Below are 109926 nucleotides of genomic sequence, written 5' to 3' on the forward strand. Positions count from 1 at the left end.
CCGGAAGCGAGCCGAGCGAAGCGATGGCGATGCTGTCCGGGATCCATTCCGTGACTTTTACCCAAGTATTCTGGGCGGCAGTGCCTGGCGGCTCAAATTCCCCGCAAGGAACACTTTCAGAAGCCGCCGCGAAGGCTTGCGCTCACCTCAAGCGGCTTCCCATCAGACGATCCGGCTTTCGGTCGCCGGGTCGAAGAAAACGGCCTTGGCAAGGTTGAAGGCCAGCGGCGTATCCGTGCCCGCCCGGATCGTGGCGTCGGCACGCAGGCGCGCCACCACGCCCTTGCCGCCCAAATTGGTCACGGCAAAGGTGTCGGAACCCGCCGGCTCGACGACCTCGATATGGCAATCGGCGGTTGCGATGTTGGTGGCGTTGCGCTCCGCGCCCTCCGGATCGGTCAGCGCTTCCGGGCGGACCCCGAACACCACGGGCTTGCCCTTGAATGCGTTGAGCCCGCTTGGCGCATTCGCCAAAGGCAGTACGATCGGCGTGCGCGCCTCGCGCTCGAGAACGATGCTGAGGTCGCGGCCATTGCTGCCGATGGTGCCGGGGATCAGGTTCATCGCCGGCGATCCCATGAAGTCGGCGACGAACAGATTGGCCGGGTTGTTGTAGATTTCAGCCGGCGTGCCGAATTGCTGCACTTCGCCGTCGCGCATCACGGCGATCTTGGATGCCAGCGTCATCGCCTCGATCTGGTCATGCGTGACATAGACGATCGTCGTTCCCGTCGTGGCGTGCAGGCGCTTGATCTCGATGCGCATGTCGACGCGCAGCTTGGCGTCGAGGTTCGAAAGCGGCTCGTCGAACAGGAACAGCTTGGGATCGCGCACCAGCGCCCGGCCCATGGCGACGCGCTGGCGCTGGCCGCCGGACAGTTGCGAAGGCTTGCGCTGCAACAGATGCTCGATCTGCAAGGTCTTTGCCACCTTGGCGACGGCTACCTCGCGCTCCACTGCCGGAACGCCGCGCATCTCCATGCCGAAGGCGATGTTTCCGGCCACCGTCATGTTCGGGTAAAGCGCATAGCTCTGGAACACCATGGCGATGTCGCGCTTGGACGGGTGAAGATCGTTGATGGCCTTGCCATCGACACGGATCTGGCCCGAGGTCACCGTTTCAAGGCCGGCAATGGTGTTGAGAAGGGTAGACTTGCCGCAACCCGAAGGCCCGACCAGCACGAGGAAGCCGCCTTTTTCGAGCTCGAGGTCGATGCCCTTGAGGATTTCCACCTGGCCGAAGCGTTTCCTCAGGCCGTCGATTTCCAGAAATGCCATGGCAGTCATCCTCCCCGGCGGCGGCGTCTCTTGTCTTTGCGCCATTGCACCAGCCAACGAACCATAGAACCTTACGTCATCCCAACGCAATGTCTTTTCAATCGGTTTAAATGCTTTGCGACTAAAGAACGACGGGAGAGGAGACGCGGAAAGCGAGGGGGATTTCGGCGAACTCACCCGCCGAAGCTGCGGGTGGTACCCGCGAGCCCCGTCAAGGGCTCATTTCTTCAGCGAATTCAGGAGTTTGGATGGTGGGCGTACCAAGGATCGAACTTGGGACCCCTACGATGTCAACGTAGTGCTCTCCCGCTGAGCTATACGCCCATCCGAAGCCGCGCATACACCACTTTTGCCCCGGTACGTCAATAGCGGGAAACGAAAAGATCAGGCGGCCTGAAGCATCTTTTCGACCTCATTGACGAGATCGCGCAGATGGAATGGCTTGGAAAGAACCTTGGCGTCCTTCGGAGCCTTGGAATCGGGGTTGAGCGCGACGGCTGCGAAACCGGTGATGAACATCACCTTGAGGTCCGGATCGATTTCGGTTGCCCGGCGGGCCAGTTCGATGCCGTCCATCTCGGGCATGACGATATCGGTCAGCAGCAGGGAGAAGGGCTCTTCTCGCAGCCGCTCATAGGCGCTTGCGCCATTGTCGAAATCGCTGACCTGGTAGCCGGCGCGTTCCAGCGCCTTGACCAGGAAACGGCGCATGTCGTCGTCGTCTTCCGCAAGAAGAATGCGTGCCATCGTGTTCCGTCCGAATCACCCGCCCGGACCGCCCCCGGCTGGCCCGTTAACCATCCTCTATATGAAAGCGCGGCGGTAAAGATCAAGTGAACGTTCGTGTGAAAGAACTTGGAGCCGGCACCGGCTAGACCGCCGAGTTGCTGGACACACAGCACTCAAGATGGCAGTTTTTGACCATGACGTGTTTTTGCTTACGGGTCCAAACAGAGTGACCTCACCCGCAGAGGATTTTTCGGTCGTCCGGCCCTTCGAGATCCGCGCGGGGGCGGAGCAGCGCGTCCCGTTCATTTTCAGCTCACCGCATAGCGGCAGGTACTATCCCGAGCGCTTCCTGGCGATGGCGCGGCTGGACCGCAATGCGATCCGCCGTTCCGAGGATTGCTATGTCGACGAGTTGTTCGGCGGTGCGATCATGCTTGGTGCGCCGATGCTGGCGGCGAACTTTCCACGTGCCTATCTCGACGTGAACCGGGAGCCGTGGGAACTCGATCCGCGCATGTTTGCCGAGCCGGTGCCGCCTTACTGCAACATCCGCTCGGCGCGGGTGGCGGGCGGTCTGGGCACCGTGCCGAAGCTGGTGGGTGAGGGGCTTGACATCTATTCCGGCCGCCTGCCGCTGGCCGAGGCGATTGCGCGAATCGAGGTTGTCTACAAGCCTTTCCACGAGGCCTTGAAGAGGCTGCTTTCGCGAACCCATGCGGCATTCGGCTTCGCGATTCTTATCGACTGCCACTCCATGCCGGCCAGCATACGAATAGGCGAAAATGGATTCAGGCCGGATTTCATCGTCGGCGACCGCTTCGGCACCTCGGCATCGGCAGCCTTGACCGAGACCGCCATCAACCTGTTGTCGGCGATGGGCTATACCGTCGCCCACAACAAGCCGTACGCCGGTGGCTTCATAACCGAGCATTACGGGCGGCCGGTGCGTCATCTGCATGCGCTCCAGATCGAAGTGAACCGTGGTCTCTACATGCACGAAAAGACGTTGCAGAAAACATCCGGGTTTGACGCGCTTGCCCGTGACATGGCCTTGTTTTGCGCGGACCTGATGGCGATCCCCGACTATCACTTCCTCGACCATCCTCTGGCCGCCGAATAGCCCGCCCGGGATAAAAAAGGACCGCATCGCTTGCACGACGCGGTCTTGAGTCTAGGGAGGAAACGCCCAAGGAGGGCATGGACAGGAAACCCTGTCCAAGGACGAGCCTATTGTGCGCTGCACAAAAGTCAAGATATCACCGCATTCAGAAGGCAGGGGCAATTGCCGCGGTTGTTCGGCGCGTGACATTCCAGCCACGATCTTGATATGACAAAGGCCGAAACCGGCGGTTTGCGTTGGCGCCCTTTTTTGGAGACAGCTTTGGATATCTCAACCGACTTTATTCGGCAGATCGCCCATGTTGCGGCAGCCGAGACCTTGCCGCGTTTCCGCAGCCAAGGTGCGGTGGACAACAAGCTGGCGGGCGGCTTTGACCCGGTTACCGAAGCGGATCAGGAAGCAGAACGGGTTATCCGGAAACTCATCAACGCCCAGTTTCCCGACCATGGCATCCTTGGCGAAGAGCATGGCAGCGAGAACCTCTCGAGCCGGTATGTGTGGATCATCGATCCGATAGACGGAACCCGGGCCTTCATCTCCGGGGTGCCTGTCTGGGGAACGCTGGTCGGTCTGACCATCGATGGCGATGCGGTTGCCGGACTGATGTCGCAACCATTTACCGGTGAACTTTACTACGCCAACGCCTCCGGATCGCACTATGAGGGGCCTGGCGGACCACGCAAACTTGCGACGCGCAAGACCAAGAAGCTTTCCGATGCGATCCTGTTCACCACGACGCCGTCGCTTTTCCAGGGGCAGATGCGTTCACACTACGACGAGCTTGAACGAAAGGTTCGGTTGGCCCGTTATGGTACTGATTGCTACGCCTTTGCCATGCTCGCTGCGGGCAATGTCGACGTCGTTGCCGATCCCGGCTTGAAGCCATACGACATCGTGGCATTGATCCCGATCATCGAAAAGGCGGGCGGGGTCATCACCACCTTTGAAGGCAAGCCCGCCGAACAAGGGGGCGATATCCTCGCAGCAGCGACGCCGGAGCTCCACGCGGCGGCTATTGCTGCGCTCAGAGGCTGATTGTTCAGCTAAGAGGCGCTGCCGTCTGTCCCCGGAATGAAGGCATGGAACGCTGCGAGCGCCTGCTCGCGATAGAGGTCTGCTTCCTGGAGCAATTCGTGGCGTGCGCCGTCAATGGTCAGGAGCGAACTCAGCCTAAGATGCCTTGCATATGAGGCAATCGCTTTGGTCGAAACGACGGTGTCTGCACCTGCTGCAATGATCAACGTCGGTATGCGGATGTTGGCCATGAACTCCTGGTCGCTGACGGCAATGGCCGCCGAACTTGCCGCGCGTAGCCAGCGGATTGTCGGGCCGCCAAGAGCAAGTTGCGGATGCGCTTCATAGATCGACACATTGCGCCGATATCGCACTGCATCCGACGTGAGATTGTTGGTTTCGAAAGGTGCCGATTGTTTCGGTCGCGGACCCCATGCCGCATACAGCCGGCCGAGGCCGAAGAGGCTGAGGATCGTGGTGACGAGCCGGATTCTTGCCATTGAAACGCGTTGTCCGGGAATGCCGAGAAATGGCGTCAACAACACCATGCGCTGGACCCGGTTGACCATCGAAGACGCCGTAAGAAGCGCTACCAGCGCACCTGTCGAGTGCGCAAGGATGTAGTAGGGGCCTCGGCAATCGGGCAGTACGATTTCTTCGAAGAATTGTTCCAGGTCCGAGGCGTAGTCGCGGAAGCTCTTGACGTAGCCGCGTTGCGGATTGCGCAGTAGCCGGTCTGACCCGCCTTGCCCGCGCCAATCAAAGGTCGCGACCCCAAATCCCTTTGCAGACAGATCGGCGATCGTTTCGAAGTACTTTTCTATGCACTCGTTTCTGCCCTGCAAAAGCACGACGGTGCCATTGTCCGGGCGGCTGGCCGGTGCGAAGCGCGCGTAGCGAATTTTTCGACCGTCATGCGCGGTCAGGAAACCTGCCGTTGCGTTGTCGGGTACTGGATTGTCGGGCGTATGGAAGAAAAGGTCCGTCATTCGGCGCTTTGGCCCGTCTCTTTAGGAGCGTCGTAAGGGTCTCGGTCCGGCTGGCGAGGCATCAGCACGGTGATAGAAAGCAAATGCGTGAATTGCAAAGGATTTCCAGTGTAAGGCCGGAAGCCGCCCGAAGGCGCGCTCCCGGCCTTGTCGATCCGGGAGGAAGGGACGTTACACCCGGTTCGGCACGGTGCGGCTGATTTAATCCGCTCTCCCGTTGTGCTCAGAAGTAGCGACGTGAGGCTGAACAAGCTTTGAGCGACCGGTTCATCGTGCGTTCATCGCATCACGATGCCAGCCTTGAAAAAGAGCCTTGAAACCGTTGGGTGGCACACCCAAATGATCCTTGCGGTCGCCGATGTCGGGACCGCTGGTTCAGGAAACGCCGTTAGGGTTTCTGGTCGGACCACAACGCAAACATTGTTGCTCGACAGGAGAACACACCATGCGTCATGTTGATTTTTCCCCTCTTTATCGTTCGACCGTAGGCTTTGATCGCCTCTTCACCATGCTGGATTCGCTTGCCCAGCCTGAAGGTGCGCAGACCTATCCGCCCTACAATATCGAAAAGACCGGTGACGACGCCTATCGCATTTCCATGGCGGTGGCCGGCTTCTCCGATGACGAGATTTCGATCGAAGCACACCGCAATGTGCTGACGGTCAAGGGTGAGCGCAAGGAAGGCACCGAGGGCGAGGGCTCCGAGCTGCTTTACCGCGGTATCGCCTCGCGCTCGTTTGAGCGCCGGTTCCAGCTTGCCGACCACGTCGATGTTCTCGGCGCCGAGTTGAAAAACGGACTTCTGTTCGTCGACCTCAAGCGCAACATTCCCGAGGAGTTGAAGCCGCGCAAGATTGCGATCACTTCGGCTCCGGCCAAGGCCAAGCAGATCGAAGCAAAGGCTGCTGCACACTAAAAATTCTCTCATCCTCCCGAGAGAAGGGCGGCGTCGCGAGGCGCCGCCTTTTGTTTCTCCAGACGTGTTAAGCGCCAATTTCCCCGGCAAAGCGGTCGACCTCGTCGACCGTTGTCGCGAAGCTGGTGACGAAACGGTAGAGCGCCTCGTCTTCGCTGATCTGTCCGGAAAAACCAGCCGGCGAATGCCAATCGTAGAATGCCGCACCTGATCCCTGCAGCCTCTCGGCGTCGCCCCGCTTCATGATTGCAAATACTTCATTCGCTTCGGGTGCCCAGGCAAGCCGCCCAATTTTTGATGCCTTGATAGCGTTGGCCAGTCGTGACGCCATCGCGTTTGAATGCCTGGCGGTATCGAGCCAGAGATCGTTTTGAAAGTATGCGTCGAACTGAGCGGCGATGAAGCGCGATTTCGAGAAGAGCTGCGCGGCGCGTTTGCGCAGGAATGCCAGTTCTCTGGCCTTGTCCAGATCAAACACCACCACCGCCTCGGCGCACCAGCAACCGTTTTTGGTGCCACCGAAGGACACAATATCGACGCCACGTTTCCAGGTCATTTCTGCCGGCGTCGTGTCGAGTGAAACCAGCGCATTGGCAAAGCGCGCGCCGTCGAGGTGCAAGGGAACCAAGTGTCGTTTTGCGATCGCAGAAATGGCTTCTATTGCATCTAGGCTGTAGACAGTTCCTGCTTCAGTGGATTGAGTTATGGAGACCGCCATAGGTCGTCCTGCATGCACGAATTCCGGTGTCAGGCGGCCAAGCGCTTTTTCCAGATTTGCTGGATCAATCCTGCCGAGCGGACCGTCCACCGCATGGAGACGTGCACCACCAGAAAAGTATTCCGGTGCGCCGCATTCGTCTTCGATGACGTGCGATTCGCGATGGCAAAAAGAGATGCCCCCAGGCTTATTGTAGGCCGTCAGCGCGAGTGAATTGGCCGCGGTGCCCGTTGCGACAAAGAAGACGGCCACTTCCCGCTCGAAGATCTCATTGAAGCGCTGGTAGACCACCTTGTCCAATGCGCCGTCGCCATAGGCGGTGGAGAAGCCGCCCGCATTGGCTGATAAATGGGCTGCGATCGCGGGATGGGCACCGGCCCAATTGTCGGAAGCGAATAACATTTGTCGGTCCATTGCGTGGAAAATCGTGGCGAGGTTGACCAACTTTTCGCTTGCCGTGCAAGGGCCAGCCTATGTGGTCCCCATGAAGCCAGCCATTCCCTTGCAATGTTCGAAAATTACCGAACTGCGACCATCTGCGCAATTTTCGATCGTCTCCCTTCGGCATTTTTTACGAAACGGTCTTGTGTGGTTTCCGGAATTCTGTCATAGGAAATTTAGGACAGTAATGCTGTCTTATTTATTTGCGCAAAGGCTAGGCGGATTGGCGTATGGTGAAGTGCCATTCCGGCTGCTGCCGCCAGCGGTATTCCATTCGGGCCACAGAGTTCGGCCAGGTTTTCGCAAGACGGGCTGCAAGACTGAAAAATTGGGGGCGAGAAGCTTCCCAAAGCAACCGGGCGCCTCTCCGGCGCTGAATGGAGGAAGACGACGATGACGTACGTGAAGCCTTCTGTGACGACGGATGTTGAGCCGGCCGCGCAGATCAAGGCCAGCGGCGTCAAACGCGCAACCCCCGGGGGCAGCCTTCCAAGCGCCCAGGGTCTTTACGATCCGCGGAATGAGCACGATGCGTGTGGCGTCGGCTTTATCGCCCACATGAAGGGCGTGAGGTCGCACCAAATCGTCCAAGACGGGCTGTTGATGCTCGACAATCTGACGCATCGGGGCGCGGTTGGGGCCGATCCTTTGGTGGGTGACGGCGCTGGCGTGCTGGTTCAGATTCCCGACCGCTTCTTTCGTGAGGAGATGGCCAAGCAAGGTGTCGATCTGCCGCCTGTTGGCCAGTATGGCGTCGGTCATTGGTTCATGCCGCAGGATAGCGCTCTGCGCTTGCATATCGACGAGATAATTGCCGAGTCCGCCCATTCCGAAGGATTGCCTCTGCTTGGTTTTCGGGATGTGCCTGTCGACAATTCTTCATTGTCCAGGGCACCGGAAATTTTGGAGGCCGAGCCGTTCCATCGTCAGGTCTTCATCGGTCGCACGCCCGATATCGATGACGACGAAGAATACGAGGCCCGGCTCTATCTGCTTCGCAAGGTTATTTCCGGCCGCATCTATGCGGAGAACCACAATAGGGACACGGGAGCCTACTGCGTGTCGCTCTCGGCGCGCACGATTGTCTACAAGGGCATGTTCCTCGCCAACCAGGTCGGTCCTTACTACAAGGATCTCAACGATCCGCGCTTCGAAACAGCGCTGATCCTTGTCCATCAGCGCTTCTCGACCAACACATTTCCGTCGTGGAAGCTGGCGCACCCTTATCGCATGGTCGCGCACAATGGCGAGATCAACACGGTTCGCGGCAATAACAACTGGATGGCTGCCCGGCAGGCCTCGGTCGACAGCGAACTGTTCGGAAACAACATCTCGAAGCTGTGGCCGATTTCCTATGAAGGCCAATCGGATACGGCGTGCTTCGACAACGCGCTCGAGTTTCTGTTCCAGGGCGGTTACAGCCTTGCTCATTCGATGATGATGCTCATCCCGGAGGCTTGGGCCGGCAACAAGCTCATGGATGACGACCGCAAGGCTTTCTACGAATACCATGCCGCCCTGATGGAGCCGTGGGACGGACCAGCAGCCGTGGTCTTTACGGACGGACGCCAGATCGGAGCCACGCTGGACCGCAACGGACTGCGCCCGGCGCGCTACATGGTTACCGATGATGATCGCGTGATCCTGGCCTCCGAGGCTGGCGTATTGCCGGTGCCGGAAGACAAGATCGTCACCAAGTGGCGACTGCAGCCGGGACGTATGCTTCTGATCGACCTAGTCAAGGGGCGCATCATTTCTGACGAGGAGATCAAGTCGGAAATCGCGACGAAGCACCCCTACAAGAAGTGGCTTGCGAATACACAGCTCATTTTGGAAGACCTCAATCCGGTCGAGCCGCGTGCATTGCGCAAAGACGTTTCGTTGCTCGATCGCCAGCAGGCGTTCGGCTACACGCAGGAAGATCTCAAGCTTCTGATGTCGCCAATGGCGACGACCGGCCAGGAAGCGGTCGGGTCGATGGGCACCGATACGCCGATTGCGGCGATGTCGGACAAGCCGAAGCTGCTCTACAATTATTTCAAGCAGAACTTCGCGCAGGTCACCAACCCGCCGATCGACCCGATCCGTGAAGAGCTGGTGATGAGCCTGGTTTCCTTCATCGGACCGCGGCCCAATATCTTCGATCTGATCGGCTCGTCCCGGCGCAAGCGACTAGAGGTGCGCCAGCCGATCCTGACCAATGCAGATCTCGAGAAGATCCGCTCCATTGGTCATACCGAAGAGCGGTTCGACACCAAGACCATCGACATCACCTATGCCGCGACCGAAGGCGCTGCGGGCATGTCTGCAGCTATCGAGCGGTTGTGTGAGCGCGCGGAAGCGGCGGTAGCCGGCGGCTACAACATCATCATTTTGTCCGACCGCCAGATCGGCCCGGATCGCATCGACATCCCGACACTGTTGGCGACAGCAGCGGTTCATCACCACCTAATCCGCAAGGGCCTTCGTACTTCGGTCGGCTTGGTTGTCGAATCCGGCGAACCGCGCGAAATTCATCACTTCTGCTGCCTTGCAGGTTACGGTGCGGAGGCCATCAATCCCTATCTTGCGTTCGACACGTTGACGGACATGCACACCAATGGCGCATTTCCGCCCGAGGTTGATGCACACGAACTGGTGACCCGTTATATCAAGTCGATCGGCAAGGGCATTCTCAAGGTGATGTCCAAGATGGGCATCTCAACCTACCAGTCCTATTGCGGTGCGCAGATATTCGATGCCATCGGGCTGAAGACCGATTTCGTGGACAAGTACTTTACCGGCACTGCTACGCTGATCGAGGGCGTCGGACTCGAACAGATTTCGGCAGAGACGGTAGCGAGGCACCAGGCCGCGTTCGGCGACGATCCGGTGTTGCGAAACTCGCTCGATGTTGGAGGCGAGTACATGTACCGCATGCGGGGCGAGGCTCATGCCTGGACGCCGGATGCGGTTGCAACGCTGCAGCATGCTGTTCGCCAAGGTTCGTGGGAAACGTTCAAGGCATTCTCCGAGCAGGTTAACGATGCGGTTGCAAATGCCCACTCAATCCGTGGTCTGTTCAGGATCAGGACCGCCGAGGAAGTAGGCCGCAAGAAGGTTCGGCTGGACCAGGTCATGCCGGCTGCCGATATCGTCAAGCGCTTCTCAACAGGTGCCATGTCGTTCGGCTCGATCTCGAGAGAGGCGCACACGACGCTAGCGGTTGCCATGAACAAGATTGGCGGCAAGTCGAATACGGGCGAGGGTGGTGAAGAACCGGACCGCTACCTGCCGCTGCCCGGCGGCGGCAAGAACCCCGAGCGTTCGGCGATCAAGCAGGTTGCGTCGGGTCGTTTTGGCGTAACGACCGAATATCTCGTCAATTCCGATATGATGCAGATCAAGGTCGCTCAGGGAGCCAAGCCCGGCGAGGGCGGGCAGTTGCCCGGCCATAAGGTCGATGCCACCATCGCCAAGACGCGTCACTCGACGCAAGGTGTTGGCCTTATCTCGCCGCCGCCGCACCACGACATCTACTCGATCGAGGATCTGGCGCAGCTCATTTATGACCTGAAGAACGTCAACCCGGCAGCGGATGTATCGGTCAAGCTGGTTTCGGAGGTAGGCGTCGGCACCGTCGCAGCAGGCGTGGCCAAGGCGCGCGCCGATCACATAACCATCTCAGGTTACGATGGTGGTACCGGTGCTTCTCCGCTGACCTCCTTGAAGCATGCGGGTAGCCCTTGGGAAGTCGGATTGGCAGAAACTCACCAGACGCTTGTGCTCAATGGTTTGCGTTCCCGCGTGGCGTTGCAGGTAGATGGCGGGCTGCGGACTGGGCGCGACGTGATCATAGGCGCGCTGCTTGGTGCTGATGAGTTCGGTTTTGCGACCGCGCCGCTGGTTGCGGCCGGCTGCGTGATGATGCGCAAGTGCCACCTGAACACCTGCCCGACCGGCATTGCAACGCAGGACCCTGTGCTGCGCAAGCGCTTCAAGGGCGCGCCGGAGCACATCATCAACTACTTCTTCTACGTTGCCGAAGAAGTGCGCGAACTGCTTGCCGAGATGGGGTTCACCCACATCGACCAGATTATCGGCGACACCGATCTTTTGGAAAAGCGGGCGCTGGTCGAGCATTGGAAGGCCAAGGGCCTTGATTTCTCAAGGATGTTCCATAAGCCGGAAGCATCCCAGGATAAGACCCATTGGACCGAACGGCAGAAGCATCCGATCGACGACGTGCTCGACCGCAAGATGATCGAGTTGGCAAAGCCTGCATTGGATGCGAAGCAGGCGGTGACCATCGAACTGCCTATCCGCAACGTGGATCGTTCCGCAGGTGCGATGCTGTCGGGCGAAGTCGCCAAGCGCTTCCGGCACAAGGGCCTGCGCGAGGACACAATCTCGGTCAAGCTGACCGGCACGGCGGGTCAATCCTTCGCAGCATTCCTGACGCGTGGCGTGTCGTTCGAACTGATCGGGGCCGGCAATGATTATGTCGGCAAGGGCCTCTCGGGTGGACGCATAGTTATCCGACCGCCGGATGAAGCCAAGATCGTTGCGGAAGACTCCATCATCGTTGGCAATACCGTGCTCTACGGCGCAATTGAGGGCGAGGCCTATCTGCGTGGCGTCGCGGGAGAGCGTTTTGCAGTGCGCAATTCGGGTGCAGTCGCGGTCGTCGAAGGCGTTGGCGATCATGGATGTGAGTATATGACCGGAGGCGTTGTCGTCGTCATTGGCAAGACCGGGCGTAACTTCGCCGCCGGCATGTCGGGCGGCGTTGCCTATGTGCTCGACGAAGCGGGCGACTTTGCCCACCGCTGCAACATGGCGATGGTAGAACTCGAACCGGTGCCGGAAGAGGACGATATTCTCGAGAAGCTGCATCATCATGGCGGCGACATCGATCACAAGGGGCGCGTCGACGTATCGGGTGACATGACCAGCCACGATGAAGAGCGGCTCTACCAGTTGATTTCGAACCATGTGCACTACACCGGTTCGAAGAGGGGGCGTGAAATCCTCAACAACTGGGCGACCTATCGGCCAAAATTCCGCAAGGTCATGCCTGTCGAGTACAGGCGTGCATTGCTTGAGATGGAGCGCGCTCGTATGAGCGTGGCGGCGGAATGATGGCGATAGCAGACGTCATTCTTGCGCGACGAAAACCGATTGGACACAAACCGGAAGCGCGTTCGCGCTAACCGGTAAGCTGAGAGGCTTCATTGCGCCGGGATAACCCGGCAATCCGATCCGTACGCACGACCGACCGCCGAAGGCGAGGTCGAACGAAAGTCCAAGGACATACGCATGGGCAAGGTAACAGGTTTTCTGGAAATTGACCGGCAGGTGCACAAGTACCAGCCTGCCTCAGATCGCATCAGACATTTTCGTGAGTTCACGCTGCCATTGTCGGACAGCGAAGTGGAAAAGCAGGCGGCGCGCTGCATGGATTGCGGCGTTCCGTTCTGCCATGGCCCAACCGGCTGCCCGGTGCACAACCAGATCCCGGACTGGAACGATCTCGTCTATAATGGTGACTGGGAAACGGCGATCCGAAACCTGCACTCCACTAACAATTTCCCGGAGTTTACGGGTCGCATCTGCCCCGCACCTTGCGAGGAAGCGTGCACGCTGAACCTTGAGGATATTCCGGTCGCCATCAAGACAGTGGAACAGGCGCTTGCCGACAAGGCGTATGAGACCGGTTTCATTCGTCCCTGTCCACCCCAGACCAAGACCGGCAAGCATGTCGCGATCATTGGTTCGGGCCCTGCCGGTATGGCGGCGGCCCAGCAGCTCGGCCGCGCCGGCCACGAAGTCCACGTCTACGAACGCGAAAGCCGTCCGGGTGGTTTGATGCGCTACGGCATTCCGGACTTCAAGATCGAGAAGCACTTCATCGATCGTCGCATCGAGCAGATGCAAGGTGAGGGCGTAAGCTTCTTCTGCGGCGTCAATGTCGGCGTTGACAAGCCGATAGCGGAACTCATCGCGGATTATGATGCCGTGCTTTATTGCGGCGGTTCTGAGACGCCACGCCCGGCGGGCATCCCCGGAGATGACCTTGAAGGCGTGCATGACGCAATGCCTTATCTGGTTCAGCAGAACCGGCGTGTTGGTGGCGAAGACATCCAGTCGGTCGCATGGCGATCCCAGCCGATTTTGGCCAACGGCCAGCATGTCGTCGTCGTTGGCGGCGGCGATACGGCCTCCGACTGTGTCGGCACGGCGTTTCGCCAAGGGGCGGTGCGGGTAACCCAACTCGATATCCGGCCACAGCCGCCGGAAAAGGAAGACAAGCTTGCGGTCTGGCCCTATTGGGCAACCAAAATGCGCACTTCGTCTTCGCAAGCCGAAGGTGCGGAGCGTGAGTTCCAGGTGGCGACGCTTGAGTTCATCGGCGAGGACGGGCAGTTGACCGGCGTCCGGTGCTGCGAGGTTGATGACAAGCGCAAGCCGATAGCCGGGACCGAATTCGTCATCAGAGCCGATCTCGCCTTCATTGCCATCGGTTTTGCGGGACCATTCGCCGACAGCGTGCTTGCCGAATTGGGCGATGGGATCAAGACTGTAGCGGACGTTCGTCGTTCCAAAAATATCGCGGCCAACGACCGCGACTATCGCACCAATGTCGACAAGCTTTTTGCCGCGGGTGATGCGCGCCGCGGCCAATCGCTCGTTGTGTGGGCAATTCGTGAAGGTCGACAGGCCGCGCACGCCATCGACGAGGCGCTGATGGGATCGACCGTTCTGCCGCGTTGACCCTTTTTGCCTTGGAATGCCGAGGCTCAGCGCACGATGGCGGTGGTCTTGTCGCCGCCATCCTTTGCCGCTTCCGGCGCTTTCTTTTGCGGCCAGAAAAAGTCGTCTGCTCGACCCGGAGATGGCGCAGGTTCGTCACGTCCGCCGACAATCTTTCTCGCTGTGGCCGCGCTTGTGTTGGGTGGCGCGGCACCTAGCAAATCTGTGCCACCATCCAGAGCCGGATCGTTGAGAAGCATTGGCGGCGTCCGGTCGATATTGACCGGAACAGCGGCTTCGGCAGGGGTTTCCACCGAGAGGCCCATCGGCGTCAACGCTGGCGCAGTTGCGACCGGCGATGTGAGGCCGAGGATCTTCAGCAACGGCTTTTCCGTGTAGAACGCCAGCTTGCGCTTGCCGGCGCGCGTAAAATTGATGCCGTCGTCGGCACGCAAGGTAACCGGCTGGCCGTTGATATCCGGCCCCCTTGTGATGAAGGCGCCGTTCTCGTCGACAAATCCGTCCCATATATCGACAAACTCACCGCCGCTTTGTTCGGCTGAAGCGCGATAGATTTCGTTGAATGCCAACATGTCCGACGTCATCTTGCCTGATCGGAAGGCTGGCATGCCGACCCAGAGGAAGGGTACCTTGGAGGTCGAAATATGCTTGCCGAAAGCGAGAGTCCGATTTTCGTATTCCTTGGTCCAGGCTTCGGAGCGAGGGGCTTCGCGAACCTCGCCGATCTGCATCTGCTGCCGGTCATTCGAGCCCAGCATGACGACAATTGCTGCAGGTTTTTCGGTTTCAAGCAGAGTGCCGATTTCTGCCGGCCAGTTGTAGAAGTCGTCGCGTACGAAGCCTGAGGAGCCTTTGCTGCGGTCGGACACTTTGACGGATGCGTTTTCGGCAAACACTGTTTCAAGGTCTTTTGCCAGGCTGCCGGCCATGAAGTCGCCGACCACCAGGATCGTGCGCGCATCGGGGGATTTTTCTACAATCGGTTTTGGTGGTTCGGCTGGAGCACTGCGCACGGTTGACTTGCGTGTTTGTGCCCGGGCTTTCGGCGGCTGCGTCGGAATAGCTTCAGGGGGTGTCACGCGCTCGCTTTTGCGTGGCCTGAACAGGTCACGCAACGACCACGAGCGATACTGCGGCTCCTGCGCCATCGCGGGGGCGTTCATTGTCTCGGCAAACAGCGCCAGAAGCGCTGCGAAGGCCCCGATCAGGATCGGCGTGCGGAACTGGATATTCCGGATGCGCAGTGCCGAAACCAAATCAACCTCTCGCTCTGCAAGACCGGCGCTACCTTTGGCGCAGCGACTTAAGCACTTCCATGCTTGGATGACCGTCCTGGGTCAAGCCGGACTGTGCCTGGAAGGCCATGATCGCCGCCTTGGAACCTTCACCGATCTTGCCGTCGAACTTGCCGCTATAATAGCCGTGGTCGGACAGGCGCTTCTGCAGTTCCTGGCGTTCCTCGAAGGAAAGCTTCGTAAACGGTCTATTCCAATCCTGAACCAGATCACCGTAGCCGGCAATCTGGTCGGCAAGAAGGCCGACGGCAAACGCGTATTTGTCGGCGTTGTTGTAACGCTTGATGACCGAGAAGTTCTTGATCACCAGAAATGCTGGTCCCTCTCGGCCACCCGGCAGCTTCAGGACGGCTTGCTCGGACCCGCCCTTAAATGGCTTGCCGCTCGCGCGGGTAACCCCCAGGGCCTGCCATTTGTCGAGCGACATCGATCCTGCCGGGAATTTGCGACCCTGCGGGAGGGCTACCTCGTAGCCCCAGGTTCTGCCGCTCTGCCAGCCGTTCTTGCGCAGGAGGTTTGCCGCGGTTCCGAGCGCATCGGGAATCGAATTCCAGATGTCGCGCCGGCCATTGCCGTCCACGTCGACTGCATAGGCTTGGTAGCTCGTTGGGATGAACTGGGTATGGCCCATTGCGCCTGCCCACGAGCCGGTAAGATGGCTTTCGTCAATATCGCCGGTTTGCAGGATCTTCAGGGCCGCGATCAACTGGGTGCGCGCGAATTTCGAACGCTTGCTATCGGCATAGCCGAGCGTTGCCAGCGAACGAACGACATTGCGCATGACGTCCTGGCGTTCCAGGATCTTGCCGTAGTTCGATTCCATCGACCAGATTGCGAGCAGCACGTAGCGGTCAACGCCGAAACGTTGCTCGATCCGGTCCAGCCAAGGCTTCCACTTGCGCGCCATTTCTCGGCCGGTGGCAATCGATTCGTCATGGACGCGATTGTCGAAATAGTCCCATGCGGGGGCGGTGAATTCGGGCTGGAAGCGCGCCTTTTCCAACACGACGGGGTCGATGTCGGTGATACCGCGAAAGGCTGCGTCATACACCCTTCCCGATACGCCACTTTGTACGGCTGTGGCGCGGAAATTCGATACCCATTGGCGGAAACCTGCGTCCGCGAAGGCAGAGCCAGCCGGCACAAGCAAGGCGAAGGACAAGCCTGCTACGGTCAATGCGCGCGTAAGGCTTTTTGCGGCGTTGCGAACTGGCATCTTTTCCTCCTTCACTATGTCGGAAAGATCATTGATCGCCGAATTCGGTTAGGAATTAGTTTACCATAGAAGCCTGGCGGAACGAAAATGCACATTGTCGATTGATGGCTCAAACCTCTCGCGATCAAGCGTTCAGCCTTCCTCAATTTCGGCATGACAGTGTACGATGGAAGGTCTGGGTACGAAGGGTAGGGCAGGCCAACAAGAACGGAATGGATAATTGGCAATATGAAAAAAGTAAGGAAAGCAGTTTTCCCGGTAGCTGGACTCGGCACGCGATTTTTGCCGGCTACCAAGGCCATTCCAAAGGAAATGCTGACTGTCGTTGACAAGCCCGTCATCCAGTATGTCGTGGATGAGGCTAGAGAGGCCGGCGTTGAGCACTTCATCTTCGTGACGGGGCGCAACAAAGCCGTCATCGAGGATCATTTCGACGTTCAGTTCGAGCTTTACGATACCCTTGCCCAGCGCGGAAAGGGCGACCAGCTCTCGCGCCTGCAGAAATTGCAGCCAAGTCCCGGGCAGACAAGCTTTACACGACAGCAGGTGCCGCTTGGCTTGGGCCATGCGGTGTGGTGCGCGCGCGAACTGGTTGGCGATGAGCCGTTTGCGCTGCTTTTGCCGGATATGATCATGCAATCGCAGAAAAGCTGCCTGAAGGCGATGGTCGAGCTCTACGAAGAAACGGGCAACAACATCATCGCGGTGCAGGAGTGCGATCCAGCCGAGACCCACAAATACGGCATCGTCGGGCGTGGCGAGGAAACGCATACGGGTTTCCGCGTCACTGAAATGGTCGAGAAGCCCAAGCCCGGCACGGCCCCATCCAATCTCTACATCAACGGTCGCTACATCCTGCAGCCCGAGATTTTCAAGATACTCGAAAGCCAGGAACGCGGGGCGGGTAACGAAATCCAGCTTACCGACGCCATGTTGAAGCTTGGCAAGCAGCAACCGTTCTACGGCTATAAATACGACGGCCGCACCTTCGATTGCGGATCACCGGAAGGCTTCGTCGAGGCCAATGTCGCCTTTGCGCTGTGGCGCAGCGACATGAACGAAAACATGTCCGAAGTCATCCGCACGTTGCTGGACGAGATGCACCCGCAACGCCAGCGTTCAACCGGCTGAAATGACCGGCAAAGCCGGTCAGCGCCTGAGCGTCAGGCCGACATAGATGCTGTTGGTCCTGGCGTCACGGCCGGGCAGGTTGCTTGAAAGGGTTTCGTGGCGCGCGCGCGTGGTGATGCCGGCATAGCGGTTCAGCCACCACGTCAGCCCGGCTTCGGCGCTGAAGATCAGGTCATGGCCGTCAGAGCCGCTGTAGTTGCGCCAATCCAGGCCAAGAAGTGCCGTCGCCGTAAGGTTGGCCCGAATTTGCCGTTCGGCTGTAAGGCGGCCCGAATAGAGCACCGAACCGCCTTCGCCAGCAGTTGTCGTCCCCTCCACGGCGGTTGTGCCTCTCAGGCCGATGGTGGTGCCGCGCTCAGGCGACCACCTCAGATCGGCATTCACTGTCGCAGCCGAGATTGGGGCAAGGCGATTGTCGTCAAATGATTCCCGCAACCAGCCGGCGGAGAATTCACCGGCCAGCTTTTCGCCAAGGTCGAGTTCCAGGCCCCCGCGCGCGCCCAGCCGGTCTGCCGACCGCTCGAAGCCTGCGGTGTCGATACGCTCGTCGTAGAGGCGCCGTCCCGCCTCGAGCTCCAAAAATGGCGTCAAGGCTGGCGATATCTCATACCCCGTACGAAGTGTGGCCGTGTAAAGGGTCGAGTCGCGTTCCTTCTGGGACAGCAGGCCACCGGTGGAGAGTTCGGCTTCACCGTAGATATCGCGCTCGACAGCGCCTGTCAGGCCGATGCGCGCCTTGCCGACATCCTTCTCGATACCAAGACTGCCGTCGATGGTCTGTCGCAGTGGCTCTGAGGTGGTGCCGGTGATCACGACCGGAGACGATGCGGATTCGGGAGCTGCTTCGTATCCGAGCTTGCCGACTGCTCGCCATTCATTGTCGAGGTCGATGTTGAGATTTGTATCGATGCGGCCACGCGCGTCTTCAACTTCGTCACCGGACAAGGTCTTTCGAAGAAGCACATAGCCGTCGATACTGGCGGAGTTTGTGCTCCAGTCTGAGGTGGCGTTGAGGCGCAATGCCGTTTCGGAAAGCGTTGCCGGGCGTCCGCCATTGCTTGAGTCAGCATTTGACGTCGAGGTGATGCCTTGCTCGACCGACGGCCGTAAGGTGAACGAACTAACGCGGATGCCCGTATGGGCGAAGGGATCCGCTTCCGGCTCTCTCGTCACGGATTCGATTGCGCCAGTGCGTTCGGCGCGAGGATTGAGCCGAAGCTCGTCCTCCGCATCGACTGTGGTGGCGCGGCTGTTCGTGGGCAGATCTTGGAGAGGATCATCATCCTGTGCTGGTGGCGAAGTTTCGCCTGTCGTGGCCTGTTCGGGCTGTGAAGATGTAGCTGCCGGGCGGCGACGCGGCAGCGGAGGCGCGTCGTCGGCGAAAGTGTCGGCTGGCTGCTGCGTGGCAAAGATACTGCCGGTTGAAAGGCCAGTGTCAGTGTCGCCGGCCGCTGCGCCTGCACTCGACGGACGATAGATGGCGGAGGGCGCGACGCCGGCACCGGTCGTCCCCTGAGCCGCCTGGGCCTGCGCCATTTCGCGTGTCTTTGCCTGCTGATCGCTCAGAATCGCAGATTCGGAAACCTCTCCCCGGAGTTCCAGGTTCTGCGCCAGCACTGAAATGGTTGACATCGGTAACAGGGCAGTTGCCGCCAAAAGCAGCATGCGGACCGTTTCGGCCCGCTCGGCTGTTCTGGTTCTGGATTGAAGACGCGGCATTACAACCTCGAAAGGCGCCGGCGCGCCATGCTTACCGAACCGTAAATTGGGATGGTTAACGGAGGGTTGAGGCGCTGCTTTTCGCGCACTGGGACAAAGCAAATTGTTGGACAGGTGAAGTTCAACGCGCTAAGCGCATCCGCCATGAGCGCGGGCACCTCCACCAAGAAGACTCAGCCGGATCGTCAGGCGTCGATCGCGTCGGCGCTGAGAACCGTATCCACCAGCCAAGGTGGTCTAGAAGCGCTGGCCAAGGCACTTCAGGACGGACTTGCCTCGCCGTTTGCAGAAGCTGTCGAGACGATCTCCGGCATTAGCGGGCGTGTCATCGTCACCGGCGTCGGCAAGAGCGGGCATATCGGTTCGAAAATTGCTGCCACTTTGGCTTCGACCGGAACGCCAGCCTTTTTCGTTCACCCATCCGAGGCCAATCATGGCGACCTCGGCATGATTGCTGCCGATGATGCAATCATTGCCCTGTCATGGTCGGGCGAGACGGCCGAATTGAAGGGAATAATTGCCTATTCACGCCGTTTCTCAATACCTTTGATCGCCGTGACGGCCGGGCAGAAATCGGCGCTTGCGCGTGAAGCAGACGTTGTGCTGCTCCTGCCGCGCGTCGCCGAAGCTTGCCCGCATGGGCTCGCGCCGACAACTTCCACACTTCTGCAACTGGTCGTTGGCGATGCACTGGCGATTGCGCTTCTGGAGGCGAGGGGCTTCACGCCTGACCATTTCCGGACCTTCCATCCCGGTGGGCAACTCGGCGCCAACCTGACCAAAATCCGCGATATCATGCATACCGGCGACAAGCTTCCGCTCGTTCAGGCCGGCACCGGAATGCGTGATGCCATTCTTGAAATGTCGGGGAAGGGCTTTGGCTGCGTCGCGATTGTATCGGATGACGGAGCACTGGCCGGCATCATCACTGATGGCGATATCCGGCGTAAGATCGGTGGCGACTTGCTGGCAATGAATGTCGATCAGGTGATGACGACGAAGCCCAAGGCAATCGGTCCGGAAATGCTCGCCGCGAGTGCCCTGCAGATTCTGAATTCTTCGTCGATCACCACGCTGATGGTGGTTGAGAACGATCGTCCGGTCGGGCTTGTGCATCTGCACGACCTGCTGCGCATCGGCGCTGCCTGATCCCAGGTTGCTGTTGCTCTACTGGATAGCCTCGACGGTTAGTTCCAGATCCGCTGCCGCCGCTCCGGTCACGCGCACACGTGAGCCGACTGGTAAGTCCGGCCCTGAAACGCGCCACAAAGTGTCGCCTAGCTGGATGCGCCCACGGCCTTCCCTGATCGGCTCTGTTAAAGTGGTAGTGCGGCCGATCATCTGTTCGCCGCGTTGGTTGAGCATCGGTTGGTCGGTGTCGCGGCGTCGCGACCAGACGATCTGCTTGCCGACATAGGCGGAGATCAGGGACAATATCAGGAAAACAACGACCTGCGTCTCCCAAACCCAGAAACCGGCGTCCCAGATGAGCAGCGAGACGGCGCCGGTAATCAGCGCCGCTATGCCGATCCACAACAGGAAGACGCCCGGCACCATGATTTCCAGCACCAGCATGATGAAGCCGATGACCATCCAGTTCCATGGGCCGAGTTCGTTGAAGATGCGTTCAAGCATGGGCGCTACCTAACCTATCACCGTCAGCTTTCGGTGGAGCGGACCACGGGCGGCCGGGCGGACTGACGTGACTGCTTGCCACCGTCGCCACCAAAAACATCCTTGGCGATTTCGCCAATTCCGCCGAGCGTACCGATGAGCGACGAAGCCTCCATAGGCATCAGCACGACCTTGGAGTTGCCGGCGGACCCGATCCTGGCCAATGCCTCGGTGTATTTCTGTGCGACGAAGTAGTTCAGGGCCTGAACGTCGCCCTTGGAAATGGCGTCGGACACGACTTGTGTGGCTCGTGCTTCAGCTTCGGCGGCGCGTTCACGGGCTTCGGCGTCTCGAAAAGCGGCTTCCCTACGACCTTCCGCTTCAAGAATTTGCGATTGCTTAAGCCCTTCCGCTTCGAGGATCTGGGCGCGCTTGTTGCGTTCGGCCATCATTTGACGGGCCATCGATTCAACAAGGTTTGCCGGCGGGTTGATGTCCTTGATCTCTACGCGCGTTACCTTGATGCCCCATGGGTGTGCTGCCTCATCCACAACGCGGAGAAGGCGCTCGTTGATGGCGTCGCGATTGGACAGCAACTCGTCCAGGTCCATCGACCCCATGACCGTACGGATATTGGTCATGGTCAGGTTCAGAATGGCGTTCTGCAGGCCGGCGACCTGATACGCTGCTTGCGGCGCGTTCAGCACCTGATAGAAGGCGACGCCATCCACGGCCACAATGGCGTTGTCACGCGTGATGATTTCTTGCGTTGGAACATCGAGAACCTGTTCCATCATGTTCATTTTTGCGCCGATGCGATCGACGAATGGGACAATGAGATTGAGGCCGGGCGTCAGTGTCTTGGTGTAGCGACCGAAGCGTTCGACGGTGTAGTTAAAGCCTTGCGGAATGGTCTTGACGCCGGTGAACAGCACCAGCAACACAAGGACGACAAGCACCGGGATGACTACATCGAGACCAGTGAACGCCATTTGCTTCCCCCTCGAGTGGTGGGCCAACGGCCCGTGACAGCAGTATCACAGAAACACTTAAGTGCGTTTCCATAACGTTACAATCACGTGATTGATTGCAGTCGGTGGCGCATGTGCCGGTTTTGGACGCAAGCTGGCTGTTGTCCTCAGACCCACCCGGAGAGTTCGCGTCTCGTCAGTGTCTCGATGACAGCCATCCCTTCAGCGCTGTCGTTCAGGCATGGGATGTGCGAGAATTTTTCGCCACCTGCACCGAGGAATTCGTCACGGACTTCGCGTCCGATCTCATCCAGCGTCTCGATGCAGTCGGAAGAAAAGCCGGGATTGACGACGGCGATGCGTTTCACGCCGTCATGAGCGAGCTTCTCGACAGTCTTGTCCGTGTAAGGCTGTAGCCATTCCTGCGCGCCGAAGCGCGACTGGAAGGTGGTGATGAGCCTGTCCTCGCTCCACCCCAGCTTTTCGCGCAACAACCGCGTCGTTTCCAGGCAGTGGCGCCGGTACGGGTCGCCCTTGTCCGAATAGGGTTTAGGGATGCCGTGATAGGAGGTCAGGATCATCTCCGGCTCGAAATCCAGCGATTCCAGATGTCGAGTGATCGAGGTGGCGAGCGCGTCGATGTAGATCGGTTCGTCATAGTATGGCGGCACACTACGAACGGCCGGCGCGCGGCGCATTTTCATCAAAGCGCGGAAGAGCTGGTCATTGGCGGTTGCCGTGGTGGTAGCCGAGTACTGCGGATAAAGCGGAAAGGTAACGATCCGGTCGCAGCCGCGCTCGACCAGTTTGCGCACGATGCTGCCCGTGGAGGGGTTTCCGTAGCGCATGGCCCAGTCGACCGTGACATTTGGGAGGTCGCGCAGGGAGGCAGCGAGCTTTTCGCCTTGCGAGCGCGTGAAAGTGAGCAGGGGGGACTCGTTGCGCTCCCGGTTCCATATTTTCGCGTAGTTTGCCCCGGATTTGCTAGGCCTGAAGGTCAAGACCGGCCCATACAGGATGGGGTACCAGATGAGCTTGTTCAGCTCGATAACGCGCGGATCCGAGAGGAATTCCCTCAAATAACGCCACATAGGCTTGAAATCGGTGCCATCAGGGGTGCCGAGGTTGACCAGCATGACTCCCACCTTGGCAGCCTTGGCCGAGGTAGTCGTCGTAATAGAGCTGTCCAAGGGCTGGGTTCTGGTCCGTTCGGAAAGGGTCATGCAGTCATTTCTCCACGCGCCGTAAAGGTAGCGACAAGGCGCATGGATGCAATGCAGCTTGTGGCCGCACCTTGCTTCAACTTGTCGTCACCAGCCATGCGGTGACGACAAGCCGGCCCTTTTTCAGTTCGCTGCCGGGATTTGCAACGTGCTGCCGATTGGAAGATGGCGTGGCCTGTAGGCTGAGTTGGCTTCGGCGATCGCTTTCCACTTGGCGCCGTCGCCATAGGCCTTGACCGCGAGATCCCAGAACGTGTCGCCGGCGACAATGACATGGCTGGTTTCAGCCGCCTGAGCGGGCGTTGCGGCCGGCTCTGCCGCCGTCGAAGCTGCGGGTGCGGGCTCAGGCGAAACAGTCGGCGGCGTGTTTGCAATGTCGCTCGATGCCGACGGCAGGGCCGGTGTCGTGGGCTCGGCGGCTGCCGGTTCAGCCGGCTTTGCAGGCTCCGCTGCAGGGGTGGTTGCAGGCTGGCCAGCCGCTATCTCGGCGATGCGGCCTTCAAGCTTGGGAGTGTAGGGGGTGTGTGCGCCGAGGTAGTCGGCGACGACCTGTTCAAGGCCCGGACCGTAGTCGTAGGCGTTCTTGGCATTGTCGGCAAAAATCTTGTAGCCGTCGCCACCCTGTCGGACGTAGTTGTTGGAGGCGACAATGTAGTCCTTGGCGAGGTCAATCGGCACCCAGTTGCCATTGTCCATGACCTCAACCGCATTGACCCGGCTTTCCGGAGCGGCCGACTTGTCGAAGGCATATTTGAGTCCGGCGACCTGCGCGAAGCGGCCTGCGCCTTCCTCGAGCTGGCTGACGCCATTCTCAAGCGCTGCCACGATATCCTTGCCGCTGATCTGGAAGGTGGCAATGGTGTTCTGGAAGGGGAGAACAGTCAGCACCTCGCCCATGGTCACGGGACCCTGGTCGATGGAGGCTCGCAAGCCGCCGCCATTGGTGAAGACGATGGTTACGCCCTGATCCTTGACGCGATCAAGGACCGCGTCTGAAACGAGGTTACCCATCTCGCATTCCCGCGCACGGCACGCTTCGCGGCTGCCGTCGATAGGGGCGGTGCTTTCACCGACCAGCTTGGCCTTGAGTTCTTCGATCGGAGCGCCGAGTTCCTTGATGCGGTCAAGCACTGCCTGGTCAGGCGTGATCGACTTGTCGAGGAAGATCGGGTCGCCAGAAGCTTCCTTGACGACGCCATTGTCGTCGAACACCACTTTGAACTCGCCGAGGTACTTGGAATAGGAAGCGGCCTGGGTGACCGGCACCTTGTAGCCCTCGGGGTTGTCAATCATAGTCGGGTAAGGACCTTCGGCTTTTGCGTCGGTGTTCGACAAAAGCGAATGGGTGTGGCCGCCGACCACGACATCGACGCCGGGAATCCTGGCGATCATTTCCTTGTCGCGCGGGTAGCCGACATGGGTCAGCGCGATGATCTTGTTGACGCCTGCCGCCTTCAGTTTTTCGACTTCGGCGGTGATCGTTTTCACGTCGTCTTCAATGGTGATGTTCGGGCCGGGAGAAGCGATCTCCGGTGTTTCCGTGGTGACCGCACCGACGATGCCGATCTTCTGGCCGCCAATTTCAAGTACGACCGAAGGCTTGATGCGGTCGCCGACCTTGGCTGCAGCGCTTGCCTGGACGTTGGCGCTCAGCACCGGAAACTGGATGACATCGAGGAAGGGAGCGAGCGCGTCTTCACCGTCGTCGAACTCGTGGTTGCCGACGGTCATGGCATCGAATTTCATCTGGTTGAGAAACTCGGCTTCGGCCTTGCCCTTGTAGGTCGTGTAAAACAGCGAACCCTGGAAGTTGTCGCCGCCGTTCAGGAGAAGGACATTCTGGCCCTCGAGTTTCTTGCGCTCCTGGGCAATGGCAGTGACGAGGCGTGCCGCGCCTCCGATGCACTCGCCCTTGGTTTCCTCTTCGGCAGAGCAGGTGGATTCGTATTTGTTGTTCGATTCAATACGGCTGTGCCAGTCGTTTATGTGGAGAATGTTGAGCGTGTAGTCGGCAAAGGAAGCTCCGGCCGACAGGCCGAGCGTGGATGCCGACAAGGCGGCTATGGCAACGAACTTTCTCATGGTGCTCTCCCGAATGGACTAGGCCGACGGCGCTGGGTTCTTGATCCTGGCTGCCCTACTTGACCGCAATATAACAATCGGCACACGACATGTTCACATTGCAGATTTTTGGTTGCAAGCGGAATCGACCAAGCGCGCACGCCGCGCACGACGGCCGCTGAGCAAGTTCAAATTGTCATAGTGGAAAGAACCAGGACGATCGCCGGGCAGGTTCCAAGGGTGCCCAATGAGATACCCTTGGAACTGATTTTGCCTAGGCGCGGCGTGTTAGAACGAAATTCTGGCCGGCTGCGCTGGTGCAGTTCAACTGGCTGGTCGAAACCAGCAAGCAGTTGAAGCTGATCGGCGACTGGCGGATCAGCGAGGTGCCGGTGATCTCGACGGAAGTCGGGCCGGTCAATGTATAGGTTCCGTCAGAAAGCTTCTGGCCGGTGTCGGTTGCCACGGTCTGGAAAGTGCCAGCGTTGAGCGTTGACAAGCCTGTACCCTGGGCGTCGATCCAGGAACCTTCGACCCCCGTGGGAGCCGCCGCGACAGGCGGTGCAGACGGGCCGCTGGTCGTGCAAGCTGCGAGCGCAGCGCTGGCCGCCAGACCCAAGCCGACTGAAACAATTTTTTGCGCGATGCTCATGTGTTTTCTCCTCGGTCCGCAACCTTTCAATCGCCCGATTTCCGGTTGAATGTCAATTCAAATTTCTCTTATTTTCCAAAGCGATACCCTTTTCGCTTTCTGGCCTGTGTCTCCTGTGTGCCAACCAGGCCGCGCTTACGATCAATGGCGGAAGCCACTTTCGCCGCCGCATCATCGGTGTGCACATACCTCCCCATGAAGATTGCTACCGACTTCCACCGACCGGCGTCCATTGCCGATTTCACGTCGATGCCGTCCGCGATGGCGTCGGTCGCGAAAGTGTGCCTGCCCAAAGCGTGTGTGCTTCTGTATTCAATCCCGGCCTTCTTGCAGACAGCGGCAATGCGCTGGTTCACCGCCACGCGGTTGGTATAGGAGAATACCCTTTCCTCCGGGCCTGCGTTCAATTGCGCGATGCGTAAAACCAGTTCTGACGTGAGAGCGCAGACGACATTCTCGTCTGTTTTCGTCCTTTCGAGCAGGCAGGTTCTAGCGGTCAAATCCACATGCTTGCCGCAAACCCGCATGGCTTCCGAAACGCGAGCGGCGGTGTCGTGCATGAAAAGGACGATGCCAGACAGGTGCGGGAGCCCCATCGCGTCCGCCTGTTTCAGGAACACATCCAGCCATTCTTGATCGACCGGCTTTTTCGTGGCTGGCTTGGCCTCTTCGAATGGCTTGATCTTGATCGGGGCGCACCAGCCTAGATCGTGCGCGTGATTGATGACGGCCTTCGCCGGGGTTATCGCCTGCCGATTCTTCGTCGCTCCCGATGCCTTTGGGTATAGCTCCGTTGCCGCGCTGCGGATTTCACCTGGTTTCAATGTCGCCAGCGCCCGCCCTTTGAACTTTCGGATCAGCTTGGGCAAGTATCGACGCTCGCCGCCCTGCTGCATGTAGTGAAGCGCGGCCTCTTCGAACGTCCTTACGGATTCTTCGCCATAGGAATGACGTTTCCAGAGTTTCGCCTCGAAGAGCGCGCATTGTTCGAGGGCTGTTTTCCGGTCGCGAGTTTTAAGGCTTCTTCGAATGCGCTTTCCGTCGAAGGTTCCAACGACGTACCAGATGCCCTTGCCCTCTCTGTCTTCGATTTCGAGTGGCATAGCGCTTCCCTTAATGCGGCAATGTGTTCTGGATAGAAAACCTTCCGGTTTCCGCGCGGCTCATAATGCTTGTGAGATTGAATCACGTCCACAAGGAAACGCCGGGAAATTCCAAGCATCCTCGCGGCTCCGTCCATATCGACAGGAACGAGATCGGCAGCCCATGTCGGCATTGCCCTACTCACTGTCCTTCTCCCCTAGCGCTGCGCGGCGGGCTTCAGCGTCCTTTGCGTGAGCTTCAGCAATAATCTTGTCGAGGTAGCGGACATGGTTACCCGTCTGCGCCCGCCTCTGCCCCTCACTCAGTGCCATCGCGGGCCTCCAGTGCCCAGCGGTCAATCATGGCCGTGTAGGCTTCTGCCTCTCGTTTGTCGCACGTCTCCATATGGGCGCGTTCTTCGTCTGACAGGTCATCCAGCGGCTTGAGCCAGCATTTGCGAGGATCCGAAACGCAATCGCAGTACTGGACGTATTTGCCATCTGCATCGACGCGACCGCGCCACATGCCGGCTGAGCCTGTTTCGGCCACCGCGCATTCATCACCGCGCTTGACGCGAAGCCCGCCGCCTTGCCACCAACCAAGCTCTTGCATTCGCTGCTGGGCTTCAATTAGGGCGTGAAGCGCATCTTGTGCGGTTGGCATTTCCTGAGCGCGCTTGGCCTTGGCCGCGTCTACCGCCTTCCAGATGGCGTTCGCCTCGTCCTCGGTTATAGGCACATGCGTTCCGTCAATCAGCGTTTTGTGTCCGTGGTACTTATCCATTCTCGCGGGCCTCCAGAACCAGATCGCGACGGACGGCCCGTAAAAGCCTCAAACGATCCGTTGCCTCTTTCATGGTGATGTTGTCGGAAAGCAGATAATCGAATGTCTCAAGGAGGCTGGCGACGGCATACCGGATGCTATTGGGGTTGCCATATCGCATCACCCATTCGGGACCGCCATCTTCGAACGACTGCGGGTTTATGATGGTGCTGAAAGCACCGCCGCCCATTGCGACCTCAACCGTCATGCCGCTCGCCGGATGCTCCGAAGCTGGCGAAACACGATATCGCCCAGCGCTGTGACCGGTCTGCACGAGGCTATCGACACGCTTAACTTGCATCGCGAGCCTCCAGCGCTGTCAGGATGGCTATGAGCAGGGCGATGGCATCCGAGGTGCCTTTTCCGCCATGCGTTTCGCAATGAGGTTCGGGTGCGCCCGTTTCGGTGTCTTTGATCCAAGATATCGGGCCAGCCACGTCGGCGGTGAACCGAGGTTCATTCACGCTACGGAAATCGGGATGGATACTGCTCATGGAGCGTTCCCACCCCGGCAAGACGCGCTCGCACAGGGCGACAGCAGCGTCGAGGGAGGCTGTCAGTTCGGGGATTCGGTTGCAACAAGCTTCGCTGCCGACCTCGAAGATAACGTCGTCCTCGTCCCAATCAGGGTCGCGGCGGACGTTTGCTGCACCTTCGCTATTCGGCCCGCCATATTGGAGCGCGACACAGATCAGCGCATCCACTTCCCGGTCTGGCGCGGTAAGCCCTTGCAGCCTGGATAGGAGGTTAGCGGTCATGGGCGGGACCTCCCGAAGTCTGACGGGACGCCAAGCTTGATAGCCCATGCGCGAGCTTCTTCTGGTGTCGGCGCTTCACGGCGACCGTTGGCAACATCCCAAAGGTATTGCTCGACAGTGGCGCGTCGATTGAGCATGTCGCCAATCCAGGTTGGGCTAGCAAGCCAGCGTATCAGGCGCTCTCTCGCGCTCATCGCGTCACCTCGTCGGATAGAGCGGCGCGACGAATGGTCAGGATGAATTGCTCATCCCCGCCGCCAAATGTGACCTCGGCGGCTTCTCCTTTTTGCGGCATCTGCCCATCGAAGGCGAAGGACACGAGAGCTTTCCAGAAATCGCTCATTGCATCCTTGGTGTCTAACGCCACAGTTGGGTCTTTGCCAAAACGAGCTAGGACAACGCGCCCTGATAGCGCCGCGTGCCGGATGGAGATTTTATCGAGCGGACCTGCCATCACTCACCCCCTTGCTGTGGAGCGGCGGGGAGGTCGAGAGGGCGCCAAAGCGTGAAGTGGTTTGCCGACAGGTGTCGCGGCGTTCCAGGCTTTCTAGCTTGGTGGAAAAGCTCCGCCTTCCAGCATGATACCATGTCGGGGAAGTCGGGCGACCATGCGAGGAAGAAGCCTGTTTCCGGCGCGCTGTCCATCGCCCGCCACCCGGAGACAGAGCCGGATAGTGCTGCGCGGGCGGCGCGAAAGTCAGCTACCTTGAAATGATGGAAAAGGTGATCTTCGTAGAGAAGGTCGAACTCGTCGGTGTCCGCGAAGCCTTCCGTCTCACTATCGAGGTAGTCTGCCATGTCCGCGAACGGTCGCAGCGCCTCGCTCAACCGCGCCTCACGCGCCTCGGCGCGGTTATCTGCTCCCATGCGCTGTGCGCGGGCATCCATCAGATCATTTTCGAGTGCGTTTTCGACTCTACGATCCGCTTCTCGCTTCTCCCGCAGTTCCTTGAGCGCGAGGTCAAGGTATTCGATGCGGTCGGCGGCTTCGTGGGCGGCGTTCACGATATGTATATTGGGCATTCTTTGAATGGACGGCGGAATGTCATCCAGCGGCTTGACTGCCTTTCGCAGCCGTTCAGGCAGGGTCTCACTCATGACCGGCCATCCTTCGCTGCGAGTGCGGCGCGCCCTTCGGTCTCAAACCACTCGACTGCTTTTTCGGGCGGGCAGTTGCCGGTTTTTAGGTTCGTGATGAGGGTGGCTATGACGTATTCGCCAGCGTCTACGCGGCGTTGCAACTCCGCGACGGCCTTAGTAACAGCATCAACTGCGCCAGATGCATCCAGAGCCTCCACCACCGTCTCATCGTCCTTGACGGCTGGCTTCGCAGCGAGGGCGGCGCGCATACCTTCTCGGTTTTCATAGGTTGTCCGCGTACCGGCAAAAGCCAGTGCTGCCTTGACCATCGCATCCGTCACCACAGGCTCGGCTGGCGGGGTGGCTACCAGTGCTGAGCGGGCAAATTCGCGCAGCTTGTCAGCGTTAATGTGGAAGTCAGATCCTGTCCGAATAGCCACTTTGACGGCGGCGTTGATAATCTCAGACAGTTGTTCCCACTTCACAGCGACAGCCGGCTCAGGCCCGACCGCTTGGAGGGCGCGACGGTTCCATGCGGCGATGGCTTCGGCTGCGGTAACGCCGGTTTCAGTCGGCCCCTCTAAGCCGCAACCGGCGCAGGAAATCCAAGCACCCAAAGCACCGTACGGTGGGTACAGAGTGGCCTTCCCATCACAAAACGGGCAGTTCTTGAGGTCAAGCATGGTCAGCCTCCCGGAGAGAGGCGAGGGTGCGGCGGGCGCGCTCATCCGCGACTTTCAGGGCTGCTGCCTCATAGGTCTTTTCTTCGACCCAGAACTCGTCGTCGCTGTCGGCGTCATCGGCAGGCGGCAGTGATGCGCAATACGCTATCTCGACAACGCCGCCACGCGCGACAGCCACCACGTCTCCTGTTTTTTCGTGTGACCAGTCGTAGGCATTCTGAACGACGTCTTGCGCGCTTTCGCAGCATGACTCGCTGTCAGTTTCATGCTCGGGCCAGTACCAGTTGCACGCGGCGATTTTCTTCGCCAGCCGGTCACGCGCCCCCTCTGCTTCTTCCAGCTTAGAACGGAGAGAGGCGATGGTGTCCAGCAATGCGCCGATGTTGTCGGGAGAGCAGAGGGCGATGTAGCGGGCGTCATCGTGACCGAAGCAAACGAAGTCCAGCCGTGTCTGCCCATCGTCTTCGAGAAATGGGGCAGCTAGGCAAAATTTCTCGCCAAGATACCCGTAGGAAGTAGCGGTTCTGCGATCATTACGCGGGGGCATTGTAGCACAAACGACAGTCGAACTGCCGCCCATAGCAATTGCCTTCCAAGGGCTCGCCGTTACTTGTGGAGCAACTGACTTGATTTTGGAGATAAGTTTTTCAACATCAACCATGGGACAAATCCTTGAACGTTTTCCCGCGCATGGCGATGGCCCCTAGTGCATCGTCCAGTTTGCCGCGCAGGTCCGGGGATGCCGAACTCTCAATGCGTGAAAGTAAGTCCTCGAACTCATCTGGATTACGAAACCATAGAGCCGCGCTTCTCCCGCATTCGAGCATGTATCGCGCCTCTCGCCCAAGCGGGAAAAGCTCTGTGCGAACGGGGCTAAAGCCGTACTCTCCCTTGCGGGTAGCAAATGCGGAAATCGTTTCTGGGAACTCTGCGGTCACGCCGTCCATCGCCTCACGCAGGCGTTGCTCTATGTCAGACATTCGACACTCCGTAGAGATTGCGCCGCTTGGTGAAGTCGAGCTTAGGCGCTGGTTTCGATGGTTTTGGCGGGGAGGGAATGCGGCCTTTCGGGCGCTTGATGCCGAGATGCTTGGCCTCACGGCGCTTGGCCTCGGCAATGTCGGCAACGTCCTGTTTTGTCTTCGGCGCATGGCAGCATTCGACGCCAAGCAACTTGCCGTCATCGGCTGTCAGCTTGCGGGATTTGTCGATTTCCAGACCGTCCGGCTTGGTATGGTCCACATGGTAGGGACGCTTGCCGAGAACAAGGCCGCATCCTTCGCAGGCTATCTCGCCTGTAGGCAGCATCGCCCGCTTGACGATTTGGGCATAGACAGTGGCAGTGAACTCGCGGCGGCGGCTCATGACCAGAACCTCCACCATGGGCGGGGCTTAGGCTCGAACCAGTCTTCCGCGTCACACCGATCAGTCGTGTCCTTGACCTTCTCGGGTTCGGTCAGGCCGTCCAGTCGAGGATAAACATCGCCTCGAACGCGGTCGGTTTTAGCCGCCCTCGGCGATCCACACCAAGCAAGATGGAGCCCGTGTCTGGATTGCATAAAGAACCGGCAGTCTTTGCAGATCGGCTGGCCCATCTACGCCCCCTTGCTCAATGAAGGAGAGCGAAGGGCCGCATGGACAGCCTGGTACTTGGCCTTGCGAGCGCGTCCAATCGCCTGAGTGCAGCCGCGACGACGTGCGATCTGCTCGGCTTCCTTGGCCTTGCGCCATTCCGGCAAGGCAGACATCGGGCTATGACGACGCTGCCACCACCATATGATTTCTCGAATGAAGGTGTTCATGCTGCCTCGCTTTTCGCGGTCGAGCCGCGTTCCACGCCAAGCAGGTCGTCAATGAAATCCAGCACGTCGGTCTTTGATTGCTGGAATTCGCGAGCGTCCATCGCGCTTTTCTTCTGGCTCTTGGCTGTCCAGACGCGCACCACGCAGTTAACCGGGACGACGATGCAGTAATCGTCCATCGGGCGCATGAAGGCGGCAACGCGCTCGGCTTCGGCCATGGATGACAGAACGATGTCACGCTCGTTCCGGTAGCCGCAGCGAATGAGAGCTTTCTTGCGAAGATGCTCGGCGGTCGGATATTCGCCCTTCATGTGGTCGGGCAAATTGTCGAAGCCATTCTTCACGGTAGCGAAATAATGATTGTGGCTGGCGTCGGAACGGTCGTGGTGTTCGACCATCTTGTAGACTTCACCGACAACAAATTCCTTGTCGGCCCGCGCCATCCAGAAATTGGACATGACGCGGAAATCGCCGTCACCTTCGTACCGTAGGGGGATTGGAGTGCTCGCCATTTTGCTTCACCCCGCCATCAGGTATTTTGCACTGTCGGGAAGATCGGCTTCGGGCTCGTACTTGGAGCGCAGTCGAGCGACGGTTTCCCGCAGTTCGGTCAGGAACTCGGAAACGTCCTTCTCGATAGCCTGGATGGCAATATCGTCGCGCTTCACGCGGTCAACGAACAACCGCATGGTTTCGGGCAAGCGCGGGTCATACGAAACGAAGTCGCACCACTGCCGGCCTGTGCAGGCCATCTGCCATTGCATTTGCAGGAAGTATTTCTGCGCCAGTTCCGCGCCTAGCAGTGTTTCGATGTGCGTTGCCGTGTTCGGGCACTTGATCTCGACAAGGCCGTCATCGCGAACCAGTCCGTCCGGTGACGCGCCGGTATCGGCAATTGACGGATGAGGCGAAAAGCCCGTCTCGACCACCGTTGCATCGCGATAGAACTCGTATGCGATACGGGCTTCGGGCTCAACGTCAGTACCCCACTGCATGGCGGCATTGGTGAAGCCTTCGCTGCGAGTGCCAGTCAGGCGCTCTGCAACCAGCTCAGCCATGTAGTTCTTGCGGCTCGCGCCCCAGCCGGTTTTCGTGCGGGCGCAAACGTCTGCAATGCGAGAGGCAGTCACCTTGCCCAAGCGAGCGGCAAACCATTCGTCGGTGCGCTGTTCCATCACTTCGCACCCCGCTTCTTCTCAAGCATGGCGATGACGCGACCGAACTGCGACTGGCGGATATCGGGGATGGCCTCGACCTTGAGGTACTGGCAGAACTTCTCAATGTCTGAGTTCGTTTCTTCGATCAGGCCCCGGATGGTTGCAGCCTGTTCTTCCGTGATCTGGTCATCATCGGGCGGCGGCGCATTGCCGTCCGTATCTTCCTCGCCAACGGCAACGTTAAAGATGCCCTTGAGCAGATAGCGCATCCCGTAGGATGCAGCCGCGCCGGCGGCGTGGGTCTTCGTCATCACGTCACCACCCTTCGCGCCCTTGCCGTCTGCCGGCATATCCTTGCGGTAGGTGCGGGTGAAGCCGGCTTCGTGCGCCACATAGGCCAGCACTCGAATGTGTTCCGCCTTCGGGCTGTCGTCCTCATCGAAGCTGACGGAAAAGCCGTGCTTGGTGTAGATAGGGCGCAGGATGCTATCGAGCTTCGCGTAAGTCGCGTACTTGCTCTTGGTCTGCAAATTGTTGGCATCAGCGCCAATCGTCCGCATTTCCGCCTGCGCGGCCTTCATGGCTTCATTGAAGGCTTGTTCGGCAGAACGGTTAAGCTCACGCTCCCGCATCGCCATGAGGCGCTCCATCTTGTCGAGATCGACATTCGGGTCGCGGGCAGCACGTTCGATGATCTGGAAGATTGCCGCTGTCTCGGAAGCCGGAAGCGGGGCAGGCGGCTCTACAGCAACCTGGCGGGTTTCATGCTCAACAGTGAGCGCATTGGCGACGGTGTTCATGCTGCCAATTTCCTTTCTGATTGAAGTTGTTCGCGCTGGACGCTTGAGACGATTGCCAAGGCTTCGTCTAGGGAGAGGCCAGCCGTCACCAGAACGACAAGCCATCGTGTGAGCGGTGCCGCCCTGTCATGCTGTGTCATGGGGCGCTCCGGGTGATTTCGCTCATCGTAGCGAGCGGACGTGCAGCGGTGAAAGCCGCTCGAAGCTCGTCTTGCTTGTCGGGATGTTCGGACCAGATGGAGCGGGCGCGTTCCAGCGCCTGTTTCTCGGCGCGGCTTTCTTCGGCGCGCTGTGCTGGCGGGAGTTGGAAATCCCATCCCGCGCGGCTGTGGCTCATGGTGTTGAGGCAGCGGGTGAACTCTGTTGCGAGGGCGCTCACAGCCCGCTCCCCTGATACGCCGCTGCGAAGAGCATGCAGGCGGCTACGGTTGCGAATGGATGGTGAGCGAATAGGAAGGTGCAGAGGCGATCCATCACGCTTCATCCTCAGCGAAGGCGATCAGCCCGAGAACTAGGTCTTGGCTATCTTGCTGATCGTTGAGCGCCTGCCGGATCTCACTGGTACGCTTGCGAAGTTCAGGAAGGACTTTCCCCTTCAGCAGATTGCCAAACTCGAGACGCGCCGATTTTGGGAGCTTGCGCATCACGTCCCGCAGATGGTCACGGTCAAAGAGGCTCACGCTTTTGCCGTTGGCGTCACGACCTTCGAAATCAACTGACCATTCGAATTCCAGCCCGGTCGGATGCTTGGCTGTTATCTTTGCACTAGCCGGGCCAGATAGACGGTAAGACCCGCCGGCTTCGACGTTGGTCGCAAACTGCCAAGGGAATTCAGTGTCGCTATTGCGGTCGTAGAGATAGACCGAAGTATGACCGAGTGCCTTGAGGTGCTCGGCGTTTTCAATCGCCTTCTGGAAAGTGATATCGTGCATCACGCGGCCTTTCCATTGCTGGCGAGACGCTTGCGGTTCTCGCGATTGAGCTTGTGACGGAACCATTCGCGCTTGATCATTTCGGCGCGGATTTCCGCAATCTGTTCGTCGGTGAAGAATTCGAGCGGGCTGCGATATCCAAGGATGACGCGGGACAAGGCGCGGTCGAACTCGTTGCCGGACCATGTGTCCAGATGCTTGATTTGAGCTTCATGACGGGTGCGCATCACTCATCCTCCTCGACAGGCTCAAGGCCGATATCTTCGGGAAGGCGACCGGCGCGGAGCAGTTCAAGCTCACGCTCATTGACCCAGTAGTAGGCTTCCGAGCGGAACAGGATTTTGATCGGGCGGGCGATATTCGGGCCGAACCGGCGCACTGACACGAACACGTCGAATGAGCTTGGCTTTGAGATTGCCGACAGGGCCGAAGTCAGGTCGCTGAACGTGGTGGCGAGCGTTGCGCCATGAATGGGGGTCATGACGAAGCTCCTGCGTACCCGGTCCAGTTTGCCCGGAAGGAAGCAAGTTGACGCTGGACGCATCTGCTTCCTAGTTCATGCCATCCGCGCGGGCGGGTATCAAAGCCCCTGCGCTCAAGTCGCTTGTTGCAAAGAATATTTGACAGGAGGCGGGCGCGCTCCATCCGGTAGCAAGGGTCTGCGCCATGAATGGGGGAGGTCATCACGAATGAGCCTTCGCTTTTGCGGCCTTGCAAATCTCGCTCAGCAGATCAGCGCTTTCGACGGGGAGATCGATGCGAATGCCGATTTCCGTATTGCGGAACGTCATTGATCCGTCCGACCACTGGTTCACAAACCAGTCCTTGCCCAGATCGGTTGTCTTGATGAGTTCGCGTCCCATGCTCTCTCTCCAACGGGTGTGTTGTTGTTAGAGAGCAACTTACCGAATTGGTAATCGGAGGTCAAGCATGAAATTGCCAATCCGGTAATTATTTTCGCGGGACGCCGCCACCCTCCGAATCGCGCGCACAAAAAAGCCGCCCGGAGGCGGTAACGATGTTCCCGTTGTGTTCTTGACGCCGTTAACGATTCCAGCTTGTATGGGTTTTGGAATACCCGAGGGCGAAATGAGCATCAGGCATAGGATTGCGCCGCGCTATAAGTCGCGGAACCATGAAATCATTGCAGGGCTTAGAGAAGCCGCAGGGGCAGGGCCGCCCGTCGATCCGAGGATGGCCGTTAAGAGGTACGCTGCACAGATTTCGACCGCGATGGCTCTGATCCATGGGGGTGACTGGCAGGTGGTGATTGATCATCAGACGGGGTTTGTTCTGGTGAACCCTCGGGTGCCTTGATAAAGCCGCCTCTTATTACGCCAAGGGCTCTATCCAGTTGGGAGCCGTCAACACCGAACGCCAGTAATGCGGATCGCAAATCGGTCTCGGGCGATTTGAAGGATATGGCTCCAGGGCGTCGGAATAGATTTTCGATAGAAACGCCGAGCGCCTTCGAGAATGCGTAGAGCCACGCCACCGTCATCTGGCGTTTGCCATTAAGCAAGCGGGATACCGTCGCCGGGGTGGTGCCCATCTGCTCCGCGAGCTTCTCTCCAGTTACGCCCAAAGCCCTCATATACTCTCGGATGTAGAGAGGCGGGAGTTCGGTGGGTTCGTCATCTTTGGCAGCCATTTCCTAAACGTACGAGGAACCTTTCCGCTAGCGAATGTCCAATCTGGTAATATGAGTGCTTGACTGGAATTGCCAATCTGGTAATTTCACGAAATGGAAAACCTCAGGACATGGCGGAACGGACAATCTCTAAGCCTCGATGAAGCTGGAAGGCTCGTCGGGGTTAGTGGCGTTCAGTGGCACCGATACGAAGCCGGGACAAGGCGGGTTTCGCCCGACAAAGTTCCCACCATCGCAGCTGTCACCGGCATCCCCCCTCAAGAGCTTCGTCCCGATCTGGCCGACATCTTCGGAGCCGCCCCCGCTCGCAAGGAGGGTGCGCAGTGAGCCACGACATAAACAATCTCATACACCAGATGAACGCGCAGTCGGCTATCGACTGGCAGAAGGCGGCGGAGCAGGCGCGCACGCAGTTCATAGAGGATTGTCAGCACGCGTCTATCGTTCGCATTGCTGGCGGAACCGCGATTTTGATTGGCGGAAATATCCTTCAAATCAACTGCCCCGAACATGTGATGATTGACTGGCTGGTGATGGCTCTCCGAGGGGCCAGAAACGGCGTTAGCTCCACCAACATGACGGCTGCCGAAGTCCAGTCCGCTCGCAAGGAGCAGGAGGGCGCAGCGTGAGCAGCGAAAGGACACAAAAAGCCCCTGCCAGCGGGTCGCTGATTGACGGCATCCGCGATGTTATCGACACGGCGGTCAAGTTCAAGAAAGTCATGAACAAGAAGCGGCTCAGCCGCGCCCGCTGCGTTTGTCCGCGATGCGGTAAGCACATCCACGGCGCCATCAGCTCCTATAACGGCCATTTCCGCATGTCCTGTGAAGGAGCTTGCGGCATGGCGATAATGGAATAGCGCCATGTGGGGGCCTTCCGACGAGGAAATCCGGTTCTACAAATGGCTTCTTGCTCTAGTCGGGCTTGTAATGCTGTCGGCTGCGTTCGCCTTGGGGGCGTGGCTGCTATGACCTCGATTATCGTTCTGCGCAATCAGGAGGCGGCTGGACGGACGCGGCAAGGGATCGCCCCCGCCCAGCCATGCGCGACGAGGGACAGCGCGCAAATCAATCCAACGTGCGTCTCCGGCAAAACGCACCCTCACGGAATAGCCGGTGTTCGTGAACTCGTAACGGTTCGTATCCGCGTTGGTAGCGGGCGAGCGCATCGTTGCATCTATCCGGTGCTCGAAACACCCCAACTCGCCCGCATACAATTCCAATCCGCGCACGCCTCCCGCGCGGTAACTGCCGGGGTGTTGAGCGTCATCAGCGCTCCGCTCCGGCTTTTTATCCTTCGGGCCGTCAAGGTCGCCCGACACCTGTTTATTCGCCTCCATAGCGCGCTTGCACCGTTCCAAAGCTCTGCGCGTTATCGAGTCAAGTCGTTCCAAGTCCTTACCTTTTCCGCCCAAGCTTTGGGCCTAGCTGCTGGTGTGTACGGACAACACACTGACAGGAGAAAAATGAAATGTCCGACAAAGGCGTTGAAGGATTCGACAAAATGAGCGTCGCGTATGTCAATGAGGCCAAGTCGATGGCCGACTTCATCGTACACAAGGCCCATCGAGGCCCCGGCGATACTGTGGACGCTGCCATGCATAGAGCCGAGCGTCTTTATGGCGTCCCGGCTACGTGGCTTCACCGGCTCCGCTACCGTGAAGTGGGTGATATGCCGACTTCGGCATTCTTCGCGATTTTCAACGCATACCGCGCCGCCTGCGACCTCGCTGACCGCGCCTACGAAAACGAGAGGGCAAAGCATGCTCCTGATACGGCGCTTGTGCGCTTTGCTGACGCTGTTGCTGGCAAGGCTTCTGAGAAGGAAGCCGCGAAATGAACGCCCCTGAACCCATCTCCCCCGGCTTACTCCGTCTTGTAATCCTCATGGCTCTGGCAACGGCTCCGCTGGCCTATCTGGCGTGGAGGGTGGTGGTTTGAAAAACCGGCTCCTCGATTTGAACAATCACCTGTTCGGCCAGCTTGAACGCCTGACCGACGAGGGCCTGTCATCCGAGCAGATCGAGCAGGAAGTGAAGCGCGCCGATGCCATCGTTGCAGTCAGCGAGCAGATCATCCGCAACGCTGACCTGTCCCTCAAAGCCGTGACGCTCATAGCTGTTCATGGCGACCGGTTTGCATCGTCCCTGCCGATGATATCGCCTCCGACCACCCCGACTGGCGAGGATGCACAAGTGAGGCCGATACGCCCGCTCATCAAGGCGGCCGGCACATGAAGGGCGTCTATATCCCATACTCGGCGGATGAGTTGGCATGGCTGGAAGCCAACCGCACGCTCGTCATTAGCGAATATCACCGCGCATTTTGTGTGGCGTTCTCGCGTGACGACGTGTCGGCAAAAAACCTCCATGCCCTACGCAAGCGCAAAGGCTGGTCTACGGGCCGGACTGGCTGCTTTGTTAAAGGGCAGGTTCCGCCGAACAAGGGCAAGAAATGCGCTCCGGGTACTGGTGGCCGTCATCCCAACGCGCGCCGGAACCAGTTTCGGAAAGGCAATCTACCGCACAACGCCAATTATCTCGGACATGAGCGGATTTCCAAAGATGGCTATGTCGAAATCAGCGTCGATGAGGTCAACCCTCACACTGGTTTCGAGCGCCGCTATGTCCTGAAACACCGTTGGCTTTGGGAGCAGCAGAATGGCCCTGTGCCTGCCGGCATGTTCCTCAAGTGCCTCGATGGCGACAGGACGAACACCGCGCCAGACAATTGGGAACTGCTGCCGCGCGCCGTGCTCCCGTACCTGAATGGGCATCGTGGCTTTGATTACGATTCCGCTGAACCGGAAGTCCGCCCAGCCATCATAGCGGTTGCCAAGGTCAAGCACGCTGCACGGTCAAAAGCGAGGCAAGCATGAACCAGGAACGCATGAGCGCAGCCGAGGCGAGGGCGCTCCCGAAGCCCGCCAAACCGTCGAAGTATAAGAACAAGCGCGTTGTCGTTAATGGCAGACGCTATGCCAGCATAAAGGAAGCTGAGCACTGCGAAAAGCTGATCCAGCTTGAGAAGGCCGGCAAGATCGGCGGGCTGGAGCTACAGCGCCGTTTCCAGATACTCGGGCCCAAAGGGGAACTGATCTGCGTCTATGTCGCAGACGCCGCTTTCTGGGACCATGAGCAGGACCGCTTTCGCGTGATTGATGTGAAAGGCGTCGAGACGGACGTTTTCAAGATCAAGCGCAAGCTGATGCGCGCCTTCAACGGCATAGACGTGGAGGTAATTCGGTGAAGCTTAGCGCCATCATAGCCCCGCTCATCGCTGCTAAGGTGCCGCACAGCGTCATCATGCAGACGGTTCAGGCATGGGAAGAACAGCAGGCTGACGCGCTCGAAAAGCGCCGGAAATCGGACGCGGAACGCCAAGCAAGGAAGCGTGAAAAGGATGCAAGTCACGTGACGTCACGTGATGTCACTGTGACCGTTTCCTCGCATGAGGCGGGCGTGACGCGCGGAGAGGATAATCTCCAAACTACAGAGATAACTGGAAAGGAAGAAAAGAAGGTTGCCTCGCCTTCAGCTCGCCCCTCCCGTGGTTCTCGCATCCCCGACGATTTCTGTCCTGACATCGAAGCCGCTGTGTCCGAGGGCGTTCCACGCCTCGAAGCCGAACGTCAGGCGCGAAGCTTCTGCGATTACTGGCGCTCAAAGCCCGGTGCCGGCGGTTTGAAACTCGATTGGCCGGCAACCTGGCGTGTCTGGTACCGGCGCAACATTCCGGCTGTTTCAAAACCCCAATCGACAGCACCGCCGCGAAAGCCGCGCACCGTAGCGGAACTCGCCATTCATCGCCTCGAAACCGGACAAACCACCCATGAACCTCCCGACGAACCAGATCGACGTTTGGGCCAAAGCTTCGGATCAGGACAAGCTCAAGGCCCTGGCGTCCTTGAACTCGTTGCCATCGCGGCAAACGGACACCGTTGAAATCAGCGAGGCAGGGTACTTCGTCGCCTTGGATGGCGTTACCCGCCACGGGCTTTCCGAGGCCGTCAAAGCCATCCTCAAGGGAGGTTTGGGCCATGCATTTTTTCCGAGCCCGCCTGAACTGCGCATCCAGTGCGACAAAGCGATGGAATGGCACGAGCACCAGCGCGAACGCGAGTACCGGGAAGAGCGGTATATCCGCGAGCGGCGAGAGAACAACGCCATCGTGCAGCGCTCACCAGAGGCCATCGCTCGCCAGCAGGAAGCCTATCGGAAATTCTGCGCCGGCTACACCAGCGAGAAGGACGAAGCCGAGGAAGCCGAGCGGGCAGATATCCGCGCCCGCTACGGCATGACGGACGAACTGATCGACGCGATACCGGACCAGCCGGTCCCGTCGAATTTCAAGAAACTGGGAGTCAGGTGATTATCATGTTCATAGCGTCATTCAAGAACACAGAGCGGGGCATTATGGCCCGCAACTACGACAAGCTAGAGGCCGAACGGCAAGAGCGGGTCAAACGGCAGCGTGAGCTTTACGAAGCTCGTATGGCTGAAGCCGCAGCTATCGCCGTAATCAGACGCGCCGCAGCAGAGCAGGCCGAGGCTGTAGCGGCAGAGATGAGAATGAGGGGATATCGCCACCAGCATTCATACCGCGAAATTGAACGGCGGGCCTGCAAGCTATTCGATGTGACCCGCGCCGAGATTTACAGCAGTCGCCGCCATGCCGACATCGTGTTCGTTCGGCAGTTCATCGCCTATTGGGCGGCTCGTCTAACGCCTCATTCATTGTCGCAGATCGGTCGCCTCATGGGCGGCAAGGACCACACGACGGTCCTTCACAATCGAGACAAGTATCCCGAGAAGCGCGCCAGGATGGGCCGCGTTCTGCCACCGGCGCGTTGAAAGGACCAGCACATGGGAAAGGTAGAGGAAGTCGGCTGGAAGGACGATGCGGCTAAAATCCGCATGGAGCTTTTGCCGCCTGAGTTGATCACGGCTACATCTGCGGTCCTTACTTTCGGGGCCAAGAAATACGCTGACCGGAATTGGGAGCGAGGGCTCAAATGGAGCCGATGCTTCGGGGCCCTCATGCGCCATTTATGGGCATGGTGGAGCGGGCAGAAGGCAGACCCCGAGACAGGATACTCGCACCTGTGGCATGCGTCGTGCTGCCTTGCCTTCCTCATAGCCTATGAACAGCGCGGCACGGGTGACGACGACCGGCCCGCCGCCCTCTCAGAAGACAAGGAGCAGGGGTGATGGGGAACGACTGGCTCACCGAAGAACTGATGCAGCGGGCGGCCAAGCTCATCCAGGACATAGACGGCATCGCATCTCAGGGCAGCATCTATGTCGTCAGCAGGGCGCTTTACGAGGCAGAGAAGCGCGGACGGGAGGAAGCGGCGAAGATTTGCGAGACGCATCGCGTTTACGAGATTGGCGACAGGCACATGCTCGCCGCCGCCATCCGCTCAGGGCAATAGGAGGCGGAGATGAACATCAAGGGAATGGATAGACGTGGTTTCCTCGGCATCTTCGGTGGTGCTGCTGTAGCAGGGCCAAAGCTAGCTGCTGGGATGGTAGACAACATAGCGAGCCTTGCGCCTCCTATTCCTGGCTATCCGTCACTCAACCAAAAAGTTGCAGGCATGGATGGTGGAGAAGATTGGAAATTCGGCCGAATCAAGGAACTCAAAGCCATCATATCTGGCAGCGACCCGCAGGCCGAACACAACAACAGAATGAACCGCCTCTATGCGCTCGAGCAGGGTGAGCGTTTCAGGCTGGATTCCCTGCGGTCTGTATCGCCAGTCCACAAGCAACGGATGCTCGCAGACAGCGCGGCAGATCGGTCGAGACGCATTCGGCAAGCGGACGCCAGATGGGACTTGAAGCGGCTTTTGACCGGCAACTAGCACGAGGGACAGCATGAAGGCGGCACCTTCGATCATCGCATGTGGAAAGAAGAACTACGCATCATGGAACCATGCCAGCCACGATGCCAAGGCAATGCGCCGGAAGGGGCTTCGCGAGGAAGTCTACTACTGCCGGCGCTGCCAGAGCTTCCACGTAGGGACAAGCATCAAGGGGAGCTATACGCGATGAAAGCGGCGATGACAGACAGGAAGAAGACATATCGGCCATCGACGCCGTTCTACGCCTATTCGTCGCGGAACAGCGGCAAGGTCCATCCTCTTGTTTTCAGGCGCAAGAACCAGGCGCTCACCATGTGGTGGGAGCGGCGCACAATCGATGAAATCGCTGCTTCACTGGATATTTCGCCAGATACGGTGCGCAATTACCTCAAGGCAGGCCGTCGCGATGGAGACGCCAGAGCTGCGAGCCGCGAAGACAAGCGAACCATGATGGCAAAGGTCAGGCGAGCGCACATAACCGAACTGCATCGGCAAGGCTTCTCAAAGCAGGAGATTGCCGACCGGCTTAATGTGCATGTGCGCCTTGTCCAGATCAGATTGAAGGAATGCGAGTGATGGCTGAGCGCGGGAGGCCAACGGACTTCAAGCCGGCATATGGCGAAGAGATACTGCAGCTGATGGCAACCGGGCTTTCGCTGGCTGCTGCGGCTGCTGAACTCGGCATTCACAGGCAGCGCGTCTACGAGTGGGAAGAGGCACACCCTGAATTTGCGGACACTATAAAGCTTGCTCGGTCCAAAAGGCAGCTTTTCCTTGAGCGCAGACTGCTATCGGCGGACCAAGGACCAGTCGTCACATCCTCGATATTCGCCCTCAAGAACGCTGCCGGGGATGATTGGCGCGACAAACAGGAAGTCGAAGCGAGCGGCACACTGACAATCAACGTGGTGCAGCGTGGAAATCAACCTTCCTCATAATTGGACGCCGCGCGACTATCAGCTTCCGGCGTGGAATAGCTGGCTGAGTGGGTGCAACAGGCAGTTGCTCATCTGGCATCGCAGGGCAGGCAAGGATGACATCAATCTTCGCATGCATGCAGTCGGGGCGTTCAACCGCGTGGGTACCTACTGGCATATGCTGCCTGAATATTCTCAGGCCAGAAAGGCTATATGGGATGCGGTTAACCCGCACACTGGCAAGAGGCGAATAGACGAAGCATTCCCTCATGAAATCCGCGCCAACACCCGCGAAACGGACATGTTCATCCGCTTCAAGAACAATTCTACATGGCAGGTTGTCGGATCGGACAACTACAACGCCCTTGTAGGAACGCCGCCGGTAGGTCTGACCGGCTCCGAATGGGCTTTGGCCAACCCGATGGCATGGGCCTATCTCGCCCCAATCATGGCCGAAAACGGCGGATGGTCGTCCTTCATCACCACGCCGCGCGGAAACAATCATGTCAAGTCGATGTACGACCGATTCAAGGGCGATCCAAGATGGTTCGTTCAATTGCTGACTGCGGCGGACACAAAGGCCATCACTCCAGAGGCGATTGAAGACCAGCGCGCGGAGTACGAATCTCTGTTCGGCCAAGACGTAGCCAATATGCTGGTGGAGCAGGAATTCTACTGTTCGTTTGCTGGGGCCATGGTTGGTGCCTATTGGGGGTCAGAAGTGAACGCTGCCGAACGTAGCGGGCGGATCACTGAGTTGGATATCGACTGGTCCCACCCGGTTCACACCGCGTGGGACTTGGGCAAGGCTGTCAACAATCCAATCTGGTGCTTCCAAGTCATCAACGGTACGCCGCACATAGTCGATTTTTATCGCCCGGAAAGCGACGACCTTGAGCAATGGGTCAAGTGGCTCGATGACAAGGGTTACAAGGGTAACGACTACGTTCCGCATGATATTCTGGTGACGGAATGGGGGACTACCAGGACGCGTTTTGACACCCTGAAACTGCTAGGTCGCCGACCTCGGCGTGTTGCGAAGGTCAGCGTTGCTGATGGCATCAATGCCGGCAGGCAGACAATCAAGATTGCCAAATTTGATGCTGGCCGTTGCGAGCTGGGTATTGACGGCCTGAAAAACTACCGCCGAGAGTGGGACGATGAGCTAAAAACCTTTCGTGAGAACCCGGTCAAAGATTGGGCTGAGCACATTGGCTCATCCTTCCGCTACTTGTCGTTGGCGTGGAGGGATGCGCAACCCGCGCTGAAAGAGCCGCCAAAGCCCAAGGAACTCGAATACACAGCCACGCCAAGCGGCGTCATTTCCGGCAACATGGACGTGAAGGCGGCTGTTGAGGCGATGGTAAGAAGGAGACGCGAACGTGAGTGAACACCGACAACTGAGCATAAGAGCAAGAACGGCGCTGGGCGGGTATCGGGGCGATGGATTAGCCGATGACGAATTGCTGAGGCGCGCTTTTATCGACAATGGCATTACCTATGCGAGACTCAAGCAGTCACCGAACTGCGGGAAAGCCACCATCGAGGAAATAAAAAGGTTTGCAGCCGGGTACGGCCTGTTCGATTTGCAAGAGAGGGATAAGCGCGTAGATGCCCTAGCGAAAGGGCTGATTGGCGTTCTGTCCGGCTCGGCTAGTGATGAGGCTTGGGCAGCTTGGTCTAGGGCGACAGATCGCATGTACTTCAGGTGGCGGGCGTAAGCCAAATCCCTGCCTCTTTCGCCGCCGCTCTTGGATTGTCCAGTCATGGACGAGACGCAATCCGAGAGCGAGAACAAGGGCGCGCAGCTACTTGAGCTTGGCAACAAGTGGCTGAGCCGCATTCGGGCATCGGAAAAGCGCGAAGACGACTGGATGAAGGATGCTGAAGCGGCTGAGAAAGCCTATTCGGCAAATCGCAATTCCAAGGCCGAAGGCAAGGTCTACGACTTCAACATCTTGCATTCCAATGTCGAGACGATTGTCCCGGCTATCTACAATTCCACGCCCGTCCCCGATGTGCGCAGCCGCAATTCCTTGCCACAGCCTCAGATGCCCGACCCGCCGCTACAGCAGGAAGGGCAGCAGGTCGATCCGAGGGCCATGCTTGCATTCCAGCAGGCACAGCAACAGGCACAGATGCAGCAGCAACGCATCAAGTCGGTGCGCGACTTCTGCACGTTGCTAGAGCGCTCGATCACGGTCCAGATCGATGACAACAAGCTGGACAGCGAGGTTGAAAGCTGCGCTCAGGACGCCTTTCTGTCTGGGCGTGGCATTGTTCGTGTCCGGCTCCATGTCGATGATGCTGGAGCGAATGAACAACTTTCCTTCGAGGCCATAAGCTGGCGCGATTTCCGGCGAGGGCCGGCAAAGCGGTGGAATGACCTGCCGTGGATGGCGTTTCGTCATTCCATGCCAGCCGAGGAAGCCGAGCGCTTCGGTGACAAGGAACTCATTGCCTCGCAAGTGACGCCCGACGCTGCCGTTCGTGAGAACGAGGAAGACGATATCATCGTTTGGGAAATCTGGTGCAAGGATCCCAATCGCGAAGTCCTGTTTGTTCGCGAGAGCGACGGGATGATCATCAAGCGGGAAGCTGACCCGTTGGGCTTGACCAGCTTTTATCCCATACCAGCTCCCGTCCAGCCGATTACCTTGACAGGTCGTCTCGATCCGACTTGCCCGTTTGCCATCTACAAGAAGCTTGCCGACGAACTCGACCTGACCACAAAGCGCATCAACGCGATTATGCGTGGCCTGAAGGTGAGGGGGCTTGTGGCAGGTGACCTTACCGATGTGGAATTGCTCTCCAAGGCTGATGACAACGAACTGGTCGCGGCAAAGAACCTTGAGGGGCTGGCCCAGACCGGCGGCATCGAAAAGGCCATCATGTGGTGGCCCGTCGAAAAGGCCATCATCGTCCTGAAGGAACTGTACGCCCAGCGCGAGCAGATCAAGCAGGCGATCTATGAGCTAACCGGCATCAGCGACATTGTGCGTGGTGCGTCCAATGCCGGCGAGACAGCCACGGCACAGCAGATCAAGACGCAATGGGGCTCGCTTCGCATCCAGAAGATGCAGCGGCTTATCCAACGCCTTGTGCGCGACCTGTTCATCATCGCTGCGGAAATCATCACCACGAAGTTCTCGAAAGAAACGCTTCAGCATATGACCGGCATTGAGATAACGCCGGATATCGAGGCAATGCTGACTGAAAAGACGCTGGCCTACTACCGCGTCGATATCGAGAGCGACTCGACGGTCAAAGCCGACACTACCCGAATCAAGGGCGAGATGGCCGAATTCATGACAGGGACAGGCCAGTACTTCGCCACGATGGGTCCGCTCATCCAGTCTGATCCAGCGATGGCCAAGCCGATAGCTGCGATTTACACGGCGTTCGCTCGCAATTGGAACCTTGGCAAGCAAGCCGAGGATGCGCTGGAAGAACTCAGCCTCATGGCGGAGCAGGCCGGCAAGAAACCAAAGCCCAATCCTGAAGCCGAGAAGGCAAAGCAGGAAATGGCGATGAAGCAGGCTGACATGCAGGCAGATCGCCAGATGAAGGAAATGGACTTCGCGGCCAAATCCAAGGAACGCGAGGAAACCATGCAGATGAAGCGCGAGGAGCACGGCTTCAAGATGCAGGAGATGTTCGTTGCCGCAAACCAACGCTCGGTAGAGTTCGATCAGAAGCGCCAGATTGAGGGCGACAGGCACACCCAGGCGATGGAATCGCGCAAGGCTGACACGGACGGCAAGCGCGCCGAAATGGGCCTGCCCAATGAGGAAATCATGGGTGGGCTGATAGCCGAGATGGCAGCCCAGCGCGAGGCATCGACACAGGCAATCACGGCTGTTGCCGAAGCCATGCAGCAGGGCAATCAGGCGATAGCGCAGGGATTGAACAATCTGGCACAGGCCCAACTCGCACCCAAGCAGATCGTGAAGGACGCAGCCGGCAAGCCTGTCGGCATTCAGGCGATGGTGAACTGATATGGCAAACGCAATTTATCCCAAATACAAGGAAGCGCTGCTCAACGGCTCGGCAAACAGCGCCATCACAGGGTCAGGAACGACCGGCCTCTATGTGGCATTGGTGGATACCGGCACCTACACCTACTCGAGCTCCCACGAGTTCTATTCGAGCCTTTCCGGCGTCGTCGGGACCGATCAGGAAATCACCACGCCCACGCTGACAGGCGGCGTTGTCGATGGTGGTGACGTGACGTTCAGCGCGGTATCGGGCAACTCGGTCGAGGCGTTGGTGATCTACCGCAAGAATGCCGGTGCCAACACGACATGGCGACTGGTTGCTTATATCGACACCGGTCAGACTGGCTTGCCGGTCACGCCCAACGGCGGCTCAATAACGATTACATGGAATGCGAGCGGCATCTTCGCGCTCTAAGCCATGGCCGCGACCATTGTCCAATCAGCGAAGGGAACATCTACCTCTGCCACGGTAACGGCGTCGTTTGCGACGCCGCCTACCAACGGCAATAGAATCGTCATTAGCATTGCAGCTGATGACTACAACGGGACGCCAAATGCCGGTTGGTCACAAGAAACTGGCATGGAACAACAGACGTTCCATGGCTCGTATCTGTGGTGGCAGACTGCTGCTGGTGGTTCGAATTCATTCCAGTACACCATTGGTTCTGCAAGCCCGTCATCATGGGTGCTGATGGAAGTATCGGGGCTGGATGGAAGCCCTTACGACATATCGAACGGCCAGTACGCCACCGGGACGAGCAAGACGTATTCAACGCCTGCATTAACGCCGACAGCGGGCGAACGGTTTGTTGTCGCGGCGGTCAATTTCAATCGCAACTCCGGGACGCTGGCAGGTAATACAGTCACCGGCTGGACGAACTCATTCACCGCCGTTGACAGCATCGGCTCGGGACCGAGTGGCACCAACACCACGGCATCGCTTGCAACGCGCTCGGTCACAGCGAACGGATCTACGTCCTATTCGACCTCGGGCACGTCAACTATCGACGTAACGAGCGCATCCGGTCTCATCATCGCCTTCAAGGTGGCGAGTGGTGGCGGTGGGCAGTCGATTACCGGAAGCCTGTTCACCAACACAAACAGCTTCTATGGCGCTACAGTCGGGCGCGGTTCGGTAAACATCAGTGGCGCGCTGTATAGCGAAGCCGACACGTTTTATGCCGCAACGCTTGGCAAGACATACGCGATAACAGGCGCGCGTTTCGACAATTCGGCGCAATTCTACGCCGCAACGGTTGCCCCCGGCACAGTCACGATTTCCGGGGCACTCTTTACTGATGGAGATGCATTCTACGCGGCGACTGTAGGCCGTGGCGCTGTCAACATTGCTGGCTCGCTCTACACCGATCCTGACAGCTTCTATGCTGCCACGGTAGGGCAGGCAGGAGCCCCACAGAACATCGACGGCGCGCTGTTCAGCAATGCCAACGCATTCTATGGCTCGACGGTAAGCGCATCCTACACCATTTCAGGTGCGCTCTACGCGGACGCTGATGCTTTGTACGCCGCGGCTGTCTCGACCAGCTATGCAATCAGCGGAGCGCTTTACACAGACGCGGATACGTTCTTCGCGGCTTCGATCAGCCAGCCGAACACGCCGCAGACCATCACAGGGCAGCTTTACGCCAACGATAACCAGTTCTTTGGCGCGGTGGTTGATGGTGGGCAGACAGAGCAGCCACGCCAACCTGGCGGGGTCATTCCGCGCCCCATCATCTACGTGGACAAGGACGGCAATCCCGTTGATCTGGACACATACCAGACCCGAAAGGCAAATCAGGCAGTTCAGGCCGCGAAGGTCGAGGTCAAGGCGCTTCCAAGGACAGACAGAAAAGAAGCCGCACAGGCTCTCAAAGCCCTTCAGGACGCCATCAAACAAGAACAGGCCGAGTTGATAGCCGCGCGCTCACGCGAATTGGCTTCAATGCTCGACACTACAGCCCAAATCCTGTTCGAACTTGAACAGATAGTCACCCAGCGCCAGCAGGAGGAGGACGATCTTCTGACTATCCTGCTCCTTGCCGCATAGCCAAATCCCTGCCTCTTTCGCATAGCCCATAGCACGTTCGCCTCATGGGAATTTACGTTTGGCGAGACGGCAGTTTTTTCGACAAGCGCACCGGCAAGGAAATGATCCTGCCGAAGCGCGAGCGGATAACTACGCCCTTCGTTCTCTCGGACATTCCCGAATACAAGTCTCCGATCGATGGACGCGTAATCGGCTCTAGGTCCGCCCGCCGCGAGGATTTGAAGCGCAACAATTGCATCGATGCCCGCGAACTCCCGTCCCCTACAGGGGGGAAATTCAGGAACAAAGAATTTTGTGCCAAACACGGGCTTCAAGTCAGCGAGGAGCACCGCTGATGCTGACTCAATCTGCTTTGAAGGAGTTTTTGCACTACGACCCATTGAGCGGTGATTTTGTGTGGTTGGAGCGTTCCGCCCGAATGTTCGCTACTGAGCGCGATTGCAAGGCCTGGAACACGAGATTTGCGGGGAAGCTTGCTGGCAATGTTGGTCGTGACGGATACCGCTATATCTGTGTCGGTTATGAAAGTTTTTCGGCGCATCGTCTCGCTTGGATGTATCAGACGGGTCAATTCCCGGTGCACAGCATCGACCATCAGAATGGCAATCGAAGCGACAATCGGTTTGCAAATCTCAGAAGTGCAGAGCACTGGCAAAACTCGCAGAACCTGAAAACGCCAGCGACCAACACGTCCGGTTTAGTCGGGGCGAGTTGGGACGCGACCAAGCGCAAATGGGACGCCAGAATCAAGGCGCGAGGAAAGCAATATCACCTTGGCCGCTTTGATACTGCCGAACAGGCTCATGCCGCCTACCTAGCGGCAAAACGTGAACTGCATCCATTTCAACCAGCCCCCCGAAACGAAGGAGCGCTTACATGAGCGAAGCCCTTGCCGAAGCCCTGATTACTGATCCCGCACCCGCCATTGTCGAGACACCGGTTGATGCCGGTCCGTCCGAAGATGAGGCGTTGGGCGCTGCCTTTGATCGCCTCATGACGAACAACGGGGCGGATCGTGGCGAGGATGGGAAGTTCGTCAGCACCAATCCTGATAAAGCGGCTTCGCCGGGGGGCGAAGAAGGGGCCGGCGATGGTGATGGAGCGCCCGCCGCGTCCGATGCCTCGCCGGCTCCTGCCAATTGGGCGGGGCTGGATGATGCATGGAAGGCGCTTCCTCCCGACCTTCAGGCCAAGGTGAAGCCGCATTTCGAAGATTTGCACCGCCGCATGTCTGACCAAGGCCGGCAGTTGGCGAGCGTCAAGCCGTTCGCTGACCATATGGCACAGGCGACACAGGCGATTCCGACATTCAAGGGCATGGCACCAGAGCAGGTGAGCCAGAAGGCGCTTGAACTGGCTGCTGTAGCCGTTGAACTGAAGCGCGATCCTGTTGGGACGCTGATCAACATCGCGCACTCAACAGGCCAGCTCCAAGCCCTTGCAGCAAAGCTTTCCGGGCAGTCCATGCCTGAGCCAGTGCAGGAAATTACCGATCTGAAGCGTGAGATTGCGTCGTTGAAGGACAGGCTTCAACAGGCTGCCGATCCGTCGCAGATCGAAACACAGGTTTCGCGTGTCTTTGAGGGCCGCGCCGCTCAGGAGGCGGTGAACCAGTTTGCCAGCGATCCGGCAAACTCGTTCTTTGCTGACGTTGAGCCGCAACTCCCGGCGTTCATTACGCTCGCGAAAGAGGCAAAGCCGGGTGCGCCCATCAAGGACGTGCTCCAGTCAGCCTACGACATGGCAATCAATGCGCTTCCCGACGTGAGGGCGAAGGTGCAGGCCGCTGCCAAGGCAGCCGCCGCCGACCCCGCGCGAACTGAAGCGGCGAAGAAAGCCGCCTCCATCAACGTCAAATCAAATTCGTCCGGGAAAGAGCGGGCTTTGACCGAGGCTGAAGCCCTCGGCTCCGCCTACGAACGGGCGATGGCAAATTAAAGGAACCATCGATCATGGCAACGCCATCAAGCGTTTTCACGGAAATGGTCACCACCACGGATCGCCACTGGGGGTCCAAGGTCACTGACAACGTTTCCAAGCACAATGCCTTTATCAATCGTCTGAAAGAGAAGGGCAAGATCAAGACCGTCTCCGGCGGCTACGAGGCTGCCGAGCCGCTGGAATATGCCGAGAACGGTACGTACCAGCGCTATTCGGGCTACGACACCCTCAACACGGCTGCCTCGGACGTTCTGACCTCGGCCAAGTTCGACTGGTGTCAGGCCGCCTTGCACGTCACGGCGTCGGGCCGCGAGGTTCGCATGAACATGGGCTCCAAGGAGCGCATGATCAATCTGGTGAAGTCCCGCAAGGACAACACGCTCAAGACCGCCGCGAACAACTTCTCCATCGACGCATATTCCAACGGCGCATTGCCCAACCAGATTGGCGGGCTCGCGTCCATCATCCAGACGGACGGCACCGGCACCGTTGGCGGCATTGTTTCCGGTACCTACACGTTCTGGAAGAACAAGTTCCTCGAAGCCACCGGCACCAACAACGCGGCATCCCCCGATGCGACGAAGTCGGCGACGTTCAAGGCTGACATGAACAAACTGTGGCTGCCTCTCAACCGCGGCGCAGACAAGCCGGACCTCATTGTCATGAGCCATGACTTCTATTCGCTCTACGAGTTGGGCGAACAGCAGCTCCAGCGCTATGCCAATGCCGATCTGGCCAAGGCCGGCTTCCTCGGCCTGAAGTACAAGACCGCCGATGTCATTTTCGATGACAACGCGAACTTCGCCACCACGGCTGAAAAGGCGTATTTCCTCAACACCGACTATATCGGCATCACCCAGCATCGTGACGCCCAATGGACGATGGACGAAGAAAAACGCCCGACCAATCAGGACGCTATTGTGGTCCCCATGTACTGGATGGGCTACATGTGGGTGACCAACCGGTCGCTCCAGGGCGTTCTCTTTGATGCGTCTTAAGGAGAAACGACCATGAGCACCATTGGCGCAAACATCACTGAAACTTTCACGGCGGAAACGCTCGCCAACTCCGGCAAGGGCTGGGGCCTTGGCGACAAGTGGACCGATCCTGACGGCAAGGTCTACAAGTTCGTGAAGTACAATCAGGGAGCAGGAACGGTGGCGGCTGTGGCGGGCAATTTTGCCTACTATTACGCCCCGTCCGGGACTTCCGCTGGAGCCGTCACGGAAGTGACCTCCGACCTGTCGGACTCGGCGGGTGTGGGGGCTGGCGTCTTGCAGTCGGTCATCCCGAATGGCGGTTATGGCTGGATACAGATCAAGGGACCGGCCACGCTTGGTCAGGCTCTCACGGCAGGGGCGGACGGTAACGCCCTGACGGCGGTCGGCTCCAGCGATGGCAAGCTCGACGTGTCGGCGGCTGTCACGGATCACATCTGCGCAATAGCGGTCGATGCAGACGCAAAGATCGTTTTGCTGACCTGCCCCGAGTAATTTGCCAACCGGGGAGGCTTACGGGCCTCCCCATCAGCCCTCCCGGAGAACGAAATCATGGACCAGAAGCCCACCATTATCATTCATGGGTTCAAGACCACCTACGAGCTTAACCGCTCGACCGGCAAACGTGATCGCAAGGTTGATTGGGTGATGTATTCGCCCGCCCATGCCGCGATGTACACGCAGATTTCCGACCGCGTTGACTGGCTGAGGCCGCCGGAGTTCCTCCAGAGCGACGAGCAGGGTGTCAAGATGGCGGCGATGACCCACATGTGGGCGCAGATCGAACCGGCCTACAAGGCGTGGAAAGAAGGCAAGGAAATCCCGCTCGACGGCACGGCGCTCGCGTCGTGGCAGTTGCTCGACGCGGGCCAGATACAGGCATTCCAGGCTGTCGGCATCAAGACCGTGGAGCAGGTTGCGGCTATCACCGACACGATGATTGGCCGTGTCCAGCTTCCCGGCGTCCGCAACCTGAAGGAACAGGCGCAGGCGTTTATCGACGCTTACGACCAGAACGCCACAGCTACGCGGCTGTCCGACCTTGAAGCCAGCAATGCCGCGCTTCAGGAGCAGTTGGCGGCGGCGATGGAGCTTCTGGAAGAAAAGACAGGCGGCAAGGCCAAGAAGGCTGAGAAGGAAGCGGCGTGAGCAAGGTTTCCGAAGTCATGGATGACGTGGCGCTCGAATGCGCCACTTCTGTGCCGAATTCATGGATTTCGGCTGCCACGACTCGGACCTATGCCGAATTCCACTCCATTCTTCGCATTACGGCGCGCGAGCTTCTGGATCGGGTGGATTGGCCCGATCCGGTCACCAAGGACGCGGTTCTTGCAGGGACAGATGCCGAGACCTATGACCTCCCGGCTGATTTCCGCCGCCTCACATTCGATGATGAGACGGTGTTTGAGACCACCCGGACGCGCCGCTCCACCATTCCTGTCGTCTCAAATGGCGCATGGACCGCTTTGAAGCTCTATGGTTCTGCCGGTGGCGAGCGCTTCTACCGCACGTCTGGCGACGATAGTTCCGGGTTCGATATCTCGTTCTATCGCCCGCTCGAAACCGGGGCCTCTATCACCGTTTCCTATGTTGCGCAGAACTGGCTCCGGTCGGGCGGCAATCCTGCCGATACATGGGCCACGGTGGACGACACGCTATTGCTGCCGGACGAGTTGATCCGGCTCGGCTGTGTCTGGCGTTTCAAGAAGCGCAAGGGCTTCCCGTACCAGGATATCATGAACGAGTATGAGGCAAAGCTTGCCCGTCTCGCCAATGAGAGCCGAGGCAAGCGCACCATCTGCTTCAGCGACAAGGAACCTGGTCTTCCGATGCGGGTCCCTGTGCCTGATGTGATCCCCTCATCCTAGCCAAATCCCTGCCTCTTTCGCGGTGATTTATCGAAAGTCCGACCATGTTCTATGATCGGACAGCCGGCTCATCGCGGACCACGCGGCAGACCTCGAAAACCAAGGTGTTCCCCGCTCCGAAAAAGGGCTGGGTGCGCAATGAGGCGCTTGCGTCTGGCGACCCGTTCGGGGCCGAAGTCCTCGATAATGGCTTCCCCACAGCTGAAGGCATTCGGATGCGCCTTGGCTCCATCAAACGAGCCACATGCGATTCGGGTGTCGCGGCCACCTATCTTGCGACCTACGAAACTGAGACGGTGCAAAAGCTGTTCGCAACAGATGCCAGCGCCATCTACGACGTGACGCCAGCCGGCGTATCCGACCCCGATGCAGAAGTTTCTCCAGACGTGAGCGGCCTCAATGGCGGGTATTGGTCCTCTGTCCAGTTCCCGGCCGGCGGTGGTGTCTATCTGGTCATGGCGAATGGCACCGATGATGTCAGAAATTATAACGGCTCGGCATGGTCTACCCCCACGATCACAGGCGTGAGCAGTGACGATCTGTCATTTGTCTGGACGTTCAAGAAGCGGCTTTTCTTCACCGAGAAGGGGACCACGAACGCATGGTATCTCGCCTCATTGTCCATCGCTGGCAGCGCTTCGAAGCTCGATCTTGGCGGCATTTTCCCGCTAGGTGGATCATTGATCTTCGGCGGGACGTTCTCTCGCGATGCTGGCGACGGCCTTGACGATTTCTGCATCTTCGCCACGGACCAAGGCGAGGTCGCAGTCTATCAGGGCGACGATCCTTCTGAGGCCAATTCATGGTCGCTGGTGGGCGTCTATCGCATCGGCAAGCCGCTGGGCAAGAATGCCCATTTCAAGGCTGGTGGGGATATCGCCGTCACGGTCGATGACGGGATTGTCTCGCTTGCTCAAGCCATCCAGCAGGACCGGGCCGCACAAGTGCCGGTCACTTATCCCATCGAGGAACCATGGCGGAAGCTCGTCAAGGAACGGTCATTCGTCCATCCGTTCCAGACGATTGTATGGCCGCGCCAATCAATGGCTGTCGTGGCCGTTCCATCCTTCGGCGGTGTGGAAAAGTATTGCCTGGTGGTGAACACCAAGACCGGCGCATGGGGCCGATACACTGGCTGGGATACCCGCTGCGTGGCGGTGTTTCAGGATAAGCTCTACTTCGGAACGCAGGACGGGACGATTGTTGAAGGCGAGGTGGGCGGCTCAGACCAGGGTCAGCCTTATTCACTCGTCGTCATCCCGAAATTCGACATGCTCGGCTCGCCGAACGAGAAGCTAGCACTGCATGCCCGCATAGTTGCTCGGTCCAGCGATCCGCTTTCTGTCCAGTTGTTCGGCGCAGCGGATTACGTCTACTCGATACCCGTTCCATTGCCGTCAGACCCTGATCCTGGTGGCAACAAGTGGGGTTCAGGCGTTTGGGGGTCGTCCACATGGGGCGGTGGGGATAACAGCCGGGTCATCACCGAATGGCAAGCAATAAGCGGGATCGGTCATGCATTGACTGTCGGGCTTCAAGTCACGTCGGGCCGCGATGCAGCGCCTGATTTTGAACTGGTGAGCCTCAGCCTCCAATACCAAGAGGGGGCTATACTCGTATGATCTACGCCTTCTCGGTCGAAAACGCAGAGCAGAACGTCAAGGAACTGTATCCGCTCTACTGCCGGCACTATGCCGAAATGCAGGCGAGGCTGTCGTCTGATGGAGTGGATATCCCCGAATTCAACCCGCGCCTTGAGGCGTACTTTCGCGGCGCGAGGGAAGGCTACTTCCTGAATTTCGTGGTGCGGACGGAGACGGGCGAGCCTGTTGGCTACTGCAATGTCTGGCTCACGAACGACGCCCACAACGGCGAACTGATCTCCCGCGAGGATACCGTCTACATCCTGCCGGAACATCGAAATGGCGTCGGGAAAAGACTGGTCAAATTCGGCCTCTCTCAACTCAGGGAGCGAGGCGTCAAGCGGCTCTACGTTCAAGCCATGACTGATCTGCGCGTTGAAAAGCTTTGGCGGCGCATGGGCTTCAAGCCCATCGCGACTGCCATGACCTACACCTTTGAAGGAAACTGACCATGTGCGCACCGGACATTCCCGATCCGCCAGACCCCAAGGAAACGTCAGCTGCACAGACCGGCACCAACGTCGCAACGGCGATTGCGAACGCATGGCTGGGCAATGTCAATAAAGTCGGGCCGGACGGGACGACGACGACCAACCAGAGCGGCACACAGAAGCTCTACGACCCGTATACCAAGCAGTCGTATGACGTTCCGACGTTCACACAGACCGTTACGCTCTCTCCCGAGCAACAGGCGATCTATGACAAGCAGAGCGCGGCCAAGGGCAATCTTGCAGACCTCGCGTCACAGCAGTCGGGCTTCCTGAAGGACTACATGGCGAAGCCTGTGGACCTCAACAATGAGGCCACGGAAGCGCGCTTGATGGAGTTGGGCCGGCAACGCCTTGATCCGGCATTCCAGCAGCGTCAGGACCAGCTTATCACCCGCTTGGCAAACCAGGGTATCGGCGCGGGGTCGGAAGCCTACGACCGTGAAATGGAGCGTTTCAGCCAGCAGCAGAACGATGCCTACAACTCGCTTCTGCTTCAGGGCAGGGGGCAGGCTGTGCAGGAGGCGCTTACCGAGCGCAACCAGCCGATCAATGAAATCACGGCGCTGCTTTCTGGTTCTCAGGTGTCCATGCCGCAGTTCACCAACAACGCCATGCCGCAGATTCCGACCACGGACAACGCCGGCATTATCAATGCGAACTACGATCAGCAGGTGAACAAGGCGATGACAGAGTACCAGGCCAACCAGGGCATTCTTGGCGGTCTGTTCGGCTTGGGTGGAAAGATCATCGGTCTATCCGATGAGCGCCAGAAAACCGACATTCATCGTGTCGGCTCACTCGACAATGGCTTGGGGGTCTACTCCTACCGCTATAGCGAGGGCGGGCCGGTCCAGATCGGTGTCATGGCTCAAGAGGTCGAGCGTGTGAACTCGGAGGCTGTCACCGAGATTGGCGGCGTCAAGATCGTCAACTACGAACTGGCGGTGGCGTGATGGCTATTCCTTCCTTCATCTTCGGCGGCGATACCGGCGAGACGCCAGATAGCATCAAGCGCAAGCGCGAAATGGTGCAGGCTCTCATGTCTTCACAACGCGCGCCGCGTAACGTTGGCGAGGGCCTGAGCGCCCTTGGCGATGGCATTGTTTCGGCGGTGCTCGATAGCAGGGCAAATGCCGGCGAGAAGGCAGGACAGGAAAGCGCCAACGCTGCGTTTGGGAACATCGCTGGCGCAATGGCTGGGCCGAGCGCTTTCCCGGCTGCTCCGGGCGCATCATCGGCTTCCATCGTCCCGCAGACGGCAAACGCTCAGGCCATCCGCGCAGGGTTGATTGAACGCGGCCTGCCTGAGCATGTCGCTGATGGCTTCCTGATGAACTTTCAGGACGAAAGCGGGCTCAATCCGGGCATCAATGAAAAGGCTCCGCTTGTTCCGGGTTCGCGTGGAGGTTTTGGCCTCTATCAGCTTACCGGACCGCGCCGTGTCGCCTACGAGAGGTTCGCAGCCGATAGGGGCGTTGCACCATCCGACACCGACGCACAGCTAGATTTCCTGATGACCGAATTGCAGGGGCCGGAAGCGAAGGCGGCGCAGTCCATCCTTGCGTCGAAGGATGCCGGTTCGGCAGCAACGGCTATCGCGAGGGATTTCTTGCGGCCCGCCAAGCAGCATCTCGACAGCCGCGTCGCTCGCTACATACAGGGGGCGGGAAGCGCTGATCCGGTGCAAGTGGCATCTCTTGATCAGTCAGTAGGGCTTCCAGAGGCTCCGTCGCCTCGGCAGAACGTCGTGAACGCTATCCAGCAGGCTGCATCACCGCAGCAACAGGCAAATCCGCAGATTGCGCAGGCGCTCGTCGGTGGCGACAAACTGCCAGTCACGGCAGGTGGCACAGGCGGAGCTATCGAGTATGGCCCGCAAGGTGGCCCGTCCGTCCAGATGCTCATGAATGCCGCCGGAAATCAGTTCCTCAACGACAACCAGCGCAGCATCGTCAATGCGCTGATAGGGCAGCAGGTCGAAGCATCAGATCCGATGCGTCAACTTCAGATGCGCAAGCTTCAGCAAGATTTGAATGCCGCACCGGAGCGTAAGACGGTCACCATCAACGGCAGGCTGGTGGATGCGCAGACTGGTCAGGAGATCGCAAACTTCCCTGAAGAAGCGAAGAAGCCTTCTGCCGTGCAGGAATACGAATATGCCCAAACACAGGGCTTCCCCGGCACGTTCCAGGATTGGGAGGCGTCCAAGAAGGGAGGCATGAGCCTTACGGTCGATCCAGCAACAGGGCAGGTGTCATTCCAGCAAGGCAACAACATCAAGCCGATGACAGAAGGCCAGAGCAAGGACACCACGTATGCGGTGCGAGCGGAAGGTGCTTTGCCGCTAATCGACAAGTTTGGGGATGCTCTCACCAGCCTGCCGGAAAGCGCGGCTGGTTCGCTCCCCGGCGGCGTCGGCAATTACCTTCAATCGCCGGAATATCAACAGGCGCAGCAGGCCAGCAAAGAGTTCTTGCAGGCCATCCTGCGCAAGGACACCGGCGCTGCGATCACCAAGGAAGAGACTGAGGAATATGGCAGCGTCTATCTGCCACGCCCCGGCGATAGCGCAGAAGTGCTTGCTCAGAAGAAGGTATCCCGCGCTCGCGCGCTCGAAGCCCTAAAGGCTGGTATGACACCGCAGGCCATTCTCGCGCAGGAAAAGGCGCTGGAGAAGTCAAAGGCCGCTGCCAAGAAGCCAACTGTCATTGACGGCTACACGATCGAGGAAGTCGAATAATGGCGACGTTCCAGATTACGGGACCGAACGGCAAGAAGTATCGCGTGCAGGGTGAAAACCCATCAGGCGCGATGGCTGCGCTCAAGAAGATGATTGGTGAAGATACGTCGGCAGCCGTCGATCCCGAAACCAATCAACCGACTGGCGTTCCTGAGTATGTTCCGCCCGGTGTTGAAGGCTATGACCCCAAGACCGGCGAGGTCACCCATAAGTATGGCATGGGGGAAAGCGCGGCTTTTGGCGCTTCTGACACGGCCACCTTCGGGTTTGGTGACGAACTCGCTTCCTATGTCGGCAGCGGGTTGACTGGCGTTCCTCGCGAGCAGGTATTGCGTGAGATGCGCGGCGACCAGAAGGCAGCGCAGGAGCAGAATCCCGGTTCCTATCTCACAGGCCAAATCGCCGGCGGCGTTGCTCAAGGTGTCGCCACCGCACCTCTAACTGCTTCTGCAAGGGTCGCAGGATCAACGCTTGTCCCGCGCGTCCTCGCGGGAATGGCGGATGGTGCTGTTGCAGGTGGCATTTATGGTGCAGGAAGCGGCGAAACGGCAAAAGACCGTGCCATCCAGGCAGGCGGCAACGCAATGATTGGCGGGTTTGCAGGCGGAGCATTCCCGCTCGTGTCTGCCGGCGCTTCAAAGCTTTTCGAGGTAGGCCGCAATGCGCTGGCCGCTCGTCCTATCTCTCGACAGGCGGGCACATCGCCGGAAGCCTTGCGCCTGCTTGGCAGCGTCATGGATGCCGATGGCTCGCTTGGTGCGACAGGACAGGCGAATATGGCGCGCGCTGGTTCCGAGGCCATGCTAGCTGATGCTGGTCCGAATGCTCGCGCCGTCCTCGACACTGCCATACAGCGCGGGGGACCGGGGGCCGTTGACGCCCGTAATGCAATCGCTGGAAGGACAGACAGGGCCGCGACCGCGATCACCAGCGCCTTGGATAACACGCTAGGGCAGCCGCAGGGCGTTACCGCTGCACGTTCGGCAATCCATCAAGGCACGGCGGCCGCGCGCGGGAGCGCCTATGATGACGCATACAGGGCTGTGATCGATTATGCTGCGCCCGAAGGCATGGCGCTGGAAAAGCTCATCAAGGGCCGCGTTCCCGGCAGTGTCATTGCTGATGCAAATGCGCTCATGCGCCTCAACGGCGAGCAATCGGCGCAGATATTCGCCAAGGTGGCTGATGATGGCTCAGTGGCATTCGAACGATTGCCTGATGTTCGCCAGATCGATTACATCACGCGCGCGCTCAATCAGGCGGCGCAGTCTGGCGATGGCGCTGGTGTTCTTGGAGGCCAGACACCCAAGGGGAGGGCATACCAGAACCTTGCGGGCGAAATCCGCGATACTTTGAAGGGCCTTGTCCCCGAATATGGCAAGGCGCTGGAAACCGCCGCTGATCCGATCCGGCGTTCTCAGGCCGTGGAATTGGGTTCCAAGCTTCTGTCGCCGTCAATGACACGCGATCAGGTCGATGAGGCTGTGCGGGGCATGACTGGGCCAGAACGCGATGCTTTGGCTCAGGGCGTCCGCTCTCGCCTTGATGACCTGATGGCGAATGTCACGCGCACGGTGCAGGACGATGACACAGGTGCGAGGGAAGCCATCAAGGCAATCAAAGACCTGTCCAGCCGCGCCAACCGTGAAAAACTTACCGCTGCCATCGGCGAGCAGAAGGCCAATGCGCTGTTTGATGAGATTGATCGCGCCGCGACATCCTTCAATTTGCGCGCCTCGGTCACTGAAAACAGCAAGACGTTCGCTCGGCAGGCCACGGAGCGCCGCATTGGCGACCTGACGGGGCCGGGGGCTATCGGTAAGGCCGCGCAGGGTGAGCCTTTGCAGGCCTCAAAGCGCATTGTGCAGGCGCTTACCGGAATGACGCCCGAAAAAGTGCGGGGCAAAGAGGACGCGGTATATTCCGAGATAGCGCGCTTGCTCACGCGACAGGGCGGCGCGGGGCAACAGGTTTATGACGCTATCGGCAAAATCGGCCAGACGGACCAAGCGACAGCCCTTATGAGGGATCGGATTGCCCGCGCTTTGCTTGGGCCGCAGTTCTCCTATCCAGCCACAGTGCTAGCAGCAGACAAAATGCCATACCAGGGACGCAAATAGCAGCGAGGCCTAGAAGGCCAAGCCTGTCAGCGTTTGAATGCAGCAGATAAGCGCCGCCACCACAAACGAAAAGCGCGACCACTATGCCGAAAATCGCTGCCTGATGCTTCACCGTCATGCATCACTCGCTGACAACAGACCTACACCGACCAAGAACGCGACAAGGCCTACGGGAATATAGGAGAGTATCGTGTGTAGCCCAAACCATTCGGTTGGGTATCGCGCCCATGGCACATCCAGATAACGGGCGGCAACATCAATGAACGACAGGGATGTCCACGTTCCGTCCTGAAGATACCAAAAACATTGAAGCCCACCAATTGCCAAGCCGCCCAACATTAGCGCCCCGCCGAGCAAAAATGTCAGAAGCGCACCGAACGCATCACTATTCATAGATCGTCCAAATCCCTGCCTCTTTCGTCCCCAGCTATCGAAAATGCTCGCAATTTTCAGGAGTTGCAAGCCGATGCCCCGCAACGGATCAGGTATTTATAGCCTTCCAGCACAATATCTGGCTGAGACAGGCCAGACCATCGAGGCGGTGCAGCACAACACCCCCTTTGAAGACCTTGCTGCTGACGCCAATGGAACAAGGCCAGTTTCGGCGGGGGGTACAGGTGAATCTACAGCGGCAGCCGCACGGCAAGCGTTGGGGGCCGGGGCAACTGCCGGTGTCGTAGACAAGGCCGCCGGAACATACTCGGCAGTCAAGGCCGACCACAACTACACATGGCGAGCTACTGGAGCGGTTACCGTAAATCTCACGGCAGCGGCTACCCTAACCGCTGGCTGGTGCATGTGGGTGAAGGGCGATGGCGGGGCAATTACCGTCGATCCTAACGGCTCGGAACAGATAAATGGGGCTACGACGATCTCAGTTCCGGACGGGTCGTCTGCCTTGATTATGTGCACCGGATCGGCATTCCGGGCGACTTCCTTCGCTTCCGCCGCTCTTGCCATTGAGGCGATTGTCCACGCCGCATCATCCAAGGCCACCCCCGTCGATGCCGATGAAACAATGCTGGCGGATAGCGCGGCATCATGGGGCCTCAAAAAGCTCACATGGGCAAATATCAAAGCCACGCTGAAAACCTACTTCGACGCGCTCTATTACATAGTCGGCGGCACTGATGTTGCCGTTGCAGACGGTGGCACAGGGCGTTCGTCCCACACTGCCTATGCGGTGCTTTGCGGTGGAACGACAACGACAGCAGCTCAACAGTCGATAGCAAGTGTCGGCTCGTCCGGTCAGGTGCTTACGTCGAATGGCGCGGGCGCGCTGCCGACATTCCAAGACGTTCCGGTTGATTACGGTGCGGGCAGCGCAGCCATCGCAGCCAACGCTGTCGGGGCCTACACGCTGGCCAAGAAAAGCACGTCCGGCGCGCTGGCAACGGGTAGCACCATCGCAGGGTCCTCAATCGTCAACGGTATTTTCGCCACCAATGGCACGTGGACGGACGGCTCCGCACTGTCTGGAACGTGGACGCTCATGTCTGGCGCGATGTCCACACTAAACCAGATTGGCATCTTCAAGAGGGCGTCCTGATGATCGAGTTTCGCAACCCGGCTTATAACGCTGCCGGCACCATCGACGTTGAAATCAACCATCCTGATTTCGGCTGGATACCATTCACGGCTTCACCTGACGACAGCACGGAATACGGCCCTGCGATCTATGCTGAAGCCATTCAGGGTGACGTGGCTGAGTATGTGCCGCCGGCTCCCCTCACCCCCGACCGCGTGACGGCCAGACAATTCAAGCTACATCTTCTACAGGCGGGCTTGCTGGCATCAGTCGAAGGCTGGATCGCAACACAGTCTCAGGCCGTCCAGATCGCCTACAACAACAGCGGCACCTTCGTCCGTGACGAACCCATGATGCAGGCGGGCTTTACCGCGCTCGGCTTCACGCCAGAGCAGATCGACGCCTTCTTCACGGCTGCGGCTGAGATTTAGGAGGCCGCGATGAAACTCATCTCAAACTGGCGGGCCGTGCTGAAGCACGCATGGTCCGTGCGGCTGCTTCTGCTTGCTGGGGTCCTGTCCGGGCTGGAAGTGGCGCTGCCCTTGCTCGATGGCATCCTGCCCGTACCGCCCGCGACATTCGCCGTTCTGTCCGGCCTGTGCGTCTGCATGGCCTTCATTGCCAGGCTGGTGGCTCAGGAGAAGGTGTCCGGCCATGACGAGTAGACTGAAGAAGGGCGGCGCTGCGCTGGTGGCCGCCGTCTCTCTGATTGGCGGCTATGAGGGCCTTCGCCTCTACAGCTATCAGGACGTGATTGGCGTCTGGACCGCATGCTATGGTGAGACCAAGGGTATCCGTTCCGGCATGAAATTCACCAAGGCCGAATGCGACGAGATGTTCGCCAAGCGCCTTGTCGAGTTCGAAACCGGCATGCGGGCATGTCTCAAGCAGCCGGACGCGGTGCCGATCAAGCCCTACATCGCGTTCCTGTCCCTGACCTACAACATCGGCGTTGGCGGCTTCTGCAAGTCGTCTGTGGCGGCATTTGCCAATGCCGGTGACTACCGCGCGGCCTGCAATCGCATCCCGGCCTTCAACAAGGCTGGCGGGCGCGTCATTCGTGGCCTCGTTATCCGCCGCACAGATGAACAGAAATATTGCCTGGCAGGGCTGTGATGGGTATCCGCGCCTACATCGCCCTTGCAGTGCTGCTGGCGTTCATGGGGCTGGGCGGCGTTGCCCTCTACTACCGTGCAGAGGCAGCAGACGCAGCCAAGGAAGCGCAGCAGGCGATATCCGACCGAGATACCGCCATTGCAGCCAACAAGGCTCAGGAAGCCACGATAGGGCGGCTGCGGGCATCTGCCGAGGCCAATGACAAGATCCTTTCCAAGATGGCCGACGACCTTGCCGGCATCCACAATGCCGCTCAGGAAACGAACGACGAGATTGGGAAGCTGCGCGATGAAAATCAGGAAGTCCGCGATTATTTGGGCGTGTCTGTGCCCGATAGCGTCAAGCGGGTGCTCGACCGCTAAGCCCACGGTCGTAACGGCACCTGTCGTCATCCGCGAGAGCGTTCCCGCTGCTTTGCTGCGTCCATGCCCGCCAAAGCAGCGAAAGCCGCTGGTGACCACGGCAGACGTTGTTTCGAGGCTCACATACACCGAAGCGGCTTTATCGACGTGCGCCGCTCAGATCGACGGAATACGGCAATGGAACGCAGGCCAAGAATAGCAACCTTCATCCTCATAGCGGCGTTTCTGATCTGCGCCGCTGTTACGATCTATCTTTCATTCTAGCAGTGCAGGGGCCGGGGAAATTGGACAAGGCAAATGAGATGGACGAGAGCGCCATACCCGTCAACAGAATGGTGGAGTTGCCCGAGGAAACCCGGCAATTCCTCGCTGGTCTCAGTCGTGACGATGTTGCGACGTTGAGAACCGGCCTGCCCATCATCAAGGCCATTGTCGGCTTCGGCAAGGTCACCAAGTGGCTGGCAATCGCCTCACTCGGCATTCTTGGCGGTATCGTCATGTTCGGCGAAAGCGTGTCGAAGATCGTCAGTTGGTTCCGGCAGTGACCATATTCCCGCAGCAATACGGTCGCCTCTATGTCCTAAAACCCCAATCCGCGCAGAACTCGCTTGCTTGGCATATTCTCTCCCCACCGCCACCATTGCCACCAACGCGGTGGTGTATAGCCCATGGACCTGAGCGCATTAATCGCGGCTTCCTCAGATTCCTCTAGGGATGGGTAGTACTTGCTTTCGAACGCGAGCCTATGGCCCGGAGCCGGGAACCAGACATGCCCTTGAGCATGGGCCGTGTTTCCTCCTGCCAGGATTTCGTTCAGTCGGCCATTGTCCACCCGCTGGTTCCAATCTTCCATTCGATAGCGTTGGCTCGTCTCGCTCATCTCTATCTCCTATAGTGGGGAGGGGCGGTCAGGCGTCATTCAGCGATCTGAAGAATGTTGATGCCCGGTCGTATCTCCCTAGTTGAAATAATCCAGTCCTCGCGGCTTCGGTAGCCACTTCCTGCATCGCGACAGTCGCAAGCATTCTCCAATAATCACGCATGTCTTCGGGGTCTTGCCCACTGGCGGTATCCAAGTGGCTCTTAGCATTCCAATCCTCACCCGCCGCATCGCACATTGATTGCGCCGTGCGTTCGATCATGTTGGGCTTGCTCATCTGCCTTCACCTTCTGGAACAGGGCGGAACGGGGAGAGAACAGGCTGTGGGCATCAACGTTCCGCCAAATACTTTCGCGCCGACGCCGAAAGGTGAATTGGATTGAACCCAGTAAGATCAACGCCATCATTAATGGCAAAATCCCCACGGATTATCCGCTCCACATAGACGCGGGCCTGCTTGGCTGTGACTTCATCGTCAAAGAGCCCAAGATGGATCCGCCGGCTGCCATCAACGCGCATGGTAACGCGATAATGCCCCTGTTGTCTGCCGAGCGAGCGCCTGCGCTGGTTCCACATGTTTTGCTGTTGGGTAACAACCCGCAGGTTCGCGCGGGCATTGTTCAATCCATTGCCGTCGATGTGGTCAACCACCAACCCTTTTGGTGCGCTCATTAACAGGCGGTGCAGATAAACTCTCTCTCCGTTTAGCCTCCCCTGAACGTATCGTGTCGAGTATCGTGTCTGCACACCCCAAGACACGGCAGAGAATAAAGCCAAGTCATCATCGTCAATGGTGATTACGGCGTCGGGGGCAGTGGCGAGCAGTATTCTCATCGGCTTATCCTATAACAACAAGAACAGGAAGAGAACAAACTGTGGAAGATTCTGTGGCGAATTCGTGCCACACACTTGCGCGCGGCCCTGCATTCCCCTGCATGGCTCTAGCCCAAGGTGCTGGTTTTCCTACTTGTTTTTCTTGGGTTTTTGCCATTTCGCAACCTTTCAATCGCCCGATTTCCGGGCGATTGCAAGGTGTGCAGGTGAGGTAGCAGCTACGCTATCGGACCAGTATGTTGCGGAACTGCCACGGGTTCTTGTGGTCGATGTCTTCCGGAAACAAGCCAGGGCGATTATCGAGCGGGGTCCAGTCCGTGTAGTAGCCCTTCATCGGGCCAAGGTAAGCGGACTGGATTTCAAGGCAACGCTGGTAGTCCATTTCATCGGCTTCGACGATGCCAGCTTCAGGGTGCTCCAGCGCCCAAACCATGCCCGCAAGCACAGCCGAGGTGACCTGAAGGCCGGTGGCGTTCTGATATGGCGCCAGCTTGCGCGCCTCGGCCAACGACAATTGGGAGCCGTACCAGTAGGCGTTCTTGTCGTGGCCGTAGAGCAGCACGCCGAGTTCGTCGGAGCCGTCTACCAATTCGTCCTCGTCGAGGACGTGGTGCACGGTTTGCGGCTTGCCGGCTGCGCCGAACATTTCGTGCATCGACAGGACTGCGTCATTGCAAGGGTGATAGGCGTAGTGGCAGGTGGGACGGTAGTGCACCTTGCCCTTCTTGCCGCGCACGGTGAAGAAGTCGGCGATCGAGATCGCTTCGTTGTGGGTTACCAGAAACCCGTATTGCGGGCCGGGCGTGGGGCACCATGTGCGGACGCGGGTGTTGGCGCCCGGCTGTTCGAGATAGATGCCGGCCTTGCAGCCGCTCTTATGCTCCTTGGCGTTTTTGGGCATCCACTTCTCATGCGTGCCCCAGCCAAGTTCCGCCGGCTGAAGACCCTCCGAGATGAAGCCTTCTACCGACCAAGTGTTCCAGAAAACGTCGAGCGGCTTCGGGTTCTTGGCGCGTTGGGTGTCGCGCTCGGCAATGTGGATGCCCTTGACGCCGGCTTGCTGCATCAGCTCGGCCCAGCCTTCGCGATCATGCTGGTCAGGCCGGGTGAAATCCAGGCCGAGATCGGTGGCGAGGTTGACGAGCGCCTGCTTGACGAACCACGACACCATGCCGGGATTGGCCCCGCAAGTGGACACGGCGGTGGTGCCGCCCGGATGCTTGTTTTTTTCCTTTAACAGCGATTCACGCAAGGCGTAGTTGGTGCGTGAGGCGTTATCGGCTTCGGTGTCGAAGTAGAAGCCGAGCCAAGGTTCGATCACGGTATCGACGTAGAGGACGCCGAGTTCGCGGCAGAGCCGCATTAGATCGACGGAGCCGGTGTCGACCGACAGGTTGACGCAGAAGCCTTGCCCGCCGCCCTTGGTCAGCAGAGGGGTTAGCAGTTCCTTGTAGTTCTTCTTCGTCACCGCTTCCTGCACGAAGGCAATCTTGCGCTCGTCGAGCAGTTTGCGGTTGGCGTCATCCGGATCGATGACGGTCATGCGCGATTTGTCGAATTTGAAATGACGCTCGATGAGCGGCAACGTTCCGCGTCCGATCGAGCCAAAGCCGATCATGACAATGGGACCTGTTATCTCACCGTGGACCGGCCACTTTTCATTCGCCATTCTTTTGCAAACTCCATTCGCTTGAAAATGTTACCAAGGGCACTGCCCGCAAGCGGCGCGCTAAACCATAGTTTAACGTCATATACTAGTGCGATTGAGGCGGGACGGAAGCTCCGCCTATTTCGGCTGCCGTCTAATTCATTGTAATAAATGAGCTTTATTCATTCCGGCCGCCTGCCGGAATCATGTCTATTCGACGATTATTCCGGGGAACGGGCAGGCTGGCATCAAAGGCCGGCTATTTGCTCCAGCATGGCTATGAGCCGGTCGCGGTCGCCGGTCAGGCCCTTGTAGTCAAGCTGCGCCTCATCCAGCACCGCCAGTTGCGAGGCAAATGAGGTGGCAATCCGCTTGCGATCTTCATGGCGCGAGAGAACGGCCAGCGGGTCGAGAAAGATGCGGATCGTGAAAAGGATATCGCCCGAAACGGGCAGCTTTCTCAGCGTTTGGCGTTCGACCCGGATGAAGGCGCTGGCGTTGATATTCTGATCATTGAACCGGGAAGGGCGCATGGTGGCGCGGTCGATGCGCTGCTCGTCAGATAGCGGATGGTAGAGGGCATCGCCGGCCTGGATCGACCAGTTGTAGCGCTCCACGGGCAGTTCGACAGCAAGGTTGTCGAAGATGCGTTCGATCATGCCGGCCATGCGCGTGCCGGGGCCGAAAGCCGGCACCGGGATGTGGATGTCCTGCATCGTCTTGCCGAATTTTTCGGTGAGCGACCATGACGACGGGAAGCACAACGCGCCTGCGACAAGCCGCCAGCCTGCCGCGCTCTTGCGCATCAGGATCAGGTCTTCCTGCACCAGCAAAGAGGCAATGTGGAGCGGCGGCAGATTGGCGTCGATTGCGGGCTGCCCGGGAACGGTTAGCTGCGCGCCTTCGAGGCTGTAGCGCTGTGGGTAGCGGACAGGCAGGTGGTCGGCCAGAAGGGAGAGCACTTCCGCTTGCGCGGCTTTCGTGCCCGCTTCCTCGACAAATACCCGTGGGCCATGTTCCGCATGAATGCGTCGCTTTTCGGCGAGGTGGAAAGCGAAAGTGTCGTCGATCTCGATCCATTCATTGAGGTCGAGCGGCTTTAGCCCAATGGCAAACAGCTTGGACGAGCCATCATAGGGAGTGTGGGCGGGAGTGGGTGCCAAGGCGGATCCGGCTGTTGTTGAGCGCCATGTCGATAGCAAGGGGAACGCCCTGCTGCAATTTATGACGCTTGGGCCAGTTCGGCAGGGATCAGGCCACGCAAAGAATTGCCGACGAAGATCGCCTTGGCATCGGCCAGCGCCTCATAGGGGATGACGGCTTCGACGGCGCGTCCCTGTTCAAGCAGTTCTTCGCGCAGGATGCCCGGCAGGAGGCCGCAGTCGAGACGTGGGGTTGCAAGCGAGCCGTTACCGAAATCCACGAACAGATTGGTGATGGTGCCCTCGCAGGCTTCGCCGCGCTCGTTCATCAGCAAGACTTCGTCGGCCTGCGTGGCGAGATGTTCGGCGCGGGCGCGAACGTAGATTTGGCGGCGCGTGGTTTTGTAGCCGAGCAGCATGTCGCTGGAATCGAGCCGCGTGCGGGCAAAGCGCAAGCGCCAGACCTTATCTGCGGCCAATGGCGTAAAGGTCTGAGCCGTGGCGTCGGCCGTTCCATCCCTGGTCAGAACCAGCCGCACGCGCTGGGCAGACTGGGCGGTTGCGACGACCCTGCCCAGCGCCTGGCCGACATCGTCGGGATTGCATGAGAAGCCGAGCGCCGAGGCCGAATTGTAGAGACGGGCAAGGTGCCGCTCCATCCGGACGAAGCCGGCGTCCGGTTGCCAGCGCAGCGTTTCGATCAGGTCGAAGCCGGCGGCACTCCCGTCGCGAAGCGCGCTTTCAGCAGACACTCCTTGTACTCCTCCTCCGCAGTGGAATCGAAGACGACGCCACCGCCGACATTGTAGACGGCTTCGCCGTTCGGGTAGAGCGATATGGTGCGGATGGCGACGGAGAAGCGCATCGTGCCATCGGGCGCGACCCAGCCGATGGCGCCGCAATAGACATCGCGCGGCCCGCTTTCCAGGTCGTGCAGAACCTCCATCGCCCGGATCTTGGGTGCGCCGGTGATCGAGCCGCAGGGAAACAGCGCGGCGAAAATCTGGCGGATGGAGAGGTCGGGCAGGAGTTTTGCCTGCACGCGGCTCACCATCTGGTGCACGGTTGGATAGCTTTCGATGCGGAAGAGTTCCGGCACGTTGAGGCTGCCGACTTCACTGATGAGCGAAATGTCGTTGCGCAACAGGTCGACGATCATCCGGTTCTCGGCCTGGTTCTTTTCGTCGTTGCGCAGGAATTCCTTCAGCCTGCGGTCTTCTTGCGGGGTCGCGCCGCGCGGCGCTGTACCCTTCATCGGGTGCGTTTCGATGGTTCCGTCTCGGGAAACCTCGAAGAAAAGTTCCGGCGAGCGCGACAGGACGACCGGGCCGTCGCCGAGCGAAATAAGCGCGCCGTAGCGGACGGGCTGGCGCTCAGTCAGGGCGTCGAAGGCGGCCAGCGGGGTGCCGGACCAGTGGGCGTCAACCTGGAAGGTGAGGTTGCCCTGGTAGCAGTCGCCTTCGCGGATATGGCGGTGCAGGCGGTTGAACCTGGGCTTGTAGTCATCGAACGACCAACTTGCGCGGGCATCGAAGATCGGACCGTTGGTGGCTGGGCTGCCTTGCGCTGCCGGCAGGCGTTCCGAGGGGTGGTCGAACACGCCGAGGCAAAAGAGCGGTGCGCGCCGACCCTTGGGCAAGAGTGGTACGAGCTTGGGTTCGAGCAGGTAACCGGCTTCATAGGAGAAATAGCCGGCGAGCCATTTGCCCGCTTCGTGGGCCTTTTGCACTTCGGCCCATGCCGCTTCGAACTCATGTGCCTCGGTTGGCGCGATGAGGGCCGTGGGCTGTTCGAACAAGACCTCGCGTCCGGCAAGGTCGTCACGAAACAGGGCGAAGGGCGAGTTAAGCACTTGGGAGCACCAGCCGATATTGCCGGGAAAAGCCGTTCCTTAGTCCAGCGCTTCCAGTTCGTCGATAAGGTTGCTGATGACGCCAAGCCCGATCTGCCAGAAAGTGGGGTCGGTGGCGTCGAGCCCGAAGGGCTTCAGCAATTCCGAATGGTGCTTGGTGCCACCTGCGCGCAGCATGTCGAAATACTTGTCCTGGAAGCCGCGTTCGGCGTTTTGATAGACCGCGTAAAGCGAGTTCACGAGGCAATCGCCGAAGGCGTAGGCATAGACGTAGAACGGCGAGTGGATGAAGTGCGGAATGTAGGTCCAGAAGGTCTCGTAGCCTTCACGCAGCCTGATTGCCGGACCGAGGCTCTCGGCCTGAACCTCAAGCCAGAACTTGCCAAGCTGGTCGGAGGTGAGTTCGCCGTTTTTGCGCTCGGCGTGGACCTTGCGTTCGAACTCATAGAACGCGATCTGGCGCACGACCGTGTTGATCATGTCCTCGACCTTCTGGGCCAGCATCGCCTTGCGTTCGCGGCGGTCGCTTGTCTGGTCGAGCAGTGAGCGGAAGGTGAGCATTTCACCGAAGACGGATGCCGTTTCGGCAAGCGTCAATGGCGTCGAGGCCATCAGCGTACCCTGGCCGCCTGCAAGCACCTGATGCACGCCGTGGCCCAGTTCGTGGGCCAAAGTCATCACGTCGCGCGGCTTGCCCATGTAATTGAGCAATACGTAGGGATGGACAGACGGCACAGTCGGATGAGCGAAGGCGCCGGGCGACTTGCCCGGCCTAACCGGCGCGTCGATCCAGTTGCGATCGAAGAAAGTGCGGGCGATATCGGCCATCTGCGGCGAGAAGCGATTGTAGGCGGTGAGTACCGTGTCTTTCGCATCGCTCCATTCGATCGTGGCTTGCGGGGTCTCCGGCAAGGGCGCGTTGCGATCCCAATGGTTCATCACCTCCATGCCAAGCCAGCGCGCCTTCATGGCGTAGTAGCGGTGCGACAGGCGCGGATAAGCGTCGCGCACGGCACTGGCCAACGCATCCACCACCTCGCGCTCGACGCGATTGGCCAGATGGCGTGAATCGGCGATGTCGACGAAACCGCGCCAGCGATCGGAAATTTCCTTGTCCTTGGACAGCGTGTTGGTGATCAGCGTGAAGGTGCGAAGGTTCTTCGAAAAGGTCGCGGCAAGCGCTTCCGATGCCCTGCGACGGACTTCGCCGTCCGCATTCTGGAGCCGGTTCAGCGTGGGCTCCAGGGTTAGCGCTTCGCCATCGATGTCGAAGCGCAAATCCGTCATCGTCTCGTCGAACAAGCGGTTCCATGCACCGCGTCCCGTAATCGACTTCTCGTGGAAGAGCTGTTCGACGCGGTCTTCGAGCTGAAACGGCTTGTCTTTCCTGAGATCGAGAATCCACGGCTTGTAGTGGTCGAAAGCGGCGTCCGTCGCCAGCGCCTTCTCGAGCACGGCATCGTCGATCTGGTTCAGTTCCAGGGCGAAGAACAAAAGATGCGCGCTTGCATCGGTCATCTTTTCCTGGATGTCGCCATAAAGCTTGGCGCGTTTCGGATCAGATGTATCTCCGGCATAGACCAGCCCGGCATATGAGACGATACGGCCAACCAGGTCTTCCAGCGCCTCGTATTCGCGCATCGTCTGGCCGAGCTTGCCCTTGCCTTCGCGCCCTGCCTCGGCGGCCAGAGTGCCCTTCCAACGGGTCTCGAAGGCAACCGCGTCGGCTGCGGCCTTTTCCAGGTCGCGCTTCAGTTCGGGCGCGTCCATGCCAGAGTAGAGATCGGACAGATTCCATTCGGGGAGATCGCCCATATCGGTACTTGCCTGTCCGGCGGAGGCCGCCGCGAATTGTCGATCCGAACCCGTGCGCATCGCAATGCCTTTCGAAATGGGCTGAATGCCGGTCAAATCCTAAGGATTTCGTTCACCGGCTTTTTTGAAACCTTATTTAGAACCCTGTGCCAAGATGATCCATAGGGGAGAATCCAAGGGCGGATAGTTTCGGGCACTCATGGCAGGTTCCATTCTTATAGTCGATGACGATCCGGTGCAGCGCAGGCTGCTCAAGGCTGCTGTGGTGAAATTCGGCCACACCGCAATCATTGCGGACAGCGGCGAAGCAGGCCTTCAGGTAATGGATGGGCCGAATCCGCGCGATATCTCGGTCGTCATCCTCGACCTGTCTATGCCGGGTCTCGATGGCATCGGCGTGCTGAAAGCCATGCGCGAGCGGGGCATCGCCATTCCCGTTATCGTCCAGACTGCACAAGGCGGCATCGAAACCGTCGTGCTAGCCATGCGCCACGGCGCTTTTGATTTCGTGGTCAAGCCTGCTTCTCCTGACCGGTTGCAAACGTCCATTGCCAATGCGCTCAAGGTTGAGGCCGTCGAGGGAGAGGTTAAGCGCAGCGCGCGGCGTAGTAGCGGCTCGCTTACGTTCAAGGATCTCGTCACACATAGCCCCACGATGGAACGCGTCATCAGGCTGGGGCAGAAGGCAGCCGCGTCGCACATCCCGATATTGATCGAGGGCGAATCCGGCGTCGGCAAGGAACTGGTGGCGCGCGCCATACAGGGTACGAGCGACCGCCGTTCGCGGCCGTTCGTTACCGTCAACTGCGGTGCGATCCCTGACAACCTTGTCGAGAGCATCCTGTTCGGCCACGAGAAGGGCTCGTTCACCGGTGCGACCGAAAGGCACACCGGCAAGTTCGTCGAGGCGCATAGCGGCACGTTGTTCCTCGATGAAATCGGCGACCTGCCGCTTGACGTCCAGGTGAAACTCCTGCGCGCCGTTCAGGACGGGGAGGTCGATCCGGTCGGCGGGCGCGCCACCGTCAAGGTCGATATCCGGCTCATCTCTGCGACCCACCGGAACCTCTTGCAACAGGTCAAGGACGGCAAGTTCCGCGAGGACCTTTTCTATCGCCTGAACGTCTATCCGATTTTCGTGCCGCCGCTCAGGGACCGCAAGGAAGACATTCCGTTGCTGGTCGAGCATTTCATGGAGAAGGTGGCACCAGCCGATCCCAGAAAGCGCCTGCGCGGCATTTCCAGAAACGCGTTTGCGCTGCTGCAGGCCTATGACTGGCCGGGCAATATCAGGCAGTTGGAAAACGCTGTCTTCCGCGCTTCCGTGTTGTGTGAAGACGACGTGCTGACGGAAGAGGAATTTCCCCAGATCCGCGCGCAGGTTGAAGGAACGGTCAATCTCGATCGCCCCCTTGCCGGAACCAAAGCCGATGATTTTTCGGCAGACGACGAACCCTTGCGCGCGCCGGTTGTCGCTGTAGACGAGGACAGGTTATCGGAGCGCGGGCAGAGCGGGTTTGGACTGCTGCAGGTGTTGGATGAGCGTGGCAATGTGCGCCCGCTGGCATCGGTCGAACTTGAGATGATCAAGTTCGCCATCGACCACTATAATGGCCAGATGAGCGAAGTCGCGCGCCGACTCGGTATCGGTCGGTCGACCCTCTACCGCAAGCTCAAGGAATATGGCATCGACCCCGAAACCGGGCGCCCCGAGCGCATGGCCTCATAGCATAGAGCGCTTGCCAGAAGTTAGCTTTTCGCATTAAGACCCTGTTAACGCGCCTTAAACGGCTGGTTTACCAAGAAAACGGGTGGGCATTTTTTGCCGGGATATCGCCACGGTGTTACCGCATTTCGACTTCAATAAGCGATGATTAACCATTAGGATCGATATTCGGATGTGAATTCTCCACATCCGTTTGCGCAAATCCGGGGACAAACGGCAGCCTGCAAGGCCTTTTGATTTGAACAGAATCGAACGACAAAAAAACGGGCGGCAATCTCACAACGTCTGGTCAAAGTGGCTGGCGGCGGTGGCTTTGGCCGTAGGTGTTCTCTCAGCTTCGGCAACGACCGCAAGTGCGGAAGTCCGGACCTTGAAGCTGTTCAATCTGCATACGAAGGAGAAGGCGGAAATCGTCTTCAAGCGTAACGGCAGATACGATCAGTCCGGCCTGCGCGAGGCGAATGTGTTCTTGCGCGACTGGCGTCGCAACGAGCCGACCAAGATGGATCCGCGCCTGCTCGATCTCGTCTGGGAGGCATATCGCGCCAGCGGATCGAACGGCTACATCAACGTAATTTGCGGATATCGCGCCCCTGCGACGAACTCGATGCTGCGCACGCGCAGCCGTGGCGTTGCCAAGAAGAGCCAGCATATGCTCGGCAAGGCGATGGATTTCTACATCCCGGGCGTGCCGCTGAAGAAGCTGCGCGACATCGGTTTGAAGATGCAGGGTGGTGGCGTTGGCTACTATCCGACTTCAGGCTCGCCTTTTGTTCATATGGACGTCGGCAACGTTCGCCATTGGCCGGGCATCAGCCGGCAGGAACTCGCAAGGGTTTTCCCGAATGGCAAGACCCTGCATGTTCCAAGCGACGGCAAGCCATTGCCGGGGTATGAGCAGGCGCTTGCAGCCTACAAATCCCGCAAGAGCTCCGGTAGCCCGGCTATTGCCCTGGCAAGTGCCGGCGGTTCGAGCAGCAGCAAATCCGGCGGCCTTCTGGCTGCATTCTTCGGCGGCGGTGCCGACGAGGAAGAGGATAACAGCGATGTTGTAGTGGCTGCGGCCCCGGCACCCAAGAAGACTGTAGCGCCGGCCGCCGCTGAGAAGAGCCTTCCAGGCATCGCGATTGTGTCGCCGAAGGATGCGCAACGTACCGAAGTCCCTCAGCTTGCAGAGGAAGAAGCGGCTCCGTCGCAGGAAACGCCTGAAACGATCATTGCAGCCTTGCCGGCACGCAGCGTTCCGCTGCCGGGATTTGCGCCGCGGCCCAAGGCTGATGTAGGTGCCGCGACACTGGGCAACGTGCCGTTTGGTGCGGCTGATGCTGGCGCGGTGCAGACGGCTGGGCTTGATCAGGCGCCAGCGGATGCTCCCTTTGCTGCTGCACAGGCCACCGCTAGCGTGGAGCAATTGGCGTCGAGCGATATGATCGCTGGTAAGGTGCCTTTGCCGACATGGCGCCCGGAACATGGCATGCCTTCCGTGGCGCCGCAGCCGGACAAAGGATCGACGCTGTTGGCACTGGCAGACAACGGCCAGCAAGACGCGACTGCCACGGATGCTTTCTCGGCGATTCCGTCGGCGCGTCCTGACGATGAAGTCAAGGCTTTGCTCGAGCAGACGGCCGCCGATGAGTATCAGGTTGCGGCGGTATCGCTGGAGCGTTCGGCTTTCAACAATCCCGCTGTCGACCAGGCTTCGCCGAGGACTGCCGCGATTGCAACGCCTACGGACCCGACAGGTGCGATTGGCGGTAACGTCAAGACGACTCGTAAGGAATCGCGCGCTACAGCGCAGGATCTCAAGCCGGAGCCTAAGACCGTCGTCATCGCGGCGGAGCCGAAGCTCGCTCGCTGGGCGCTGCACAGCAACGACTATGTGGCCAAGGCGTCAGAATCCACTACAGCTCCGCGCTATGCCTACAATCTGGTCCGCACCGCCCCAACTGAGGTCTATACCAACGGCTTCCAGTCCGGCGACGAAATGAACAATGCCAACCGGTTTACGGGAACCGCCGTAAAGTTCCTGTCGGTGGCGCGCTTCCAGGCCAAGTAGGTTTCGGCCAGCTTCAATCAAAAAGCCGCGCCTGGTGACAGGCGCGGCTTTTTTGTATTTGAAAATTGCAGACCGTTGAGTTGGGCTACTTTCGCAGCGCCGCCGCCTCGCGGGCCAGGGATTCTATGCGGGACCAATCGCCTGCCCTGACGAGATCGTCGGGAGCGACCCAGGAACCACCCACGCAAACCACATTCGGCAGACTTAGATAGTCCTTGGCATTGGCAGCGCTGACGCCACCGGTGGGGCAGAATCTCACATCGGCAATCGGAGACGCCAAAGCCTTCAGGAATGCAGCGCCACCGGCCTGCTCGGCCGGGAAGAATTTCAGGAAATCAAGGCCGGCCTGCCTGGCCGTCATGATTTCACCGGGCGTGATTGCGCCTGGAAGGAACGGAACCTCGCTGTCGTCTGCCGATATCAACAATTCACGCGTGATGCCGGGACTGACGATGAATTTCGAGCCGGCGGAAACCGCATCCTTGAACTGCTGCCTGTCGAGGATGGTGCCCGCGCCGACAATGGCTTCCTCGACCTCCGCGGCCACCCGGCGAATGGCTTCCAGCGCATCGGCCGTCCTCAACGTGATCTCGATTGCCGGCAGACCGCCGCGCGCCAAAGCCCGAGCCAATGGCACGGCGTGGACTATGTCGGCGATCTTCAATACGGGAATGACAGGCTGGCCATTGAGCAGGGCGAGCAGCTTTTCGGTCTTCGTCGACATGGTGAGCTTTCGGAATTTTGATAATTCAACCGATTTAACAGATGAAAAACGGCATGTCCACGTTATGGATTACAAGTTGGGTGCGGGGCATCAACCTGCGAGCCAATTCTTCAGCCATAGCCAGAAGCGACGCAGGAACCCGCTTGAAGCAAGGGCGGCTTCGATTGCTTCGCTGGTTTTCTTGCCGATGATGCCGTCGGCGTCGAGGCCATGATCAGCCTGGAATTGTTGTGCCGCTGCGAGGGTTGATGGGCCAAAAATGCCGTCGGCCGATACCGGATAGCCAAGAGCCGTCAGAGAGCGCTGGAGGTGAGCGACGGCTTGCCCTTGCGACCCCGGCCTCAGCAGCGTGGATGGGGCGAAGGTACTTAGAGGCTTGCCGGTGACATAGTGCTGATAGGCGTCGGCAATCTTCTCATCGTAGTTGTTCTTTTTGTAGTTGGGCCCGTTGTAGCCGTGGGCAAACGCTGGCCAGTCGTGACTACGCAGAGGCTCCGCCAAGCCGGCTTTCTCGATGTACCGGACCATCAGTCTGACCTGGCCGAAAGCGCCGGAACGAGCCTCCTCGACCAGAGCCTCCACGCTTTCGTAGCCCAGCCATTGCCAGTGCGCGCCCATGACCTGTCCGAGACCCCAAGATACGGATTCATATGCCGCCTGCGCATCGATTGCGGCTGCCTGTTTCAGCATCTTCCACCGGTCCGGCTGGGTTTTAGGGTTGGCTATCGCTCCGGCAGTTGGCGACGCGAGGCCTTGGGTTCGCGCCTGCTGCTGCTTCTCGCCGTTCAGCCTGCGGTCGAAATAGTGGCCTTCGAAGCGGATCAACGGTTCCTGTTTGCCTTCGACCAGAGCAAATACCTGGCCTGCGCTTTCCACGGCCGTCACGGCGAGCAATGCGGCCGGTTCGAGACCGGCATCCAGCGCGGCTTGCTTGATTTCGTTGACGACGCTTTCGCTGAACATGTTTGCACCGAATCTCCTATTGGCCTGGCAAGTGTCACGCAAAGTCTGCCGACGTGGGCATCTCGAACCAAAGCCAGAGGCTTGTATCCACGCTTGTGAACCGATACGGGCACTCATCATGAACGAAAAGACCGTGCAAGGGCCGTTCCAAGTTGCCGCGCTTTACCGATTTTGCCGGTTGGAGCGCTTCGAGAGCCTGCGTCCCCCGCTGGCCGAATTTTGTTGCGCACGCGGCATCAAGGGCACGCTTCTCCTAGCGCATGAGGGCATCAACGGTACCGTCGCAGGTAGTGAGGCTGCGATTGGAGAACTGATTGCTCACCTTCAATCGATCCCGGAATTTGCCGAGCTGGAGGTGAAATATAGCCACGCTGCGGAGATGCCGTTCCATCGCATGAAGGTGCGTCTCAAGCGCGAGATCGTCACGATGGGCGTGGACGATGTCGACCCGCTCCGCAGTGTCGGCGCTTATGTGGAGGCAGGCGACTGGAACGCGCTGATTTCCGATCCAGACACGATCCTGATCGACACACGCAACGACTACGAGGTGGCGCTAGGAAGCTTCGAGGGGGCTGTCGATCCGCACACGTCGAGTTTCCGCGAGTTTCCCCGCTGGGTCGAGGAGCATCGTGGTGACCTTGAGCACAAGAAGATCGCGATGTTCTGCACCGGCGGTATCCGCTGCGAGAAGGCGACCGCGTTCGTGAAGTCGCTTGGTTTCGAGGATGTGTTCCATCTGAAGGGCGGCATCCTGAAATATCTGGAGCAGGTGCCGGAGGCCGAGAGCCGATGGCAGGGCGAATGCTTCGTCTTCGACGAACGCGTGTCGGTGTCGCATGGATTGGCGGAAGGCGATGCGCAGTTGTGCCGGGCCTGCAGGCATCCCTTGACGGCAAAGGACCTCGCATCGCCCAAGTACCAGGCCGGCATTTCCTGTTCGTACTGCCACGACAAGCGCTCGGAGGCGGACCGCGAGCGCTATGCCGAACGGCAGAAGCAGGTGGAACTCGCCCAAAGACGGGGCAAGGGCCACATCGGCAGTTGAATTTGGCGAGTGCGCCAAACGCAAAACGTTGCGCTGTCATTGTAATGCCAAGGTTCGACGCCTACCTCACCGACACAGGAAACGTGCCCGGCCGGGCCAACTGCGGAGGTGCTGATGTTCGACCCCAAGAAACTGCTCGACGATCTTTTGGGTTCACAGGTTCCTGGAACGGGTTCGACCGTGCGGGACAAGGCAGGGCAGGCCGTACAGATGGCCAAGGACAATCCGCTGGCGGCGGGCGCCCTGGCTGCCGTGCTGCTTGGCACGGGCGCTGGCCGGCGGGTCACGGGCGCTGCGCTGAAGCTCGGCGGTCTCGCTGCAATCGGCGGCCTTGCCTACAAGGCATATCAAAACTACCAGAACGGCAAGGCACCTGCCGAAACGGCCAATTCCGGGCAACCCGAATTGCTGCCGCCTCCGGCGGATACAGCTTTTCACCCCTCGCAGGCACCGCAGGGTGAATCCGAGTTTGCGTCCACGCTTGTCCGGGCAATGATTGCCGCAGCCAAGGCAGACGGCCGCATCGATGACGATGAGCGCCGCAAGATCGGCGACAAGTTCAGCCTGTCGGGATTGGATGCTGATGCAGAAGCCTTCCTGAAGGCCGAATTGGATGCTCCGCTGGACCTGGATGTGCTGGTCGCGGCTGCCCAGACTGACGCACAGAAGGTCGAGCTTTACACGGCATCCCGTCTCGCCATCGATCCGGATACCCGCGCCGAGCGTGGCTATCTCGATCTTTTGGCCGGGCGCTTGGGGCTGCCGGATGCGTTGGTCGAGCACGTCGAGGCGACCGTCAGCGCTGCAAAGGCACCGGTTGCAGTGCCGGCGTCCAATCCGAAATCGCCCTGGTGAGCGGTGCGGAGCCAAGGATAAAAGTTTAGGCTTCTGTTAATCCAACAGGCGCATCATTTTTGACAGTCGGACCCGCTTTCCTCCTCCCGAGCGTGGTCCAGATCAGGGGCGGTCGCCAATGACCGCCCTTTTTTCGCGTCTGGTTGGCTGTTTGGCCATCGTCAGCGAAGCCACCGACACCCCACCCATTGCATTTCCATAACTTGCCATGCGTACCGCCATTTGCGATGCACGTTCCACGGAGGAAAAGGCATGGACAGCAAGGGAACTGCGATCGTAACCGGTGCCGGCACCGGCATCGGCAAGAGCGTCGCCCTAGCGCTGCTCGAGGCGGGGTGGAACACCGTGTTCTGCGGTCGGCGCAAGGAACTGCTTGATGCCGCTGTGTCAGAGGCTGGCCAAAAGCAGGCGCGGGCACTGGCCGTATCCTGCGATATCTCTGATCCCGATCAGGTCGATCGTCTGTTCGAAGAGACAACAGAGACGTTTGGCCGCGTCGATCTTCTCTTCAACAATGCCGGCATTGCCTACAAATCGACGACTATCGATGAAATTCCAGTCGAAGTTTGGAACGACGTGCTGGCGGTCAATCTCACCGGTTCATTTCTGTGCGCGCGGGCCGCTTTCCGAACCATGTGCGCGCAAAAGCCGATGGGCGGTCGCATCATCAACAATGGTTCCGTGTCGGCGCATGCGCCGCGCCCGGGCTCGGTCCCCTATACAACAACCAAACATGCCATCACCGGCCTGACGAAGACGCTGGCGCTCGACGGACGACCCTTCGATATTGCCTGTGGCCAGATCGACATCGGCAATGCCTTGACAGAGATGGCCGCGCCGATGGCGGTTGGCGTTCCGCAAGCCAATGGCACGATTGCCGCTGAAGCGGTGATGGATGTCAGCCGCGTGGCGGAGGCCGTGGTCTATATGGCTGGCCTGCCGCTTGACGCCAATGTCCTATTCATGACCGTCATGGCCACCAAGATGCCTTATGTCGGGCGAGGGTAGAGCGAACACCAGGTTACTTCGACTTCAGGAAGGCCTCGATCCTCTCCAGTGCGCGCAGGATGTTCTCCTCGGAGTTTGCGTAAGACAAGCGCATGTAGCCTTCGCCCAGAACGCCGAAATCGGGGCCGCCAATCAGTGCAACGCCGGCTTCTTCGAGCAGGGCCGAGGCGAGTTTCTTGGCTTTCCAACCGGTGCCTGAGATGTTTGGAAACGCATAGAATGCGCCCTTCGGCGTGATACAGGAAACGCCGGGCAGCGCATTCAGCCCCTCGACCACAAGTTTGCGGCGTCGATCGAAGGCACGCATCATCTTGTCGGCGTCGTCCTGAGGTCCATCAATTGCGGCGATGCCCGCGTATTGGCTGGGCGCATTGACGCAGGACCAGCAGTTGACGGCCAGCTTGCGAACCTTGTCGTAGAGGTGAGCGCCCTTGTCGCCATTCGGCCAGATCGACCAGCCCATGCGCCAGCCGGTCATCGCCCAGGTCTTCGACCAACCGTTCAGAACGATCAGCCGGTCTCGAATTTCAGGAAACTGCAGCAGCGAGCAGTGCTTTTCGCCGTCATATGTCATGACGTCATAGATCTCGTCCGAGAGGATGGCGACGTCTGGATGCGCCTCCAGACCTTTCACCAATTTCTCGATCTCGGCACGCGGCGTGACGCCGCCGGTCGGATTTGCCGGCGAATTGAGGATAAGCAGGCGGGTCTTGGCATTGATGAGCGAAAGCGTCTCTTCCGCGGAGAAGGAAAAGCCATTTTCTTCGCGGATCGGCACCGGGACCGGCTTGGCGCCGGTGAATTCGATCATCGAGCGGTAGATTGGAAAGCCGGGATCAGGATAGAGGATCTCTGCGCCGGGTTCGCCGAACATCAAAATGGCTGCGAACATGGTCGGTTTGCCGCCCGGCAGGATCATCACCGTTTCAGGCGAGACTTCGACGCCGGTGGTGGTCAGAGTGCGGCGTGCGACAGCTTCACGCACGGCCAGAAGGCCGGTGGCCGGCGTGTAGCCGTGGTGGCCGTCGCGCAATGCCTTGATTGCCGCTTCGACAATGTGCGGTGGGGTTTGGAAATCGGGCTGGCCGATGCCGAGATTGACGATGTCGCGGCCCTCGTGGGCAAGGGCGGTCGCCCGTGCCAGAACGGCGAAGGCGTTTTCTTCGCCGAGGCGGTCGAAAGCCGAAATGGTGTGGAGCATTTTCCCGGTTCCTGTGGTTCTTTCGAAACGGTCACTTTCTTGTGAGCCTGCCCACTCAAAGTCAATGGATTGGAGTGTCACGTGTCCGAGGATCTGAACAACTGGCAGCCACGCCCGCGCCCGGAAAGAAAGGTTCTCGAAGGTCGCTATGTGAGGCTGGAACCGCTGGACGCAGCCAAGCATGGCGATGGCCTTTTCGATGCCTCGACAGTGGTCGACGCAGACGGCCGCTTCGCCTGGCTTTTCGAGAATCCTCCACAGACCCGTGCGGAATTCCAGACCTGGCTGGAGAAAGTCGCTGCAAGCCAGGATCCGCTTTATTTTGCAGTGATCGATATTGCGACCGGCAAAGTCGCCGGACGCCAGACGCTCATGCGCATCGAACCGAACCACGGTGTCATCGAGATCGGGAGCATATACTGGGGACCGCTGATTTCCAGAAAGCCGGCTGCGACGGAAGCACAGTTCCTGTTCACCAAATATGTGTTCGATGAACTCGGTTATCGCCGTTACGAATGGAAGTGCCACAACGACAACGCGCCCTCGAAACGGGCTGCTGAACGGTTTGGCTTCAAGTTCGAGGGAATTTTCCGACAGCACATGGTTGCCAAGGGCGCTAATCGCGATACCGCCTGGTATTCGATCATCGACAAGGAATGGCCAGAGCTCAAGAAAGCCTACGAGGGCTGGCTTGATCCCAGCAACTTTGATAGGGATGGTGCGCAGAAAAAGCGCCTAGAAGATTTCAGTAAGTGATTGGCGCGTAAGGTTATTTTGTTACGCGAAAGGCTGTGCGATGGCGCATGCCCATTCTCATGATCACGGTTCGCACGAACATGGGCACGGCCATGGTGCCGGTGCCAACGTGCACGGTTCGACCGACAAAAAGCGTGTTCTGCTCGCGGCTGCCCTGACCGGCGGTTTCATGATTGCCGAGGCCGTGGGCGGGTGGTTCACCAACTCGCTGGCGCTGCTTGCCGATGCCGGCCATATGCTGACCGACACACTGGCTCTCAGCCTCGCCTGGTATGCTTTTCACCTTTCGGATCGACCAGCCACGGGACAACTGACCTATGGCTTTGGCCGGGTCAAGACGCTGGTGGCCTATACTAACGGCATCGCCATCTTCGTCATCGCGCTCTGGATCGTCTACGAAGCGTGGCAGCGGTTCATGGACCCGCCGCCGGTGCTGGGCGGTCCGATGCTGGTGATTGCCGGGCTGGGATTGCTCGTAAACATCGCGGGGTTTCTGATCCTGCATGGCGGTGATCGCGACAGCCTCAACATGCGCGGCGCGATCCTTCATGTGCTGGGCGATCTGCTAGGCTCCGTTGCGGCGATTGCCGCGGCACTGGTGATCATCGCAACGGGTTGGACGCCGATTGATCCGATCCTGTCTGTCTTCGTGGCGGTCATCATCCTGTCTACGGCGTGGAGGCTGATGCGCGAGGCGGCACACCTGCTTCTTGAAGGGACGCCGGCGGCGCTGGACCGTGACGCCATTGCGGGCGACCTGGTGACAAGCATCGCCGGGTTGCGCGAGGTTCATCACATGCATGTGTGGTCGCTCGACGGCGCCAAGAACATGGCAACGCTACACGCTTGTCTTGAGAAGGGCGTCGATGCGCACACCGCAATCAGCGCCATCAAGAAGCGCCTTGCCACCAAGCATGATATCAGGCACGCAACGGTGGAGCCGGAGTTCGATCACTGTGCCGACAGCCATGACGACCATGGCCATTCGCACGAGAACGTGCCAAAGCAGCGGCACTATCATTGATTGGCGGGCACCAGCGCCCGCACGTTCAAATTCGGGATTTAACAATGGATCGAGAGACCAGGAACGCGGCGATTGCCGCGCTGTTGATCATCGGGATATTCGGCTCTTTCGCCTACTATCTACCGCAAATCATGCTTGCTACGGGAGAGGTCTCGTCAATTCTGGCGGTGGTAGTCGTCGCCGTGTTCATGGTGGCGTTGTTCGTCCTGTTCTGGCTTCGAGGCATCAGCCAGCGCAGGAAAGGCAAGTAAGCTAAGCTGCTAGGCGCTGAGGCTTGCCGATAGAAGCAGCAAGCCAAGCAGGAATACGAAGGCCGCGCCGCCGATCTCGATGACGCTGTGGATCGTGTTGCCCAGCCTGCCGTCTCCGGCCATCAGGACGGCCCAGTTCTTGGCGGTGACGGCAAGCGTGGCCAGCACCGAAACGGTGATCGCCGTGCCAAGCGCCATGCCGAGCACCGAGAGGATGCCTGCCAGCCACAAGCCGTTGAGCAAGGCAAAGGAAAGCACGATCAGTGCGCCCGAACAGGGCCTTATGCCGACCGCGGCAACAGCGGACCACGCTGTGCGCCAATCGAAGCGCTCGCCCGAGAGGAGGGCGGGATCCGGTGCATGGGAATGACCGCAGGTCGCACAGACATCGCCATCATGATGATGGTCGTGATGGTGGTGACCGTGATCGTGGTCATGTCCATGGCTATGGCCACGGTGGTGGTCGTGGTGTGCATGATGGTGGTCGTGATTATGGTCGTGGGCGTGCGCGGCATTGGCATGCGCGGCCGACAGGCTGTGCGCGGGACCGGCGCCGGCAAGCCGGCGCAGCAGCGGGCCGGCTTTTTGCCACAACAGCCACGCGCCGAAAGCCGTGACAAAGACGTAGCTGGCGATTTCAAGGAACCATGCGGCGTCCGTCATCGAGACGGATGTGCCGCGCAGGACGAACCAAGCCAGCAACATCACCACGATCGCAGTCAGCGCCTGCAGGAAGGCTGACACGAAGGACAACATTACGCCCCGCCTGAGTGCGACTTCGTTCGCCACCATGTAGGACGAGATGACTGCCTTGCCGTGGCCCGGTCCGGCCGCATGGAAGACGCCATATGCGAAGGAAAGACCGATGAGGAGCCACATGTTTCTGCCGTCGTCGCGCATTGCCTTCATCGTGGTGGAAAGCGAGCGGTAGAAAGCCTGCTGATGCTGGTTGATCCAGACCAGCCAGTGCGAGAAGAGGCCGGTTGATGGGGCAATGGCGTCGTTGGTGCCGATGCCGAGTGAGCTTTGCGCATGGGCATGCCCGACGAGATGCGCCGCCACATAGACGAGAGCCAGGGCTGCAAATGTGGCGCGAACGAGCGTCTTTTTCATGGGACTACCTTAAGCCTGGCAAGTGAGTTCGAGCTTCGTTGCGAAGATCTTGCTCATGTCCGTGCCGGTCGGGTCGTTGAAGAATGCGTCGGTCAGGGTCTGCTGATTCTGCGCGATCGCCGTGTCCGGATCAGGGCGGATGACGGTGCGCGTGCAGGACGAGGGCAGGCCTTCGACAGCCATGTTCTCATCCTCGGTGAAATCGATGGCGGTGTAGAAAGTGGGGTCGTAGATGCCGAGGTCGATCTTGCCGGAGAGCGGGATCGGCGTTTCGGGCGTGGATTCGAACAGCACGATCAACTGGGTGTTCTCGAGGTTCGCCATGAGCGCGGCCGGCGGCTTCATCTTCACGTCCTTGCCGTCAAGCGTAACCAACTGGAAGTAGTTGTATTCGGCCAGCGAGGTGAAGATCGTGTCCGAAACTTCCTTGAGTTCATCGTCATCCAGCTTGAGGTCGGAATTCTTGTCGAACTCCATGAGAACGGTGCTGGAGAAGAGGTCGTCGAAGCGCCACAGGTGCCTCAGTGCAGTGATCGACTTGTGATCAGGGGAGAGAACGACATCAAGCCGCGCTTCGGCGAACACGTGTGGGTGCACGCTCGCGGGGGCTGTCGCGGCGAAAAGACCAGCCAAGGCCAATCCGACCGGAATAAGTCTGCGTTTCAAAGCCATGGGCTGGCGCGATTCCCTCGATTGCCGCAATTCGCCGAGGGTTATCAGAAAGCGGGCGAAATTGGGACCGCACGCCGATAGTCGAAATTATGCCGCTTCGCGGGCCTTGAACCACTGGGCGAGGAAGTCGACGAAGACGCGTACTTTTGCCGGCAGGTAGCGGCGATGCGGATATACGGCGAAAATGCCGCCGCCCTGCAAAATGCGGTCGTCGAGAACCGGAACGAGACGCCCTTCGATGATTTCCGGGGCGGCGATGAAATCGGGCAGGATGGCGAAGCCAAGACCGGAAACCGCTGCCGCGCGCGCGACCATCGGGCTGTTCACTTCCAGCGGGCCGGACACGGAAACGCTGATGGTGTCGCTTGCGTCGCCCTTGAAAGGCCAATTGGACAGCCAGCGGCCATTGGTGTCGACGATGCAGGGAAGGCGGGCGAAGTCCTGGGGTTTCGTTGGCGTGCCGTGCTTGGCGATCAATTCCGGCGAAGCGCAGATACGCACTGAAAAGGGTGACAGCCGCTTGGCGATCAGGGACGAGCTTTCCAGGCGCGAGATGCGGATGGCGAGATCGAAGCCTTCTTCGACCAGATCGACGAAGCGGTCGTCGAGATCGATTTCCAGTACGATGTCGGGGTGCTCCTTGGCGAAGTCCACGAGCGATTGGCCGATCGGCGCATCGGCAAAGGTGCGGGGTGCCGAAAGCTTGATGCGGCCGCGCACGTCACCGGAGGATTCGCGCACGGCGTCGGCGAGGCTGTCTACTTCGCGCACGATTTCCGAGGCGCGGCGGTAGTAGGTATGGCCGGCTTCGGTGAGCGAAAACTGGCGCGTGGTGCGGTTGAGCAGGAGCGCGCCGAGTTCGTCCTCCAACTCGCGTACATATTTCGACAAAAGCGCCTTGGACCGACCGATCTTGCGTGCGGCTGCCGAAAAGCCTTCGGCCTCCACCACATCGATGAAGGCGCGCATGCGGGTCAGTGTATCCATGGTATCAGCCCTTTGCCGCGTCGAGGATTTTGCGTCCCAGCTTCAATAGCGCCTTGTCGCTGCCGGCAGGGCCAAGCAGCGACAGGCCGAATGGCGCGCCGTGAACGGTACCCAGTGGCAGTGTCACTTGTGGAAGGCCCGTCAGGCCCGACAGGCAGAGCAGCTTCAGAGCACGTTCGCGATAGTCGAGCAAGGCGTCATGGCCTGCATCTTTCAAAGGTGCAGCACCGGGAACGGTCGGTAAGACAAGAAAGCCGTCGTTGCCAAGCAGGCCGGCCAGTTCCTGTGTCACCGTCAGTCTGCGGGCGCGTTCGCGCTTCACGTCATCGGGATTTTGCGTGCGGCCAAAATCGAAGCGTTCCTTGACGCCGGGGCCGAGTTGCGGGTCTGAACCGGAGATCCATGCGCCATGCTCGGTCCAGGCTTCGTCAGCCTGGATATGGCGGAAACACCAGTAGAGCTGCTCCGGCGTCGTGCTGAATTGGACCGGCTGAGGTTCTCCCATTGTCCGCGCTGCGATGGCCTTCAGCCTCTTGTATTCGGCGGCTTCTTCCTGCCCGGCCACCAATGCATCCTGCCAGCCGAGAAAAAGGGCGCGCGTCAGATTGATGCCGCCGCGATCCGGACCCAGCAATACGTCGCCGACCGCTTCGTAGATATCCATATCGCGGGCGAACCAGCCGAAGGTGTCGAGGCTGGATGCCAGCTTCATCGCGCCTTCGAGCGAGATGCGGCCATGGCTGGTGCGCAAGCCGATCAGGCCACAGAAACTGGCAGGGGCGCGGATCGAACCGCCTGTATCGGAGCCGATGGCGATATCGGCAAGGCCACCCGCGACGGCTGCAGCCGAACCGGATGACGAACCGCCTGTGACTCTATCCGGTGCTGCCGGGTTGATTGGGAACGGAAAATGCGCGTTTTGCCCCATTAGCGAGTAAGCGAGTTCGTCGGTCTGGGTCTTGCCGACGAATCGGGCTCCCGTATCGAATAGTCTCTGAATGGACGGGGCTGATTTTGTCGCGGCTTTGGCCTCGGCCTGCTTCTTTGGATTGCCGCAACCGGTGCGATAGCCGGCAACGTCGAAAATATCCTTCACCGCCAGAGACAGTCCGCTCAACGTGCCGTTTCCTGCATTGGAAACAGGCACTTGCGGCAAATCGAGAAAGGCGTTGAGCGGGTTGCTTGATGCTGCCATTGTTTTCAATTCTGATACGTTTTCTGCAACATTGTTCGATGACGCAGTTTTTTCAACCCAACCGCAGAATTTAATTGATTGTGAAGGGTGATCTTCCTATATCGCGCTTGCCCAAAGTCGCACGTGCCTGTGGGCGTCCCCCGATCCTCGAATGGCGAGGCAATCGGGACGGTACCCGGGAAGTAACGAACCCGGTCGGATAAGCGGCCAACCGCCAATCCGAGGACGCCTTGAAGCAACGACGGTGCGGGCCTTTCTGGTGTCTGCCGATCGTCCATAGATCGGGGTTACTGAAGAGGCACACCTTCATTGCCGGCAGTGCGGAGGGATTTCCCATCCAAGCCAAGGCAGACAAAGCGAGCCGGAGCCGGGCAAGGCTTCAGCTCACCGCCGCGAGATGGCGTTTCGTGGTTCCGGTGTCTCCACCGGCCGGCTCCACGAGGCTTCCGCCCCGCCTTTGTTTGACCGCGCTATGCGAGGCCGCGCGCCCGCACATGCGCAGCCCTTGTGCACGCCGGTTTCGGCGTAGATGGAGCGACTCTGATGGCGACCCAGCGTATCCTCGACTTCCTTGCTACCCGACGTCCGAGCGGCCCTTGCCTCGTCGTTGACCTCGATGTGGTGCGCGACAATTTCCGCGCTTTCGAAAAGGCGCTGCCGGATTCCAAGATCTACTATGCGGTGAAGGCCAATCCTGCGCCGGAAATCCTGCGCCTGCTCGCTTCGATGGGCTCGTCCTTCGACACCGCATCGGTGGCCGAAATCGAAATGGCGCTGGATGCCGGTGCGCCCGCATCGCGCATCTCGTTCGGCAACACGATCAAGAAGGAGCGCGATATCGCGCGCGCCTATGAATTGGGCATTCGCCTTTTTGCCGTCGATTGCGTGGAAGAGGTCGAGAAGGTGGCACGCGTGGCTGTAGGCAGCCGCGTGTTCTGCCGCGTGCTGACCGACGGGGAAGGCGCGGAATGGCCGCTGTCGCGCAAGTTCGGCTGCGTGCCGGCAATGGCCGTCGACGTGCTGCGCCATGCGGCTTCGCTCGGCCTTGACGCCTATGGCGTCTCCTTCCATGTCGGCTCGCAGCAGACGGACCTTTCCGCCTGGGACCGCGCTTTGAGCGATGCGGCCAAGGTATTCGGCACGCTTGCCGAGGAAGGCATCGTGCTGAAGATGGTCAACATGGGCGGCGGCTTTCCGACACGCTATCTGAAGGACGTGCCGGCGGCGCAGGCCTATGGCCAGGCCATCTTCGAGGCGCTTTCCAAGCACTTCGGCAATCGCATTCCGGAGACGATCATCGAGCCGGGCCGTGGCATGGTGGGCAATGCCGGCGTGATCAAGTCCGAGGTGGTGCTGATTTCGAAGAAGGCCGACAACGACAATGTGCGTTGGGTCTATCTCGACATCGGCAAGTTCGGCGGCCTTGCCGAGACGATGGACGAGGCGATCCGCTATCCGCTGGTGACGCCGCGCGATGGCGACGCGGTGGCACCTTGCGTGCTGGCCGGTCCGACCTGCGATTCGGCTGACGTGATGTACGAGAAGGCACCTTATCCGCTGCCGCTTTCGCTGACGATCGGCGACGAGGTGCTGATTGAAGGTACCGGTGCATACACCACGACATACTCGGCGGTCGCCTTCAACGGGTTTGAACCTCTCCGATCCTACGTGATCTGAGAGTTCGGGCAGAAAGGTCGGTGGACTTCAAAAGCCTGCCGACGTTCGATTCCGAACTCACTGCCAGCGTCATTCGTCGGCGGTTCGCTTGTGGAACAGATCTCCGCTCGTGAAGGATTGCGGAAATGGAACTAGCTCAAGATAAACATGCTATCGCGACGGGCATTGCCGTCATTGCAGAAAATGCCGCCGATGGCACGGCGCGGGAAGCATTGCTTGACCGTGCGATGGGGCCGGGACGCAAACGCAAATCGTCGGAGATGTTGCGGCGCGGCCGGCGTCCGTCGGAAGGCCTGGCCTTTGTCGCACGCAATGAGGCGGGCGCACTCATTGGTACAGTGCGGCTGTGGGATGTCGTGTTGGGCGAGGGTGGGGCGCCTGCGCTCCTGCTCGGTCCGCTCGCCGTCGAACCTTCGCTCAAGGGCGCAGGTGTAGGCTCGGCGTTGATGCTACATGCAATTGCCGAAGCCGCGCGACTGGGTCACCGCGCCATCCTGCTGGTGGGCGATGAGCCCTACTATAAGCGCTTCGGATTTTCTTCGCAGAAGACCGGGCAGCTTGCCATGCCCGGCCCTTATGAGCGGCATCGCTTCCTGGCGTTGGAGCTTGCCGAGGGCGCGTTGGATGGTGCTGTGGGTACGCTGAAAGCTGCAGGTCGCAAGTCGCGCCCGAACAAGCCCGAAGCCGCCTGAAACGAAAAAGGCCGCCCGATGCAGGCGGCCTTTTTTGAATTCGAAATTCCTGCGTCAGCCTATCAACTGGCTGAGTTGCATGGCGATCGACATATCACCTTCGATCTTCAGCTTACCGGTCATGAACGCCATGGTGGGGTTGAGGTCGCCTGCGATCAGCGATTCCAGATCGTCGAGCGAGAGCTTGATCGTGCAGTCGGCGGGGCCGTCCGTGGTCGAAATGGCGGCACCCTCGATCAGGATCACGCCGTCGCTGCCGGTATCGAACTTGACCGAGCGGTCGAAGCCGGCGCTCTGGACCTGTGGCTTCAGTCTTTCTGCAATTTCCTGGACGCCCATGGCACTTCCTCGTCGTTGCGCGTTCACGCGGTTGGATTTGCCCGGGCAGCGCCCAGGCCGCTTGATGGCGCATAGGCGCCGTTCTCTTGGGTATATGGCGTATATGACGTTTACGTCAACGTTATTTCAAGGTGGAAGCCCGCTTCGCGGTAGGCCTCAGTGCTCGCTCTTTGGCTCGGTGCCTTGCGAATCTTCCGGTTTGGATGGCTTGCGGCGGCGCTTGGCATTGTCGCGGATGTCATCCTTGGTCAGGAAGTCGATCTGGTCGACCAGCACTTCCTTGACCAGATCGGTGCCGACGCGGGCATTGATGCTGTCGCGCAGGCTTGCCCGAAAGGCATCGAGATCAAGCGTCGTCTTGTCGGAGAAATCAAGCTGCGGGTTGGAATAGAGGTAGGAGTAGACCTGATCGGTGATGATAACCGTCGGCGGTATGGATAGCTTTTTCAGCTCCGCCGGTTCGGCGGTGAACACCAGCTTCGTCAGGAAGTAACCGTCGACGCGGGCATTGCGGACATAGGGCACGGTGATGATGTCGGTGTTGACGTAGTCGAGCCCGCCCATCATCGGCTTGGCGGCTTCGGCATCGTCGCGTGCGCCGGCAGTCTGGAACGAATAGAACACCGCGCCGACAGTGACGGCACAGATCCAGAGCGTGGCGACGATGAACTTGATCATCTGGCGGCGGTCCCGGCCGGGATCATGGCTGCGCCCAGCCGAACTGGCCGGCCGAATAGGTGCCGTCGGCTTCGGCGTGCTGGATGGCGTTCTTCAGCAGGTTGGCCACTTCCTTGACCGCATTGAGGTGGGCCAGGATGGCGGCTTCGTTGCGGGCAAGCTTCTGGCGCAAGCGGGTCAGCCCCTCGCGATGTTCTGCCAGCAGGTCGGGTTGATCGACGCCCTTGATGGCGCGGTTGAGCTCATAGAGATAGCGGCTCTTGCGCGCGTTCGACGCCTTGATGTCGAAAGCGGGGTTGTTGCGGATCGCAGCAGTTTCTTCCTCGACGGCTTCTTCGATGCGCCCGATTATGGCGGCGAGGTTGCCCGGATGCTGGGCAGTGACTTGCCGCGCCGGACTTGCCGTCGGTGCGGGAAGGTTGGACGTGAATTCCGAATAGTCCGTCATCGGGCTACACCTTCTTGCTTACTGCCGGAGCCTGATCGTCGCGCAGTGTGCGTGTGATCTTCATCTGGAACTCCTGCACGAGAGATGTGGACAGTCGCGCCTGATCGTCGATTTCCGCCTTCTGCGGGCTGGTCGACACAGGGCCGATCGGCACCTTGCGCTTGCCGTCGAGGTAGTGTTCGGCTGCAAGCGATTTGGCGATGCCTATGCCGCCATTGTCGGCGACGACGCCGGCCAGATGCTCGGCAAGCTGGGACTTCCACATGTCGCCGGCCAGGCCCTTGCCGTAGACGCCTTCGGCATCCTTGGGCAGCATGTTCTGGATGAAGGTCTGCAACACCATGGCTTCGAAATGCTTGAAATTTTCGGCGGTGGCATCCGGACCAGACGCATTCGTCGTGCGCGACAACGTGGGCGCGGTGCTCGCTGAAAAATGCGCTTCGCTTGCGCCGGTGCGTTGCATCAACTGGGCGCGCGCCTGCTGGATGTCGGCAGGGTTCGCCGCGCGGGCAACGTCGAGAACGATGTCGCTGGGTGGGGAGATCGCCAAGGAAAAGACCTTCTGCCGATTGTTGCCGTGATCATCGCGCAACAAGCTTGTGGCAACCTGACTTTCCGACCTCAGTCGGATGGGCGCTTCTGCTCGATGAGATCTAGCCGCTCCCGGTCGGACTGATGGCGCTCCTCCAGGCGGCGGGCTTCATCGTAGGCACGCTCGACCATGTTGGTTCTTGCTGTTGCCGCAGCGACCAGCGCGGCTTCGTTGCGGGCATTTTCAAGATCGGCTTCGCTGCGCGCAACGGCTTTGGCGATCCTTCGATTGTAGAGGTCGGGGAAAAGACCGGACAGGGAACCGGGCGCGTCGAAGGTTTCCACCAATGTTTCTGCCTCCAGCTTCGCGGCCGCCGCATTCGATAGAAATGTTGCCCGGCGCGTTTCGTGCAACGCCTTCAACTGCTCCTGCACCTGAACGAGTTTCTTCAGACGTTCCTTGCGCGACGTCATTGCCTTACCTCGCCAGTGTGATGTCGATGAAGCCGTCCACGAACAGGGACAGCATGGTGCCGAAGGCGAAGTAGAACAGGATCAGGCCGCCTGCGATGACGAATGGCAGCGAGATGAAATAGATCGGAATTTGCGGAGTGAGCTTGTTGACGAAGCCGATCGTCAGGTTGACCAGAATGGCATAGGCGATGAACGGGCTGCCAAGGCGGATGACGAGGAAGAAGCTTTCCGAGAGCGTGTCGGCAACATCCACCAACGCCGCTTGCGGATTGAAGAACACGTTGACCGGGGCAATTGCGTAGGAAGAAACCAGCGCACGGATCACTTCCAGATGGAAATCGAAGACGAAAAGCAATAGCAGGGCCGAGAAGGAGATCAGCGCGGCCAACGCCGCCTGTGGCTCGGCCTCTTCGATTGATGGGCCGCCCATGCTGTTGAAGCCGATCTGCATGGCAAGCGCCGCACCAATGAAACGCAAGGCCTCCATGTAAAGCCGCGTCATGGCGCCGATCAGGCCGCCGATCAACAACTCGGAGACGATCATCGGGGCAAGGACGGCGGGGCGCGCATCGACAAACGGGTAGATGCGGTCCCAGAGGAAAACGAGCAGGCCGGCGGTCACGGCCACGGCAAGGAACAGCCGGACCTGCAAGGGAACGCGCACGCTGGATAGGCCGGGCATAATCATGAAGCAGGCGCCGATGCGGCAAAAGGCAAGAAACGCCGCCACAACGACATTTTCCGCCAGCAAGCTCACGATATCGTCCCAAGCACCCTGATTTCGACGCCCTTGGCGATCTCGACATGCGACAGCACGGGCAAGGTCGTGAACAGGCGTTCGACGATCATGCGGACGTAAGGCCGGGCATCGGGTGCGGTGACGAGCACGAACCGTTCGCCGGCCTCGAGGTGCTTGCGGATCGCCTTGGTGGCGTCCTGTCCGAATTCTTCCAACTGGCGCGGGTCGATGTCGAATTCGCGTATCTCGCCCTTGGCGTCTCGCTTCAGGCTCTGGTGGAACGCAAGGTCCCAGCGGTTGCCGAGACGCAGGACCTTGAGAATGCCGCCTTCGGACAGGTCGCCGCAAATCTGCTGGGCCATGCGGATGCGGACATGTTCGACGATCTGTTCGGTGCGGCGCACATGCGGCGCGATTTCGGCAATCGCCTCAATGATGAGGTGCAGGTTGCGGATCGACACGCGCTCGGCGAGGAGCAGTTTCAACACCGCCTGCAGACCGGGATAGGAGATATGCGTGGTGCAAATCTCGTCGGCCAGTTTGCGGTATTCCGGGTCCTGTCGCTCCAGCAGCGCCTTCATGTCCTTGTAGGACAGCAACTGCGGCAGGTTGTTGCGGATCACTTCCGACAAATGGGTAAGCAGCACCGACATGTTGTCGGCATAGGTAAACTGCTCGCGCTTGAGGTCTTCGGCGAAGGTATCCATGACCGAGTAGGCGCGCATGCCGAAAGCCGGCTCACGCACTTCTTCGCCGGGGATGTCGGGTAAATCGCGCGTGCCCAGTAAGACCATGATTTCGCCCACGCGCATCTCGTATTCGGCCACGACCGTGCCGTGGATCTTGATTTGATAGCTCTTGGGCGGGATGGCGAAATCGTCGGTCAAGCGCACTTCCGGCACGACGAAGCCATACTGCGTGGCGAACTTCTTGCGCATCTTCGACATGCGGAATGCAAGTTCCTGATGCGAACCCAGGAGACGAGTCGATAGCTGCTTGCCAATGAGAAGCTCGATCTCCGCCGTGGCCAGCGACGCCTTGACCGAGTTCTTTTCTTCTTCCGCCTTTGCAGCGGCTTCGGTCTTCTTCACTGCTTCCTGCTCGGCAATCTCGCGATTGTGGCGAAGCGGAATGACGTAGCCAAGGCCAGCCATGGCAAGCGCCAGCACGAGAAATGGAACGAGCGGCAGACCGGGCATCATGCCAAGCAGGGCGAGAAGCGAGGCGGCGACGTAGAGCGCGCGCGGATATGCGCCAAGCTGGCCGAACACCGCCTGGTCAGCCGAACCCCGGGTGCCGCCCTTGGAGACCAGAAGGCCGGCGGCCAGAGATACGATCAGCGCCGGGATCTGGGTAACGAGGCCGTCGCCGACAGACAGCTTGATGAACACGTCGGCCGCTTCGCCCATGCTCATGCCGTGGCGCAGATAGCCGATGGCGATGCCGCCGACGATGTTGATGGCGGTGATGATGAGGCCTGCAATGGCATCGCCGCGCACGAACTTGGAAGCACCGTCCATGGAGCCGAAGAAGGAAGATTCCTCTTCCAGTTCGCGACGCCGCAACTGCGCTGTCTTGTCGTCGATCGTCCCTGCGGAAAGGTCCGCGTCGATCGACATCTGCTTACCGGGAATGGCGTCCAGGGTGAAGCGTGCACCCACTTCCGCGATGCGGGTTGCGCCCTTGGTGATGACGATGAAGTTCACCACGATCAGGATCAGGAATACGATCAGGCCGATGACGAAATCGCTCGACATGACCAGCTTGGAAAAGCCGCTGATGACGTAGCCGGCAGCATGGGTGCCTTCATTGCCATGCGACAGGATCATGCGGGTGGTGGCGATGTTGAGCGAAAGTCGCAGCATCGTGGCAATCAGAAGGATCGTAGGGAAAGACGAGAAGTCTAGGGGCCGCTGGATCCACAGCGCAACCATCAGGATCAACACCGACAAGGCGATCGAGAAGGCAAGCCCGATATCGATGAGGAATGCGGGGATCGGCAGGAACAGCACGGCTAGGATGATGACGATGCCAAGCGCGAAAAAGACATCGCGGCCGTTGCGCGCAGCGGTGCCGGTCGAGATGCTTTCGCTGATGGCCATCGTGTCGTCACGCCTCATGCATGGCGCAGCGCTAGGCAGCGCCACGGTTGGCCGAATCTACCGGCTCAAACTTGCGCGAGGGTGGGGAAGCCGTGGCTTGACCTAGTGCAGGTCGATCGGTCCCTTCGGGGTAACGATCGCCTGATCGGCGCTGGTCGGACGTTCGATCATGCGGCGCACGCGCGGACGGTCTGGGCCGCTGTGGAGGGCGCGGATGCGCTCCGTGATCGCGCTGTCGGCGAATGTCGCGCGGGTGTTGTGGCGCACATACTCCAGCCATGTTGGCGTATGGTAGGTTTCCATCCACATGTCCGGATTTTCGAGGTCACGCGCCAGCGTCCAGTTGCGGGCTCCGTCGCGGCGGCGAATACGGCCGCGCTCGGCCATGAGTTCGATGAACTCGGGCAGGTCTTCGTCGCGAATGATGTATTCGATCATGATGGCGATTGGGCCGCTGCGCGGCTTGAGATCGAGCGACAGAAGGGGTTCTGTAAAGCGGTTGAGCGGGTCGAGATTGATTGCCGCCAGTTGCGGCAGCGGTACGAGGAAGCCAAGCGCGCCGCCGGCGAGCATGGTGATTGCGGCTGCGATCAATGCCGTCTCGACCCCATGCGTTTCTGCAACAACACCCCAAATCCAACTGCCCAACGCAATGCCGCCGAAGGTTGCGGTCTGGTAGATGGATAGCGCCCTGCCGACGACCCAGCGCGGGGTTGATAGCTGAACGGTTACGTTGAAGTGCGACAGGGCCAGCACCCAGCAAGCACCACCTACGAGGAGACCGGCGCAGGTCATCCACGCCTGTGAACTGACAGCCGCGACCAGCGCGCAAATGGCGAAGCCTAGGAAGGCGCAACGAACCATAACTTCACTGGAGAGCATCTGGCGCAGCCTGCCGCTGATGAGCGCGCCTCCGACCGCGCCGAGACCGAAGGCACCCAGCATGATGCCGTAGGTCAGCGGCCCGCCCTGGACTAGGTCACGCGCCACCAGCGGAAGCAGCGCAAGGATCGAGCCGGTGGTGAAACCGAATACCGATGCGCGCAACAGTACCTTGCCGATGTTGGGAGACATGGCCACGTAGCGAACGCCGGCACCCATGGCCGCGCCCAAGGTTTCACGCGGCAATTTGGCGGCGGGAATTTGGGGGTTCCAGCGAAACAGGACAAAGATCAGGGCTACATAGCTTGCGGCATTGGCGGCGAACGCCGCTGCGGCCCCTGCCGCGGCCACGATCATGCCACCAATGGCGGGGCCAATGCTACGGGTGAGGTTGAAGCCGACAGAATTCAGCGCAACGGCGGCAGGCAGATCGGCGCGAGGGACCATGTCGCCGACCGAAGCCTGCCATGAGGGGTTGTTCAACGCAGTTCCGCAGCCAATGAGGAAGGTGAAAGCGAGTAGCGACCAGGGTGTGATCAAGTCGAGGTAGGCGACGACAGTAAGCAGGATCGACACCGTGACCATGAAACACTGCGCCACCAGCATGACCTGACGCCGCCCGAAGCTGTCGGCGATTGCGCCTGAAAGCAGCGAGAAAAGCATGATCGGCAAGGCTGTTGACGCCTGGACAAGGGCGACCATGTCGGAGGACGTGGTGATCGACGTCATCAACCACGCGGCACCGACGCTCTGTATCAGGCCGCCGAAGTTCGATGCCAGGCTGGCGGTCCACACGGCGCGAAAAATACCGTGCCGAAAGGGCGCCAGAGTGGATCTTCTTTCAACTTCAGCTTCGTCGTCGATCACGCATCTCGCTCCGGCAGCATGCGGATTTTTCTCCGATTGCCTCGGATACTGCACAGCCTTTCGGATTCTAGGCCACTGCAAAGCATAGAGCGACCGTCTTCTAGGTCCAGACAGGCTCTTTCAACAGGCAATGGCAGGTCGGGCCGATGGGCTAGAAGCCGTTCTCGACCCGTTCGAATATGACATTGGTAAAGGCTGAAATCTGGCTGCCCACGAATGGGCCGGTGAGCGCGACCACCAGCATGATGGCGACGATCTTCGGCACGAAGGTCAGCGTGATTTCCTGAATTTGGGTCAGCGCCTGGACAAGCGCGATGCCGATGCCGACGACCATGGCCACGAGCACGACTGGTGCGGAGGCGACGAGAACCGTCCACACCGCATATTGCATGATGTCGAGGGCGTCGGCTTCGTTCATGGCTTCAAGTCTACGCCCTTGTCCGGTGCAAGGACACTGGCCCGGTCAGCCTGTCCCGATTCAATTTGTCAGCTTGCGTTTTTCACGGTGACGCCGGGGCCGACCGCGACTTCTGCGCCGCCTTCGAGTATGGCGGTTATTCCGCTTGCCGTGAGGCGCACCTCTTTCACGACACCGCTGGTTTCTCCATCGGCGGAAGTGAGCAGGTGGCCGATCAGGCTGTCGGCTTGTGCAAGCGCAGAAGACTGCAGGATCTGGTCGAGCTTGGTGTTGGTCTGGACCGTCTGTTCGACCTGGGAAAAGGTCGCAAGCTGCGACACATATTGGGTCGAGTCCATCGGCTGGGTCGGGTCCTGGTTCTTCATCTGCGCAATCAGCAGCCGCAGGAAGGAATTATAGTCGACCGTCGTCTTCGATTTTGCCGATGCCGGATTTGCGGTCGGGGGCAGGGCTGTCGTCATATCCACGTTCATGGTCAGCGGGCTCCTACTGCCAGCGGGCGGACTTCGCCCATCTCATCGTCGTCGTTTTGCTGAAGCGCCTCGCGCTCGAACGCATAGAGGGAGCGAATTGTCTTCAACGCTTCGAAGACATTGTCTTCGCCAACCATGCGGTCGACCTGCTTGAGCGGGTTACGAATGCGCTCGTCCTTGAAGCTGGCCAGCAAGAGCGGCAGCGAGCGGCGGAACATGTCGCGCGCGTCCGGAGCGCCTTGCGGGTTCATCAGCATGACCTGCAGGATGAAATAGAGTTGTTTGAGCGGAGTAGACGCGTCTTCGGGCTGCAGAACATGGCTTTCGAGAAGGAACTGGACGTCGTTGAGCAGTTCCATGGTGACCTTGCGGTCAAAGCGGACAACTGCGCCGTTCAGATAGATCTTCTCATTCGCCTTCAGGGAAAGCTTGAATGTGTTGCTCATTGAATACCGTCCCTGATGATCTGGGAAACTTCGATGACGCCTTCGAAATTGTTGGTCCTGCCCTGGCGGATATCTTCTGTCTCGCGAAGCACCCACAGGCCGATTGAAATCAGGTTGGCGCGCAGTTCCTTCGGCAGAGCGTTCTCGTTGGAGCCGAGGTCTTCGACAAACGTCGTCCAGACGCGATTGGTGAAGTGGAGCGCCTCGACGGCTTCGAGCGACTCCGATCCAACCGCTGCTGCTGCCGTCAGGAGATCGATCGAGCGGCTCAATAGCTGACGCTCACGATCCTTCGCATCGGCAACGGAGTCCGTTTGAATGTCGGCGTAGGAAAATTGATACATCGCTTGTCCGTCCGATCAGGTCAGGTAGTTCAAGAGGCTGAGTTGCTGGATGCGCGCGGTCAGCGCGAAGGATGTCTGGATGTGGGACATGAGGTCGTTGACGCGGTTGGCGGCCTCGTAGGGGTCGACGCCTTCCAGATCGATGATGTGGCGCTCAAACAGGTCCACCTGCGTGTTGATGCGTTCGCTGGCGCCAGATACCCGGTTTTGAACGATGCCCGTCTGCGACTGCAGCTGGCCGAGGTCCGAGATTGCTTCGCCGGCAAGGGCGAGCGCCTTCGCGGCTGCTGCGTTCTTGGCAGCGGTGCTGAGGTTGCCGGAAAATGCCTCGCTGACGATGGCGGCGGCCATTGCGATCTTGCGCAGACCCTCCTGGTTGGCGCTGACCGAAGTCTCGGTCGTCTCGTTGAGGGCAATGCGGCTGACGATCTGCTGGTCCGTCGCGTTGGACCAGTTGGCCTGCCAACCTGCGCCCATGAATTGCGGGGTCACGTCGTTGGTCAGGAAGTCGTCCATGTCGGTCGCGGAAATGTTTGCGGCCGCCGGGTCGTTCTGGGCAAAGCCGAAACGCGCCAGGAAGGCGGCGTCGAAAGCCGCCTTCGCCGGGGACGAGGTAGCCGAATAGTCGTTGATTGGCCTGACATCGGTGTTGGTGCCGGCGAACAGATATTCTCCGTTCAGGCTGGAGTTCAGCATCGACGTCAGGGATTGTAAGGTGGAGCGTCCGCTTTCGGCGGCGACGCTGTCAGGCATGTCGCCGGAAGAGGCAACCGTCATGCTGGAGAGCAGTGATTGCGCGGCGCTGACAATTTGGCTGAGCGCGTCCTGTGTCGATTTCAGGCGCGAAGACACCAGCGCGTTTGAATCGACGATGCTGTTCAATCGGTCGAGGTCGCGGTGGAAATTCACCGATTGCGACGTGTTTGCCCCCAGGGTCAAACCGATGTCGGCGACCTTGCCGCTGTCCAGTTCCTTCTGTGCCTTGACCAGATCGACCTGCATGCGCGTTTGCGAGTAGCGCATGGCGTTCGAGATGGCGGAGGAGGAGACAGAGACAGCTTTCATGGTCAGACTGCCTCGAGCAGTGCGTTGAGCATTTGGTCGATCGTGCTCATCAGGCGTGCCGAAGCCTGATAAGTGTGTTCGAGGTCGAGCATCAGCGACATTTCCATGTCGACGTTCACGCCAGTCTCGTTTGACAACGCTTCGGCGGAGCGGCTCGCCAACGCCTCCTTGGTGTCTGCCAAGGTGGTGGCCTGCTGGCGAATGCTTTCAAACCAGCCAATGGCGTTCGACGAAAATGAGGTAACGCTGGATGTTGCAGCGATTCCCGCCGCCGGGCTGAAGCTCATCGGCGTATCAAGCCGATCTCCGTAGCTGATCAGCAACTCGGAATAGGACGCTCCGCCGGTCGGGTTCTTGACGTAGCCAGCGCCATTGATGCCGCCGTCACGCACCAGATTGACGTTGCCGCCCTGAGATGGGTCGACGGCAGCATTGATGCGGATCGTTTGGGCAAGACCAGGCTCCAGCGTTGTGGGGACGGTGGGGCCGCCTTGCCAGGTGAAGAGGCCGGCCATCTCGGCCAGCGGCGGCGCCTTTTCCGCAAAGGCATCAATGAGGCCGCGAGCGATTTCATCAAGCTGGCTCTGCATGGTGGAGGCGACGCCGTCGCGCAACTGCAGGAAGCCGGCGAGCTTACCGGTCGCCTCGCTGATGCCGCCCGAACCGGACGATATCGGAACATTGTCGATATAGACGGTCGCGCCGGTGGTCGTCGGCCCGTAGCCCGGCGACGGCGTGAAGCTTACCGAACGTGGAATGGTCTCGAACAGCGTCGTGCCGTCGGTGGTCGTGACCACCATGTCGTTGTCGCCGCGCGTGTAGGTCGAGATCGGCACATATTCGGCGATCTTCTTCAGCAGCGCATCGCGCTTGTCCAACGCGTCGGAGACGTCCGTGCCGGAACGGGTGCCTGATATGATGGCCTTGTTGGCGCCTTCGAACTGCACAAGCAGGTCATTCAGCTGACCGACAGCGTTGGAAATCTGGCTGTCCATGTCGGTGCGAAAGGCCTGTATGGAAGTCGTCCCATCGTTGAGGGAACGAACGGCCTGTCTGGCGGATTCGACGACGCTTGCGCCAAGATTCTGGTTGGAAGGAGACGTGGCGTAGAGTTGCAGCGCGTTTTGCAGATTGCCGATTGCCGTGGAGGCTGACGCGGCATTGTCGACGCCATTGACTGCGAGCTGGAGCCTGTCCAGCCCGCTCGACAGAGTGGATTGGCCGCTCCAGGCCGACAGGGCTGCCAGGTTCTGCCGGAAAAGCTGGGCATTGGTGGCGCGCTGGATATCGACCGAGCGCGCCCCGGGTGCCGTGCTGACTACGGTGGCAATGCGGCGTGAGTAGTCAGGGTTCGAGGCATCCGAAACATTGCGCGTGACAACGCTGGTCTGGCGCGACGTGGTCAGAAGCGCAGACTGGGCGATGCTCAATGCGGATGACAGCGACATTCTATACTTTCACGGCCTTAACGCCGGTTGCTATCTCTTCAGGTTGACAAGGACGTCCATCAGGTCGGAACCGGTCTGAAAGACCTTGGAATTTGCGGTGTAGCTGCGCTGGGCGGCGATCATGTCGGTGAGCTCTTCGGCGATATCGACGTTGGAGCTTTCAAGAGCTCCCGATACGACTGCGCCGAGCTTGCCCTCGTTGGCGAAGCCGATGGTGATGTCGCCGGAATCAGTACCTTGGGCGTAGACGTTTCCGGGCAGCACGGCCAACCTGTCGGGGCTCTGTACTGTGGCCAACGGGATCTTGTAGAGCGCACGGGTGGAGCCGTCGCCGTACATGGCGTAGATCGTGCCATCCTTGCTGATCTGAATCTTGTCGATCGTGCTCGGCGCGTTGCCGTTGGTGGCGCCGCCGGAAACGGTGAAGCCCGCGCCGAGTTGCGTAAGCTGCGACAGATCGAGATTGAATGCCCCGCCGTTCGGAATGGTGAGGGCAACGCTGTCGGTGCCGCCGGTCAATTGCCCGGTCGTGTTGTCGAAGGTGAGGTTGGCTGTGCCGAGAGCTCCACCTGCGTAAGGGAACGATGTGCCCGGCGTGGCTGCCGCCTGATCGAACACCGCGACTTGCCAAGTGCCTGCGCCGGTGTTGGTGAAATAGACGTCCAGAAGCTTGCGATTGCCAAGATTGTCGTACGCGACCATCGAGGATTTCGACGTGTACTGGGCCGTCGTGGTGTTCGTAGTTGGCAGGTCGCCGGCTGCAACCGGTGTCGCGCCTGCCGGCAGGTTTCCCTGATAGTAGCCTTCGGTGCTTGGCGAGGCGGTCATCTGACCATCGGTGATACGGACGGGCTCAAGTCCGTCGAAGCCGTTCACGGTGGCGGCGGGAACACCGTTTTCATAGCTGTAGGCCATCAGCTGGAAGCCTGCGGCGTTGACCAGACGTCCTTCGCCATCGGGCACGAATGCGCCGGCACGGGTCAGGAACGGCGTTCCGTTCGGGTTCTGCACGACGAAGAAGCCGTTCCCATCGACGGCCAGGTCCGACACGGACGTCGTATACTGGAGAACGCCTTGGGCGCTAATGGAATTGATGACCGTGGTGGTGACGCCGCCGGAATTGTAGCTCCCGCCCGTGCTGGGCATCACGAGCGTCGAAAACTCCGTAGAGGCCCGCTTGTAACCAGTCGTATCGGAGTTGGCGATGTTGTCTGCAGTCGTCGACAACCGGTTCGCCTGGGCTGCCATTCCGGAAACGCCGGTTCGCATCATTCCATACAAGCTCATCGAAACGTCTCCTCAGGTCCACTGGGTGTGGCGAAAAGAATACGCTTGTTGTCTTGCGCGAGGCTGGCGCGGAGAGGCGGGCGCAGGCCGGTGGCCCAATCCATCAGAAGACGAGCCGATAGCCGAGGAAACGTTTTGAATCGATCGGGTCGTGACCAAGCTTCTCGCGAAGCTTCTTGCGCAGCTTGGAGATGTGGCTTTCCACGACGTTCTCTTCGACCTCTTCGTCGAAGATGCCGTAGATCGAATTGAAAACCTGGGTCTTGGTGACGCGGCGTCCGCGATTGGCGGCGAGAAATTCCAGTATGCGCCGTTCGCGCCGCGGCAATGGCAGCGGCTGGCCGTTGATCTCGGGGTCGCGGCCATCCATGAAGATGCGCATCGGACCGATCTCGGTAAAGCTCGCGCTATCATCGGCCCTGCGGCGGATCGCGGTGATACGGGCAAGGATTTCGCGGATATGGACCGGCTTGCGGACGACGTCGTCGACGCCGGATTCGAAGAGCTTGAGCGTGTTCTCGAGTGAATGATGTTCGCTGAGCGCGATAACAGGTGCGCCGGTGCGTCCACGGATCTGGCGCGGCGAAATGCTGCCTTCGCGACAGTCGCCGATCAGGAAGGCGCTTACCGATTTGAGATCGTCGTCGGCGACGCTGGCCACCCATTCGTCGAATTCGCTTGGTGCGAACCCGGCGCAAGCGACCCCTTCTCGATCAAAAAGTGAGTTGTAGCCCTCAGTTACGAGTTCACGCTCATCAACGACCACGATCATCGGCCCGCCCTCCGAATCAAATCATTTGCCCCGTAGACAGGCGTAGTCGCTGGCCGGAATCCTGAAAAACCGTCAATTCTTGTAGCTAGTTTCTTGGGAGTCAGGAATCGCGTGGGTTGTAGCCGCGGGAATCTGGGTTAGAAAATGTGAGTGATTGCCTGACGGAGGAGCCTGCCGGGTGGGCGACATAAGTGGTAATCGTATATAAACTCATGGGTTGCAGAAGGTGCGCGCGTTGGAAGTCCATTTACCGAAGCCGACCGCGACCATGTTGGCGATGACACGGCAGACATAGACTTTCTGAGCGGGGTCATTGTCGGGACCAGCATGGTAGCGAGCGACCGCCATCGACCAGGTCGTGTGACGGGCATGCAGGCTTGCCAGGAAACGGGCCGCGTAGTCGACGTTCTTGTGCGGGTCGAGCATGTCGTTCACGCTGCGAAAGTGCTCTGAGTGGTAGTGGTGGTTGACCTGCATGCAGCCAAGATCGATCAGTGTCTTGCCTTGTTGTTGAGCGGCAGCAAACGCGGCAAGGGCCTCGCTGCGGCTTCCGGGGAAGACAGCCTTTCCTTCTATATTCAATGCGTTAGGCTGCAGGCTGCCTTTTTTCCCTGTTTCAGTGAGGCCGACTGCGTAAAGTATGCCTGCCGGGATGCCATAGCGGTCGGCAGCCCGCAGGATTTCGGTTTCACAGGCGTTGGTCGAAGCGCTGGCTTCTACCTGGAGAGCACTAGATAACAAGCCCGCTGTCAGTGCGACCGCGAGCAGTCGAGGCAGGGCGGCCGGAATTGTGCGCGTCATTGTCGTTGCTTCTTCCCGAATGATGTTCGCCGGAGCCGTTGCCATTGCTGCCTGATTGCCCGGATTGGAACGACGATGAATCACGGTTGGGGAGGGCTGTGGCGGCACCTCCGGCATCAGTGCGAGGCGCGGGTGCGACTGCTATTGTAGGTTGTAGAACGGTAATTTTGCCGACATCGAAGCCCAGATCACGCAAAGCGCGTGCGATGGTGTCACCATCCGATGAAAGACGACGATAGGCCTCATGTGTGTCGGGCAACAATTCAATCGAAAGTTGTTCTCCGACGAGGCGCATACTTGCATTCACCATCCCAAGTTCTGCGGGATGGAGTTCGATCTTCAATGTGTGCGCCACGGTCGGAGCCTGATGAGGCACGGTTGGCGCCAAGGCCGCACTTGCCTGCGTTTGCTGCGCCCCGATGTCGGAAGCTATCGCGGCGACCAGGCGCGAGGTGGTGGGGTCAAGGCCCGGTACCGCGGGTGCGGGGAAACTCTGCGCAGACACCACGGCGACGCGCTCATGCGTTGGCGGCCGTGCAGCTGGCTCGTCAGCCGTTGCAGCGCCAGTCGTATGTGTAGCTTCGACCAAATTGGCCACGGCGACTGATTTTCTATCGCTGTCGCTCACCGACGTTTCCGGTTCTCTCGGCAGGTCAACGGCAATTATCGCCTGGATCGCTGGCTTCGATGCCGGTTGTTGAATTTCGATGTTGCGCGGACCTTCAGTTTTGATCGGCTTCTTTTCCTGAAGTTCCGGATCAATATCCGGGAGGATTGCTTCTGCAGTGCGGAGCGAACCGGGCGTGCCATCATCTTCTGCGGTGTTGCTGATTGTATTGCCAGTTGGGCCTTGCTTGTCACCGAGCGTCGAGGCGCGGTTGATTTCCTGCAAGCTCATGAGCAGAGGCAAACGCTCGTGCGCGGCACTGCCGGGAGTTGCCTCACCGTGCTTTTCCGTTGTCTTGTGTGTTTTGTCGTCATCCATTCGGATGGCTTTGCCGGACGTGAATAGGAAGCGAGCGGCCTTGTTGCCATCGGCTTCGTCCGCGATCTCTTCCTTGGCAATCCGGGCGCCATGGTGTTCACCATCTGGCACCACGCGGTGCAGGATAGCGCCCCGCGATCGGTGAGGGTGGTCCGCCGCATGCCTGGCGCTGGCATGACCTTTGTTGTCGCCCAGCACATCCTGAAAACTGCTGTCGCTGTTGTCGGCATTGGCCTGCGCGACGGACTTGCCTCCAAACGAGCCGGGGAGGGTGTTGCCGATACTGACGGTCATTCGGGCGCTGCTCCAAGCAACTGGTCAATCTTGTCGAGAGTGCGGTGGGTGGTGGCTATGGCTTCATCAGTGGGATCGGCGCTGGCCACCGACGAAGGCGCCGTGTTCGACGCGTCGCTTGAGGTGACGGCCTCGGCCCCGGTGGCAGCCTTTTCTGCCGGTGGAGATGCCGGCTGTTCAGGCATGATGCCTTCCACCACCGGAAGCTCGTCCTCGGCTTCGGGAGACGGTTCAGTGGTGGGCTTCTCAACGGCGGCGTCGGCATTTGCCTCCGTCGCCTTCGGCTCAAGAGGCTTGCTGGCCTCGTGCGGGGAAGGGGAAACCTTTACCGGCGGCGCAACCACTTCGCTGGTGATGGTACGGGCAGCGTCGAGCAGGAACCGATCGCTTTCCGACAGGCTGTTGCGGTCAATGCCACTCAGCTTTTCGCGCACGTCTTCGATGGTTTCCGAAGTCACGTTCGACAGGTTGGCGTAAAGCAGCGCGCGCGGATCGTCGGTGTTGCGGATGCCGTTGTGGCCCTGCTCTGCTCTTGCCGACGCAAAAGTCGAAAGGTCGATCAGCCCATTGATTGCGGCGCTGCGGGCAATGCGCAGATAGATGACCTTCTCGCGTTCTGGATCCATCATCGCCGTAATGTCATCCAGCTTGTCGTGGCTAATCGCCATGTTCAACGAAATGACGCCATCCACGAATATGTCGGCGAACTGGCTGGCATAGGGAGAATGCAGGTAACGCGCGACATATTGCGTTGAGGCAAGGGCAAAACGCGCCGCATCGCCGGAGGCAACGGCGATGGCGATCGAACGGCGAAGCGCCGCCTCTTCGACCAGCGTGCCCGGGCTTAGCAAACGGGCCTGATCCAGCAGTTTGAGCGCACCGACGGCGTCTTCTTTGGCAAGCAACGCCCCCTTGATCAGCGCAACGAACGGCCCGAGATCGCGTGGCAACGCCATTGGATCAACCGTCTTCAACGCCGACAGCGCTCCGCCGGGATCGCCCTGAAGATAGGCAATCACGCCGCCTGCTATTGCCTTGTCCTGATCGCTCAATTCGAGGCGCGAGGCCGCAACGGCCAACGTGGCCGGGTTGCCGCCGCTCATGCCATAGACCAGCAGGGCGTGAAAATTCTTGGTGTTCTTGAATTCCTGTATGTCCGCATTGCGTAGGCGCTGATCGGTGATTTCGAGCAACTTGCCCTGCATTGGCAAGGCAGCATGGTCGCCGGAGGCAATGCGATCCTGGACCAGTTGAAGCGATCTTACGAGTTGGTAAGGCTGCAGTCCTTCCTGGCCGTTGGCAGTTGAGCCGAGGCTTGCGATGCAGAGCCCGGCGCCGACAAATCGCCAGAATCCGGCGCGGCCAATCATCCACCGGTCTCCAGAAGGATCGCGATGCGTCGATTTGCGGCCGACATCGGATCCGCCTTGTCCTTCGGATCACGGTCGGCAAATCCGGCGACTTCCTTGATGCGGCTTTCGTCGACGCCGCCACGGACCAGCATGTAGTAGGCTGCGTGGGCTCGCGCCGAAGACAGACGCCAGTTGTCGTAGGTGTCATTGCGGAACGGGCGGGCGTCCGTATGACCCTGGATGGAGAGCGTGCCTTTCTGGCTGTTGATGATGCGGCCGATCTTCTCCATCGCCACAACCAGGTCGCGGCGCGGCACGGCCGAGCCGATCTCGAACATGCCGAAATCGAGTTGATCGGTGATCGAGATGACAACTCCCTTTTCCGTGGCTTCAACGGTTATGCCTTCGGCAACCTTGTCGCCGGACAGCGCCTTAGCCAATTCCTGCTTGACGCGTTCGGAAGCTTCGACCGTCTCGGCGCTGGGGCCTTTGTCTGCGGGCTTTTCTTTCGCAGGTTCCGGTTTGGGGGCATCTAGCTTGGCAAATTCCTCCCGCAGTTCGCTGTCGCCTGACAGCGGGGAGGAGGGGTCGAAGGGTTGCTGCACGTTCTGCGGTTGTGGCTTTGTTTCCGCGGCTGCCTCGGCCTTGGTCTTCGGAACAGCGATCTCGGCGACCTTGTCGTCCGGTGTGGCTGGATCGCCCTCGACCTTCGCCCGTTCGGCGCTTGCTTCGGCACCCGGGGTGGAAATCTGCTGCGACCAGAAATCCGGTGCGAACGGATCGCGATAGGACTGACCACCCGAGGCGCCGTTAGCCGGCCCGGCGTTCTGCGCGCCGCCATCGCCTTTCTCGCTGATGTTCTGGAGTTTGCCCGAATTGGCGACGATTTCGGCCAAGACCGCATAAGGGTCGGCAAACAGTTTTTCGTCGGATGGGAAGGATTGCGCCGTCGGCTGTTCTTCCTTGTTAGGCTCTTTCACGGAGCCTGCATTACCCTGGCCGTCCTTGCCGGTCTTGGTGGCGGCATCCTGCTGATCATCGGCTGCCATGCCGGACGAAGCCGACTCGCTGCCGAGATCCTCCAGGCCCTTGCGGTTGGCATTGCGGTCGATCAGCTTGATCGGATTGAAGTAGCTGGCAACGGCTGCCTTTGTCTGCTCGTTGGCGGCGTTGATCAGCCACATGACAAGGAAAAAGCACATCATCGCCGTCATGAAGTCGGCGAAAGCGATTTTCCAGACGCCACCGTGGTGGCCTTCGTCCTCGTCGCCGTGACCACGACGCACGATGATGATTTCGTGCTTTTCGCCGGTGTCTTCAACTGTACTCATGACAAAATCTCGGATAGCGCCGCCGACCATTCAGACATGCGGGTTTCCACCACGACGTCATTGATGGCGACGGTAAGATCGAAGCCGGGAGCCTCTACGAATTCCAGATTGGCCGCCCGATCTCCAAGCGAACCACTTAACGTTTCAAAGAGGGAGATTGGTCCCTGCACGCGGATGCGCACGGCCTCGGCGTCCGTCATCGCGCCGCTGATCGTGTCAGCGAGAACGGCAAGCGACCGTTCCTGAAGATGATCGCTCAACATTGCGCCGATGGCCCGCGCCGCAGCGGTGCTTACCAAATTGACTACCTCGGTCTGCATGGCGTCCATGCGCGCGGAAATGGTGGCGCCGAGATCTGAGCCGAGCGTTTCCATAAATGCCTTGGCTTCGTCCGCATTGGCTTGCCTTAGCGAGGCGAGTTCACTTTGGTGCGCTTCGGTCAGGCGGATTTCCAGTGCCGCATCTGCTTCCGCGACGGCCTCTGCTATCAACTGGCCAATGTCGGCCTGGGGTGCACTGGCGGTCTGGCGTGGCGCGTCGACCGGCGCCGGATTGCTCCGCTCCTTGATCGGCCCGAAGTCGGGCAACAGTTGGAGAAGCGCTGTCGCAGACATTATCCCACTGCCTCGGGGGCAGCCCATTTGCGCAGGATCTGGGCCGTGCGCTCTTCGTTGAGGTCAACCATGCGGGCAAGCCGTTCCTGTGGCGCCGGTCTCAGCTTGCGACGCAAATCGTCCAAGGGAGCTGGCGCGCCGCGTGACGAATCGGGGAGAGTAGCCTGCACCGTATCGTCATTTGCCGCCGCGACCGCATCGGGAGTTGGCAGTGAGCGCTGCACTTCGTCGAAGCTCGGTCCTGCGATAGCGCCCGCTGTTGCAGTTTGTGCTGTCAGCGCGGCTGCCATTGGCCGCAGGCCGAAGAAAGCGACAAGGAAAACGACGACGATGAACGCGCCCGCGTTGATGAGCGTGCCAGTATAGTTGCCTACTGATTCCAGGATGCCGGGCTGCTCGATCGCCTGGCCGTCCAGCCCGTCGATGAATTCGACTGCCGAAACCTCGATGACGTCTCCGCGCTTTTCGTCAAAGCCTGCGGCGGACGCAACCATCTTGCGGATATCGGCCACACGCGCAGCGATCTGCTCGGGCGTTACGTCCTTGCCGAGGATCGTTGCCAAGCGCTGCTGGTTGACGACGACCGCGACCGACATCCTGTTGACCGTGTAGCCGTTGGAAACTGTCGCGATGCGCTTGGAATTTATCTCGTAGTTGGTGATCTCTTCCTTGCGGTCGTTCTGGGACGTGGACTGAGGACCGTCCGTCGCTGCCGGCTGCGTTTCCGGCAAGTTCTGTTCGACGCTTGCGGGTGCGGAGGCCTGCTTTTGGCTGCTCGCTTCGTTGTTGCGAACTGTCTGGACGGAGCGTTCAACGCGGGAGTTGGGGTCGAAAATGGTCTCTTCGGTCTGGCGGGTGTCCGTGTTGACGTCTGT

At 59.5% G+C, this 109926-nt stretch carries 124 protein-coding genes and 1 tRNA gene (1 of these 125 only partly in view); 55 read left to right on the top strand and 70 right to left on the bottom strand.

Annotated features, from left to right (window positions below):
- Positions 1 to 162: 162 nt before the first annotated feature.
- From ACODTY_RS06035 to cpdR, 3 genes are all read right to left on the bottom strand, one after another.
- A complete protein-coding gene (locus ACODTY_RS06035) occupies positions 163 to 1278 on the bottom strand; it encodes an ABC transporter ATP-binding protein (protein ID WP_488993388.1) in 1116 nt (371 codons plus the stop codon).
- A 249-nt stretch (positions 1279 to 1527) separates the two neighbouring features.
- Positions 1528 to 1602, bottom strand: a tRNA-Val gene (locus ACODTY_RS06040).
- A gap of 60 nt (positions 1603 to 1662) precedes the next feature.
- Complete coding sequence (gene cpdR, locus ACODTY_RS06045; RefSeq protein ID WP_006199474.1) at positions 1663 to 2025, bottom strand: cell cycle two-component system response regulator CpdR; 363 nt, start codon at positions 2023 to 2025, stop codon at positions 1663 to 1665.
- A gap of 160 nt (positions 2026 to 2185) precedes the next feature.
- Between cpdR and ACODTY_RS06050 the strand changes: the two genes are divergently transcribed.
- Both ACODTY_RS06050 and hisN read left to right on the top strand, forming a co-directional pair.
- Complete coding sequence (locus ACODTY_RS06050) at positions 2186 to 3127, top strand: N-formylglutamate amidohydrolase (protein ID WP_488993389.1); 942 nt, start codon at positions 2186 to 2188, stop codon at positions 3125 to 3127.
- A gap of 261 nt (positions 3128 to 3388) precedes the next feature.
- Positions 3389 to 4162, top strand: a complete 774-nt coding sequence (hisN, locus tag ACODTY_RS06055) for a histidinol-phosphatase (RefSeq protein ID WP_488993390.1) — start codon at positions 3389 to 3391, stop codon at positions 4160 to 4162.
- An 8-nt stretch (positions 4163 to 4170) separates the two neighbouring features.
- Here the strand turns inward: hisN and ACODTY_RS06060 are convergent, their stop codons facing one another.
- Positions 4171 to 5130: an alpha/beta fold hydrolase gene (locus tag ACODTY_RS06060; RefSeq protein WP_488993391.1), complete on the bottom strand. Its 960-nt coding sequence runs from the start codon at positions 5128 to 5130 to the stop codon at positions 4171 to 4173.
- Positions 5131 to 5575: 445 nt separating this feature from the next.
- Here ACODTY_RS06060 and ACODTY_RS06065 point away from each other — a divergent pair, with 445 nt between their 5' ends.
- The gene (locus ACODTY_RS06065; RefSeq protein WP_488993392.1) at positions 5576 to 6046 is read left to right on the top strand and encodes an Hsp20 family protein; all 471 of its coding nucleotides are present in this window, start codon (positions 5576 to 5578) and stop codon (positions 6044 to 6046) included.
- Positions 6047 to 6113: 67 nt separating this feature from the next.
- Here the strand turns inward: ACODTY_RS06065 and ACODTY_RS06070 are convergent, their stop codons facing one another.
- Positions 6114 to 7166: a threonine aldolase family protein gene (locus ACODTY_RS06070; protein ID WP_488993562.1), complete on the bottom strand. Its 1053-nt coding sequence runs from the start codon at positions 7164 to 7166 to the stop codon at positions 6114 to 6116.
- Positions 7167 to 7598: 432 nt separating this feature from the next.
- Between ACODTY_RS06070 and gltB the strand changes: the two genes are divergently transcribed.
- Positions 7599 to 12326: a glutamate synthase large subunit gene (gene gltB / locus ACODTY_RS06075; protein WP_488993393.1), complete on the top strand. Its 4728-nt coding sequence runs from the start codon at positions 7599 to 7601 to the stop codon at positions 12324 to 12326.
- A 177-nt stretch (positions 12327 to 12503) separates the two neighbouring features.
- Positions 12504 to 13958, top strand: coding sequence for a glutamate synthase subunit beta (locus tag ACODTY_RS06080; protein ID WP_488993394.1), 1455 nt, complete (start codon positions 12504 to 12506; stop codon positions 13956 to 13958).
- Positions 13959 to 13984: 26 nt separating this feature from the next.
- Here ACODTY_RS06080 and ACODTY_RS06085 read toward each other — a convergent pair whose 3' ends face one another.
- Both ACODTY_RS06085 and ACODTY_RS06090 read right to left on the bottom strand, forming a co-directional pair.
- Positions 13985 to 15214, bottom strand: coding sequence for an SGNH/GDSL hydrolase family protein (locus tag ACODTY_RS06085; RefSeq protein ID WP_488993395.1), 1230 nt, complete (start codon positions 15212 to 15214; stop codon positions 13985 to 13987).
- A gap of 28 nt (positions 15215 to 15242) precedes the next feature.
- Positions 15243 to 16469, bottom strand: a complete 1227-nt coding sequence (locus ACODTY_RS06090) for a lytic murein transglycosylase (protein WP_488993396.1) — start codon at positions 16467 to 16469, stop codon at positions 15243 to 15245.
- 228 nt (positions 16470 to 16697) lie between these two features.
- Between ACODTY_RS06090 and galU the strand changes: the two genes are divergently transcribed.
- Positions 16698 to 17600 (top strand): UTP--glucose-1-phosphate uridylyltransferase GalU, encoded by a 903-nt coding sequence (gene galU / locus ACODTY_RS06095; RefSeq protein WP_488993397.1) that lies wholly within the window; start codon positions 16698 to 16700, stop codon positions 17598 to 17600.
- A gap of 18 nt (positions 17601 to 17618) precedes the next feature.
- Here galU and ACODTY_RS06100 read toward each other — a convergent pair whose 3' ends face one another.
- Positions 17619 to 19319, bottom strand: a complete 1701-nt coding sequence (locus tag ACODTY_RS06100) for an outer membrane beta-barrel protein (protein WP_488993398.1) — start codon at positions 19317 to 19319, stop codon at positions 17619 to 17621.
- Positions 19320 to 19463: 144 nt separating this feature from the next.
- Between ACODTY_RS06100 and ACODTY_RS06105 the strand changes: the two genes are divergently transcribed.
- Positions 19464 to 20468, top strand: coding sequence for a KpsF/GutQ family sugar-phosphate isomerase (locus ACODTY_RS06105; protein ID WP_488993399.1), 1005 nt, complete (start codon positions 19464 to 19466; stop codon positions 20466 to 20468).
- Positions 20469 to 20486: 18 nt separating this feature from the next.
- Here ACODTY_RS06105 and ACODTY_RS06110 read toward each other — a convergent pair whose 3' ends face one another.
- From ACODTY_RS06110 to ACODTY_RS06230, 25 genes are all read right to left on the bottom strand, one after another.
- The gene (locus ACODTY_RS06110; RefSeq protein WP_488993400.1) at positions 20487 to 20954 is read right to left on the bottom strand and encodes an NfeD family protein; all 468 of its coding nucleotides are present in this window, start codon (positions 20952 to 20954) and stop codon (positions 20487 to 20489) included.
- A gap of 23 nt (positions 20955 to 20977) precedes the next feature.
- Complete coding sequence (locus ACODTY_RS06115; RefSeq protein ID WP_488993401.1) at positions 20978 to 21925, bottom strand: SPFH domain-containing protein; 948 nt, start codon at positions 21923 to 21925, stop codon at positions 20978 to 20980.
- 146 nt (positions 21926 to 22071) lie between these two features.
- Complete coding sequence (gene hemH, locus ACODTY_RS06120) at positions 22072 to 23127, bottom strand: ferrochelatase (RefSeq protein ID WP_488993402.1); 1056 nt, start codon at positions 23125 to 23127, stop codon at positions 22072 to 22074.
- A gap of 123 nt (positions 23128 to 23250) precedes the next feature.
- Positions 23251 to 25209 (bottom strand): 5'-nucleotidase C-terminal domain-containing protein, encoded by a 1959-nt coding sequence (locus ACODTY_RS06125; RefSeq protein WP_488993403.1) that lies wholly within the window; start codon positions 25207 to 25209, stop codon positions 23251 to 23253.
- Positions 25210 to 25462: 253 nt separating this feature from the next.
- Positions 25463 to 25840, bottom strand: a complete 378-nt coding sequence (omp10, locus tag ACODTY_RS06130) for an outer membrane lipoprotein Omp10 (RefSeq protein WP_488993404.1) — start codon at positions 25838 to 25840, stop codon at positions 25463 to 25465.
- A 68-nt stretch (positions 25841 to 25908) separates the two neighbouring features.
- On the bottom strand, positions 25909 to 26943 hold the full coding sequence (locus ACODTY_RS06135) for a tyrosine-type recombinase/integrase (protein ID WP_488993405.1): 1035 nt from the start codon (positions 26941 to 26943) through the stop codon (positions 25909 to 25911).
- A 298-nt stretch (positions 26944 to 27241) separates the two neighbouring features.
- Positions 27242 to 27706 carry a hypothetical protein gene (locus ACODTY_RS06140; RefSeq protein WP_488993406.1) on the bottom strand — a complete coding sequence of 155 codons (465 nt, stop codon included), beginning with the start codon at positions 27704 to 27706 and terminating at the stop codon, positions 27242 to 27244.
- Positions 27699 to 27953 (bottom strand): hypothetical protein, encoded by a 255-nt coding sequence (locus ACODTY_RS06145; protein WP_488993407.1) that lies wholly within the window; start codon positions 27951 to 27953, stop codon positions 27699 to 27701. Before ACODTY_RS06145 ends, ACODTY_RS06140 begins: the two co-directional genes overlap by 8 nt.
- 82 nt (positions 27954 to 28035) lie before the next feature.
- Positions 28036 to 28503, bottom strand: a complete 468-nt coding sequence (locus tag ACODTY_RS06150; protein WP_488993408.1) for a hypothetical protein — start codon at positions 28501 to 28503, stop codon at positions 28036 to 28038.
- Between the two features lie 190 nt (positions 28504 to 28693).
- Positions 28694 to 28957 (bottom strand): hypothetical protein, encoded by a 264-nt coding sequence (locus ACODTY_RS06155; RefSeq protein ID WP_488993409.1) that lies wholly within the window; start codon positions 28955 to 28957, stop codon positions 28694 to 28696.
- Entirely contained in the window at positions 28957 to 29601 is a 645-nt protein-coding gene (locus ACODTY_RS06160) for a hypothetical protein (RefSeq protein ID WP_488993410.1), read from the bottom strand. Before ACODTY_RS06160 ends, ACODTY_RS06155 begins: the two co-directional genes overlap by 1 nt.
- Entirely contained in the window at positions 29598 to 30266 is a 669-nt protein-coding gene (locus ACODTY_RS06165) for a Lar family restriction alleviation protein (RefSeq protein WP_488993411.1), read from the bottom strand. Before ACODTY_RS06165 ends, ACODTY_RS06160 begins: the two co-directional genes overlap by 4 nt.
- Positions 30259 to 30927 (bottom strand): hypothetical protein, encoded by a 669-nt coding sequence (locus ACODTY_RS06170; protein WP_488993412.1) that lies wholly within the window; start codon positions 30925 to 30927, stop codon positions 30259 to 30261. The genes ACODTY_RS06165 and ACODTY_RS06170 overlap by 8 nt, the downstream gene beginning before the upstream one ends.
- Positions 30920 to 31246: a hypothetical protein gene (locus tag ACODTY_RS06175; protein WP_488993413.1), complete on the bottom strand. Its 327-nt coding sequence runs from the start codon at positions 31244 to 31246 to the stop codon at positions 30920 to 30922. Before ACODTY_RS06175 ends, ACODTY_RS06170 begins: the two co-directional genes overlap by 8 nt.
- Positions 31239 to 31631, bottom strand: coding sequence for a hypothetical protein (locus ACODTY_RS06180; RefSeq protein WP_488993414.1), 393 nt, complete (start codon positions 31629 to 31631; stop codon positions 31239 to 31241). Before ACODTY_RS06180 ends, ACODTY_RS06175 begins: the two co-directional genes overlap by 8 nt.
- Before the next feature lie 230 nt (positions 31632 to 31861).
- Positions 31862 to 32068, bottom strand: coding sequence for a hypothetical protein (locus tag ACODTY_RS06185; protein ID WP_488993415.1), 207 nt, complete (start codon positions 32066 to 32068; stop codon positions 31862 to 31864).
- Positions 32065 to 32580, bottom strand: coding sequence for a hypothetical protein (locus ACODTY_RS06190; RefSeq protein ID WP_488993416.1), 516 nt, complete (start codon positions 32578 to 32580; stop codon positions 32065 to 32067). Before ACODTY_RS06190 ends, ACODTY_RS06185 begins: the two co-directional genes overlap by 4 nt.
- Before the next feature lie 6 nt (positions 32581 to 32586).
- Positions 32587 to 33243, bottom strand: a complete 657-nt coding sequence (locus ACODTY_RS06195; RefSeq protein WP_488993417.1) for a lambda exonuclease family protein — start codon at positions 33241 to 33243, stop codon at positions 32587 to 32589.
- Positions 33243 to 34025, bottom strand: a complete 783-nt coding sequence (locus tag ACODTY_RS06200; RefSeq protein WP_488993418.1) for an ERF family protein — start codon at positions 34023 to 34025, stop codon at positions 33243 to 33245. Before ACODTY_RS06200 ends, ACODTY_RS06195 begins: the two co-directional genes overlap by 1 nt.
- Before the next feature lie 136 nt (positions 34026 to 34161).
- Positions 34162 to 34404: a hypothetical protein gene (locus tag ACODTY_RS06205; protein ID WP_488993419.1), complete on the bottom strand. Its 243-nt coding sequence runs from the start codon at positions 34402 to 34404 to the stop codon at positions 34162 to 34164.
- A gap of 94 nt (positions 34405 to 34498) precedes the next feature.
- Positions 34499 to 34957, bottom strand: a complete 459-nt coding sequence (locus ACODTY_RS06210; protein WP_488993420.1) for a hypothetical protein — start codon at positions 34955 to 34957, stop codon at positions 34499 to 34501.
- Positions 34957 to 35184 carry a hypothetical protein gene (locus ACODTY_RS06215; RefSeq protein WP_488993421.1) on the bottom strand — a complete coding sequence of 76 codons (228 nt, stop codon included), beginning with the start codon at positions 35182 to 35184 and terminating at the stop codon, positions 34957 to 34959. The genes ACODTY_RS06210 and ACODTY_RS06215 overlap by 1 nt, the downstream gene beginning before the upstream one ends.
- The gene (locus ACODTY_RS06220; RefSeq protein WP_488993422.1) at positions 35184 to 35438 is read right to left on the bottom strand and encodes a hypothetical protein; all 255 of its coding nucleotides are present in this window, start codon (positions 35436 to 35438) and stop codon (positions 35184 to 35186) included. Before ACODTY_RS06220 ends, ACODTY_RS06215 begins: the two co-directional genes overlap by 1 nt.
- A 202-nt stretch (positions 35439 to 35640) precedes the next feature.
- Entirely contained in the window at positions 35641 to 35820 is a 180-nt protein-coding gene (locus tag ACODTY_RS06225; RefSeq protein ID WP_488993423.1) for a hypothetical protein, read from the bottom strand.
- 338 nt (positions 35821 to 36158) lie between these two features.
- Positions 36159 to 36608: a helix-turn-helix domain-containing protein gene (locus ACODTY_RS06230; RefSeq protein WP_488993424.1), complete on the bottom strand. Its 450-nt coding sequence runs from the start codon at positions 36606 to 36608 to the stop codon at positions 36159 to 36161.
- Positions 36609 to 36701: 93 nt separating this feature from the next.
- Between ACODTY_RS06230 and ACODTY_RS06235 the strand changes: the two genes are divergently transcribed.
- From ACODTY_RS06235 to ACODTY_RS06420, 38 genes are all read left to right on the top strand, one after another.
- Positions 36702 to 36935 carry a helix-turn-helix domain-containing protein gene (locus ACODTY_RS06235; protein ID WP_488993425.1) on the top strand — a complete coding sequence of 78 codons (234 nt, stop codon included), beginning with the start codon at positions 36702 to 36704 and terminating at the stop codon, positions 36933 to 36935.
- Positions 36932 to 37237, top strand: a complete 306-nt coding sequence (locus tag ACODTY_RS06240) for a hypothetical protein (protein WP_488993426.1) — start codon at positions 36932 to 36934, stop codon at positions 37235 to 37237. Before ACODTY_RS06235 ends, ACODTY_RS06240 begins: the two co-directional genes overlap by 4 nt.
- The gene (locus ACODTY_RS06245; protein ID WP_488993427.1) at positions 37234 to 37467 is read left to right on the top strand and encodes a hypothetical protein; all 234 of its coding nucleotides are present in this window, start codon (positions 37234 to 37236) and stop codon (positions 37465 to 37467) included. Before ACODTY_RS06240 ends, ACODTY_RS06245 begins: the two co-directional genes overlap by 4 nt.
- A gap of 611 nt (positions 37468 to 38078) precedes the next feature.
- Positions 38079 to 38447, top strand: coding sequence for a hypothetical protein (locus ACODTY_RS06250; protein WP_488993428.1), 369 nt, complete (start codon positions 38079 to 38081; stop codon positions 38445 to 38447).
- A 97-nt stretch (positions 38448 to 38544) separates the two neighbouring features.
- A complete protein-coding gene (locus tag ACODTY_RS06255) occupies positions 38545 to 38844 on the top strand; it encodes a hypothetical protein (protein ID WP_488993429.1) in 300 nt (99 codons plus the stop codon).
- The gene (locus ACODTY_RS06260; RefSeq protein ID WP_488993430.1) at positions 38841 to 39485 is read left to right on the top strand and encodes an HNH endonuclease signature motif containing protein; all 645 of its coding nucleotides are present in this window, start codon (positions 38841 to 38843) and stop codon (positions 39483 to 39485) included. The genes ACODTY_RS06255 and ACODTY_RS06260 overlap by 4 nt, the downstream gene beginning before the upstream one ends.
- The gene (locus tag ACODTY_RS06265; protein WP_488993431.1) at positions 39482 to 39856 is read left to right on the top strand and encodes a DUF1064 domain-containing protein; all 375 of its coding nucleotides are present in this window, start codon (positions 39482 to 39484) and stop codon (positions 39854 to 39856) included. The genes ACODTY_RS06260 and ACODTY_RS06265 overlap by 4 nt, the downstream gene beginning before the upstream one ends.
- Positions 39857 to 40438: 582 nt before the next feature.
- A complete protein-coding gene (locus ACODTY_RS06270; RefSeq protein ID WP_488993432.1) occupies positions 40439 to 40978 on the top strand; it encodes a hypothetical protein in 540 nt (179 codons plus the stop codon).
- Between the two features lie 5 nt (positions 40979 to 40983).
- On the top strand, positions 40984 to 41460 hold the full coding sequence (locus tag ACODTY_RS06275) for a helix-turn-helix domain-containing protein (RefSeq protein WP_488993563.1): 477 nt from the start codon (positions 40984 to 40986) through the stop codon (positions 41458 to 41460).
- Between the two features lie 12 nt (positions 41461 to 41472).
- Positions 41473 to 41817: a dATP/dGTP diphosphohydrolase domain-containing protein gene (locus ACODTY_RS06280; RefSeq protein WP_488993433.1), complete on the top strand. Its 345-nt coding sequence runs from the start codon at positions 41473 to 41475 to the stop codon at positions 41815 to 41817.
- Positions 41817 to 42041 carry a hypothetical protein gene (locus ACODTY_RS06285; RefSeq protein WP_488993434.1) on the top strand — a complete coding sequence of 75 codons (225 nt, stop codon included), beginning with the start codon at positions 41817 to 41819 and terminating at the stop codon, positions 42039 to 42041. The genes ACODTY_RS06280 and ACODTY_RS06285 overlap by 1 nt, the downstream gene beginning before the upstream one ends.
- Before the next feature lie 9 nt (positions 42042 to 42050).
- The gene (locus ACODTY_RS06290; protein WP_488993435.1) at positions 42051 to 42473 is read left to right on the top strand and encodes a hypothetical protein; all 423 of its coding nucleotides are present in this window, start codon (positions 42051 to 42053) and stop codon (positions 42471 to 42473) included.
- 13 nt (positions 42474 to 42486) lie between these two features.
- Positions 42487 to 42663, top strand: a complete 177-nt coding sequence (locus tag ACODTY_RS06295; protein ID WP_488993436.1) for a hypothetical protein — start codon at positions 42487 to 42489, stop codon at positions 42661 to 42663.
- An 8-nt stretch (positions 42664 to 42671) separates the two neighbouring features.
- Positions 42672 to 43049 carry a helix-turn-helix domain-containing protein gene (locus ACODTY_RS06300; protein WP_488993437.1) on the top strand — a complete coding sequence of 126 codons (378 nt, stop codon included), beginning with the start codon at positions 42672 to 42674 and terminating at the stop codon, positions 43047 to 43049.
- On the top strand, positions 43049 to 43411 hold the full coding sequence (locus ACODTY_RS06305) for a helix-turn-helix domain-containing protein (RefSeq protein ID WP_488993438.1): 363 nt from the start codon (positions 43049 to 43051) through the stop codon (positions 43409 to 43411). The genes ACODTY_RS06300 and ACODTY_RS06305 overlap by 1 nt, the downstream gene beginning before the upstream one ends.
- Entirely contained in the window at positions 43389 to 44780 is a 1392-nt protein-coding gene (locus tag ACODTY_RS06310; RefSeq protein WP_488993439.1) for a hypothetical protein, read from the top strand. The genes ACODTY_RS06305 and ACODTY_RS06310 overlap by 23 nt, the downstream gene beginning before the upstream one ends.
- A gap of 376 nt (positions 44781 to 45156) precedes the next feature.
- On the top strand, positions 45157 to 47388 hold the full coding sequence (locus tag ACODTY_RS06315) for an OmpH family outer membrane protein (protein ID WP_488993440.1): 2232 nt from the start codon (positions 45157 to 45159) through the stop codon (positions 47386 to 47388).
- 1 nt (position 47389) lies between these two features.
- Positions 47390 to 47803 carry a hypothetical protein gene (locus ACODTY_RS06320; protein WP_488993441.1) on the top strand — a complete coding sequence of 138 codons (414 nt, stop codon included), beginning with the start codon at positions 47390 to 47392 and terminating at the stop codon, positions 47801 to 47803.
- Positions 47804 to 47806: 3 nt separating this feature from the next.
- Entirely contained in the window at positions 47807 to 49438 is a 1632-nt protein-coding gene (locus tag ACODTY_RS06325) for an autotransporter outer membrane beta-barrel domain-containing protein (protein WP_488993442.1), read from the top strand.
- A 44-nt stretch (positions 49439 to 49482) separates the two neighbouring features.
- Positions 49483 to 49773, top strand: a complete 291-nt coding sequence (locus tag ACODTY_RS06330; protein WP_488993443.1) for a hypothetical protein — start codon at positions 49483 to 49485, stop codon at positions 49771 to 49773.
- A complete protein-coding gene (locus ACODTY_RS06335) occupies positions 49773 to 50318 on the top strand; it encodes an HNH endonuclease (protein ID WP_488993444.1) in 546 nt (181 codons plus the stop codon). Before ACODTY_RS06330 ends, ACODTY_RS06335 begins: the two co-directional genes overlap by 1 nt.
- Positions 50315 to 51376 (top strand): hypothetical protein, encoded by a 1062-nt coding sequence (locus tag ACODTY_RS06340; RefSeq protein ID WP_488993445.1) that lies wholly within the window; start codon positions 50315 to 50317, stop codon positions 51374 to 51376. Before ACODTY_RS06335 ends, ACODTY_RS06340 begins: the two co-directional genes overlap by 4 nt.
- Positions 51377 to 51390: 14 nt before the next feature.
- A complete protein-coding gene (locus ACODTY_RS06345; RefSeq protein WP_488993446.1) occupies positions 51391 to 52377 on the top strand; it encodes a phage major capsid protein in 987 nt (328 codons plus the stop codon).
- A 12-nt stretch (positions 52378 to 52389) separates the two neighbouring features.
- Positions 52390 to 52872, top strand: a complete 483-nt coding sequence (locus tag ACODTY_RS06350) for a hypothetical protein (RefSeq protein WP_488993447.1) — start codon at positions 52390 to 52392, stop codon at positions 52870 to 52872.
- Between the two features lie 57 nt (positions 52873 to 52929).
- Positions 52930 to 53526, top strand: a complete 597-nt coding sequence (locus ACODTY_RS06355) for a hypothetical protein (protein WP_488993448.1) — start codon at positions 52930 to 52932, stop codon at positions 53524 to 53526.
- Complete coding sequence (locus tag ACODTY_RS06360; RefSeq protein ID WP_488993449.1) at positions 53523 to 54245, top strand: hypothetical protein; 723 nt, start codon at positions 53523 to 53525, stop codon at positions 54243 to 54245. The genes ACODTY_RS06355 and ACODTY_RS06360 overlap by 4 nt, the downstream gene beginning before the upstream one ends.
- 44 nt (positions 54246 to 54289) lie before the next feature.
- Positions 54290 to 55867 (top strand): hypothetical protein, encoded by a 1578-nt coding sequence (locus ACODTY_RS06365; RefSeq protein WP_488993450.1) that lies wholly within the window; start codon positions 54290 to 54292, stop codon positions 55865 to 55867.
- Positions 55864 to 56337 carry a GNAT family N-acetyltransferase gene (locus tag ACODTY_RS06370; protein ID WP_488993451.1) on the top strand — a complete coding sequence of 158 codons (474 nt, stop codon included), beginning with the start codon at positions 55864 to 55866 and terminating at the stop codon, positions 56335 to 56337. Before ACODTY_RS06365 ends, ACODTY_RS06370 begins: the two co-directional genes overlap by 4 nt.
- A 2-nt stretch (positions 56338 to 56339) precedes the next feature.
- Complete coding sequence (locus ACODTY_RS06375; RefSeq protein WP_488993452.1) at positions 56340 to 57332, top strand: tail fiber domain-containing protein; 993 nt, start codon at positions 56340 to 56342, stop codon at positions 57330 to 57332.
- On the top strand, positions 57332 to 59119 hold the full coding sequence (locus ACODTY_RS06380; RefSeq protein ID WP_488993453.1) for a phage tail tip lysozyme: 1788 nt from the start codon (positions 57332 to 57334) through the stop codon (positions 59117 to 59119). Before ACODTY_RS06375 ends, ACODTY_RS06380 begins: the two co-directional genes overlap by 1 nt.
- The gene (locus ACODTY_RS06385; protein ID WP_488993454.1) at positions 59119 to 61239 is read left to right on the top strand and encodes a hypothetical protein; all 2121 of its coding nucleotides are present in this window, start codon (positions 59119 to 59121) and stop codon (positions 61237 to 61239) included. The genes ACODTY_RS06380 and ACODTY_RS06385 overlap by 1 nt, the downstream gene beginning before the upstream one ends.
- Positions 61240 to 61705: 466 nt before the next feature.
- Positions 61706 to 62788, top strand: coding sequence for a hypothetical protein (locus ACODTY_RS06390; protein ID WP_488993455.1), 1083 nt, complete (start codon positions 61706 to 61708; stop codon positions 62786 to 62788).
- Positions 62788 to 63198, top strand: coding sequence for a hypothetical protein (locus ACODTY_RS06395; RefSeq protein ID WP_488993456.1), 411 nt, complete (start codon positions 62788 to 62790; stop codon positions 63196 to 63198). The genes ACODTY_RS06390 and ACODTY_RS06395 overlap by 1 nt, the downstream gene beginning before the upstream one ends.
- Before the next feature lie 9 nt (positions 63199 to 63207).
- Positions 63208 to 63432, top strand: coding sequence for a DUF7940 domain-containing protein (locus tag ACODTY_RS06400; RefSeq protein ID WP_488993457.1), 225 nt, complete (start codon positions 63208 to 63210; stop codon positions 63430 to 63432).
- On the top strand, positions 63422 to 63883 hold the full coding sequence (locus ACODTY_RS06405; RefSeq protein WP_488993458.1) for a lysozyme: 462 nt from the start codon (positions 63422 to 63424) through the stop codon (positions 63881 to 63883). The genes ACODTY_RS06400 and ACODTY_RS06405 overlap by 11 nt, the downstream gene beginning before the upstream one ends.
- A complete protein-coding gene (locus ACODTY_RS06410) occupies positions 63883 to 64245 on the top strand; it encodes a hypothetical protein (RefSeq protein ID WP_488993459.1) in 363 nt (120 codons plus the stop codon). Before ACODTY_RS06405 ends, ACODTY_RS06410 begins: the two co-directional genes overlap by 1 nt.
- Positions 64172 to 64444 (top strand): Rz1-like lysis system protein LysC, encoded by a 273-nt coding sequence (gene lysC, locus ACODTY_RS06415; RefSeq protein WP_488993460.1) that lies wholly within the window; start codon positions 64172 to 64174, stop codon positions 64442 to 64444. The genes ACODTY_RS06410 and lysC overlap by 74 nt, the downstream gene beginning before the upstream one ends.
- Before the next feature lie 85 nt (positions 64445 to 64529).
- Positions 64530 to 64790: a hypothetical protein gene (locus ACODTY_RS06420; RefSeq protein WP_488993461.1), complete on the top strand. Its 261-nt coding sequence runs from the start codon at positions 64530 to 64532 to the stop codon at positions 64788 to 64790.
- A 35-nt stretch (positions 64791 to 64825) separates the two neighbouring features.
- On the opposite strand, the gene ACODTY_RS06425 is transcribed toward ACODTY_RS06420, so the two are convergent.
- The 8 genes from ACODTY_RS06425 to ACODTY_RS06460 all read right to left on the bottom strand — a co-directional run bounded on the left by ACODTY_RS06425 (position 64826) and on the right by ACODTY_RS06460 (position 72416).
- On the bottom strand, positions 64826 to 65125 hold the full coding sequence (locus ACODTY_RS06425) for a hypothetical protein (protein WP_488993462.1): 300 nt from the start codon (positions 65123 to 65125) through the stop codon (positions 64826 to 64828).
- A gap of 28 nt (positions 65126 to 65153) precedes the next feature.
- Complete coding sequence (locus ACODTY_RS06430) at positions 65154 to 65402, bottom strand: hypothetical protein (protein ID WP_488993463.1); 249 nt, start codon at positions 65400 to 65402, stop codon at positions 65154 to 65156.
- Between the two features lie 53 nt (positions 65403 to 65455).
- A complete protein-coding gene (locus tag ACODTY_RS06435) occupies positions 65456 to 65959 on the bottom strand; it encodes an HNH endonuclease signature motif containing protein (protein ID WP_488993464.1) in 504 nt (167 codons plus the stop codon).
- Between the two features lie 223 nt (positions 65960 to 66182).
- Positions 66183 to 67628, bottom strand: coding sequence for a homospermidine synthase (locus ACODTY_RS06440; RefSeq protein ID WP_488993465.1), 1446 nt, complete (start codon positions 67626 to 67628; stop codon positions 66183 to 66185).
- 227 nt (positions 67629 to 67855) lie between these two features.
- Positions 67856 to 68770, bottom strand: coding sequence for a heme-dependent oxidative N-demethylase family protein (locus tag ACODTY_RS06445; protein WP_488993466.1), 915 nt, complete (start codon positions 68768 to 68770; stop codon positions 67856 to 67858).
- 59 nt (positions 68771 to 68829) lie between these two features.
- A complete protein-coding gene (locus tag ACODTY_RS06450) occupies positions 68830 to 69501 on the bottom strand; it encodes an aminotransferase class IV family protein (protein ID WP_488993467.1) in 672 nt (223 codons plus the stop codon).
- Positions 69450 to 70601 (bottom strand): aminodeoxychorismate synthase component I, encoded by a 1152-nt coding sequence (locus ACODTY_RS06455; protein WP_488993468.1) that lies wholly within the window; start codon positions 70599 to 70601, stop codon positions 69450 to 69452. Before ACODTY_RS06455 ends, ACODTY_RS06450 begins: the two co-directional genes overlap by 52 nt.
- 39 nt (positions 70602 to 70640) lie before the next feature.
- Complete coding sequence (locus tag ACODTY_RS06460) at positions 70641 to 72416, bottom strand: M3 family oligoendopeptidase (protein ID WP_488993469.1); 1776 nt, start codon at positions 72414 to 72416, stop codon at positions 70641 to 70643.
- Between the two features lie 199 nt (positions 72417 to 72615).
- Between ACODTY_RS06460 and ACODTY_RS06465 the strand changes: the two genes are divergently transcribed.
- Both ACODTY_RS06465 and ACODTY_RS06470 read left to right on the top strand, forming a co-directional pair.
- Positions 72616 to 74145, top strand: coding sequence for a sigma-54-dependent transcriptional regulator (locus tag ACODTY_RS06465; RefSeq protein ID WP_488993470.1), 1530 nt, complete (start codon positions 72616 to 72618; stop codon positions 74143 to 74145).
- Positions 74146 to 74449: 304 nt separating this feature from the next.
- Positions 74450 to 76198 carry a peptidoglycan L,D-endopeptidase MepK gene (locus ACODTY_RS06470; protein ID WP_488993471.1) on the top strand — a complete coding sequence of 583 codons (1749 nt, stop codon included), beginning with the start codon at positions 74450 to 74452 and terminating at the stop codon, positions 76196 to 76198.
- An 85-nt stretch (positions 76199 to 76283) separates the two neighbouring features.
- Here ACODTY_RS06470 and ACODTY_RS06475 read toward each other — a convergent pair whose 3' ends face one another.
- Positions 76284 to 76922 carry a 2-dehydro-3-deoxy-phosphogluconate aldolase gene (locus ACODTY_RS06475; protein WP_488993472.1) on the bottom strand — a complete coding sequence of 213 codons (639 nt, stop codon included), beginning with the start codon at positions 76920 to 76922 and terminating at the stop codon, positions 76284 to 76286.
- Between the two features lie 90 nt (positions 76923 to 77012).
- Positions 77013 to 77885 (bottom strand): N-acetylmuramidase domain-containing protein, encoded by an 873-nt coding sequence (locus tag ACODTY_RS06480; RefSeq protein WP_488993473.1) that lies wholly within the window; start codon positions 77883 to 77885, stop codon positions 77013 to 77015.
- Positions 77886 to 78003: 118 nt separating this feature from the next.
- On the opposite strand from ACODTY_RS06480, the gene trhO reads away from it, so the two are divergent.
- From trhO to ACODTY_RS06495, 3 genes are all read left to right on the top strand, one after another.
- A complete protein-coding gene (gene trhO / locus ACODTY_RS06485) occupies positions 78004 to 78930 on the top strand; it encodes an oxygen-dependent tRNA uridine(34) hydroxylase TrhO (protein WP_488993474.1) in 927 nt (308 codons plus the stop codon).
- A gap of 114 nt (positions 78931 to 79044) precedes the next feature.
- Positions 79045 to 79785 carry a tellurite resistance TerB family protein gene (locus ACODTY_RS06490; RefSeq protein ID WP_488993475.1) on the top strand — a complete coding sequence of 247 codons (741 nt, stop codon included), beginning with the start codon at positions 79045 to 79047 and terminating at the stop codon, positions 79783 to 79785.
- A 252-nt stretch (positions 79786 to 80037) separates the two neighbouring features.
- The gene (locus ACODTY_RS06495) at positions 80038 to 80793 is read left to right on the top strand and encodes an SDR family oxidoreductase (protein WP_488993476.1); all 756 of its coding nucleotides are present in this window, start codon (positions 80038 to 80040) and stop codon (positions 80791 to 80793) included.
- 13 nt (positions 80794 to 80806) lie between these two features.
- On the opposite strand, the gene ACODTY_RS06500 is transcribed toward ACODTY_RS06495, so the two are convergent.
- Entirely contained in the window at positions 80807 to 81994 is a 1188-nt protein-coding gene (locus tag ACODTY_RS06500) for a pyridoxal phosphate-dependent aminotransferase (protein WP_488993477.1), read from the bottom strand.
- An 81-nt stretch (positions 81995 to 82075) separates the two neighbouring features.
- Between ACODTY_RS06500 and ACODTY_RS06505 the strand changes: the two genes are divergently transcribed.
- Genes ACODTY_RS06505 through ACODTY_RS06515 form a run of 3 tightly spaced genes read left to right on the top strand, consistent with a single transcriptional unit; the run spans position 82076 to position 84025 of the window.
- Complete coding sequence (locus ACODTY_RS06505) at positions 82076 to 82750, top strand: GNAT family N-acetyltransferase (RefSeq protein WP_488993478.1); 675 nt, start codon at positions 82076 to 82078, stop codon at positions 82748 to 82750.
- Between the two features lie 40 nt (positions 82751 to 82790).
- Entirely contained in the window at positions 82791 to 83774 is a 984-nt protein-coding gene (locus ACODTY_RS06510; protein WP_488993479.1) for a cation diffusion facilitator family transporter, read from the top strand.
- Between the two features lie 44 nt (positions 83775 to 83818).
- Positions 83819 to 84025 carry a hypothetical protein gene (locus ACODTY_RS06515; protein ID WP_488993480.1) on the top strand — a complete coding sequence of 69 codons (207 nt, stop codon included), beginning with the start codon at positions 83819 to 83821 and terminating at the stop codon, positions 84023 to 84025.
- A gap of 9 nt (positions 84026 to 84034) precedes the next feature.
- Here the strand turns inward: ACODTY_RS06515 and ACODTY_RS06520 are convergent, their stop codons facing one another.
- The 4 genes from ACODTY_RS06520 to ACODTY_RS06535 form a co-directional block, all read right to left on the bottom strand.
- The gene (locus ACODTY_RS06520) at positions 84035 to 85138 is read right to left on the bottom strand and encodes a nickel/cobalt transporter (RefSeq protein ID WP_488993481.1); all 1104 of its coding nucleotides are present in this window, start codon (positions 85136 to 85138) and stop codon (positions 84035 to 84037) included.
- A gap of 9 nt (positions 85139 to 85147) precedes the next feature.
- Positions 85148 to 85810: a DUF1007 family protein gene (locus ACODTY_RS06525; RefSeq protein WP_488993482.1), complete on the bottom strand. Its 663-nt coding sequence runs from the start codon at positions 85808 to 85810 to the stop codon at positions 85148 to 85150.
- Between the two features lie 87 nt (positions 85811 to 85897).
- Complete coding sequence (locus ACODTY_RS06530; protein ID WP_488993483.1) at positions 85898 to 86797, bottom strand: LysR family transcriptional regulator; 900 nt, start codon at positions 86795 to 86797, stop codon at positions 85898 to 85900.
- Between the two features lie 4 nt (positions 86798 to 86801).
- Positions 86802 to 87992 carry an amidase gene (locus tag ACODTY_RS06535; RefSeq protein ID WP_488993484.1) on the bottom strand — a complete coding sequence of 397 codons (1191 nt, stop codon included), beginning with the start codon at positions 87990 to 87992 and terminating at the stop codon, positions 86802 to 86804.
- A gap of 543 nt (positions 87993 to 88535) precedes the next feature.
- Here ACODTY_RS06535 and odc2 point away from each other — a divergent pair.
- Both odc2 and ACODTY_RS06545 read left to right on the top strand, forming a co-directional pair.
- Positions 88536 to 89669, top strand: coding sequence for an ornithine/lysine decarboxylase (gene odc2 / locus ACODTY_RS06540; protein ID WP_488993485.1), 1134 nt, complete (start codon positions 88536 to 88538; stop codon positions 89667 to 89669).
- A 125-nt stretch (positions 89670 to 89794) separates the two neighbouring features.
- Positions 89795 to 90361 carry a GNAT family N-acetyltransferase gene (locus ACODTY_RS06545; protein ID WP_488993486.1) on the top strand — a complete coding sequence of 189 codons (567 nt, stop codon included), beginning with the start codon at positions 89795 to 89797 and terminating at the stop codon, positions 90359 to 90361.
- 54 nt (positions 90362 to 90415) lie between these two features.
- On the opposite strand, the gene ACODTY_RS06550 is transcribed toward ACODTY_RS06545, so the two are convergent.
- From ACODTY_RS06550 to fliF, 22 genes are all read right to left on the bottom strand, one after another.
- Positions 90416 to 90700, bottom strand: a complete 285-nt coding sequence (locus tag ACODTY_RS06550) for an SCP2 sterol-binding domain-containing protein (RefSeq protein ID WP_488993487.1) — start codon at positions 90698 to 90700, stop codon at positions 90416 to 90418.
- A 156-nt stretch (positions 90701 to 90856) separates the two neighbouring features.
- Positions 90857 to 91378: a hypothetical protein gene (locus tag ACODTY_RS06555; protein WP_488993488.1), complete on the bottom strand. Its 522-nt coding sequence runs from the start codon at positions 91376 to 91378 to the stop codon at positions 90857 to 90859.
- A gap of 22 nt (positions 91379 to 91400) precedes the next feature.
- The gene (locus tag ACODTY_RS06560) at positions 91401 to 91826 is read right to left on the bottom strand and encodes a hypothetical protein (protein WP_488993489.1); all 426 of its coding nucleotides are present in this window, start codon (positions 91824 to 91826) and stop codon (positions 91401 to 91403) included.
- A 4-nt stretch (positions 91827 to 91830) separates the two neighbouring features.
- Complete coding sequence (locus tag ACODTY_RS06565) at positions 91831 to 92376, bottom strand: rod-binding protein (RefSeq protein ID WP_488993490.1); 546 nt, start codon at positions 92374 to 92376, stop codon at positions 91831 to 91833.
- A gap of 71 nt (positions 92377 to 92447) precedes the next feature.
- Positions 92448 to 92831: a hypothetical protein gene (locus ACODTY_RS06570; RefSeq protein WP_488993491.1), complete on the bottom strand. Its 384-nt coding sequence runs from the start codon at positions 92829 to 92831 to the stop codon at positions 92448 to 92450.
- 4 nt (positions 92832 to 92835) lie between these two features.
- Positions 92836 to 93579 carry a flagellar biosynthetic protein FliR gene (gene fliR / locus ACODTY_RS06575; RefSeq protein WP_488993564.1) on the bottom strand — a complete coding sequence of 248 codons (744 nt, stop codon included), beginning with the start codon at positions 93577 to 93579 and terminating at the stop codon, positions 92836 to 92838.
- 5 nt (positions 93580 to 93584) lie between these two features.
- Positions 93585 to 95672, bottom strand: a complete 2088-nt coding sequence (gene flhA / locus ACODTY_RS06580) for a flagellar biosynthesis protein FlhA (protein ID WP_488993492.1) — start codon at positions 95670 to 95672, stop codon at positions 93585 to 93587.
- Between the two features lie 102 nt (positions 95673 to 95774).
- A complete protein-coding gene (locus ACODTY_RS06585) occupies positions 95775 to 97421 on the bottom strand; it encodes an MFS transporter (RefSeq protein WP_488993493.1) in 1647 nt (548 codons plus the stop codon).
- A gap of 151 nt (positions 97422 to 97572) precedes the next feature.
- On the bottom strand, positions 97573 to 97839 hold the full coding sequence (gene fliQ / locus ACODTY_RS06590) for a flagellar biosynthesis protein FliQ (protein ID WP_056246570.1): 267 nt from the start codon (positions 97837 to 97839) through the stop codon (positions 97573 to 97575).
- Between the two features lie 68 nt (positions 97840 to 97907).
- Positions 97908 to 98312, bottom strand: coding sequence for a flagellar hook assembly protein FlgD (flgD, locus tag ACODTY_RS06595; protein WP_488993494.1), 405 nt, complete (start codon positions 98310 to 98312; stop codon positions 97908 to 97910).
- Between the two features lie 2 nt (positions 98313 to 98314).
- Positions 98315 to 98758: a flagellar biosynthesis repressor FlbT gene (gene flbT, locus ACODTY_RS06600; RefSeq protein WP_488993495.1), complete on the bottom strand. Its 444-nt coding sequence runs from the start codon at positions 98756 to 98758 to the stop codon at positions 98315 to 98317.
- Positions 98755 to 99102 (bottom strand): flagellar biosynthesis regulator FlaF, encoded by a 348-nt coding sequence (flaF, locus tag ACODTY_RS06605; RefSeq protein WP_488993496.1) that lies wholly within the window; start codon positions 99100 to 99102, stop codon positions 98755 to 98757. The genes flbT and flaF overlap by 4 nt, the downstream gene beginning before the upstream one ends.
- Before the next feature lie 15 nt (positions 99103 to 99117).
- The gene (locus tag ACODTY_RS06610; RefSeq protein WP_488993497.1) at positions 99118 to 100167 is read right to left on the bottom strand and encodes a flagellar hook-associated family protein; all 1050 of its coding nucleotides are present in this window, start codon (positions 100165 to 100167) and stop codon (positions 99118 to 99120) included.
- Between the two features lie 2 nt (positions 100168 to 100169).
- Positions 100170 to 101615: a flagellar hook-associated protein FlgK gene (flgK, locus tag ACODTY_RS06615; protein ID WP_488993498.1), complete on the bottom strand. Its 1446-nt coding sequence runs from the start codon at positions 101613 to 101615 to the stop codon at positions 100170 to 100172.
- Positions 101616 to 101645: 30 nt separating this feature from the next.
- Positions 101646 to 102902, bottom strand: coding sequence for a flagellar hook protein FlgE (locus ACODTY_RS06620; protein ID WP_488993499.1), 1257 nt, complete (start codon positions 102900 to 102902; stop codon positions 101646 to 101648).
- Between the two features lie 103 nt (positions 102903 to 103005).
- Complete coding sequence (locus tag ACODTY_RS06625) at positions 103006 to 103674, bottom strand: response regulator transcription factor (protein WP_488993500.1); 669 nt, start codon at positions 103672 to 103674, stop codon at positions 103006 to 103008.
- Positions 103675 to 103884: 210 nt separating this feature from the next.
- Positions 103885 to 104475, bottom strand: coding sequence for a transglycosylase SLT domain-containing protein (locus tag ACODTY_RS06630; protein ID WP_488993501.1), 591 nt, complete (start codon positions 104473 to 104475; stop codon positions 103885 to 103887).
- Positions 104405 to 105754 (bottom strand): flagellar hook-length control protein FliK, encoded by a 1350-nt coding sequence (fliK, locus tag ACODTY_RS06635; RefSeq protein ID WP_488993502.1) that lies wholly within the window; start codon positions 105752 to 105754, stop codon positions 104405 to 104407. The genes ACODTY_RS06630 and fliK overlap by 71 nt, the downstream gene beginning before the upstream one ends.
- Entirely contained in the window at positions 105751 to 107124 is a 1374-nt protein-coding gene (locus ACODTY_RS06640) for a chemotaxis protein MotC (RefSeq protein WP_488993503.1), read from the bottom strand. The genes fliK and ACODTY_RS06640 overlap by 4 nt, the downstream gene beginning before the upstream one ends.
- Positions 107121 to 108437, bottom strand: coding sequence for a MotB family protein (locus ACODTY_RS06645; RefSeq protein WP_488993504.1), 1317 nt, complete (start codon positions 108435 to 108437; stop codon positions 107121 to 107123). Before ACODTY_RS06645 ends, ACODTY_RS06640 begins: the two co-directional genes overlap by 4 nt.
- Positions 108434 to 109051 carry a hypothetical protein gene (locus tag ACODTY_RS06650; protein WP_488993505.1) on the bottom strand — a complete coding sequence of 206 codons (618 nt, stop codon included), beginning with the start codon at positions 109049 to 109051 and terminating at the stop codon, positions 108434 to 108436. Before ACODTY_RS06650 ends, ACODTY_RS06645 begins: the two co-directional genes overlap by 4 nt.
- On the bottom strand, positions 109051 to 109926 hold the 3' portion of the coding sequence (fliF, locus tag ACODTY_RS06655; protein ID WP_488993506.1) for a flagellar basal-body MS-ring/collar protein FliF. The gene runs 783 nt beyond the window's last position; the window shows 876 of its 1659 coding nt (coding positions 784-1659); its start codon lies off the right edge, out of view; it ends in the stop codon at positions 109051 to 109053. Before fliF ends, ACODTY_RS06650 begins: the two co-directional genes overlap by 1 nt.

This window comes from Mesorhizobium sp. FG116 (assembly GCF_057809835.1).

Excerpts from the sequence above, each read along its gene's own strand:
- ACODTY_RS06135 (WP_488993405.1), bottom strand. The coding sequence starts at position 26,943 with ATGCCACTCGAAATCGAAGACAGAGAGGGCAAGGGCATCTGGTACGTC.
- flgD (WP_488993494.1), bottom strand. The coding sequence starts at position 98,312 with ATGAACGTGGATATGACGACAGCCCTGCCCCCGACCGCAAATCCGGCA.
- ACODTY_RS06480 (WP_488993473.1), bottom strand. The coding sequence starts at position 77,885 with ATGTTCAGCGAAAGCGTCGTCAACGAAATCAAGCAAGCCGCGCTGGAT.
- ACODTY_RS06070 (WP_488993562.1), bottom strand. The coding sequence starts at position 7,166 with ATGTTATTCGCTTCCGACAATTGGGCCGGTGCCCATCCCGCGATCGCA.
- ACODTY_RS06620 (WP_488993499.1), bottom strand. The coding sequence starts at position 102,902 with ATGAGCTTGTATGGAATGATGCGAACCGGCGTTTCCGGAATGGCAGCC.
- ACODTY_RS06365 (WP_488993450.1), top strand. The coding sequence starts at position 54,290 with ATGTTCTATGATCGGACAGCCGGCTCATCGCGGACCACGCGGCAGACC.
- ACODTY_RS06355 (WP_488993448.1), top strand. The coding sequence starts at position 52,930 with ATGGACCAGAAGCCCACCATTATCATTCATGGGTTCAAGACCACCTAC.
- ACODTY_RS06300 (WP_488993437.1), top strand. The coding sequence starts at position 42,672 with ATGACAGACAGGAAGAAGACATATCGGCCATCGACGCCGTTCTACGCC.
- ACODTY_RS06145 (WP_488993407.1), bottom strand. The coding sequence starts at position 27,953 with ATGACGGTTGAGGTCGCAATGGGCGGCGGTGCTTTCAGCACCATCATA.
- ACODTY_RS06290 (WP_488993435.1), top strand. The coding sequence starts at position 42,051 with ATGAACATCAAGGGAATGGATAGACGTGGTTTCCTCGGCATCTTCGGT.
- ACODTY_RS06340 (WP_488993445.1), top strand. The coding sequence starts at position 50,315 with ATGAGCGAAGCCCTTGCCGAAGCCCTGATTACTGATCCCGCACCCGCC.
- ACODTY_RS06490 (WP_488993475.1), top strand. The coding sequence starts at position 79,045 with ATGTTCGACCCCAAGAAACTGCTCGACGATCTTTTGGGTTCACAGGTT.
- ACODTY_RS06650 (WP_488993505.1), bottom strand. The coding sequence starts at position 109,051 with ATGTCTGCGACAGCGCTTCTCCAACTGTTGCCCGACTTCGGGCCGATC.
- ACODTY_RS06150 (WP_488993408.1), bottom strand. The coding sequence starts at position 28,503 with ATGACCGCTAACCTCCTATCCAGGCTGCAAGGGCTTACCGCGCCAGAC.
- ACODTY_RS06385 (WP_488993454.1), top strand. The coding sequence starts at position 59,119 with ATGGCGACGTTCCAGATTACGGGACCGAACGGCAAGAAGTATCGCGTG.
- ACODTY_RS06435 (WP_488993464.1), bottom strand. The coding sequence starts at position 65,959 with ATGAGAATACTGCTCGCCACTGCCCCCGACGCCGTAATCACCATTGAC.
- ACODTY_RS06100 (WP_488993398.1), bottom strand. The coding sequence starts at position 19,319 with ATGCCGCGTCTTCAATCCAGAACCAGAACAGCCGAGCGGGCCGAAACG.
- ACODTY_RS06440 (WP_488993465.1), bottom strand. The coding sequence starts at position 67,628 with ATGGCGAATGAAAAGTGGCCGGTCCACGGTGAGATAACAGGTCCCATT.
- ACODTY_RS06610 (WP_488993497.1), bottom strand. The coding sequence starts at position 100,167 with ATGAAAGCTGTCTCTGTCTCCTCCTCCGCCATCTCGAACGCCATGCGC.
- ACODTY_RS06380 (WP_488993453.1), top strand. The coding sequence starts at position 57,332 with ATGGCTATTCCTTCCTTCATCTTCGGCGGCGATACCGGCGAGACGCCA.
- ACODTY_RS06230 (WP_488993424.1), bottom strand. The coding sequence starts at position 36,608 with ATGGCTGCCAAAGATGACGAACCCACCGAACTCCCGCCTCTCTACATC.
- cpdR (WP_006199474.1), bottom strand. The coding sequence starts at position 2,025 with ATGGCACGCATTCTTCTTGCGGAAGACGACGACGACATGCGCCGTTTC.
- ACODTY_RS06165 (WP_488993411.1), bottom strand. The coding sequence starts at position 30,266 with ATGCTTGACCTCAAGAACTGCCCGTTTTGTGATGGGAAGGCCACTCTG.
- odc2 (WP_488993485.1), top strand. The coding sequence starts at position 88,536 with ATGGCGACCCAGCGTATCCTCGACTTCCTTGCTACCCGACGTCCGAGC.
- ACODTY_RS06400 (WP_488993457.1), top strand. The coding sequence starts at position 63,208 with ATGAAACTCATCTCAAACTGGCGGGCCGTGCTGAAGCACGCATGGTCC.
- flgK (WP_488993498.1), bottom strand. The coding sequence starts at position 101,615 with ATGTCGCTGTCATCCGCATTGAGCATCGCCCAGTCTGCGCTTCTGACC.
- ACODTY_RS06035 (WP_488993388.1), bottom strand. The coding sequence starts at position 1,278 with ATGGCATTTCTGGAAATCGACGGCCTGAGGAAACGCTTCGGCCAGGTG.
- ACODTY_RS06325 (WP_488993442.1), top strand. The coding sequence starts at position 47,807 with ATGGCCGCGACCATTGTCCAATCAGCGAAGGGAACATCTACCTCTGCC.
- ACODTY_RS06190 (WP_488993416.1), bottom strand. The coding sequence starts at position 32,580 with ATGGCGAGCACTCCAATCCCCCTACGGTACGAAGGTGACGGCGATTTC.
- ACODTY_RS06250 (WP_488993428.1), top strand. The coding sequence starts at position 38,079 with ATGTCCGACAAAGGCGTTGAAGGATTCGACAAAATGAGCGTCGCGTAT.
- ACODTY_RS06235 (WP_488993425.1), top strand. The coding sequence starts at position 36,702 with ATGGAAAACCTCAGGACATGGCGGAACGGACAATCTCTAAGCCTCGAT.
- lysC (WP_488993460.1), top strand. The coding sequence starts at position 64,172 with ATGAAAATCAGGAAGTCCGCGATTATTTGGGCGTGTCTGTGCCCGATA.
- ACODTY_RS06090 (WP_488993396.1), bottom strand. The coding sequence starts at position 16,469 with ATGCCAGTTCGCAACGCCGCAAAAAGCCTTACGCGCGCATTGACCGTA.
- ACODTY_RS06430 (WP_488993463.1), bottom strand. The coding sequence starts at position 65,402 with ATGAGCAAGCCCAACATGATCGAACGCACGGCGCAATCAATGTGCGAT.
- omp10 (WP_488993404.1), bottom strand. The coding sequence starts at position 25,840 with ATGAGCATCGCGCAAAAAATTGTTTCAGTCGGCTTGGGTCTGGCGGCC.
- ACODTY_RS06495 (WP_488993476.1), top strand. The coding sequence starts at position 80,038 with ATGGACAGCAAGGGAACTGCGATCGTAACCGGTGCCGGCACCGGCATC.
- galU (WP_488993397.1), top strand. The coding sequence starts at position 16,698 with ATGAAAAAAGTAAGGAAAGCAGTTTTCCCGGTAGCTGGACTCGGCACG.
- ACODTY_RS06395 (WP_488993456.1), top strand. The coding sequence starts at position 62,788 with ATGATCGAGTTTCGCAACCCGGCTTATAACGCTGCCGGCACCATCGAC.
- flbT (WP_488993495.1), bottom strand. The coding sequence starts at position 98,758 with ATGAGCAACACATTCAAGCTTTCCCTGAAGGCGAATGAGAAGATCTAT.
- ACODTY_RS06110 (WP_488993400.1), bottom strand. The coding sequence starts at position 20,954 with ATGCTTGAACGCATCTTCAACGAACTCGGCCCATGGAACTGGATGGTC.
- ACODTY_RS06335 (WP_488993444.1), top strand. The coding sequence starts at position 49,773 with ATGCTGACTCAATCTGCTTTGAAGGAGTTTTTGCACTACGACCCATTG.
- ACODTY_RS06375 (WP_488993452.1), top strand. The coding sequence starts at position 56,340 with ATGTGCGCACCGGACATTCCCGATCCGCCAGACCCCAAGGAAACGTCA.
- ACODTY_RS06180 (WP_488993414.1), bottom strand. The coding sequence starts at position 31,631 with ATGAGCCGCCGCCGCGAGTTCACTGCCACTGTCTATGCCCAAATCGTC.
- ACODTY_RS06295 (WP_488993436.1), top strand. The coding sequence starts at position 42,487 with ATGAAGGCGGCACCTTCGATCATCGCATGTGGAAAGAAGAACTACGCA.
- ACODTY_RS06115 (WP_488993401.1), bottom strand. The coding sequence starts at position 21,925 with ATGGCGTTCACTGGTCTCGATGTAGTCATCCCGGTGCTTGTCGTCCTT.
- ACODTY_RS06125 (WP_488993403.1), bottom strand. The coding sequence starts at position 25,209 with ATGAGAAAGTTCGTTGCCATAGCCGCCTTGTCGGCATCCACGCTCGGC.
- ACODTY_RS06170 (WP_488993412.1), bottom strand. The coding sequence starts at position 30,927 with ATGGTTGATGTTGAAAAACTTATCTCCAAAATCAAGTCAGTTGCTCCA.
- ACODTY_RS06560 (WP_488993489.1), bottom strand. The coding sequence starts at position 91,826 with ATGACGGACTATTCGGAATTCACGTCCAACCTTCCCGCACCGACGGCA.
- ACODTY_RS06545 (WP_488993486.1), top strand. The coding sequence starts at position 89,795 with ATGGAACTAGCTCAAGATAAACATGCTATCGCGACGGGCATTGCCGTC.
- ACODTY_RS06195 (WP_488993417.1), bottom strand. The coding sequence starts at position 33,243 with ATGGAACAGCGCACCGACGAATGGTTTGCCGCTCGCTTGGGCAAGGTG.
- ACODTY_RS06065 (WP_488993392.1), top strand. The coding sequence starts at position 5,576 with ATGCGTCATGTTGATTTTTCCCCTCTTTATCGTTCGACCGTAGGCTTT.
- ACODTY_RS06200 (WP_488993418.1), bottom strand. The coding sequence starts at position 34,025 with ATGAACACCGTCGCCAATGCGCTCACTGTTGAGCATGAAACCCGCCAG.
- ACODTY_RS06275 (WP_488993563.1), top strand. The coding sequence starts at position 40,984 with ATGTTCATAGCGTCATTCAAGAACACAGAGCGGGGCATTATGGCCCGC.
- ACODTY_RS06460 (WP_488993469.1), bottom strand. The coding sequence starts at position 72,416 with ATGGGCGATCTCCCCGAATGGAATCTGTCCGATCTCTACTCTGGCATG.
- ACODTY_RS06625 (WP_488993500.1), bottom strand. The coding sequence starts at position 103,674 with ATGATCGTGGTCGTTGATGAGCGTGAACTCGTAACTGAGGGCTACAAC.
- ACODTY_RS06390 (WP_488993455.1), top strand. The coding sequence starts at position 61,706 with ATGCCCCGCAACGGATCAGGTATTTATAGCCTTCCAGCACAATATCTG.
- ACODTY_RS06555 (WP_488993488.1), bottom strand. The coding sequence starts at position 91,378 with ATGATCAAGTTCATCGTCGCCACGCTCTGGATCTGTGCCGTCACTGTC.
- ACODTY_RS06160 (WP_488993410.1), bottom strand. The coding sequence starts at position 29,601 with ATGAGTGAGACCCTGCCTGAACGGCTGCGAAAGGCAGTCAAGCCGCTG.
- ACODTY_RS06210 (WP_488993420.1), bottom strand. The coding sequence starts at position 34,957 with ATGCACGATATCACTTTCCAGAAGGCGATTGAAAACGCCGAGCACCTC.
- ACODTY_RS06265 (WP_488993431.1), top strand. The coding sequence starts at position 39,482 with ATGAACCAGGAACGCATGAGCGCAGCCGAGGCGAGGGCGCTCCCGAAG.
- hemH (WP_488993402.1), bottom strand. The coding sequence starts at position 23,127 with ATGACCCTTTCCGAACGGACCAGAACCCAGCCCTTGGACAGCTCTATT.
- fliQ (WP_056246570.1), bottom strand. The coding sequence starts at position 97,839 with ATGAACGAAGCCGACGCCCTCGACATCATGCAATATGCGGTGTGGACG.
- gltB (WP_488993393.1), top strand. The coding sequence starts at position 7,599 with ATGACGTACGTGAAGCCTTCTGTGACGACGGATGTTGAGCCGGCCGCG.
- ACODTY_RS06315 (WP_488993440.1), top strand. The coding sequence starts at position 45,157 with ATGGACGAGACGCAATCCGAGAGCGAGAACAAGGGCGCGCAGCTACTT.
- ACODTY_RS06215 (WP_488993421.1), bottom strand. The coding sequence starts at position 35,184 with ATGCGCACCCGTCATGAAGCTCAAATCAAGCATCTGGACACATGGTCC.
- ACODTY_RS06220 (WP_488993422.1), bottom strand. The coding sequence starts at position 35,438 with ATGACCCCCATTCATGGCGCAACGCTCGCCACCACGTTCAGCGACCTG.
- ACODTY_RS06140 (WP_488993406.1), bottom strand. The coding sequence starts at position 27,706 with ATGGATAAGTACCACGGACACAAAACGCTGATTGACGGAACGCATGTG.
- ACODTY_RS06475 (WP_488993472.1), bottom strand. The coding sequence starts at position 76,922 with ATGTCGACGAAGACCGAAAAGCTGCTCGCCCTGCTCAATGGCCAGCCT.
- ACODTY_RS06280 (WP_488993433.1), top strand. The coding sequence starts at position 41,473 with ATGGGAAAGGTAGAGGAAGTCGGCTGGAAGGACGATGCGGCTAAAATC.
- ACODTY_RS06345 (WP_488993446.1), top strand. The coding sequence starts at position 51,391 with ATGGCAACGCCATCAAGCGTTTTCACGGAAATGGTCACCACCACGGAT.
- ACODTY_RS06185 (WP_488993415.1), bottom strand. The coding sequence starts at position 32,068 with ATGAACACCTTCATTCGAGAAATCATATGGTGGTGGCAGCGTCGTCAT.
- ACODTY_RS06405 (WP_488993458.1), top strand. The coding sequence starts at position 63,422 with ATGACGAGTAGACTGAAGAAGGGCGGCGCTGCGCTGGTGGCCGCCGTC.
- ACODTY_RS06410 (WP_488993459.1), top strand. The coding sequence starts at position 63,883 with ATGGGTATCCGCGCCTACATCGCCCTTGCAGTGCTGCTGGCGTTCATG.
- ACODTY_RS06425 (WP_488993462.1), bottom strand. The coding sequence starts at position 65,125 with ATGAGCGAGACGAGCCAACGCTATCGAATGGAAGATTGGAACCAGCGG.
- fliK (WP_488993502.1), bottom strand. The coding sequence starts at position 105,754 with ATGACCGTCAGTATCGGCAACACCCTCCCCGGCTCGTTTGGAGGCAAG.
- ACODTY_RS06305 (WP_488993438.1), top strand. The coding sequence starts at position 43,049 with ATGGCTGAGCGCGGGAGGCCAACGGACTTCAAGCCGGCATATGGCGAA.
- ACODTY_RS06500 (WP_488993477.1), bottom strand. The coding sequence starts at position 81,994 with ATGCTCCACACCATTTCGGCTTTCGACCGCCTCGGCGAAGAAAACGCC.
- ACODTY_RS06550 (WP_488993487.1), bottom strand. The coding sequence starts at position 90,700 with ATGGGCGTCCAGGAAATTGCAGAAAGACTGAAGCCACAGGTCCAGAGC.
- ACODTY_RS06525 (WP_488993482.1), bottom strand. The coding sequence starts at position 85,810 with ATGGCTTTGAAACGCAGACTTATTCCGGTCGGATTGGCCTTGGCTGGT.
- trhO (WP_488993474.1), top strand. The coding sequence starts at position 78,004 with ATGAACGAAAAGACCGTGCAAGGGCCGTTCCAAGTTGCCGCGCTTTAC.
- ACODTY_RS06510 (WP_488993479.1), top strand. The coding sequence starts at position 82,791 with ATGGCGCATGCCCATTCTCATGATCACGGTTCGCACGAACATGGGCAC.
- ACODTY_RS06105 (WP_488993399.1), top strand. The coding sequence starts at position 19,464 with ATGAGCGCGGGCACCTCCACCAAGAAGACTCAGCCGGATCGTCAGGCG.
- ACODTY_RS06465 (WP_488993470.1), top strand. The coding sequence starts at position 72,616 with ATGGCAGGTTCCATTCTTATAGTCGATGACGATCCGGTGCAGCGCAGG.
- ACODTY_RS06330 (WP_488993443.1), top strand. The coding sequence starts at position 49,483 with ATGGGAATTTACGTTTGGCGAGACGGCAGTTTTTTCGACAAGCGCACC.
- ACODTY_RS06535 (WP_488993484.1), bottom strand. The coding sequence starts at position 87,992 with ATGGCAGCATCAAGCAACCCGCTCAACGCCTTTCTCGATTTGCCGCAA.
- ACODTY_RS06060 (WP_488993391.1), bottom strand. The coding sequence starts at position 5,130 with ATGACGGACCTTTTCTTCCATACGCCCGACAATCCAGTACCCGACAAC.
- ACODTY_RS06530 (WP_488993483.1), bottom strand. The coding sequence starts at position 86,797 with ATGGATACACTGACCCGCATGCGCGCCTTCATCGATGTGGTGGAGGCC.
- ACODTY_RS06370 (WP_488993451.1), top strand. The coding sequence starts at position 55,864 with ATGATCTACGCCTTCTCGGTCGAAAACGCAGAGCAGAACGTCAAGGAA.
- ACODTY_RS06640 (WP_488993503.1), bottom strand. The coding sequence starts at position 107,124 with ATGATTGGCCGCGCCGGATTCTGGCGATTTGTCGGCGCCGGGCTCTGC.
- ACODTY_RS06050 (WP_488993389.1), top strand. The coding sequence starts at position 2,186 with ATGGCAGTTTTTGACCATGACGTGTTTTTGCTTACGGGTCCAAACAGA.
- ACODTY_RS06175 (WP_488993413.1), bottom strand. The coding sequence starts at position 31,246 with ATGTCTGACATAGAGCAACGCCTGCGTGAGGCGATGGACGGCGTGACC.
- ACODTY_RS06520 (WP_488993481.1), bottom strand. The coding sequence starts at position 85,138 with ATGAAAAAGACGCTCGTTCGCGCCACATTTGCAGCCCTGGCTCTCGTC.
- flhA (WP_488993492.1), bottom strand. The coding sequence starts at position 95,672 with ATGGCCATCAGCGAAAGCATCTCGACCGGCACCGCTGCGCGCAACGGC.
- ACODTY_RS06285 (WP_488993434.1), top strand. The coding sequence starts at position 41,817 with ATGGGGAACGACTGGCTCACCGAAGAACTGATGCAGCGGGCGGCCAAG.
- ACODTY_RS06515 (WP_488993480.1), top strand. The coding sequence starts at position 83,819 with ATGGATCGAGAGACCAGGAACGCGGCGATTGCCGCGCTGTTGATCATC.
- ACODTY_RS06225 (WP_488993423.1), bottom strand. The coding sequence starts at position 35,820 with ATGGGACGCGAACTCATCAAGACAACCGATCTGGGCAAGGACTGGTTT.
- flaF (WP_488993496.1), bottom strand. The coding sequence starts at position 99,102 with ATGTATCAATTTTCCTACGCCGACATTCAAACGGACTCCGTTGCCGAT.
- ACODTY_RS06155 (WP_488993409.1), bottom strand. The coding sequence starts at position 28,957 with ATGGCAGGTCCGCTCGATAAAATCTCCATCCGGCACGCGGCGCTATCA.
- ACODTY_RS06645 (WP_488993504.1), bottom strand. The coding sequence starts at position 108,437 with ATGAGTACAGTTGAAGACACCGGCGAAAAGCACGAAATCATCATCGTG.
- ACODTY_RS06260 (WP_488993430.1), top strand. The coding sequence starts at position 38,841 with ATGAAGGGCGTCTATATCCCATACTCGGCGGATGAGTTGGCATGGCTG.
- ACODTY_RS06080 (WP_488993394.1), top strand. The coding sequence starts at position 12,504 with ATGGGCAAGGTAACAGGTTTTCTGGAAATTGACCGGCAGGTGCACAAG.
- ACODTY_RS06320 (WP_488993441.1), top strand. The coding sequence starts at position 47,390 with ATGGCAAACGCAATTTATCCCAAATACAAGGAAGCGCTGCTCAACGGC.
- ACODTY_RS06570 (WP_488993491.1), bottom strand. The coding sequence starts at position 92,831 with ATGACGTCGCGCAAGGAACGTCTGAAGAAACTCGTTCAGGTGCAGGAG.
- ACODTY_RS06350 (WP_488993447.1), top strand. The coding sequence starts at position 52,390 with ATGAGCACCATTGGCGCAAACATCACTGAAACTTTCACGGCGGAAACG.
- ACODTY_RS06630 (WP_488993501.1), bottom strand. The coding sequence starts at position 104,475 with ATGACGCGCACAATTCCGGCCGCCCTGCCTCGACTGCTCGCGGTCGCA.
- ACODTY_RS06270 (WP_488993432.1), top strand. The coding sequence starts at position 40,439 with ATGAACCTCCCGACGAACCAGATCGACGTTTGGGCCAAAGCTTCGGAT.